Origin of the sequence: uncultured Brachyspira sp. (assembly GCF_944388875.1) — a bacterium.
Lineage (GTDB): Bacteria > Spirochaetota > Brachyspiria > Brachyspirales > Brachyspiraceae > Brachyspira.
Genome location: NZ_CALXKQ010000001.1, coordinates 403,700 through 488,198 on the forward strand (window position 1 = coordinate 403,700; position 84,499 = coordinate 488,198).

Sequence of the window (84,499 nt, forward strand, 5' to 3'; positions counted from 1 at the left end):
ATAGGTCTTCCGTAAGAACTTGCATTTATTTGTATTATTCTCTTATCATTTTTTCTATTTATTTCAGTAGGTCCTGTATCCTTATAAATATTAACTACAGATGAAATTGGAACTATGCCGTTTGAAGTTGGTATCATTATCTTTTGAATACTTGAAAGACTATCTCTGTTAGTATCCTCCAAACGTACAATTATATCAGTATCAACATATATTGAATTATCCAAAGACATTGTGCTTGCTGTTGTGCCGCTGAATGATGTTCTTATTATATTAGCTATAGTATTAATATTTATTCCCATCTTTGAAACTAAATCTCTGTTTATATCAAAAATTATTTCATGGTTGGAATCATCCTCTTTAATAAGCACGCTTCTAACTCCATCAACTTTACTGGCAGCGACTATAATGTTGCTTGCAACGTCATAGCCTCTATCTAAATCATCTCCTACAAGTTCTATAACAATTGCACTATAATCCTTAGGCTTTCCCAAAGCAACATTTTCTGAATTAAGTTCTATACGTCCAGGATATCCATTAACCTTATTTCTTATGCTTTCTATATAATAATTAATATCAGCCTTTCTTCCTTTTTCTCTATCAACGAGTTTTACTCTAACCTCTCCATGATGCTCATTCCTTCCAGTTCTTACCCTTGTTTCATAATATGCCATATTATTACTTACAGCATTCTCTATATCATCTTCCATTTTGTATATAAACATATCGGTAAACTCTACCCTTGAACCTACTGGAAGTCTTAATCTCGAAATAATAGTACCCTCATCAGATACTGGATAACCTTCTTTGCCAATAGTAGTTAATAATAATATTAATAATAAAGATAATGAAGAAGCTATTAATATAAATGATTTCTTTTTATTTTTCATAACTATAGTAAGCATGCTTAAATAAAACTTCTCTACATTATCATGCACCTTATCATTAAAAAATTTTTCCAGTTTATTCATAATATTAGGTTTTATATTCTCTTTAGAATGAGGGCTGTTTAATCTTGAAGCCAAGAGCGGAACTATTGTTAAAGCTACAAAAAGAGAAGTCATCAATGATATAGATACTGTAACACATAAATCGCTGAACATCTGTCCCATCTGTCCTTGAACAAATAAAAACGGTAAAAATACGCATACGCTTGTTAATGTTGAAGCTGTTATAGCAATGGATACTTCGCTTGCACCTAATATAGATGATTTAAAATTATTTATTCTTATTATTCTTTTATCATTAGAAATGCTTTTTTTATTATAATAATTGTTATAATAAAATATATTTTCAAGAACTACAATAGAGTTATCAACCATCATACCGATACCTAGCACCAATCCTGAAAGCGACACTACATTAATAGTTATATCAAAAAAATACATTAAAATAAATGTGCTTATAACAGAAACTGGTATTGAAACACTTATTATGAATACGCTTTTTATATCCCATAAATATATCATAAGCACTATAACAGCAAATAAAGCACCCTGCCATACAGTATTTAAAACATTGCGTATAGAATTTTTTATTGTATCTGAGCTGTTAAATAATATCTGATAATAAACCCCTGAAGGAAGATTAATAGTTTCAAGTCTTTTTTCTACATCCCTTGCTATTTGTATAATGTTTCCGCCTGATTCTTTAGTTATTGCAATAGTAAGGGCTTTTTGTCCGTTTATACGCACAATCTCAGAATCATCTTCATAATCTTCATGAACATAAGCTATATCTCTTACCCTTACGGGATAAGTATTATTTTTTAATTCTACAACAACGCCTTCTATATCCTGTACTTCTTTGAACTCTCCTGTGGTTCTTATATTATATTTATAAACTCCCTCATAAGTTTCACCGCCTGAAACGTTCTGATTTTCTAAAGCGAGAGTTTTTACTATATCATTAATATTAATTGAATAGGCATTTAATCTATTTAAATCTATATCAACACGTATTATTTTTTTTAATCCGCCTCGTATTTCAGTTTGTGCAACTCCCTCAACTTGCTCCAATCTTGTAAGTATTTGGCTGTCAACTAAATCATAAAGCGAAGACAAATTATCAGTACCGAAGAATGCTATATTCATTATAGGTGTAGCATCGCTTGAAAATTTTGATATATTTGGATTATCGCAGTCATCTGGAAGATTTGCTCTAATCATATCTATAGCTTCTCTTATATCATCAGAAGCTGTCTGCAAATCAGTTCCCCAATTAAATTCTATCTCAACATTGGATTCAGATTCTTTTGATTTGGATGTAATATTTTTCACATTATTAACAGAAGATACTGCATTTTCTATAACTCTAGTAACCGATTTCTCTACTTCTTCTGGTCCTGCATTTTCATAAGTAGTTTTTATACTTATAATAGGGACTTCCATATCTGGCAAATAATTTATATTAAGCCTTGATATGCTGATAACTCCAATTATGAACATGGATACAAGTGTAACTAACACAGTTGTAGGTCTATTTATTATAAGAGTAATAAATTTCTTCATTTTTATAAATTTAAATCATAAATATATCACGCAAATATGATATTAAATTTCTAAAAAATATTCAATATCCTTTTATCAATAAATTTAAAAATATAAAACTATTCTTTTTTATTATTTTTATCTTTATCATAAAGCATTTTTACCAAAAATACCAAAGCAACGATTATTAATATTTTTATTATTATATTGAGAATACCATTAATGGCAAAATGAGGTCCGAAAGCTAAATCAAAATATCCCCTGGGATGCGGAGGTCTATGAAGAATATGATTAAATTCTGGAGAACATGAACTCAATAAAAAAATTGATATTACAGATGTCATTAAAAAACTAATTTTTTTTAGCATAATAGTATCCTATTTGATTTATTTGTTTTATTAGACGTAAAATAAATATAAAAGTTCCCAATATATCATTTATTTTTTATAAAAAAGTTGTAAAATATTATTATGAGAATGGAAAAATTAGATTTAGAAAGAGCAGAATATGAATTAAATAAGGCATACAAATCAAATCCCACCCCTTGGGCTGAACACTCTAGATACGTGGCAAAAGCTGCAAGAATAATAGCTTCACAGTACAATAGAAACTCTTCAGACAAAAAACTAGATGAAGATAATGTATACATATTCGGGCTTCTTCATGACATAGGAAGGTACACTGGAATAAGTGCTGAGAGGCATCTAATAGACGGATATAAATACTGCATTAAATACGGCTGGGAAAAGATGGCTCAAATATGCATAACTCATGCCTTCATGATACAGGATATAGACACTGCAATAGGAAAATTTTATATGCCTGAAGAAGATTATAACTTTATCAAAAACTTTATAGCCAATGCGGTATACGATGATTATGATCTTCTTATTCAATTATGCGACAGTCTTGCTTTACCCACTGGCTTTTGTATTTTAGAAAAAAGGTTTATAGATGTAGCATTCAGGTATGGTACATTTCCTCAGAGTGCATTAAGATGGAAAAAACTATTTGAAATAAAATCATATTTTGAAAGCACAATAGGAACTTCAATTTACAACTTGCTTCCGAACATAAAAGATAATATTTTGTAGGTATTCGCCTACTTACCTATCTTCCGCACTACTTACTGTAACGCATATCTTAAATTTGAGGCTAGTACAATGTAGGCAATCTAAGGAAGTACCTGACGAAGTCGGTATGCGGCTTATTACCCAACATCAAACAAAAAATAACATTAAAAACTACATAACAAAATTTCATGATCTTCTTAATGGTATATTTTTTTCTTCAAAATATAATGCTATGGCATTTTTTATTTCTTTCAAGGCTTCTTCTTCTGTTGCCCCAAAAGCACTAATAGAGTCTAATTCTTCAGATAAAGCTATATACCCCTCATCTTCCTCACTATAAAAAATTTTTATACTATAATTCATAATTACTCCTCCAAACCATATTTTCTTACAATATATAAAAACTGCTTGACTTGATAAGGTTTTACTTCTCCATTAACATTTTGTATATTAATAAGCTCATTAACACCAGTTTTAGAGTATATCCTATGGCTGCCTCTTTGCCTTTTACAAACAAAACCAAAAGATTCTATAATACTGCAAAAATAATGATATTTAATATTTTTATTATTATTTTCAAGTTTATTAATAATTTCTTTTTTATCCATAATTTAATTATAAAGTTATTCAATATAAAATCAACTACTAGCCAACAGCAATGCAACCCATTACATACAGACGGCTAATACCAACATTAAACAAAAATAAAATATTTGTAAAAACATGCTCTATATGTTAAAATTAATAAAAAAATAAGGAATACAAATGCCTGCTATATCAAAATTTTATGGTATCATCATAAAAATGTATTTTCAGCAAAAAGAACATAATCCTCCGCACTTTCATGCTATATATGGAGAATATGTTGGAGTTATCGATATAAACGAATTAAAAATGATAGAAGGTGATTTGCCTAATAAAGCATGTTCTCTTGTATTGGAATGGGCTAAAAATAATCAAGATGAACTACTAAATATTTGGAATACACAAAACTTTAAACAATTAGAACCTTTGGAGTAATTATGATTTTCCACAAAATTAAAAATGTTAAAGCTTTGGATAATCTAATCTTAAAAATAATCTTTGAAAATGAAGAAGTAAGATATTATGATGTAAAAAAACTAATCTCTGAGCATAAAGAGTTTGAAATTTTAAATGACATCAGTTTATTTAAACTTGTAAAAGTGGATACTGGCGGATACGGTATTTCTTGGAATGATGATTTGGATATATCATGTAATACTTTATACTATGCCTATGAATTTAGCTAACAAACATTCTGATAATATATAAAAACGCTAACTTGAATTTTTAGTAAATATATAATGCAGGCGAAAGCCTTTTATACTGAAATAATAACATAATTAAATATACGGATGAGTATTAACCTATACTCTTACTTCGTGCAGGCTTCCCTCACGGTACTGCCACCCCATTACCAAACGCCCACTGTACGCGACCGAAGGAAGTACCAGACGAAGTCGGTATGCGGCTGATTACCCAACATCAAAAAAAATAACTAAAAAGCCAACCCAAACACAAAACTAACCCATAAATAATTTTTTTGAAAATTTTCCATATAACCCACCACCTGACCGAACGAAGTGAGGAAATACCCGAAGGGTACGCCCTTATTATTAAAAAAACATTTTTAACAAAACAAGCCTACAAACAGTAACTTTTTTAGAAAAAACACGAAAAAGATTGTACTTTTTTCATAGGAAAAAAGTACCAAAAAACTACTTCTTTTGTGGCACAGGCGAAGCCCGCCTCGCTGTGCGTGCCTTTGGCAGGCGAGAAGCAAAAAGCATTTACATACTGTAGGATAACCCAAACATTCTGGTAGCATACCAAAAACGATAACGCGAATTTTTATTAAATATTGAACGCAGGCTAAAGCCTTTTACTCTGAAATAATGACCTACTTAAATATACGGCTGATTACCCACTACTCGCCGTAGGGGCTTCCCGCACCGTATATCTTAATATTAAGGACAGTAAAATGTAGGTGCGGCTTTATCCAATATTAAACAACTAATAATCTGTATTATTATAGAATTCTATTCTTTCTCTTAATTCTTTTATTCTATCTAATAAGTATTTATCATTTGTTTCTATACTATCTACAAATGGTATCAAATTATTTACCATATCTTTTAATTCTTTAGCATTATAAATAATAGTTTTTGAATTCAAAAAAAATAAAAATATTCTTATTGAAAAAACATCTTTTGTAATAAGTCGTAAATTTTGAGATAAAAACAACAAATGTACTATTGCATAATTATATTGTCCAAAGTCAGAAAAAAAATAATATTTGTTATGATTATTAAAATTTTCTAAAACATTATAAAATTCTTCTGGAACTTCTTTTATTTTCTTTTCATACAAATTATTTAATAATTCTCTTTCATAATTTATTAAAACATCATTATTATTAATGGATATAATATCATTACGAGATATAAAATAGAAAAAATTATTATGCTCATATTCATTTTTTATAAGAAAAATACCATTAACATCTGCATTGTTCCAATAATTATATAATGCATTTTTTAAAATTTTTAAATATCTATCTTTATTATCATAAATAATATCATAATAATAAAAATAAACTTTACTATATATATCGAAACAATCTGAATCCATAAAATTATCAATTTCTTTTTCTATAATATTAAAAACAATATCTATATTTTCTTTGATAATTTCAGAATTTTCATAGCCTTCACTAATTATTTTATAAGATTTTAAATATTTTTTATTTAGATAAATATGATTTTTATATTCTAAAAACAATTCTTCATAATTTAACATTCCGCATTCTATATATTTATAAAAATAATATAAAATATATTTTTTTGTTTCATTTCTTATAACATATTGTTTTCCTATATTTGAAATTAATTCTTTAAATTTAGATAAATATTCTTGATTAATATTATTATTTACATTTTGATTTTCCTCCGTTTTCATATCCATAGAACAATTTTCTATAGCATTTTTTATTATTGCTTCAGTAATAATTTCTGAATGATATTTATCATATTATTCTTTACTTACAAAAACGCTATTATTTATTATATTTTTATCATATACTATTAAAACAATTGCAAATATTTTTAATATTTCTAAAAATAATTCTTCATTATTGTTTAATTTATATTCTTCTTTCTCTATAAATCTATTTATTTCATTTAAGAAATATTTTGACATATCGAAGAATTTTTTAAAAGTCCTTATATTATAACATTCCATTTCCATAAATATATTAATAATATTAGGTATGCATTGCTCATAAAAAAAATGATTACTAATATAATAATTTTCTATGTCTTTATCATATATTAAATTTTTTATTATATATGTTTCTAAAAATAATTTAAAATTATTTTTATCTATACTATGTAATTTTATAGTATGCCTTATGATTTTTTCTTTTATTTTATTATACTCTCCATTATTAATTAATACTTCTTCATTACAAATAAATAATACTTTTACATTATTCGATATAAAATTATCATAAATAGAATATAATAAATCTTCTATATTTATATTTTTAGATAATCTTTCTAAATCATCAATAATTAATAATATTTTATTAATTTCAATAGAATTATTACTTATATCAGATAATATTTTCATAATAGGTTCTTCTAAAATATTATTAGTATATTTTATTATAGGTTTAAAAATTTTTAATGCCATTTTATTTACATTATTTATAGCTTTTATATTTGGACAATCTGAGTCTTTTTTGGGAACATCAAAAATACCAGATATGCTTATATCATAAATTACATCATCTATAGTATTTTTTCCTGCAACAGATACATATATACTATCTTTATAATTATTTTTCACATAATATGTTTTACCAGCTCCCCATTCACCTGTAAGCATTATTCCATAATCTGTATTTTCTTCAGCTAAATAATGTTTTATTGTATTTTCTATATATTTAAAATAATTATCTTTATTTTCCATTTATTCCCCCTCAATAATCTTAATCTCCTCATCGCTCAAATTATACAACTTGTACACTAAAGAATCAATCTGCTTGTCAACGGCATTAATCTGCCTGTTAAGCATAGTAACGGCGTTAGGATTTTTCTCGGAAGCTAATTTTTTGTTTAGAGCTATGATACTGTCTACTAGCGTAACCATCTTGTCATGCATTTCCTTGTCTTGCTTATTAGACATATCTAAAGGATAATAGATGAAATTAGATAATGAATTTTTATTAACATTCATATATCCTCCACTCATAGAATTATGTTTATTAGAAGATTTAAATACCAAATTATATAATTTTGAATTCAATAAACCTAATATATATTTTAAATTATATATGCTTTGTTCTTTATTCATTATTATAGTTGTAGATTTACCACTTAATACATTTGAAGTATCATCATAACAAAATTCTAGTTTATTTACCATTCCTGCAGCAATTATTTTTTCTTTTATTGCACTATTATACCTTTTTGGAAATTTAGATTTAACAATCTCTTTTTCTACTATAGGATAATTATATTTATCTTTTATATATTGAGTATTATTAATTCCCCATAAAATAGGATATCTATCTATAGTACCCGTATTAATAAATTTAAAAGATGAATCAACATTATTATCATCTTTTAAATATTTTTTAATTTCATATGCTTCAGATACTGTAGCAGAATTTTCAATAATAAAATCATCACCTAATAATTTAGATTTTTTCACGACTTTATCTATCAATTCAAATTCTTTATCAAATTTAACAGACCATTCAAAAGTATTATCTATAAGAAATTCTTTTTTATAATCAATTTCTTCTTCAGATATCATTTTATTATACATACCAACTTCAGGATTTTTTTTATTTATTATAATAACAATAGGATATACATTAATCTTTTTATTATTACTTACAAAAACAGATACAGAAGAATAATCCCTAATGTTTTTTATATGATACTTTGAAAATAATAATCTTAAATGCTCTCCATAAGGTAAAGATAAAAATTTATTTGGTATTATATAACCAAAATATCCGTTATCTTTTAATAGACTAATACTTTTTTCTGAAAATACACAATATAAATCCCAATTTCCACTTGCTACTTCATAATTTGAAGAACAATAATTACGTTCTAAAGGACTACTTTTTACCATTTCTTCGGAGTCAACATACGGTGGGTTACCTATCACCACATCGAAACCGCCCGCTTTAAAAACGCTTTTAAACTCATCTTCCCAATCAAAACAATTTATTTTATACTGCGTTTCCTCGTCAAAATCAAGCACCGACTGGCTCTCGTAAAAACCATTACCTACTACGAGCTGTAGCACCTTCCCGCACGGCACTGCAACCCATTACGGACAGACCTCTGTACGTGCGGCTGATTACCCAACCTCAAAAAATAAATAAAATAACTAAAAATCCAACCCAAACTCAAAGACGAACCAATAAATAATTTTTTTTAAATTTTCCATATAACCCACCCTAACCCCCTCTTATTATTAAACAAACATTTTTAACAAAATAAGCCTACAAACAGTAACTTTTTTAGAAAAAAACGAAAAACTACAAGCTGTAGCACCTTCCCGCACGGCAACGCTAACCCTTACCAAACGCCCCCTGTACGTGCGGCTGATTACCCAACATCAAACAAAAAAACTAATGAAAAAGCTAATCCAAAAAATCATAAACTAACACATAAATAATTTTTTAAAATTTTCCATATAACCCACCCAAACCCGCCCTTATAGTTAAACAAACATTTTTAACAAAACAAGCCTACAAATATAATTTTTTTAGAAAAAATTAGAAAAAGATTGTACTTTTTTCAATAAAAATTGTGAGCTTCTGGCAAGTTTACTTGACAGAACCCAAAAGCGAACAATTTTTATTTATAATAAAACAAAAGAAGCAAAAAGCATTTACATCATGTAGGATAACCCAAACATTCTGGTAATATACCAAAAACGCTAACGCAAATTTTTATTAAATATACAACGCAGGCTAAAGCCTTTTACTCTGAAATAATAACCTACTTAAATATACGGCTGATTACCCAACATCAAACAATAAAAATATTATAAATCTTCTAAGCTATTGATACGACCTTCTCGCATTAAATTTAATATTCGTTTTCCTTTTGATGTTAAATATGGTTCTTTATAAATTGTCATAGTCATAGCTGTAGCAAATTCTATGTTTCCACCTATTATATAGTTATTAATTAAAAAATTAAAAATTTCTTTAAATTGTTCATAGTCTATAGACTTTATATATAAATCAAAATTTTCAAATCCTTTATCAAGTTCATCTAAGATATTTTTTATAATTTCAAAGTCAAGCATATTATCCTCCATAATATTTTAATACAATATTAAAAAATTTTATTAATAAAAATTAATCTAAATTTAAATGAGGCTGTACTGTTTTAAATGAAGAAACTTTTTTATCTGTAATTTTGTCTTTTGGTGTTAAGGAATCACATAATAAAGGAGAAGTTTTATCATATTTTGAATGCATTTCATCAATCTTTTTTTCACTATAATTTGCATAACAATAAACGCATTTACTTAAACAAGTATTATATGCCCCTATATCAAAACTTTCTATACAACCGCAAGGCAACCTTTGATTTTTATCTTTATTGGCTTTAATATCATAACCTACAATATCAGATATTAATTTATCATCAATACATTTTCCATGAGTAATACCAAATTTAGACAAATCCATAGTTTCTGCACAAGTATCTATACTCATATTATATGACTTTGTAACTTCAGACATAAATTTTGTTAAATCTAATATCATATTTTCATCATTGTTTATATCATAAAAATTTATGCCTTTCATATTTCTTTTTACTTTTGCATATATATCCATAAAACTTATGGTGCATCTTTGTGTATAATTATGCAAATGTTTGGCTATCTTTTCAAAATATTTTTTATGATAATCAATATTATATTTATCAGTTATCATTATAGGGTCATATCGCCATATAACCTTTTTACTTCCTATTTTGTCAGATAATTTTTTAAATGTATCAAAAATTTTATCATTTTTGGAAGGTACTTTCTTTTCTATATCATCACCATAAGAAGTTACTGTAAATTGAAAATAATATTTATAATGTTTTAACAAATCTAATTTATCTAACATAGGAGCAGGATTTTTACTCCAAAATACTATGCAATCAACAATATCAGGCGAAATATCTATTTTACTAACTTGATATATATTTATAGGATTTCGTACTAAGACATATTTTTCTTTAATCCTATTAAAAAACCACTCCGAATAATAGGACGGTATATCAGTTCTTCTACTAGCACTTATTATCATTATCTATCCTTAAATATTTAACTATAATCTAGTTATTTTTATTATTGAATAATTAAATTTTCTATTTGTAATAACTGGATATCGATTAACATTACAATTTAATCTACAATTTTCTTTCTCAGTACAAAAATGGTTGGTTAATTCATTTAAAATATTTTTTATATTTTCTGGATAAATATAATCTTTACATATATCATTTATATATTTTTTTCCGATTTCATCTACTTTTACATCAAATAAAATTTCATATACAAATCCATTATCCAAAAAATATTTTAATATATTATTTTTCTTTAATCTATCTTCATCAAATGCAAATGAAATTAATAAATATATATTATCATAATAAATTTTTTTGGGAATAACTTTTAATAACTCATCTTGTATTTCTCCTATAGATTTCGGAAAAAATATAATATTACTATATATATTAGTATCAATATAAGGATCTTGATTAATTAAAAAATTATAAAAATCAAATAGATTAAATTTAAAAGTACAATTATCATTATTAAGTATTGTTGGAGTATATTGCCAATCAATAATATCTAAACCAACATAATTTATAGGAAAATTATCTCTGTAATATAGGTTTTTATTATATAGTGAATCTAAAGCATATAAATCTAAACCAGCACCAGAACCTATAGATAGTATTTCACAATTTCTATAATCAATTCGATTACTATAAAAAAAACCAAACAGTAAAGTATACATTTCCATATATTCAAATATATAAGCATATGAATATCTTAATAAGTACAATTGTTGAACACAATATTTATTATAATCAGGAATGTGATTATCGTAAAAATATAAATCATCTAATTCACATAACACCCCTTCACTGTACATATACATATATTGTTTTAAATCATTATAAATAGTTTCTATATAATTTTTTATTATCATTTAATATCCTAAAACTAATTTTTGTAATAATAAAATATTTTTTAACATAATAAACCTCTTATAGTTCCTTTTATTAACCTTCTATAATCCTCACTTCCTCATTGCTCAAATTATAAATTTATATATAAAATTATCAACCCACTATATAGACCCTTAAATTCTAAACAAGGGCTAACAGCCCGCATCATAAACTTAATAAAAATTTTTTGGTTCTTTTGACGAAGTCCGCCTGTGGCGTAGAAAAAAGAACATGTATAAGATATCATATTTAATAAAAGATATCCCATACATGTTGTAAATGTTTTTTGCTTCTTTTTTACAAAAAAGAAGTAGGTTTTTTGGTACTTTTTTGCCTAAACAAAAAAGTACACAAAACGTTTTGCTTTCTTTTACAAAGAACTAACCCTCAATAATCTTTATTTCCTCATCGTTAAGCCCATACAAAGCATACACAATCTTATCAATAGCCTTGTCCACCGCCTGAATACGCGTGTTAAGCATTTCAATAGTGTTAGGATTCTTCTCGGAAGAAAGTTTTTTGTTTAAATCAATGATGTTGTCAACGAGATTAACTAACTTACTTTCAGTTTCTTTATCAGGCTCTGGAATTGGAAACGGTTCTATTGAATCCTTTCTATATTGAAAACCTGCACTACCTAATTGTATATTAGAATAAAAATGATAAAAAATATAAAAACCTGCTTTTGAAGATAATACAGCCATAATATATTTTAAATGTTCTCCTGTCATAATAAAATTTGTTTTGTCAGGAATGAAATTTTCTTCATCATAATAAAAATTAGCTGATGTTGTAGTTTCTGGATAAATTAATTTAGGTTTATCAAAATCTAATAAATAAGCACAATTTCTTAAATTATAAGGAGTATTTCCTTTATCTTGTCTTTTTTCTAATTGTTTATAATATTTATCTAAATGCTTTTTTATAGCTGGATAATCTTTTATATTTATAGGTGGTATATTTTTTTCCTTTATACCATTATGAGTATTAATCAAATATAATCCATTTTTATTATATGAATATCTTTTTATATCCCTTCCTCTCAATAAAGGTTTTATTAACTCTGCACTTTTAATATCTTCATTTATAATATTATTTTTAGTTTCTTCATCAATAATAAATGCCTCATTAAATCCTGTTAAAATACCTCTATTTATATTGATAGCCCAATTCTTTAAAGGTTTAAATTTACTAACTTTCTCAAATATACCATTTTCTAAATTATTCATTATAAGCCATTGTTTATCTTTATCTGCTATAATAACTTCATTTCCAAATTGTATATTTTCAAGTTCTGATAAATCATCATAAAATTTAATCGCTTTAAACTCTCTAGGTTCATTAATTTTTATTTCACCATCATTTTTTGAATATAATATTATACTTGTATCAACTGTAGCACCTTGAAATCTTCCACCTCCTAAATCTATAACACCATTAACATTTGCATTCTTATAAAAATAATTTCTTGTAATAGCTCCATAATTAGCCTGCATCCACTTATTAGATGTTATCATTCCTACAATACCGCCTGTTTTTAATACATCTAAACCTTTTTCAAAAAATAATTGATAAATGTCGCCTGTTAAAACATAATTTTTATAATTAGATTCTTTATAGCCTTCTTTAAGTTCTTTTTCCATACTTTGAATTTGAACATAAGGGGGGTTTCCAATTACTACATCAAACCCGCCTGCTTTCATAATATCCCTAAACTTAGAATTCCAATCGAAACAGTTAATTTTATATAAAGTGTCATCGTCCAAATCGAGATGGCTCTCGTAAAAACCATTACCTACTACAAGCTGTAGCACCTTCCCGCACGGCAACGCTAACCCTTACCAAACGCCCCATGTACGTGCGGCTGATTACCCAACCTCAAAAAATAAATAAAATAACTAAAAATCCAACCCAAACTCAAAGACGAACCAATAAATAATTTTTTTTAAATTTTCCATATAACCCACCCACCCTTTAAAGTTAAACAAACATTTTTAACAAAATAAGCCTACAAACAGTAACTTTTTTAGAAAAAACACGAAAAAGATTGTACTTTTTTCATAGGAAAAAAGTACCAAAAAACTACTTCTTTTGTGGCACAGGCGAAGCCCGCCTCGCTGTGCGTGCCTTTGGCAGGCGAGAAGCAAAAAGCATTTACATACTGTAGGATAACCCAAACATTCTGGTAGCATACCAAAAACGATAACGCGAATTTTTATTAAATATTGAACGCAGGCTAAAGCCTTTTACTCTGAAATAATGACCTACTTAAATATACGGCTGATTACCCACTACTCGCCGTAGGGGCTTTCCGCACCGTATATCTTAATATTAAGGACAGTAAAATGTAGGTGCGGTTTATTACCCAACATCAAACAAAAAAATAAAATACATATTACTCTTTATCTAATTCTTTTAATAATTTTAAATTCATATTTGGATATATATATTTTATTTCATCAATAATATTAACCTCATTTTTATATATAAATTTATAATTTTTTATCATATATGTAGCCAAATTTATTGGTAAACTTCCAATCCATTTTATTATTTGCATTTTTAAAATAGATTTAAATTCACAATCTATATTATTATAAAAATATTTTAATAATGTAGTACTATATTTTATAGTATTTTTATGCCATAATATATTAGATAAATTTAATAAACTATTCATACCAAAAGAAGATGGATCAATAATACTATTTAAACAATCAATATACGAATTTATTACTTCAACAATAGATTTTTTAGCCATATCATGGTACATAATAGATAAATTATTTTTAAATATTCCTTCTAAATATTTAATATCTATATATTTTTTTATAAGTTCATCATTAATAATTTTTTCATTTTTATATTCTAAAATTAGAGATAGTATTGACATTAAAAAATCAAATTTATATACATAATTAGTATTATCATTATAGAAATGCTCTATATAATCATTTAACAATTTTTTAGCTTCTTCAAACAAATAATTATTGTCTCTTGTTATAATTAAAAACTGATTTATAATATATATAGGATCTTGATCTTTTGAAATAAATATTTTTTTTAATTCTTCTTTACAATGTTCATAAAGCTTTTTAATATTTTCTTCAGTAATATCTGGTAGTGCATTAAAACCATTATATAGATAAAATGTAACATCAAAATATTTTGTTAGATATATATTTTCTAATTTTTTATTTAAATAAGAAAAAGTTAAAACTATTTTATACTTTAATTCTGATTCTGCATTTTTAATATAATTAAAATTATTAAATTTTTTATCTTGATAAATTTCTTCTAAAAAATCAATCCATTCTAATATATAATCATTATCAATAATATCATTATATTTAGAAAATAATTTATCTATAATTGTATCAATGAATACATACATTTTCATATAAAAATTAAGATTATACTTATATTTTTTTAATATTTCTAATAAAAATCTTTTTTCTTTTTGCCATAAATCTTGATTATACTCTAATAACAAAATAAATATATTTATATAGTCCTCAATAACAAAATAATTAAACCTATCTTTTATACTTTTTTCTTTTTTTTCAAATTGACTTAATAATTTAGTAATTTTATTAGATAATTTTTTTATATGGTTTTCTTCTAATAAATCAATATTTTTTATAATAAAATTAATTTGAGAAGTACTAATTTTTTTACTTTCTACTATTTGATCAATATATAATAATATTTTATCATAATCTAAAAATGGTAACATATCTTCTATAATTAAACTTGCATCTTTTAAAATTTTATTATTATATAAATTAGAATTTAATAATAAAAAAAATGTATGCAATAATATTTCATTACTATTTTTATAAATACTATATTGTATTATTTGCTCCTTTAATAAAATTGCAAAATGCGAATTTAATAAATTAAACAAACCTAAAGATATATATTGTAAATATATAGAAATCCATTTTTTTATATTATTTCTCAATATAAAAAAACTATTATCTTCTTCTAAAGTTACCACACCATTATAATTTTTTATTACATATTCATATAAAGTATTAGTAATATCATTATAATATCTTTCTATATTAGCAGGATATTTTACATATTCATATTTATATTCTATATCTTCATCACAATATCTTGCTAACTCAATTGCAATATATTTTATATATTCTATATTACATTCATTAACTATTTGTTTCAAAAATTTTACTGCTTTTTCTTTTTCATTTAATTCTATACGCATTATTGCAATTGATAAAATTAACTGATAGTAACTATCATTTGTTTCAATAATATATTTTTTTCTTTCATTCAATATATTAATTATTTCTTGGTAATTTTGATTCCAAAAATATTTTGCTATTTTTAATGCATCATATTTATCTAAAAATTCATTATTTTCATTGTTAATAATATATTCTACATAAATAAATTCAAATAGTGTATGATTTTTTATATTATTATCTTTGATATAATTATCATAATCTTCTTTAGTAGGTAATTCAAAAATATTTTCTAAATATATCTCATCATTAGAATTGAGTTCATTTTTATAATACAATCCAAATAATCCTATTTCTATTAGAATGTTTATAGAATTAAAATGTGGTAAATTATATTCATTAATTTTAAAACTATATTTTTTAAATTGTGGGTGTAAATTCGAATTAGCTATATCTCTACTATTAGTTATATCATTAAATGAATCAATACAAAAATCTTCTATATTATCATATTTTTGTATATAATTATCAAGATATTTAGTAGTATATAAACGTTCAGATGAAGAAGATACTTTTTTCCATATAACAGAAGAAATAATATTTTCTAAGCTTTTAACTCCATAAATAGTACATACATAATCACTACATTTTCTTAAATTAATTATAATATTATAAAAATTTTTATTCTCATAATCTTTATTAAAATCAAAGGCAAAATTATATAATTTTTTAAATTCAGAATTTATATTAGATTCTTCTTTTAAAGTATTTATCAAATCATCAGATATTATTTTATCCTTAATTTCCATATTAAACTCCATAATTTTATATTAATATGTATTTTATAAAATAAAACCTCTTATAGTTCCTTTTACTCCCCTTCTATAATTCTCACTTCATCATCGCTCAAATTATACAACTTGTACACCAACGCATCAATCTGCTTGTCAACAGCATTGATTTGTCTATTAATCATAGTAACAGCATTAGGATTTTTCTCAACGGCTAACTTCTTGTTTAACGCAATGATACTGTCAACGAGCGTAACTATTTTGTCATGCATTTCCTTGTCTTGTTTATTAGACATATCTAATGGATAATATATGAAATGAGATAATGAATTTTTATTAACATTCATATATCCTCCACTCATAGAATTATGTTTATTAGAAGATTTAAATACTAAATTATACAATTTTGAATTTAATAAACCTAATATATATTTTAAATTATATATACTTTGTTCTTTATTCATTATAATAGTTGTAGATTTACCACTTAAAACATTTGAAGTATCATCATAACAAAATTCTAGTTTATTTACCATTCCTGCTGCAATTATTTTTTCTTTTATGGCACTATCATATCTTTTTGGAAATTTAGATTTAATAATATCTTTCTCTACTACAGGGTAATTATATTTATCTTTTATATATTGAGTATTATTAATTCCCCATAAAATAGAATATCTATCTATAGTACCTGTATTAATAAACATAAAAGATGAATCAATATTATTATCATCTTTTAAATATTCTTTAATTTCATATGCTTCAGATACTGTAGCAGAATTTTCAATAATAAAATCATCACCTAATAATTTAGACTTTTTTACAACCTTATCTATTAATTCAAATTCTTTATCGAATTTAACAGACCATTCAAAAGTATTATCTATAAAAAATTCTTTTTGATAATCGATTTCTTCTTCAGATATCATTTTATTATAAATACCAACTTCAGGACTCTTTTTATTTAAAGTAATAACAATTGGATATACATTAATTTTTTTATTATTACTTACAAAAACAGTCACAGAAGAATAATCTCTAATATTTTTTATATGATACTTTGAAAATAATAACCTTAAATGTTCTCCATAAGGTAAAGATAAAAATTTATTTGGTATTATATAACCAAAATATCCATTATCTTTTAAAAGATTAATACTTTTTTCTGAAAATACACAATATAAGTCCCAATTTCCACTTGCAACTTCATAATTTGAAGAACAATAATTGCGTTCTAAAGGGCTACTTTTTACCATTTCTTCTGAATCAACATACGGCGGGTTGCCTATCACCACATCGAAACCGCCCCCTTTAAAAACACTTTTAAACTCCTCCTCCCAATCAAAACAATTTATTTTATACTGCGTCTCCTCGTCAAAATCAAGCACCGACTGGCTCTCGTAAAAATCATTGCCTATTAAACTATTACCGCATTTGATATTATCCTCCAATGACGGTAAAGCACGCTCATTAAATAAATCCTGATTGTTCTGTATTGACGCCGGACTCTCCCCCTCCAAACATTTCATAAGTAATGATAATTTCGTTACTTCTACCGCATTGCTGTCTATGTCCACTCCAAATATATTGTTGCGTAATATCTGCTTCTTTATCCAAATTGTTAAATCCCCATTCTCTTTTATTACATCTTCTTTTGAACCCTTAAACTTCGCCCTGTCCTTTATCTTGTTGTAATATTCAATATGATAATTAAGTAAATATTTATACGCCCCAAGTAAAAAACTTCCGCTGCCGCAAGCTGGATCCAATATTTTTATATTGGCTATCTCCTCAGGCTTCTTCCCCTTTATAGCCTCCCCAACCGTATTCGCTACTATATAATCAACTATATACTCAGGTGTATAATAAACCCCTCCTGCCTTACGCACCTCTGGTTTTAATTCTATCTTCGCACTATGATTCTTCCCTATAGTGATAGTCTTACCCAAAAACTGCTCATAAGCATTCCCAATTATCTCAACCGATATAACAGAAAACTCATAAGGACTCAAAGGATAATAAAGCTCATTAATAATCTCTTTTATTACTTTATTATCAATCTCAATACTGCTGCTAATACTGTCTTTAGAAAAATCAAAAAGCCCCGAATTATATTTACCGTCAGCCCTTTTAAAAATCCCCAAAAGATTATTATAAAAATTCTCATTCTTATTTTCGCATGTCCTTTTTAAATCCCCATACTCTTCAATGCCTCTGTCCTCAGCCGCCCTCAAAAATATAATCCTGTCAATAATCTGCTGAACCGCATAATTCAAATCGCGTACAGATAAATTTTTATTAAGCTTCGCAATATTAGATGCAAGTTTAGTCCTCAAATTATCAAGTGAATTAAGAAAATCAATATCAACACTTTCAGTACCTTTTTTGTTTGAAGTACCCGCAATATATTTTTCAAGCGAACCCTGTTCAATTCTCTCTTTATTAAGTATCTCATAAAGAAAATCAAACCTTTTTAAATAATCCTCAAAATGAATATACTCAATCCTAGCAGTAGAAGCCTTATCATTAACATTTGGCTTTCTAGTGCAATCATAAACGGCAAGCTCCTCAAAATCGGTAAGAAAACTAATACCAAGCTTAGCACTCCAGCCATACCTCCTAAGCTGAAAAGCAGGCAGACTGTCCTCTTTAAGATTAACCCCGGGCTTTTTCGCCTCCACAAAGAAAACCCTACTCCCACCAATACGAAAAGCATAATCGGGAGCTTTAGTTTCTTTACCCACTTTGAGCTTATCCTCATGAATTACATCACGATAAGTCTGCGATTTACCTGCCCTGTTAGCTACATCCCAACCGAACGCCTCAAAGAACGGATCCAAAAAATCCCTTCTAGTCTCCGTTTCATTATAATTTTTGTTAGTATACTGATCCTTGTTATTCCTAAACTTAATAACTAACTCTTCAACTTTTTTATAAACTTCTTCTTTACTATACATAATGTACCCCCATTACTTTTAATAATTTTATTTATAAATTACTTTTATTATATAATTTTTAATCCATATAAACCAACAAAACCATATAATAAAACCGTATATTGTACGTTTACCAAAATTTTATTTTTATGCCGCCAGCCCATACGAAAACAAGTACCCCCAATTAGTTTTATTATATAATCCATCACTAATTAATAAACAATATAAACTACCAAAACCATATAATAAAACTTATATATACCTAAACAATTATATTTTATCAACTTATGCACTTTATATAAATGTTATCTACTTTTTTGTCGCACAAAAAAGTAGCAAAAAACGCAAATACTACAGTTTGATATTTTAAGAATATGCATTAAATGTGGGTAATACCCTAAAATGCAGTATTTCTCCGTAGGCGGGCAATGGACACTACAAAGGCAGACAGCATCCAGCCACCACCACTTTTAATAATTTTATTTTTGTAACATTCAAATATAAAAAATAAACTTTAATCGCAATACTCTCATTAAGTTATAAAATAAATATACACTTTTATATAGTATACAAAATTTTACTTAAATATTCAATGAAAGATACCATTTTTTATATTACAATCTTTGAAAAATATAATTTATAGAAATTACTTGCCTATTGCCTTTAATAATATAAAATACACCAATTATAACTTTATACTAAATACACCCAAACCGCACATTTTGCAACTAAGTATAAGTAGAAAAATCAACCCCAACATCAAACAACTACAAGCTGTAGCACCACTCCGCACGGTAACGCTCACCCTTACAGCAAATACAATATATGTGCGGTTTATTACCCAACATCAAACAATTATTATATTTTAATATCTATACCATCATAAAAATATTGTAAAAAATAATAATCAAAAGAATTTACATCAAATAATTTTATAATATCATCTTTTTTTTCTATAAATTGATTTAAAGTCTTATTAATACCATCTTTTTCATCAAAATTAAATTTAATAATACCAGATTCATCAATTATTTTAGATAACATTCTAGGAAGTCCAAATTCTTCTAAAGTATAGACATGTGGTGGTAAAAATACATTTTGTAGATTATTAACAAATTGAGATATATCTATCGCATTATCTTTTAAAATACATTTTTGTAATGTATTAATATCTGAAAATAAATTATATACATCAAATGATACTAAATTTTCAAACCTAAAATAATCATCTATTCCTATATAATTTTTAGTTGTATTTAAAATTTCTAATGATTTTGAATACCAACTATTTGAAATATCTATAACAAATTGTGACATATTAAAAATATCTTTTTCTTTCAAAGAATTTGGATACTTATGTAATATATTTAATATATATTTACAATCATTTTTCCAGTCATCATTAGAAAATGGCAGTAACATATCTATTAGCTTATTATTCTCACTTGCTTCATATAATTCTTTAGTTATATTAAGCATAGTTTCTCTATCATTCTTTATTGAATGTTCATCTCTAATACTGTAAAATTCTTCTTCATTTATCATTGATATCATTTCTTTTTTAGTTTCTTCTATATTATTTTTTTGTTCCTCCGTTAAATTATTAGATATTTCTGTATTATCTATATCAATAATAGTAGAATCATTAATATCAATATTTAATTTATATTTTTTTTTAGCTGGAGGTTCTTCTAATAAATAAATATTACCTGTATAATACTCAAACATCCTTCCTGCTCTACCCTTTATATTGTTGTATGTAAACCTATTAAATTGTTTTTTTGATATTTTATTACTATATAAAATTATATTCTCAGCAACTGTATTAACTCCTTCTATAAGTGAAGAAGTAGCAATTATCGTATTTATATGACTAATTTCTTTATAATTAAAAAGTCTAATTTGTATTTGAGATAAATACTTTGGTATTTGAGCATTATGAATACCAATTCCTCTTTCAACTAATTTATATAAAATCCATTCATTAGAATAATGTAATTCTAACCATTCTAAAAAACTATTTTGCAATTCAGTATTTGAAGACATATTTATATCATATTTTTCTATACATTCTGTATATATATCTTTTATACTTATAACCGTATTTGTATATATAATATTTTTTTTATTAAATAGCTTATTTCTTAATAATGAATTCAATTTATAATTTTTTAGATCTTTATTATTCTTTCCTTTAATAATGTAATCATGCTCTTCAACTTTTACTGTATTAAAATTAGTATAATAAAATTCATTATACTCTATAAATGGATTTTCTGATATTTCATCAATATTAGGAGCAATAAAATATTTCTGTGTTATTTCAGAACAATAATAAAATATTATTTGCTGCAATATAGAACTTCTTATATCAGCTTTTCCATCATTATCTTTGACTATTTCTATTTTATAAAATTCATCAACAATTAGTAAATCAACATCGATACTAGATAATACTTTATAATATGTTAATGCTCTTTCTTGTGTAAAAATAAATATATTTTTAAAATATATGTTTTCATTTGCTGTAGTAATAATATTATAATCATTATGAAACTTTTTATATATTCTTCTTCTAGTTTCATCAAGTAGTGCTATTGTAGGAACTATTATTAAAATATTTTTAGGTTTTCTTATAGATATTAAACTATCTATTATATAACTTTTACCAAAACTTGTAGGTGCACTTAATAATACATTATGACCACTCAAAAGTACATTTAATACTCTTAATTGCTCCCTATGTAATACTATAGATTTTTTATTATCACTTATAGAAAAAAAATTATAAACTAATTTATCTTCAAATATTGCATCTTCAATATATTTATCTAAATATGGATATAGACCTGATATCCTTATTAAATGATAAAAAAACTGTCTATGACTCAAAGGTTGTAATTCGATATCTATATTATTCCTTATATAATCTAATAGATTAATTAAGGCTTCTCTTGCCTCTTCTTCCTTTTCTTCATTAAATAATGAATTAATTTTTTTACATTCATCAAATAAATTAAATTCAATCATATTTTTCTTCTAATTCTTCTAACTTTCTAAAAAAAAATTTGGATATAACTTCTTTACTATGCACTGGAAAAAGTATTAAATGAAAATTTATTTCTTCTCCTTTATAGACTTTTTCTATAAAATCAAAATTATCTAAAAAGAATTTTTTTACTATTTTTTTATGGCGAGCAATTATATTTGTTTTATAATCATTATTTATAGAGTTATTTAATGATGTTATATCGCACTCATATAATATTAATATAGGTATATGTAATTGTTTTTTTATTTCATCAAGCGAATTAGTTTCATTTAGCATTATCTTAATATTATTATAAATATTCTTATCTATTATATTAAATTTTAACATATCATTTAAATCTTTAGAATTATAAGCCATTGATATTTCTGATTTTAACTTATCATCTTCTAAAATAGATTTAATAGATTTTATAGCATTTTTTACTGCTTTTTCTACATCTTTGTAAAACTTTGATTCGCCTAACCACAAATTAATTTGACCATTATTAATTGTGATATGTACACTATCAGAACCATTAACATAAGTATTTCTATTTGTTTTATGAAATATTTTAGGAACTACATTTAAAGCATTATAATAATCTTTCATTATTCCATATAATAAAATTTCTCCTATTTCTCCAGATTTTTTTATATCATTTGGTTTAAGTTTTGAAATAGCTCTTTTAACCATACTCATTGGAGAATCTGACAATATTTTTCTTTCTTCAAATGAAAGTCCAACCTCCATAACTCTATCATATAAATAATTAACAAATTTATTAATTCTCCATTCTCCATTTTCATAATCATTAATTAAACTTAAAAGACAAAATTTTTCATAATATTCTTTTATATCAAGATTTAAATTCTTTAATATATCATCAACCAATATATTAAATCTTATATTTATATTATTATAATTTGTTTTAGTTATTTCATTATATTTATTCTCCATTCAAACCTTCTACAATATTAATTTCTCTACAGTTTAAATTATAAATAAAACCATTAAATTATCAACCCACTATATATACCCTTAAATTCTAAACAGGGCTAACAGCCCGCGTCATAAACTTAATAAAAATTTTTTTGCTTCTTTTGACAAAGTCCGACTGTGGCGTAACAAAAAAGAAATATAACTCAATACCAGAAATAAAGAGTTATACCTCAAGATTGTAAATGTTTTTTGGTTCTTTTTTACAAAAAAGAAATGCCATTTTTTTGGTTCTTTTTTTGGGCAAGCAAAAAAAGAACATGGAAAAAGTTTGCTTTCTTTTACAAAGAAGTTCTAATAAAAAAGGATAGCCAGCAAACACCAGCTACCCTTTTATAATATCTAAATATTAATTATTTTTTATCTCACTGCCTCAGCACATCTAGTACATAACTCTTTATGCTCGCTGTCTGTTCCTACACTGTCATAATGTCCCCAACAGCGTACGCATTTTTCATGACTAGCTTTCTCTGTCTTAACATAAGAAACACCGCCCTCTATAAATGTATCGTCCTTGCTGTCTGAAATTGTTACTTTACTTACAATGAATACTTCGTTTAAATATTTTTGGTATTTTGTAAGTAAGTCTTTTGAAGATGATTCTTTAGTGCATATTGTTATATAAGCCTCTAAAGATTTACCTATAGTGTTGTTATCTCTGGCTCTTTCAAGCGATAATAATACATCATCACGTACTTTAAGAAGTGAAGCCCATTCTTGTTCTAACTCTAAATCAATCAAACTATCATCAGCTTTAGGATATAATTCCAAATGTACAGAAGAAGCATTTTCCTCTTTATAGTATCCCCAAACCTCATCAGTTGTGAAAGGAAGTACAGGAGCTATAAGTTTTACTAATACATCTAATATTTCAGCAAGTACAGTCTGAGCACTTCTTCTTGAAACAGAATCTTTTCTGTCGCAGTATAATCTGTCTTTTATAATATCAAAGTAAGTAGCAGAAAGTTCAACTACACAGTAATTGATAAGTCTTTGATAGAATAAATGAAACTCATAACCCTCGCAGGCCTTATCAGCAACTTTTATAAAGCTATGAAGTCTTGATAATGCATATCTGTCTACAGGAAGTAAATCTTTAACTTCGATCTTTTCTTTGCTGTAATCAAAATCAGAAATATTTCCAAGCAAATATCTGAAAGTATTTCTTATTTTTCTGTAATTGTCAGCAATAGCTTTCATCATATTATCGCCAACACGTGCATTGTGAGTAAAGTCTTCACTTATACACCAAAGCCTTAATATATCAGCACCATATTTGTCAATAACTTCTAAAGGCGAAACAACATTGCCGGCACTTTTATGCATAGCTCTGCCTTGTTCATCTAAAGTCCAGCCATGAGTTACAAGCTCTTTATATGGAGGAATTCCTCTTATAGCCATAGAAGGCCAAATTGCAGCTTGGAACCAGCCTCTGTATTGATCTCCTCCCTCCAAATATATATCAACAGGGAAAACACCGTCCAAATCTTTATTGGTTTTCTGTGCAGCAAATGATGATACTCCAGAATCAAACCATACGTCCAAAATATCCTCTTCTTTGCCAAAATCAGAAGATCCGCATTCACATTTAGTACCTTCAGGAAGTAAGTCTTTAGGCTCTAATTCAAACCATACGTCCATTCCTTTAGTTTTTACTATTTCAGCAAAATGTTTAGTAGACTCTGCAGTAAGCAAAGTTTTTCCGCAGTTTTTACAGTAGAATGCAGGTATAGGAACACCCCAAGAACGCTGTCTTGATAAACACCAATCTGGACGATTTTCAAGCATCTTTCTCATTCTGTCATGTCCCCAAGTAGGATACCATTTAATATTATCTAAAGATTTAACAGTTCTTTCATCTATATGATCATGCTTCATATCCATAAACCACTGAGAAGTAGCTCTGAATATCAAAGGATTTTTACATCTCCAGCAAATAGGATAACTATGTGTAACTTTTTCTTTATAGAATAATGAACCGTTATTTTCAAGTATTTCAATTACTTTAGGATTAGCATCTCTTACTTTCATGCCCTGCATTTCTGGAAACTCACTAGTATATCTTCCAGCCTTATCTACAGGACAGTATATATCAAGTCCGTAATTAACCCCTGTCTGATAGTCTTCCATACCATGACCAGGGGCAGTATGAACAACACCAGTACCAGCAGTAGCTTCAACATAATCAGCAAATACAACAGCAGATTTTCTATCCTTTATAAATGGGTGAGCTATTTCAAGTTTTTCAATTTCTTCTATAGAAATAGGAATAATATCTCTGCCTTCTGCTTTCATATCTTTTTTACCAAGAACAGTATCAACTAGGCTTTTAGTCATTATTGCATATCTTCCGTCTATTTCAACAGCCACATAATCTAAATCTCTATTGAAAGCACAAGCCATATTTGAAGGAAGTGTCCAAGGAGTAGTAGTCCATATCATAACATCAACGTTTCCATTTAGTTTATCATTGATTTTATTTAATACTGGAAATCTAACATAAACACTTGTAGAAGTATGATTATCATCATATTCTATTTCGGCAGCAGCCAATGCAGTTTCACAGTCCATACACCAGTGAATAGTTCTTAAGCCTTTGTATATATATCCTTTTTCTACTAATTGTGCAAATACTTCAACTATTTCAGATTCATATTCAGGCGACATAGTAAGGTAAGGATTTTCCCAATCCCCCATTACACCAAGTCTTTTAAACTCTTTTCTTTGAATATCAATATATTTCTGAGCATAAGCACGGCATTTTTTTCTCATTATAAATTTAGAAGTTTCTTTATATTTATCTCCCAAACTCTCCTGCACCTTTAATTCTATAGGCATACCATGACAGTCCCATCCAGGAACATAAGGAGAATCAAAACCTTTAGCAGATTTATACCTTACAATAATATCTTTAATAATTTTATTTAATGATGTTCCAATATGAATATCTCCATTCGCATAAGGCGGTCCATCATGTAAAATACATTTAGGAGCACCTTTTCTTAATTCTCTAAGCTGTTGATAAAGTTTTTCTTCGTCCCATTTTTTTATTATTTTGGGCTCTTTTTCCTTTAAACCTGCTTTCATAGGAAAAGCGGTTTTAGGCAAATTGATAGTAGAACTATAATCCATCTTATTTTTGCTCCATTTTAAATTTTCTTTAATATTTTTGATATGCAATTCTATACTATAAGCAGGAATTTTACAAGTTTTTATTTTATATAAAAATATTTAAATAGACACTATTATAACTAAAAAATACATTTAATTTATACTGAAATTTTTTAAGTTTGTCAACTGATGTACTTTATATAGAATTATCAACTTTTTTGCCGCACAAAAAAGTTGCAAAAAACGCATATACTATAGCTTAATATTTTAAGAATATATGTTAAATGTAATATAACACCATTATTTTATGTCAAAATAAAATTATATTTTTGTTTTAATATATCAAATCTTTAACCATTTCAAATATATTTCATTATCTTCATACTTACTAACAATTTTCACATAACCATAAAAAAAAGTTATTTGATATGTTTCTATATTGGTTCTTATTTTTATACCATTTGGGGATGCTATTTCTTTTAACTGCTATTTTGTTAAATTTATATTTTTTGATAAATAACCTTTTTCTCTTTCTATTTCGACAATAGTATCAGAAAAATATACCTCATAAAAAGATATATCTTCATCATAAAAACCTAAACTTAATTCTGCATTATCAATTAGGAATTTCACAAGTTTTTTATTTTGAACTTATAGTTGATAATAATTAATATTTGACATTATAATTTTTATTTTAAAGAAAATATGTTCTATAAAAAATATTTATTATAGCAAATTCTAATTTATTTATTTTATATCATCAAAGCATTTAAAACCATGAGAAGCCTCAGCACTTTTTACAGCATTATTAATAGCACGCCCCATAACAATAGCAGCAATAGTACCCACAGCATCCAAATTAGCATTAATATCACCAACACTCATAGCATAAATACTGTCGCCGTCTAATGTAGTATGAACAGGCTTTATTGTTCTTGCAAATCCATTATGTGCCATAGAAGCAATTTTTCCCATCTGCGATTTTGTAAACTTAGCATTTGTTATAACAGCACCTATTGTAGTATTTGTAACTATATCATTTGCTGTGGAAGTAAATGTTAAATTTTTATTTTGAGTAATTTTTATAAGCTCATCTTCAGAACTCCTTAATCCGTCCTTATTTTCATTAAGAAGCCCTGCCATCATTTTACCATTATCATAATCATATATATCTCCGAAAGCATTAACTGAAACAACAGCCCCTACTTTTACATCGTCAATTTGAACAGCATAAAAACCAAGCCCAGACTTCATAATATAATCAGTGCCTAATATCTTACCTACACAAGCACCAGTACCAGCACCATAATTACCCATCTTAGGATTATTATTTTCTGCATTTATACAAGCCTCATAAGCCATATTAATATCAGGACGAACTTTATAATCTCCTATACGCAAATCAAATATACAAGACTGACAAACCAAAGGAACCTTTGTAACCCCTACATCAAAACCAATATTTCTCTCTTCTAAATACTTCATTACTCCGCCTGAAGCATCAAGCCCAAAAGCACTTCCTCCGCTTAAAAGAACCGCATGTATTATTTCCGCAGAAGCAAAAGGCTTTGTTAATTCGCTCTCTCTTGAAGCAGGTCCCCCGCCTCTTACATCCAAACCAGTAACGGCTCCCCTCTCACATATTATAACTGTACATCCTGTTGCAGCTTCTTTATTTTGAGCATTTCCTATTTTTATATTTTCTATATCTGTTATTTTTATCTCTTTCATAATATTCCTCAATTTATGATGGTATTATTTTTTATATTATATATTAAATTATAATTTTTAGTTGACAAAAAATAAAAAATATTATATACTTACTGCTAATAGAAATATATTTAAATCAATTAATCGAGGTATTTAATAGTGAAATATCTAAACATAATTAAATATTCTTTTTCTTCTATTCAGAAAGCATCTTATCATATAACAACCCTATCAAGGTGATAGAATAATCTATTTTTCACAAATCAATACGTACATATTTTAATGTTCAAAATTTTTAATTCCAAGATCATTGGAATATAAAATTATAATATTAATCTAATAAGGAGAAATTTATGACAGGTTCATGGCTTATGGATTACTTTATTTACGGCTGCGGTGTATTAATGATAGTACCTATTATAGCATGCATTTTCAGAGCCTTAAAAAATAAAGTAAATAAGTAATTAAAACAAAATAAAAGGAGATAACAACAAAATGATAACAAATTGGATAATATTAATAATTTCTTCTATTGCCCTAATATCAATAGGATATTGGTCGCAGTTAAAAATTAAGGAAAATGCTTCTGAAGGTTTTTTGCTAGGGGCTAAATCAATAGGAGCTTTTGTAGGAGCGGGTACTTTAATGGCTACAGGATACAGTGGATGGGGCTTTATAGGTTCTCCCGGTACAACTTATGCTTATGGTGCTATAGAAATATTTGCTAATTTCTTCTTTGCTCCTGCTATAACATTTGGTACACTATTTTTTGCTGGGTTTATGAGAAAGAGAGCTGAAGAAAGCGGCGGCTATACAGTACCTGAATATATTGCTAAAACACATTATGGAAATGAAACACAAAAAAGAATAGTTCATGGATTAGGAGGTATCGCTACTTTTGTATTTTTATCTGTTTATATAATAGGACAAATCAGAGCGGTTGGTTTGGTTGCTTCTCAATGGCTTGGTATTTCCGAACATGCCGCATCTATAGTATTAATGATTGTTATTATTATATTCACGGTTCAAGGAGGGCTTCTTGCTGTGGCTATAACCGATACAATAATGTGTATAGGAATGGTTATAGCTTCTATAATAGTATACTTAACTATAATTAAAGATATACCAATGCTGGAGCTTATACAAAAAGTAGGTGAAGTGAAACCAGAGTTTATTAATCCTGAAACTTCTGTACCTTACGGAAATGGAAAGTACAGTGTATTTTTAGTATTTATATATGCCTTTCTATTCACTACTACTCTTCCATATATGTCAGTGAGATTCTTATCATTTAAAAAAGATGTTAATATACCTTTAATGTCTTTATATATGGCACCTATCGGAATAATATTGAGTTTAGTACCTATAGCAGGACTTTATATGTTTTATAAAAATCCTAACTTATCAAATCCAGACAGTGCCATGCCTGTATTTTTGACAACTTATATTCCTCCTGCAATAGGCGGTATGATAATACTGTTTATATTATTCGCAATGCTTTCTACTATAAGCTCGGTTCTGCAGGCATTAGCATCATCTCTATCGCATGACTTGGTTGTATCATTTACAAATAAACCAGATAAAAGCAGCCCTATAGTTAATAGATTAGGAGTAGTATTTACTGGCGTATGGGGACTTATACTTACATATTTAGCTCCTCAGGGAATGCTTAATCAAATAGCGTATATAGGAACAGGAGGGCTTATAGCAATGTTTGTAGGACCTATAATGATGCGACCTATTGTTAAAGCAAATATTACATCAGCTTTACTTTCTATGATAGTAGGATTAGTAACAAGCACCATATTCATACTAAAACTTAATATAGGATGGGTAGAAGCTCCTATATTCGCAGGCTTGATTGGTTCAGCTGTTTATTTGATTTGCGGATTCATATCAAATGGAATGAAAAGAATGCCTGCAAATGAATAATGATAAAATATTAAATACAATCATTTCAACCTAATTTTATAAAAAAGAGTATGTATACTGAAAAAACAATATACATACTCTTGATTTTTTTTAAATTAAACAAAATTAATTATATATTCTAAAATCCATCTCTGGGAATATATCATCACGCCATTCTATTTTTCTAAGCCATTCTTCATTCAAATCTCTGTTTTTAATAGCATAGTAAAGATCCGTAAATCTTTTAATATAAAGTTTAGTAGTATTAACAGCATAATCAACCATAGTGCCAGTATGCATAATGAAAGCCCAGTCGCTGCTTTGAGCAAGCAATAATTCTCTTGCAGCCTGATTCAATGCTCTTTCATAAAGCCCTGTTTCATTATAATAATCATGTGCTAATTCTATCATGCGTTCAGCAGCCTTATGTAAATGTCTGTATATCCAGCCATTAGTTCCATTAAGCCAAACCTCTCCGTATCCGTTAGCTCCCCAGCTCGACATAGAAGGCATAGATATTTGGTTTACAGGATGTCTTTCCAAATATTCTTTTGGAGTTATAGTTTCTATAGTATTTTGATCATAATGTATCTTTCTCATTAAGAACTCTATAAACATAGGTCCTTCATACCACCAATGCCCAAAAAGTTCAGCATCATAAGGAGATACTACTATAGGAGGTCTGTCCATTACAGAAGCTAAATATTCAATTTGTTTTTCTCTATTAAACATAAAGTTTCCAGCATGCTCTCCTGCCGCATCCATAGCCCACTCTGGATTATAAGGCTCTTTTGCACAGTCTTTTCCTGTAATTCTATAGTATTTTATTCCAGTATTCTTTCTAAGTCCGTTGCTCTGTATAAAGTCTTTAATATACTCAAAAGGCAAATCATATCCAATATCTCTGTAAAACTCTCTGTATCTGAAATCACCAGGGTAACCTACTTCAGCACTCCATACGCTTCTTGAACTTTCAATATCTCTTCCGAAAGCTGCAACTCTGCTCTCTCTTGAACAGTACAAAGGAGCATAAACACCGTATTTAGGCACTTTATCAGCATACATTATTCCGTGCGTATCTACAAAGAAATATTTTATTCCATTATTAGCCAAATGTTTTTCAAGCCCTGGAAAGAAGCCGCATTCTCCAAGCCATATACCTGTGGGCTTTCTTCCTAAATGTCTTTCATGCGTTTTAATAGCCATTTTTAACTGAGCTTCTATTGCCTTAGGATATTCCTGCATAAATGGGAAAAATCCATGAGTGGCACCGCATGTAATAATTTCTAAATTGCCTTTCTCTAAAAAATATCTGAATCCGTTTAATATATTCTTATTATATTTATAAACAAAAATATCTCTTATCTTTCTGAATTTATCTCTGTAAAATTCAGCAGTATGATGAAAACTAGGATCCAATGATGTTCTCTCACATTCCATCTCAGATAATTTAATTAATTTCTCTATATAATTAACATACCTATTTTGAAGAAGCTCATTTGCAAGCATATTCATAAGAGGCGGAGTAACACTCATAGTTATCTTAAAGTTTATTCCGTCATTAACCATTCTGTCATAAGCATCTAATAGAGGTATATAAGTTTCTGTAATAGCTTCGTATAACCATTCCTCTTCCAAAAAGTTCTCATGTTCTGGGTGTCTCACATAAGGGAGGTGAGCATGCAGCACTAAAGCTAAATAGCCTTTTGACATAATTATTCCTTAAATTAAAATGTTATATAAGATAGTATATAAAATATAAATATTAAAATCAAGACTGTAAATATAGTTATTAATAAAAAATGATGTATACAAACTTCTTATAATTTTTAAGAATTTTTGCAGTTTTTACAAGTTCCTGTGAAAACTATATCATGCTTTATTATATCAACACCATATTCATTTGAAACTAACTCATCTAATTTGCTTTGGTACTCCATAGGAATATCTATAAGCTGCCTGCATTTACTGCATTGAAAATGATAATGCTCATTTGTTATATGATCAAAACGTACTGCATCGTCTATTATAGAAAGTTTTTGTATCTCTTTAGTATCTGATAATAGATTTAAATTTCTATAAACAGTTCCCAAACTTATAGATGGAAAATTTGGTTTAATGTAATTATATACTTCCTCAGAAGTAGGATGATTTTTTAATTCTCTAACAGCATTTAATATAACCTGTTTTTGTATTGTATTTCTTGTATTCATAGTATTAATTTCCCTAAATTATAAAATATAAATGATAATTGATCTTATTTAGTAACCTTATTTTAATAATATACTACTAAGTAAATTATTTGTCAAGAAAAAATTGATATATTTATAAAATTTACATAGTATACTATGCTTTTAAATTAATATAGTCTATAGCCAAATCATTAGTAGTTTTAGTAATAAAAAATTCATAGTTACTGGTTTTATAAAAATAAATTTCGGCTAATACATTTCCATTTTCATCATCCAATATTTCTTTTTCTAATGCTATATTATTTGAATTTAAATCATTTAATAAATTATCTAAAAAAATATCTATATTATTTGAAGTATTAAGCGTTATCTGTTCTATAGAATCTTCTCCTGTAAATATAATAAGCTCTGCCTCTTCTTCTCTAACATTAATACTTTTTCTCAAAATAGTATTTTTTAAAAAAGACTTATCCATATCAAACATAGATGATAAACTTTCAAATGATGTTTTAAAAGAAATAGATACTAAAGATTTTATATCATTATTGCTGTATGATAATATGTTGTAATAATTAAAAGAACTGCTTATTCCAGCAACTTCGTATGAAGTAATATTTTTATGAATCAAATTTGCTATAACGATAAATATAATAAAAAAGCATGCAAATACAATAAATTTAATTACTCTCATTTAGCTCTCTTTAAAATACAATGATGCACAAATATCAACAAATGCTTATTTATTATTTATATATTAACTAGGTATATTATGATTCTCTATTAACAATATATCATTAACCTCTTCAATAGAAAACAAAGGCATATCTCCGACATTATAATATGTTGGCTTTAATTTAAATGACAATACGCTTTTATACTGCATATATTTTTCAGACTCAACAACTATATCCAAATTTACTTCTACCTCAGAATTGCTGTCAACCTTCTTAGGCATAAAACAAAACATAAATTTACCAGGTACATTGCCTGATACTATAGCAGGATTTGGGAAATTAACTCCATACCCTTGTAATATTTTATTTTCATAAAAAATATATACTAAAGCATTATCTACTTTCTCAAAATTATTAGAAGATGTTATATTACCCATTATGCTTGGGTATGTTATATAATAGCCGCTCTCATCTATAGAAGGAACTGATTCTAATAAAGTATTCTCTTTTCTTCTGGTAACTATTTCGCAGGCATCTGCTATAATACTTAAAATTTCGGTGTTACTTTGTATAGTATCTCTATTATAGCTATGCAAAACACCTCTTGCACTTGTAACATATTGGGACTGAACTCTATTTAGTGTGTATGCTATAATATCCATACGCATATTTGTGTTAACTGGGATATTCTTTTCCTTTAAATAAGAATCTGCTAATTTTGAAACTTTTTGTTCCATAAGGTTAACTAAATACATAAACACCTTCCTATAAATTTATAATATATTATACAAAATAAACTGTTATTTGTCAAAACAAATTTTTTATTAAGAAAAACAAATTTATATAATATTTTTTATAAAAAAATAATTATTTACAATAGAAATTTATTACTTACTTTGTAATTGTAAATAAAAATAATTCAAAATGTGCCTTGAAAACATTTACAGGAGTTGTAACACTCAAAGTATTCAAGTATGATATCTTTGACATGATATTTATCACCTCATCTAAAGAAAATAATCTTAATGAATTTTTTTTCTTTTTTAGAATAAACTCCGGTATTTTGGTTAATTTACTTATTTCGCTTAAAGTTGTCTGAGGAGTAAATATTTTCATATAATATATAGCCATAAAATTATTCATCATCAATGTAATCGAGCTTGATGCATCCTGATCAAGTCTGTGCATTATACTGAAACACTTTTTCCTATCTCTTTCAAAAACAGCATCCAAAAAATCAAATATATTTCTATTTTTTGATACATAGGTAAAATCCATAATGTCTTCAATATTCAAATAGTCTTTATCATTATAGCTGCATATTTTATCAAGTTCTGAATAAAGTGAATCATAATCAAGATTTATATTATTAATCAAATATTCCACAGCATCAGAGGATATTTTCTTGCCTTGTTTATTAGCATAAGCATTAATCAATCCTCTAAAATCATTTTCATCAGGTAACGGAAAATCTATGAAATATATATTATTAGAATTTTGTTTCTTAGAAAAATATTTATATATAGGGTCTTCTTCTAATGAGCTTTCCGTTTCTAATATAACTATTGCCGTTTTGGATGGATTAGAACAATATTCTAAAAAATCTTCCTGAAAATTATTATATTTATAAATAACAATTAGTCTAAGATTGGAACCAAAAGGAGGAGTATCAGCAACTTCTAATGGAGCAAAACCTACAGCATCATTTTTATCATAAAATACACTGTAATTCATCTCACTATCTCCCTCATCTGGAAACATTGATGAATGAATTGAAGCTATAAAAGCCTTTTTAAAAAGCCTTTCCTTTCCTGTAAGTATAAAAATACCGTATTTAAAAGGCTCTTTTATATACTCATCTTTAACCTTTTGAAAAGCTAATTCTGTTTTTACCGAAATTTTTTTCATATATAATTTTTTCTAATAAATTTGACTATATAATATCATATATACATTAAGATGCAACTGTAATGTCTAACTATTCTTCTTAGCTTTTTTCACTATATCTATAAAAATTCTTATCTCTATTTTGCATTCATCATCTTCTTCAAGCCTAATATTCTTTATTCTAGCATGTATTTTATTCTTTTTATCTTCAAGTTTATATGAAATTAAAGGAGATATTACTTTAGGTATATATCCAAGCCTAGTAAACCCTCTTTCATAAATAGCTACAGCAAATCTGTCATAGGGATTAAATATTTCACGTACTAGTATAACAGGTTCATTGCTGTTTAGAAACTCTATCATTTCTTTTCCGTCATTATATTTGTATCCCGCAACAAAAAAATCTATATAATATCTTTTTGTTTTGTAATTCCTGTTTATAATAATTCTTCTGAAGCTGTTTTTTTCATGATTAGTTATATATGTTATATGTTTTGTATCATCATTCATAAACGAAAAGCATTACCTTTTTAGTATTGAGCATTTAAGAATTTTACTTTAATTCAAATTTTCTGTCAAGCATATAAAAAATATTATATGAACTAATTTTTAAAGTAAAATAGTCGACTTTATATAGAAGTATAATTTTATATTGTTTTTATAAAAAAAAATTATATAATTATATTATAAAAATATAATTTACGGAGATAGAGGTGAAAAAAGAAGTAAAATACATTATTGTATTATTATTTATATTAACATTTTTTTCATGTAAAAAGACAACACTTACAATAACAGGACCAGGAGCAGAACTATTTTTAAGCAAAATGGAAAATAACAAATGGGAAGGGGTTACAGTAAGCGATAACGGAAATAAAATAACAATTAGTGGTGGAAGCGGAGGAGATAAAAACTACACGTTTGAAGATAACATATTAGGCGTAGGCGGAATATATAAAGATGACAGTCCATCAGGTGATAAGGAATATATAGTAACAGTACCAGCTGGAGATACTTTGTATACTGTAGATATGACAGAAGATGGAAAAAATGCTATAAATAATATAGTATCAATAGTAGGAGAAGATAAGGCTCTAGGAATAATGGTTAATATAGCCAGCAACGGATGTATAGACATCAATGGAGATATAGATGTTGATAAACTAGTTGGAAACAGCGGTATTACTCAAGATCAGGTAAGTCAAATAGAAGCAATAGTAAAGGATCTGCCTAAAGGAAGTTTTGGAGATCCTAATGAAATAGGAGCTAAAAAAACTACTACTTAAAATAGGACTTTATATGTTGTTTAGTAAAATTTTTATATTATATGTTTTGATAGTATTAGTTTCATGTACAAAAACTAATTTAACAATAACAGCACCAGGTCCTGAAATAATTTTAAATAAAATATTAGGCGGGAATTGGGGAAATAATGTAAAAGTTGAAAATGGAGGACTAAATTTAACATTAGACGGAAACAGCTACTCATTTGATGAATCTATAGCAGGAGTTGGAGCTGTATATAAGAATAAAAATAATGAATATATAATAACTGTACCGTTTGGAAATGATCTGCATACTGTTGAAATGACAGATGAAGGTAAAAAAGCTATAGATGAAATTACAAATATAGTTGGGATAGATAAAGCTTTGGGGGTTGCTGCTGATGTTATAGCACAATTTGAGAAAGGCGGTAATAATATAAATGATTTGGATGTTGATAAATTATCTCAAAATGTAGGATTAACATCTTCGCAGGCTTCTCAGATAAGGGATATAATTGATAATTTAAGCAGTAATGCTTTTGGTAAGTATACTGGTTATAATAAATAATATTAAGGTGTTTAATGAAAACTAGACTATTACTGATACTTATTATAGTTTTAAGCATATATCAAATATGTTCTGCTAAAGGAATACCAATGTCTACGCAGTCTGATACCAATACGTACAGTTGGATTAAGGGAAGACAGGTAGTAAGTGTAAATTTAGTTCCAGGATATGCTGCTTTGTTTCCATCTCTTATAAATACAGTATTTGAAAATGCTAATACATTTGCAGGTTTGGCAGGAGCAGATTTAAGTTCTATAGAAAAATATATGAATGCAGTTGAGGCTAAAGGAAGTTTTTGGTATGTTCCAAGCATATCATATACTCTTTTGGTTCATCCGCGTGTAGGTATAGAAGTGGGTTTCGGTGTTCAAACTATGACATTTTCTCTTAATATACCGAAAGATAAGGCAGGAGATTTAGTAAACTCAGCAGTTTCAGGCGGGAATTTAGGAAATATAGGAGATGCCATATCAACAGACACAACACTCAAAGCATCTTTTATGTATTTGCCTGCTACAATAGGAATAAAATTTCTTGGAGGAAAAAATAGACAGGTTGTAAATACATTCAGATTTGGTTTAGAAACTCTAATATCCGATATACAGACAGAACATGGTATTACAGGAGTAAAAACCCATCGTCATACTGTTGATACTACAATGTATGTTTCCTATGAATTAGGATGGACTATAGAATTATTCCCTACAAGAGAATGGCCTGTAAAGCCTTATATAGATATATCTTTATTTGAAATAGGATATTATGTACGTTCTGGAATACCTGGTATGTATGAGGATTTAAGAGAAGGTATTGGTTTCTTTGGAAGCGGATTAATTAATATTGATACTATAATACCTGCTTGGAATTCTTTTCCAACATGGGCTAATTATGTGGCATCTATAAAATTTGCATTATTTCCTAGAATAGGTTTCAGTTTGAGGTTTTAAGCGAGGTATGTATGAAAAAAATAAAAAATAAATTAATAATTTTATTTTTATTTATAGTCAGCGGCATATCTTTTGCTGAGGAAATTTCCAACAATATAATAGATAATAATGCAGTAAATAATATAAAACAAGAAAACGGAATAGAATCTCATAGGCATTCGGTAGGCGTCAATTTTGGAAACACAATATTTTATATGTTAGAAGCCCCTACTCTAGTTAATCTTCTTCTTCCTAGCAATGATCCTTATAATCCTAAACTTCAGGGAACTTTTGGGCTGGATTTAACATATACATACAGAGCATCTGAAAAAATAGATGTTAATTTTGATGCTGGCTTATATACTATGAAAACATATTATAATAATGCAAATGCTACATATAATGGAGATGTTTACGGACTTGGTTTTTCTATCGGAGGAAGATTCTATTTTAATAAAAAAGACAGAGCATCAGGTTTTTTTATAATGCCTAAAGTAGGAACTACATTATTTATAACAAAGGGAAATGAATATAAAAATAATGGTTCTATTGTAAACAGGGATACGTATATATGGGATTTTTATGCATCAGGGGAGTTTGGGTTTAGAATTGATATTTCTAGAGGATTAGGTGTTGACAAAGGTGTGCGTCCTTTCCTTGATATATCTATAATGGATGTAGGTTATTCCTATAATTATATATTCAGGTTTGTACTACTTCCTAGATTTGCTATTGGAATATTATTTTGATTTTTACTTTTTAAGGAAAGCATTTTATGATAAGAAAGTTTTTGTTAGGTTGTTTTTTTATAGTTTCTTTAACTAATATGCTTATGGCTTTAGATATAGGAGCTTATTTATCTCCAAAGTTTTTAGTAGAAATAGAAGATTCTGGAATAAGGAAACCTGATAATGATAAAAAAAATATTCAGAATCTATATGTAGGAGGCGGTATTGCTCTTGGATATAACTTTGATATATTTCATAAATACAGTACTGTAAGACTTGAATTTGAATATTTATTTAGGAGTCCTATGCCTGAAAATGCATATATAACCAGCGTACAGACTATGCAATCACATAGCTTTTTATTTGGTGCTTATTATGATTATTATTTTTGGTATGTTGATTATGATGATCCTGATTCTATTAGAAGTAAAATTAATAACGGCAAAAGACCTTTAATGTCAGTTTATGTGGGAATTTTGATTGGCGGGGCTATAAACACATATACTGTATCAGAATCTTATGAATACGGAGGTATTTTTAAAACCAGCACATATTACAATAAAGGGCAATTTCTTTATGGTTTCGGACTAGGATTAGGATTTCATATAACTCCGTTATTAAGTGCGGATATTGGATACAGACTGCTGTTTACAGAAGAAACTCAATCTAACCATGATATTATAGCTTCATTAAGGTTTAATTTTTAGGAGCGGATTTAGATGAAAAGATATTATTTAGCTGTATTTATGTTTATGCTGATTTTCAGCAATTGTCAAAAACTATTTTCATTTATACCAGAAGGTTTGTATGTAACTCCTAAATTCATATTCTCACATGACGGAAATTATGCATATACAAAAGATGATGGAAAGCTTGGATATTTTAATTATTTGGGCGGAGGATTCTCTATAGGATACAGCATACCCACAATAAATAAATCATCTCCTGTAAGATTTGAGTTTGAATATATGGGAAGAAATATAGTTGGAATGACAAATGATCTAAAAATGCATACATTTTTGGGTTCAGTATATTTTGATATTAACTTTTTTGTTATAGATGAAGTATTAACTGATGAAACATACAGACAGACATTATTAACAAAATACCCTCCTTTCACTATTTATTTGGGTATTTCTATGGGAGCTAAATTAAAAGACAGCTTTTTAACTGAATATAATGAAATAGAATACAGAACATCTGTCAGTACATTAGTTTTCGGATTCAGCGGAGGAATGGCTTTTAATGTGCTGCCTTATATGTCTATTGATTTAGGATACAGATATTTGATAGATACGAAAGCAGACGGATACCATGAAGTATTATTAGGGGTAAGATTTAAAGTGCCGAAATTGTAAATATTTTTATTATATTTAATATATATTATTTAATGCAGAGGCTATTTATGAAAAACAATATGAAATATTTATTAATTGCATTTTTTCTATTTATTATTTCATGCAGCAACTATAAAATCATTGATCCTTTTGCTGCTGGCGATAGTATTCTTAATGAAGACAGTTTTATATCAGGACCTGATGCAACTGATTTTGATATAGAATACAACATGAGAGAATATTATAAGCAATATGGAAAATATAAAATAATTATATCAGGAGATATATCTTCAACTAGTACATTAAGTGATGTAAAAAAAATAATAGATAAACAATATTACAAAGATGCTAAAGCTCAAATAGAAGTAGATTTAACTAGAACAACTTTAACAGAAATAAAATCTGATGCTTTTAAAGGATGTACCGCATTAATATCCATATCTTTACCTGAATCCTTAACTGCTGTAAATAATAATAGTTTTGACGGATGCACTGAGCTTGCAAATTTAGAATATTTAGGAACAAAAGCAAATGCTATTAATGTAACATTATCAGGAGTAACTAAATTAGTAAATTTATATCTTCCAAATGTTGCAAAAGATCCAGGAGGTGGAAGTTGGGATACTTTTTTAGGTATTACTTGGACTAAGATAAATTACGGAATTAGTATGTAAAAATAAGAAGGAATATCATAATAATGGCAATATTTTGACTATTATTATAAATTTTATTTGAAAAAAACATATTGATTTTTTTTATTTTATTTATAAATTTATTATATATAATATTTATTATTATCAAGGAAACAATTTTATAAAATGCTTACAAGAATCATTTCATTATCATTATTACTGATATCATTAATATCATGCAGTAATTATAGAGCTACAGATCCTTATGATAATATTACTAATGATGACTTTTATGCTGTGGGACCTGATGCAACCGATTTCGATATAGAATATAGTATGAGAGAATATTATAAGCAGTTTAATAAATATAAAATAATTGTGAAAGGAGATATAAACAAATCAAAAACATTAGAATATATAAAAGAAATTATAAATAAAAAATATTATAAAAATCAAAAAATAGAAATTGATTTAAGCAGAACTTCATTAACTAATATCCCTAAAGAAGCATTTACAAATTCAGAATCATTAAGTGCAATAGTTTTTCCTAATACATTAGAAGAAATATCAATATCAGCATTTCAGGGATGTAAAGCATTAACTTCTGTAACCCTTCCCCCTAGTTTATTGATACTAAGACATCATTCATTTTCAGGATGCAGTGAACTTCAAACAGTAAATTTTAATGATAAATTAACAACCATAGCAAATAAGGCATTTTATAATTGTAAAAAATTAAATAATGTAGTACTGCCTCCGAATATAACATTATTAGATAAATCAACATTTGAAAACTGTATTTCTCTAACCTCAATAAAACTAAATGATAAATTAGAAACAATAAAAGGAAATGTATTTAAAAACTGCAGCAGTCTTGTAAATATATCATTGCCTTCAAGTTTAAAATCTATAGATAACACATCATTCGCATCATGCAGTAAATTAAAAAATGCAGAATATTTAGGAACTTCATTAACTGCAATAACAGGTACTCCTTTTACTTCACTTTCTCTAACAGATTTATATCTCCCAAATGTTGCCTCAGATGCCGCTCAAAATGGAAATTGGAATACTTTTTTAGGCGGCAATTGGGCTGCTGACAAAATCCATTATGGAAAAAATATGCCTAAATAAGCAAAAATGTTAATTTTTACTATAAATCATATAGTTTTTATTAATTCTAAATTTTATTTTAAAAAAAACATATTGATTTTTTTTATTTTAAGTTTATAAATTATATTTATTTATTATTTAAGGAAAATATTATAGAATGTTTATAAAAATAAATTTGTTATTATCATTATTTATATCAATATTATTTATTTCATGCAGTAATTATAAAGCTACAGATCCGCTCTCATCATCTGAATATGTATATGATCTATACTCTATTCCAGAAAATGTTGATCCAAAATATCTAATCAAGGCAGATACAAAAGAAGCAGATATAGAAAATATCATGCAGCAATATTTTGATGAACACGGTTCTTATATAATATTTTTAAGCGACACTAAAGATAATATAAATAAAAATAGTACTATAGTAACAATAAATAAAATTATAAATAAGGATAAATATCTTAAAGGTGCTTTGCTTGATTTAAGCAGAACGGACATGACTGAAATAGCCGACAATGCTTTTGAGGATAATAAAAATTTAGCAAATATTAAATTGCCGAATACAATAACAACTATAGGCGGAAGTGCTTTCAAATCATGTGTAAGTTTAAGAAATATTAATTTTCCATCTTCAATAACTGAAATTGGAGAAAGTGCGTTTCATGGATGTTATATACTTAGTTCTGTAAATTTGCAGAATACAAAAATTACAGAAGTCAAACAGCAAACATTTTATGATTGCTCAAGTTTAAAAACAGTTTTATTACCTAATTCACTAGAAATTATAAACCACTCTTCATTTAATTTTTGCCTTTCATTAACACATATAACTTTACCGCCAAATGTAACAACAATAGGACAAGCTGCTTTTGCTGAATGCAAAGCATTAAAAAGTATACAATTAAATGACAAATTAACAGTTATTTATGATTTAGCATTTGGTAATTGTACTTCATTAGAAAAAATTACTTTGCCAAGCCTTTTAAAAACAATGGAAGGCAATCATACTTTTTCAGGATGCACATCATTAAAAAGCGTAGAATATCTTGGAGATAATAGCACAGGAATTAATCTAACAGGCAATGATTTATTTGGGGCATACTCAACATATCCCGCTTCAACTCCGCAGAATTTATATCTTCCTAATGTGGCGTCTGATCCTCAAGATAGAAGTTGGGATAATTTTTTAACATATAATTGGAAAGCAAATGGTAAGATTAACTATAATACAAAAATGCCTTAATAAAATAGGAGATTTTAAGTGAAAAAAGTATTAATATTATTTATTTTTATTTTAACAATGACTTCATGTAAATATAAAATAACTTCTCCTTATTCAGAATATGACATATCATTAGGCGGTAATGAAAATAAAACTCTTTCTGTAATAGATGCCAATGCTACGGAGGATGATATAAAAAATGCTTTGTCTAATAATAAAGAATTAACAGGTAAAAATATTATAATAGTTGCAGGATATATTTCATCATCTAAAATATTTGATACTATGAAAACCGCTCTGCAAAATGAAAAAAATATAGAATTGGATCTATCAAATGCCTCTTTTGATAATTCTTATAATTTCACATTAGAAAATGCTGCATTTCTGCAAACGGTACTTTTTGCTCCTACTCAAAAGTTAGCTGCTAATTTCTTTAGCGGATGTACTTCTTTAGAGAGCATTCAATTAACTTCATCTTTGACGGCTATTGAAAGTACAAGCTTCAATAATTGCAGTTCTTTAAAAAATGTAGAATATTTAGGTGCTTCTGCAGACATATTATCTGGTGTTAAACCATTTTCAGGTACTGTTAAACCTACGGATTTATATCTTCCAAATATATCTTCGCAAAGCGAGGATTGGAAAGATTTTTTAGGTGTTTCTTGGGCTAATATACATTACGGTGTTTCTATGCCCAAATAATACTTGATTATATACCTTTTGTATACTATAATTGATATATATAATTTTTAAAAATTAATAGAGGTGTGTATAATGGAACAAGAAGTAAAAGCAAGAATAGATTCATGGCTTAATGGTCCTTATGATGAAGAAACAAAGAAAGAAATTAAAGCATTATTAGATGCAGGAAATGAAAAAGAATTGACAGATGCATTCTACAGAGATTTAGAGTTTGGTACAGGCGGACTTAGAGGCATAATGGGAGTTGGTACTAACAGAATGAATAAATACACTGTTGGTGTTGCTACTCAGGGGCTTGCCAATTATATATTAAAGCAAGGCGGAAGTAATTATAAAGTTGCTATAGGATACGATTCAAGAAACAATTCTGATGTATTTTCAAAGGCTGCTGCTGAAATACTTTCTTCAAATGGAATTAATGTTTATTTATACGATGATATTCACCCTATTTCACTTCTTTCTTATGCTGTTAGAAGTTTAGGATGTATTGCTGGAATAGTTGTTACTGCTAGTCATAACCCTAAAGAATATAATGGATATAAAGTTTATTGGTCTGACGGAGCTCAGGTTATACCGCCTCATGATAAAAACATAATAGATGAAGTACTAAAAGTTAAACCTGAAGAAGTAAAAATGGGAGATTCTTCTAAAATCACAATTATAGGAAAAGATATAGAAGATAAATACATGAATGATTTAATGGGATATTTAGTTAATCCAGACATAATAAAAAAACATCATGATATAAAAATAGTTTATACTCCTATACATGGTTCTGGATACAAAATGGTTCCTATGGCATTAAGAAAAGCAGGATTCACCAATTTAACAACTTTAGAAGGAGCTCAGCCTCCTGACGGAAATTTCCCTACTGTAGAATCTCCTAACCCAGAAAATCCTGAAGCATTGCAAATAGCAGTTAATAAAGCTAAAGAGATAGGTGCCGAACTTGTTATGGGTACTGATCCAGACTGCGACAGAATGGGATGTGCTTTGCTTACAAAAGACGGAAGTTACATGTATCTTACAGGTAATCAGATAGGCTCTATTATGGCATACTATCTCATCACAAACAAAAAAAATATTAAAAATCCATACATAGTAAAAACAATAGTAACTACTGAACTTGCTAGGGCTATTGCTGATGCTAATAATGTTAAACTTTATGATGTACTTACTGGTTTTAAATGGATTGCTGATGTTATAGAGAGAGATAAAGAAGGAACATATTTATTCGGATTTGAAGAAAGTTTCGGATATTGTATCAATTCAAATGTACGAGATAAAGACGGTGTTAGTTCTTGTTTGATGCTTGCTGAAGTGCTTGCTTACTGCAAAGATAATAATATGACATTAGCTGATTATTTAGAAAGCATTTACGAGAAATACGGATACTTCTATGAGGAAACCATATCAATAACAAAAAAAGGTGCTGACGGAGCTAAGGCTATATCTGATTTGATGACTTATTACAGAAATAATTTACCTAAAGAAATTTCAGGCGTTCAGGTAGAAACTATAAGCGACTATGAGAAAAAAGAAGTTTATGATAATACAGGCAAAAAAATAAAAGACATCACTCTTCCAAAATCTAATGTTCTTCAGTACATACTTTCTGATAAAACAAAAATTACTATAAGACCTTCTGGTACTGAGCCGAAAATTAAATTCTATTTTGAAGTTTGTGTAAAAGAAAGCAAAGATAAAAGACTTAGTATAGCCAAAGAAAAAGTAGCTAATTTTAAAAAGTTTATTAAAGAATAATATATTTACTGTATTAAATATAAAAAGCCTCATTATAATTTAATGGGGCTTTTATTTTTCAACCTTATCTTAATACCACTATTTTATTATTAATTTATTAAAAACAACAAATATAAAACCATACATATATTTTGAATTTACTCAAAGCATACAGAGTAAAATTAAAATCTAGTTTGGCGTAAAATTCATCTAATTTTTTATATATACCAGTAATAAATTATTATGAAACAAGTGTAATAATCTTTTTTAAATCTAGCTTATTTTCATATATAGCCTTGCCAACTATAGCACCATTAATATTCATATCTCTTAATTTAATAATTTCTTCTTCAAAAGTAACGCCGCCTGAAGCTATTATACTGCATGAAACTTTTTCTCTTAATTCTTTATATATTTCTAAATTAGTACCTGATAATTTTCCGTCTTTTGAAATATCTGTATATATTATCGTATCAATACCCATTTCATCAAGTTTAATACAAAATTCAACCGAGTCTTGTTTATTAATCTCTTTCCACCCCTTAACTGCTATCATCCTATCTCTTGAATCAATTGATACTGCTATATGATTTCCGTATTTATTAATCATACTTTCTGTAAAATTAATATTTTCAACTGCAGCAGTACCTAGTATAGTTCTCCTTACACCTATATCTAAATATCTTTTTATAGTGTCTTCATTTCTTATACCGCCGCCTACTTCTACAAATAGATCGCATCTTTTTATTATTTTTTCTATAGTCTTAAAATTAATAGTTTCCCCATCGCTTGCACCGTCCAAATCCACAACATGCAAATACTCACTTCCGCTTTCTATAAAAAAATCAAGAACTTCTAAAGGGTCTTTAAAATAAGTTTTTTTATTATTATAATCTCCTTCTACAAGTCTTACAACTTCTCCATTTTTTAAATCTATTGCTGGAAGTATATACATTTTTAACACCTCATATATTATTAATGTATTATTATAGCATATAATTTATAAATGTAAAAATTAGCAAACTGCATTTTTTTATTTTAAACTCCGATATTTATAATATGAAATAATTTAAAATTTATGGATTTACTATGATTAAAGATTTATATATAGAAAATTTTAGAGGTTTTGATAAATTAAAAATAGATAATATAAAAAAAATAAATTTTCTAGTTGGTAAAAATAACTGCGGAAAAACAAGCATACTTGAAACTTTAATGCTTATCTTATCAGAATCTCGTATCAACATAATTGAAAATATAAAAGCTATAAACAGATTAGCAAAAAATGAAGTAGAGATAAAAACACTATTTCATAATTTTGATTATAATAACAATATAAATTTTAATTATAATAAATATGATAATACAAGTTATAATATAAATATAATACCAATATTTAAAGATGAAAAAATAACTAATGATGATTATATTGAATTAAATTACAATATAATTATTTATAATAAAGATACTAATATCACCATAGAAGAAAAAAAAATAACTATACCTAATATTAGCAAAACTATATTTATGATGAATAGAAAAACTGAAAATAAAGAAGCTTATATAACTAATATAATGGAATACAATTTATTAAGCAATTATTTAATAGAAATATTAAAAAATAAAAATGAAGAACAATTAGTAAAAATGATTTCTTTTTTTAATAAAAATATAAAAGCAATTAATATGATAAAAAATGACATATATATTAATATTGATGGTATAAATGAATTAGTATTATTAAATTTAATGGGCGACGGATTAAAAAAATATTTATCTATAGTTCTTCCAATAGTTGCAAATAAATATAATACTATTTTAGTTGATGAAATAGAAAATGGCCTTCATCATAAAACCATTAAGCATTTACTAAGAAGCATATTAAATCTAAGTAAAAACAATGATATTCAAATGTTCTTTACAACTCATAGTTATGAAGTATTAAAATTTTTATCTGAAATTGTTAATGATGAGTTTAGTGAGATAAAAGACACTGTAAATGTTATAAATATAGTGAATACGGAAAATAAAGGATTTCAGTCATATAATTATGATATAGACAGTGTTAAAGAATTACTTGAAAATGATTCTGATATAAGGTACTAATTATGAATCAAAAATATTTAATATTAGTTGAAGGCATAGCTGATAAGAAATTTTTAGAAGATTATATAAAACATAATTATAATAATTTTAATGAAAATATTAAAATAGAAATAAATAATGGTAACAGTTTTAATGAAAAGAAAATAATAAATATAAAAAAATATATTGATGATAATCATAAATTAATTCTAATATTTGATGCTGATAATGATATACAAAATTCAATTGCTAATATAAAATATAATCTAACTAATTATAATTTAAATGATGAAGATATATTTTTATTTCCAAACAATAAAGATAATGGTAATTTAGAAAATATACTAATAAATATTGCTGTAAGAAAAGAAATAATGGATTGTTTTGATAATTATATAAAATGCATAGAATCATTAGAAAATACTAATAGTCCTATAAATAAATCTAAAGTATATGCATATTTAGAATCTATAAAAGGATATGATAAAAAGAAAATTAAAGAAGAAAATAGAGATTATAATAATAATAAAATTTGGAATATAGATAGTGATTATTTAATTCCATTGAAAAACTTTCTTGATAAATATTTTATTAACAACAATTAATTTTTATATTTTTCATATACTTACCGCACGCTGAACAAGATTAAAAATATTAATCGATTATAAATTCTAATTTTAATTAGATATAAAATTTAGCTAACCGTACGTTGAATAAAACTATAAATCTAATAAAAATTTGGGTGGGTACTTTAATTTCTTATTAAGTTATAAATATAACAAAAAACCAGAACTCAAAATTAAACTATAAAGAGTAAAGGGCTGATATATAATTAAAGTTAAATAAAAAAGGTAAAGATTTTTCAATCCATACCTTTTTTATAATGAATTTTTTACTGATTATATTTTTATTTTACAACTATGTTTACAAGTTTGCCTTTTACATAAACTACTTTAACAATGTTTTTGCCGTCTATGAACTGTTTTACTTTTTCACTTGATAATGCCTGAGTTTTTGCATCATCTTCGCTTATATTTACATCAGCTTCTGCTCTATCTCTTATCTTTCCGTTTACTTGAAATACTAATTCAAATACATCATCTTTACAGTACTCTTCATTGTGTTCAACCCAGCTTTCTTCAAGTATCATTTTTCCAAAGTTTAATATATGATAAATCTCTTCTGTTATATGAGGAGCTATTGGATTAAGAAGTATCAAATATCCTCTTATAACCTCTTTAAACATAGCATATTCATCATCGCCGTTTAATTTTATTGATGACATATCATTTAAAAGCTCCATTAAAGCAGCAATTGCTGTATTAAAATGGAATCTGTCTTTAATATCTATTGTAACTTTCTTTATAGTTTTATGATATTTTTTATAAAGATTTTTAGCTTCTTTTGATAAGTTATTATAATCAAATGATTTACTATTTTTGAATGCTTCTTCATCTTTATATTTTAGAAATAAGTTCCAAATTCTATTTAAAAATCTTGCAGAACCTTTAACTCCTTCATCAGACCATTCTTTATCTTTTTCAGGCGGAGCAACAAACATAACAAATATTCTAACAGCATCGGCACCGAAAAGCTCTATAATCTCAGCAGGATCAACTCCATTAGCTTTTGATTTGGACATCTTTTCCATTTTTACTATTATGTCTTCTTTTTTTATACCGTCTTTTTCATAAGCTTTATTATTCATCTCTTCCTGAGTATAGAATTTTTTTAACTCTCTTGATTCATAGCTGTTTGCTAAAACCATACCTTGAGTAAGAAGTTTATTGAAAGGTTCATCTCCTTTGATAAGTCCAATATCTCTCATAAACTTGTACCAGAATCTTGAATATAAAAGGTGCATACAGGCATGTTCAATACCACCTATATACTGGTCAACTCCAAGCCAAGCATTGGCAATAGCAGGGTCAAAAGGCATTTTATCATTATGTGCATCAGTATATCTGGCATAATACCAAGAACTGCATGTAAATGTGTCCATAGTGTCAGTTTCTCTTTTTGCTTTTCCTCCGCATTTAGGACAAGTAGTATTAACAAATGACTCTGATTTTTTAAGAGGGTTATCTCCAACTGTAAACTCAATATCCATAGGAAGAGTTATAGGAAGTTCGCTTTCAGGCACAGGAACAATTCCGCATTTCTCACAATGTACAAAAGGAAGAGGATTGCCCCAATATCTCTGTCTTGATATAAGCCAATCTCTAAGTTTGTATTGTACTTTCTCGCTTCCGAAACCTTTTTCTGATGCATAACTTATAGCTTTTTTAATAGCATCTCTTGTAGAAAGTCCATTTAAAATATCTGAATTAACAACTATGCCGTCTTCAGTATATGCTTCAGTCATGTTTTCAGCTTTCAAAGAATTATCAGCATTCTGTATAACCACTTTTACAGGAATATTATATTTTTTGGCAAATTCGAAGTCCCTTTGGTCATGAGCAGGAACGGCCATTACAGCACCGCTTCCGTATTCAGCCAAAACAAAATTAGCAGCATATAAAGGAGCTTTTTCTTTATTGAAAGGATTAATAACATATCTTCCAGTAAATACCCCTTCTTTCTCGTAGTCTGTTTTTTGATCTATTTTAGCAGATTTTTTGATAAACTCTTCTACTGCACTTTTTTGTTCAGCCGTACACATATCTAAAAGTCCGTCATAGTTCCAAGCTATAGCCATGTAAGTAACACCGTAAATAGTATCTGGGCGAGTTGTAAATATAGGAAAATATTTACCGTCATCTAAAGTAAAATTAACATAAGCACCAACACTTCTTCCTATCCAGTTTTTCTGCATAGCTATAACATTATCAGGCCAGTATCCTTCAAGTAATTTTAAATCCGCATCTAATTGTTCTGCATGATCAGTAACTTTTATATACCATTGTTCGAGTTTCTTTTTAGTAACCTCTCCATCGCATCTCCAACAAGTGCCTTCAGGAGTAACCTGTTCATTGGCAAGTACTGTATTACAATGATCGCACCAGTTAACATCTCCGCCTTTTCTGTATAAAAGTCCTTTCTCATACATCTTTAATATAAACCATTGTCCCCATTTATAATAATCAGGCAAACAAGTAGTAACTTCCCTATCCCAATCATAAGAGTATCCAAGTAAGTTTAACTGCTCTTTCATATTAGCTATATTTTTTAAAGTCCATTCTGCTGGGTGAGTTTTATGTTCTATAGCAGCATTTTCTGCAGGCATACCGAAAGCATCCCATCCCATTGGATGCAGTATATCGTATCCTAAAAGTCTATAGTATCTAGCTATAGAGTCAGCTATAGTATAGTTAGAAACATGTCCCATGTGCATTTTACCAGACGGATAAGGAAACATTTCCAGTACATAATATTTTTTGTCTGTAGGTTTAGATACTGTTTTGAAAGAATTATTATCTTTCCAGAATTTCTGCCATTTCTTTTCAATGGTAGTAAAATTATATTCCATAATATACACTCCGTAGTTTGATACTATTAGTTTTGTATTAAATAAAAAAATTGTTTACATATTATTATGACAAAAATTATATTGCAAAACAGTATATTTTTCAAGTGATAATTGTAAATAGTATTTTAACATTTTCCCTTATGATAACTTTTATTTACATTATCTAATATAGAATTAATCTGATTAATTATTATAATATTTTGATTTTTGATAATTGATTCTAATTCCCAGCCATAGTTTTTATTAAATTTACAAATCTTATAACATACCAAAAGTTTTTATTAATACATAATAGTAATATTTAATCATTGCAAAATAAAATTAATAATTTAAAATAATAGTATAAAACAATGGTATTTTAATATAAAAAAATTATATAAATTAGATAATGCGGCAAAACTTTTTGTATCCATCAAAAATAAAAAAAATATTCCAGTATTTAGAGTATCTGCCGTATTAAAAGAAGAAATAGATAAAGAAACATTACAAAAAGCGTTGGATATAACAATAAAAAGATTTCCAACTCTTGCCCTATCAATAAAAAAAGGATTATTTTGGAACTACTTTGAAGAAAATAACAGAAAATTATTAGTGCAGGAAGAAAAATATTATCCTTGCTATAATATAAAAAGCAAATTAAATAACGGATACTTAATAAGAGTAGCATTCTACAAATATAGACTTTCTGTTGAAATAGCACATTCATTGGCTGATGCAACATCTTTAATAACCTTCTTAAAATCTCTGTTATACCATTACTTTACACTTTCTTCTAAAATCATTAATGATATAAATGAAGATATATTCAAAGATAATATACATACAATAGCTGATTATGATGACAGTTTTGAAGTGCATACAAAAAATAAAAAAAGATCTAAAAAAGAAAGAAGGATTAAAAATATTTATTTGATAAAAGGAAAACCATTAAAAATATACGGAGATAATGTAATACATGGAATATTGAGCTTGGAAAAAATTAAAGAAGAAAGCAAAAAATACAATATAACAATAACTGCATATATTTTATCTGTCATAGCATATTCTATTTATGAAACTAGAATAAAAAATAGGTATGAAGGCAAAAATATAGTTATATGCATACCTGTTAATTTAAGAAAAATATTTCCTTCTATATCTTTAAAAAATTTCTTTGGCATTACAAATATAATGGTTAACACTAATAAGAAATTAGAATTTGATGATATAGTTAATATTGTTCAAAATGAGATGAAAAATAAAATATCTAAAGATTATTTGGAAAATTTTATTTATGAGAATACAAAATTAGAAAATAATATATTTGCTAAATTTATACCGCTTTTTATAAAAAATTTCATAATTAATTTAGTATTTAAATTATTTGAAGATAAAACAAAAACCATGACAATATCAAATTTTGGAAATATAAATTTACCAGATGAAATGAATGAGTATATAAGCCATTTTGAAGCTGTAGTATATCCTACAATAAACAGTCCGCTAAATTGCGGAGTATGCAGTTTTTATGATAAACTATCAATAACATTCAATAGAACAGTAATTGAAACTGATATTATAAAGTATTTCTTTAAATATTTATCTGATGTTTCAGAAATAGAAATATATTCTAATGATTTCGGAGTATTATAAAATGGCCTATTGTAATAATTGCAAACTAAAAATTAAAACAAATAAAAATATATGCCCATTATGTTTAAAAGAATTAAACAATAATGATGATAACAAAATGATCTATGAAGAATATCCATATTATGATGATTTCTATAAAGAACAAAAAAAGATTAATGCCAAAAAAATAGTACTTTTAGCATCTTTAGCAGCAATAGCCGCCCTAATAATTGTTAATATAGCATCATCCAGTAAATATGATTGGGCGGTTATATCTGCTTCATCAATAGCTGCTGGATATTTTAGCTATATATACTTCACTGCTGACACCATGTACTTAAGACAAAAGTTATTAATAGAATTTTTCATACTTCTTCCATTAATAATAATAATAGATATATGCACTGGATTTCATAAATGGTCTTTCAATTATACTATACCATTTTTATCTATGGCTTTAAATATAGCAATGCTTATAATATCTCTGATAGATCATAAATATTTTAATGAATATGTATCGTATATAATATCAACATCATTTATATCAATGTTAATGCCTATAACAGCATTGTTTCATTTTGTTTATTGGAGTAGTTTATCAGCATTTGCAAGTGCCTTAATAATAATACTGATTATGATGTTATTATTTAAAAATGATTTTTTGTCATCATTAAAAAAGATTTTTCATGTTTAAAAAATTATGATTTTTATTTTTTAATAATACTTAGAACTATACAATTTCATATTTAAATTATTTATAGATAAAAAAAATAAAGAAAAATGACAGCATAGAAATTAAAATCTATATACATATTTAGTCATAAGTCTTAGTATTTTTATTTGGAAGGTTTAACATTCATTTTTTATTATTCATCTCTAACTATTCTATCTTTTAAATAATTAGCCTTTAATATAAACTCTTCGTTCTCTTTATAAAAATCTTCTTTGTTTTTTTCATCTTTTAAAATAGAACGCATCTCATCCTTAGCCTTACGCATAATTTCACTGTCTTTTATTATATTTCCAAGTTTAAAATCAGGTATTCCGCTTTGCTTATCTCCTAAAAACTCTCCAGACCCTCTAAGCTCTAAATCTTTTTCGGATATTTTAAATCCGTCAGTAGTTTCACATATTATATTAATCCTTTCTTTTATAATATCATTAAGCTCGCTATGAATTATAAGATAGCAGTAGCCCAATTTATCTCCCCTTCCAACTCTTCCTCGTAACTGATGAAGCTGGGATAAACCGAAACGCTCTGCACCTTCTATCAATATTGTAGTGGCATTAGGATTGTCTATACCCACTTCTATTACAGTTGTTGAAAATAATACCTTTATTTCTCCGTTTGAAAATTTATTCATTATAAATTCTTTCTCTTCATCTTTCATTTTTCCATGTATTATTTCTATTTGAACATCAGAAAAATAAGTTTCTTTAGCTCTTTTAAACTCGCTTGACAATGTTATAAAATTTGCATCAGTATTCTCTATAAATGGAAAAACTACATAACCCTGCTCGCCTTTAGCTATTCTGCTTTTTAAGAATTTATAGCAATGATCCCTTTCATAAAGCTCCTTATATTTTGTAAGCACACCCTTTCTAGTACTTGGAACTGTTTTTATAATTGATAAGTCCAGCTCTCCGAATAATGTCAATGCCAATGACTGAGGTATTGGAGTTGCTGTCATAAGAAGATAATCAACATTCTTTCCTTTTGACAATAATTTATCACGCTGAGAAACTCCAAATCTCTGCTGCTCATCTACTATAGCATAAGAAAGATTCTTAAATACAACTTCATCATAAAGTATTGAATGAGTGCCTACTAATATATTACTTTTACCTTCTCTAAGCCTTTTTAATAAATATCCTCGTTCATTCTGATTTACAGAAGAAGTTAATATATCAATTTTTATATTATCCTGCAATCCAGCTGCTTTAATGAGTTTTTTAAAAGTTTTATAATGCTGCAATGCTAATATTTCTGTCGGAGCTAAAAATGCAGTTTGAAATCCTGATTCTGCTGGTATTAATGCTGTCAAAAATGCTACTATAGTTTTTCCAGCTCCTACATCTCCCTGAAGAAGTCTGAACATTTGTCTATTTGAAAATAAGTCATTTTTTATATCCGATATGGCACTTAATTGATCCGAAGTTAATTCAAATTCTAAACTTGATTTAACTTTTTCAAGCAAATTAGAAGAAATGTATCTTTCATCCTTTATTAATATATTAGGTCTTCTTTCACTTAAATGTATATACTGAAAAGTTAAAAACTCTTCAAAAACCAAACTCTCCCTAGCTTCATGCAATGCTTCAAAAGAAGTTGGAAAATGCATTTCCATAATAGATGAAACAAAACTTTTAAGTCTGTACTTTTTCTTTATAACATTAGGTATATCATATTTCATATTCTTTTCAAAATTAACAAGTTCGTCTACAATTAATGTTCGTAACTTTTTTTGAGAAAGCCCTTCAGTAAGAGGATATATAGGAACAATTTTTCCATAAGATAATGCATTTGAGGATGGTTTTTCAAATTCTACAGCTCGGCATTGTATTTTTCCTCGTCCGTTTCTTATAAACTTTCCTGTTATATACAGTTTAGCTCCCTTTGAAACACCAGCAGGAAGTCTTCCTCCGTATATTGGAACTTCACATATTGCAATGCCGTCAGTAACTATAACTAAAGGCTTATTCTTATATTGAAAAGTAAAACTTGATATATCTATAACTTCCGCATAAACAACACTGTTTTTTTCTTTGTTCTGCAATGCTTCATGTATTTTTAATGTCTTTCTTCTGTCATCATAAGTTCTTGGATAAAATGATACCAAATCGTATAATGTTATAATGTTTTTTTTGGCAAGTATTTCAGCATATTTAGGACCTACCCCTTTTAAATATTTTATACTTTTACTGAAAATATCTTTACTATAATTATTTTCCTTCAACTTAGTAAATCCTAATAATTTATTAAAATATTATATCATAAATACGAAAATTATAAACATGATTAATAAACTATTTTTTTATAAAAAAGTAGTTGTATAAATAAAAAAAAATGTTATACTTAAATGGCACAAGTATTGTCAGGAGTCAATTAATGGATAAAGAACAAATAAAAGGCGTCATAATAGAAAATGATGTAGGAATATTAACTAAATATAAAAATGCTTTTGGCGATGAATTTGATATAAGTGTTTTTAACGATGCAAACTCATCACTAGCCTATATTATAGAAAATAATTTAGACATATATTTCTATATTATGAGATATAAAGATGAAGATAAAGACAGCATCAAATTCTTCTCTGATAAAATAAATAAAATTAATCCTCAAATAAAATTAGTCCTTACAGATACTTTAGATGAATTTAATGCAGAAGAATATCCTAATTCTATAGTATTTGTAAAAAATACTGATATAGGAAGTATAGTTCAGGCTATTAAATCATATATATCTCAAGCCTCAGATAATGGTTCTAAAAGAAGACAATATTCAAGAGCTAATTGGCCTCTAAATGTTATTATAGCATATAAAGATAAAATTAGAGGAACTATAGACAGAAATATATTATCTATAAGCGGTAATGGAGCATATATTTCATCAGATACTAATATTCCAGAAAAGGGTGATATGCTTGGCTTAACTATATCTTTTAAAGATTTTAAATTATTTACAGAAGCAAAAGTTGTATGGATAAATAATGACAAACAAAAACCTGATTTGCCTAAAGGTTTTGCTGTACAGTTTATTGATATAGGAATGGCTTCTCAAAAAATTATTGACCAAATTATTAGAGATAAGTTATTGCAGGAAATATTGCTAGAATATAACAATGAGAACTTCTCTTCATGATAATTTAGATATAAAAGAAGCAAAAAAAATAATAAGAAAACCATTTAAACTTATTAGAAATAATTTAGATTCTTCATTTGTTAATAGCAGAAGTGCTGTTATATACAAAAAATTTAAAAATATAGTTAATATTAATAAGTTTTCTTCTATATGTGTTTATATAGATTTTAATAATGAAGTTTCTACTTTTAATATAATAAAGAACGCATTAGAAAATAATGTTAAAGTGTCTGTGCCTTTTATTATAGATAATCATAACATGAAATTAAAATATATAAATGATTATGAAAAAGATATAAATAGAAATACAAAATTTGGACAAGGAGAACCTTTTGAATACTGTAAAGACTGCAGTATAGAAGAAATATCAATGTTCATAATTCCTGCTTTGGCATTTGATGAAAAATGCAACAGACTTGGATTTGGAAGCGGATATTATGACAATATATTAAAAGTTAACAAAAATGCCTTAAGAATAGGACTAGCCTACGACTATCAAATACTGCCTTTTATTCCCAAAGATAATAATGATGAAATATTAGATATTATTATAAGCGAAAGCAAAGTGATAACTGCTGTATTCTAATTAATTTTCAGATACATCAGGCTCATCGTCATCATCAGTAGTAAATAATTTTTCTAAGTCTAATACTACTAATAATTTATCTTCTAATTTACCAACGCCTTTAATATATTTTTGACCTATACCTGAAAGCATTGGAGGAGGAGGCTGAATATCAGAATTTGCTATAGATACTACTTTTGATATAGAGTCAATAATAATACCCATATCAACATCCTCAATTTTTACAATGATAATACCAGTATTTTTATCTCCCTCAATCTCTTCCAAATTGAAGCGTTTTTTCAAATCTATTATAGGTATAATATTGCCGCGTAAATTGATAACACCTTCTACAAAATCAGGAGCATTAGGTATAAGAGTAATCTTTTCCATTTTGATTATCTCTTTAGCCTGCATGATATCTATAGCATATTCACCGCTTCCTAGTCTAAAAGTAACTAGGTTAGTACTATCTTCAAGTTCAGCTCTGGATTCTGTACTTTCTATAGATTGTTGCTCTAGCTGTTCTGCCATTTTTATAATGCCTCCGTCAATATTAGAAGTTATTTCATTATCGGAAATATACTCTTATATTTTATATCAATATAAAAGATTTTCAATCAAAAAAATAACATATATGGAGATAATGGGGCTCGAACCCACGACCCTCACAATGCCATTGTGATGCTCTCCCAAGCTGAGCTATATCCCCTTATACAGTTGGCAGTATTTTATATCATTTTAACTTAAAAGTCAATGACATGAAAATTAAAATATGGATGTAAATATTGACATTACAATTAAAATAGTTTATAAATAAAATTCGTAATTAATAATAATTATTATTTAAGGAAAACTTATGAATATAAAAAAAATAAACACTTTCTGGAAGCTATTCCCATTAATTTTTATACTAGTAACTGTACTTATATTTACGGTTAAATACGGAGTACCCATAGAATTCTTACTTACTGTAGGAACATTAATAGCCTGCGTAATAGCATATTTTGCAGGATACAAATGGCAGGACATGGAAAATGCATTCATTAAAAAAGTTGTTGATACTTGGATTGGTGTTTTGATATTTATACTAATAGGTATAGTTGTTGGTTCTTGGGTATATTCTGGTACTGTGCCTATGTTAATATACTATGGAATAAAATTAATTCATCCTTCATTTATACCAGTAATGGCTTTTATAGTAACTTCATTTCTATCAGTATTTACTGGCACTTCTTGGGGTTCTGCTTCTACTGCAGGGGTTGCTTTTATAGGTATTGCTCAGGCTACAAATACACCGCTTCCTTTAGTAGCTGGTGCTGTTATAAGCGGAGCATACCTTGGAGATAAAAACTCACCTATATCCGACACTACTGTTCTAGCTGCTATGGGTGCTGGTACTACACTTTCCAATCATATAAAAACTATGCTTGTAAATACTATACCTTCTGCAATACTTGCTGCGATAGTGTTCACAATACTCGGATTTAATGCTTCTTCTGCTAATATTCAAAACATTAAAGAAGCTAATGAAATATTAACATCATTAGAAACAATATTTAATTTCAATATACTTTTATTAGTTCCGCCAGCATTTGTACTTATTGCAAGCGTTAAAGGAGTGAATCCTGTCATAACAATGTTTATAGGAAGTTTGATTGCTATAATACTAGGAACTTTTATTCAAGATTTTGGATTTATCAATTCTATGAAATCATTTGTAACAGGATTTAATATTTCAATGTCGCCTAGCGTTAATCCCAATGACATACCTCAAAATCTGCATACTCTATTAAACAGAGGCGGTATGATTAGCACCATGCCTAGCGTATTATTTTTGATACTTGCTCTTACTTATGGGGCTATGCTTCAATTAATAGGAACTTTAAATACTCTCATAGAATTATTAGTAAAAATAGTTAAAGGAGTAAGAAGTTTAATATTTATAACTTGGCTTACTACCTTTACAATAAACTCAGCATTAAGCAGTCTGCAGTTTACATTTTTAACATTAGGTTCAGTACTAAAGGATGTATACAAAAAATATAATGTCAATCTTGGAGTATTATCAAGAACTATGGAGGAAGGAGGAACACTCACAGAAGTTCTGCTTCCTTGGACTGTTACGGGAGTTTATATGACTTCTATACTTGGGGTTCATACATTAGAATACATGCCTTACTCATTTTTTAATCTTATTAGTATAGGCATTTCTTTTATTTATATGCTCACTTTACCTAAATTTGCTGTGAAAATAAATAAAAATATATAATATACCCATATAGATATTTATATATAAAATACAATATATATTGATATATTTTTTTATTATATATATTATTGATTATTATAAATATAAAGGAATATTATATATGTTAAAAGAAGCTTATAGAAAATTAAGGCAAATAATTAGAGGAGATAATAAAAATAGAAGATTAAGACAAAGCAAAAATAATAGAAGAAAATTAAAAAATGAAAAAGTAATATCAAATAGAATAGAAAAAACATCAATGCTTCAGCATAAAACCCATGAGTTAATGGATAGTAATACAAATTATATTGAAAAAAATATTGATTTAGGAAATCAGTTAAATAAAAAAATGGATGAATATAATGAACTATTCATTAAACTTCAGGAGAAAGAAAAAGAACTGGAAATAAAATCTAATAACTTAAATGCCAGAGAAGAAGATTTAAAAGACAGAGCCAATAATATCAGAAAAGAAGAAATAAATTTAAACATAAAAAAAGAATATGTTGATAAAGAAGAGCAAAGAGTAGAAAAAAAAGACAGGGATTTGGATGAAGAAAGAGAGGATATAAAAAAACGTGAAAAAAAATCAAGAGAAGTAGAAGAAAAAGCAAGAGAAAATATAGAAAAATATGAAGCTAAATATGAAGAGGCAAAAAAAGATAAAGAATATTATAAAGAAAAAATAGAAGAGCTTGATTCAAGAGAGAGAACATGCACAGAAAGAGAAAAGGATATAGAATCAAGAGATGCTGATTTGAGAGAAAAAGAAGATACTTTTGATTCAAAGGAAAAAGAGTTATTTGAAAGTTTTGAAAGAGAGAAGGCAGAATGGGAAGAGAAAAGAGAGGAAATAGAAAAAGTATTAGCAGAAAAAGAAAAAGAACTAGACAGAAAAATAGCTGCTATGGAAGAGTCTGCTATAGCATTTGAAGATATAAAGTTTGATGATACAGAAGATGGAAGAAAAGCGAAAATAGTTGTAAAAGAAGCTATAAGAAGATCTTTAAAACTTCTTGAAGAATCTATGAATGAGTTTAAAGAATTAGAAGAAAAATATTCAAGCGGAACATTTAAAGGTTTTGCTACGCCTATAGAAGAAATAAGCGATTCATTTGAAGAATTAAAAAATGAATTTATCAATATAAGGGAACATAATGATGAAAACGGAAATATTTTTGATTTATGGATTAAAGAAATAGAAAATTACATAGAAGAAACTGATACAAATATAAAAAAGCATTTCTTTTCAGAAGCATATAGAAGCTGCATATTTGGTCTTTCATACTGCAAAAGCTATATAAAAATGGTTGAAATATTTAATGAATATACTTCTTCAGGAAGTTCTGAAGAAAGCTATACTGAAGATGAATATAAAGATTCTGACGGAAACTTTATGAATTGGTATGAAATATTATGGGAAGAAGAATACTATGAAGAAAGATATGAAGAATATGCATCACATTCTGAAAAAGAAATAAAAAAGCAATTTAGAAAAATGATGATGAAATATCACCCTGATACAGCAACGGAAGAAAATAAAGAAGAAGCACATGAAAAATCCTCAATGCTTAATAAGGCAAAAGAAATACTATTGGATGATGAGGATAAAAAATCAAATTATGATAGAGAATATATGGAATATTTCGCTAAAAAAAATAAATAATATTTAAGGAGTGTAATATGTTAGAAGAAAATAAAATACCCGCTTTGAGAAAAGGCAATGTATCAATCAATAATAAAAATAATTTAAACAAAATAAAATCTGTTGATACATCAAAATCTAAAATATCAAAAATACTAAAAGAAGATTCCATACAAAAGCAGATGAATGATGAAATAAAAAGAAAGAAGGGGCTTGATCTGCTATTAATAGGCGATTTTACCGATTCTATGAGCGAATATAGAGAAAAATTGAGAGTAAAATTTAAAGAACTTGCAAAAATATTATTTAAGGTTATAGATAATTTGAGAATAGGGGTTATATTTTATTTGGATCATGGTACAGGAATGTATTCTGATTATAATCCGTATGTTACAAGATGCCATAAACTTACAACAGATATAGAGGCTTTATATAATTTTATAGATGAAACAAAAATAGGAAACGGTATAGATTGGGATGAAGCTATTGAAGATGCTTTGAATGATGCATATAATAATATGAACTGGAATGAAATAAATGCAAAATCAATAGTATTATTTGGAGATGCCAGACCGCATGAGCCTAGAGAATGCATACATGGATATGATTATTTTGAATTAACTAAAAAGCTTTATCAAAGGCAAGTAACTATAAATACAGTTTTCTGCGATACTGGACACGGCGGTTATGGAAAGGTTTCTTCTGCTTATAAAATAGATATAGGAGATTTTAGCAAAAGAGTTTCAGAACTTGAAGATATTGAATTTTTTTCTTGGATAGCAAATGTTACAGGAGGAATAGCTATAGGAGTAGAACAAATAGAGGATATAGTTGATATAATACAGGCTATGGCAGCAAAAGATGCTGGAAAAATGGATGAATATGAAGAAGAAATGAAAAAGACGCATAAAGCTGCTAAAATACCTATACTTAAGCATATAAAAGAAGAAGCACTAAAAATAGAAGAGAAAAAGAAAACTCTAAGAATTACAGGAAAATAAATAATAAAATAAAAGAGGCATGCTGAAAATATCAGGCATGCCTTTATTATAAATAATAAAAATTATTTAATCATCATATTTGTACATCAGCATCATAATTTATGCCTTCCAAACCAAAACCGTGAAGATGTAAATATTCATCTCTGAATTGATTTAAATCAGCATTTTGTTTTAATGAAGCATTGTCTTTTATTTTGTTCCAAGCATCAGCAACTTCTTTTTGTACATCATCTCTTAATTCCCAGTCATCTAATCTTAATCTGTGCTTATCATCTAATATAAAGCCTTTATCAGTATATATTTTTTCAGCAAATTGTCTGTACATTTGTTCAATGCAGCCTTCATGTATTCCTTTCTCTTTCATCACTTTAAATAAAATACTAATATACAAAGGCATAGCAGGTATAACAGCAGAAGCTCTAGTAACAACAGCCTTAGCAACAGAAACATAAGCATGTCCATGCAATTTTTCCTGCATCATTTTATCCATATCTAATGCAGTAGCCTCCAAATCATCTTTAGCTTTTCCAATAGTACCATCTCTGTATATAGCTTTAGTCATTTCAGGTCCTATGTATGAATAAGCCAAAGTTAAAGCATTTTCTGAAAGCATATCAGCTTTTATCAAATCTTCAATCCATAATCTCCAATCATCGCCTCCCATAACTTTTACAGTAGCTTTAATTTCTTCTTCACTTGCAGCTGGCATTTTTACTTCTATAAGTTCTTCTTTCATAAAATCAACGCCCATCCCAGAATAATCTTTTCCTATAGGTTTTAAAGTAGAACGGTATGTTATGCCTTCTTTTTCATCTTTTCTTATGCCAGTAGCTAAACTATATATAACACAGTCTATTTTACCGTCAAAAAACTCTTTAGCTTCTTTAATAATATTTGCTTTAGAAGATTCTAAAAAAGCATCGCCTACAATAGTTTTTTCTTTAAGTCCGTCTTTTTTGGCATTCTCGCTAAATGCTTTATTATTATACCATCCAGGTGTTGCTGTTCTATCTTCAGTGGCTGCTCTTTCAAAAGATACACCTAAAGTATTTGCTCCCATAGCATAAGCTAATATTATTCTGCTTGCAAGTCCGTATCCGCCTGATGAACCTAATATTAATGCATTCTTTATATTGGATTTTATTTTAGGATGTTTTTTTACATAATTAATTTGATTCTCAATTTCTTTAGCACAACCTGTAGGATGAGAAGTTTTACATACGTTATTTGCTATTTGAGGTTTTACCACCATAATATAGTGTCTCCTTTTTTATTTTTTAAATTACATAAATAATATATCAAAAAGATTTTTTTTCAATAGCATAAACCTATTTTATTGTTACGATAATTTGTTTTTTTGATAATCATTAATATATAATAATACTATATGTAAAAATATTTTTTAACTCCCCGCCCTATATATTTTATAATTCTACAAAAAATATAACTTGTAGATTTCTTATTGAAGGTAATAAAAAATGCAAAACCCACCCTAGTTTTATTTTATTTTTAACTTATTAACACGCACGCTGAACGAAGCAATATATATAATGAAGTTAATAATATAAATTTATTATATAAAAATAATCGATTAACCGTGCGGTATCAACAATTCAAAATTTAGAAATAACCCACATTATAAAAGATAAAACTATGCTTATTATTATGCTAGTCATCAATGGAAAAGCAAATGTAAAATTTTCTTTTTTTATAACTATATCACCAGGAAGTTTTCCAAAAGGAATTTTTATATTAAATAGAAATAATATGCCAATTATTATTAATATAATACCAATAACTATAAAAAGTTTAGCAAAATGAGTATTCATAACTATTCAGACATTTTCTTATTCATTTTTTCTATATCTTTGTCATGCCCTGCAATAATTAATATATCGCCTTCTACCATAGCTACATCAGGATCAGGAGTACAATCAACAACCACCTTTTTTTCACCTAATATTCCTACTGTTTCTTTTTTTACAGCAACAACATTAATCTTATATTTTTTTCTAAGATCAAGCTCTTTCAAATTCTTACCAGCAAGTCCCCCATGAACAGGAAACTCCACTATAGAATGATATTCTGTTAAATCATAAAGCAAAACAGTATCTCCAACCTCAAGCTGTTCGGCTATATGTATACCCATAGACTCTTCAGGGCTTACCAAATGTGTTATGCCTATCATACTTAGTATTGCTTTATGTTTTTCATTGGAGTATCTTGCTATTATATTTTTTACATTGAGTTCTTTTAAAAGCAATGCCGTTAATATGCTAGTCATCATATCCTCGCCTATAGTAAGTATAACAGCATCAAATTTATTAATTTCAATAGCTTCTAATGCTTCTTTCTGTGTAGAATCTAACCTCATAGCCTGAGTTACACTATTCTTTATAGCTTCTATCTCATTAATATCATTATCTATAGCAAATACTTCAATAGATGGTTTTGTCATAAGCCTATTAATTAAAGCCTTTCCCAAAGTACCAACTCCTATAACAGCATATTGTAGCATAACTAATACCCCTATTATATTATTTTAATTGTTTTATTATAGAATAATATGGAATTTTGTCAAAAAATATTTTTTATAATTATCTGCCTTATTTGAAATTATATTATAAATGAAATGCTTAAAAATATATAAAATTATAATAATTAAATTATGCAAAAATAAAGAGGTACTTAAATTAATCCTCTCTTTATTTATACATAATTATTCATTATTAGCTTGATAATTCAATTTTACTAAATAATCAATCTTATCAACAACCTTAGTAAAAGGTTTTTCCACACTAATTAAAGCTCTCTCTACATCATTTCCGTCTTCATCTTCAATATATATATCATAATACAATTCTTTATGATCATATTCATTTTCAAAAGTAAGTCTTATAAAGATAAAATTATTAATATTAATTCTATCCATTTTAGGCTCATACTCTAAACGCTTTATCTCAGTATTCAATAATTCTTTGCCCAAGTTCTCTACTATGACTTTATATATAGACTCAAGCTCCTTTCTTATATAGTGTACATTGTTGTCAAACATTAAAAACTCCCTCTATTTTATAATTTATTATAAATATATTAAAATAATATAATTTGTCAAAACATTTAATAGGATTCCAAAATTGAAGCAACTTCCTCATCTCCTAATTCCAAAGCAATATTTGCAAGCTCTTTAGCTTTTTTACTTGACAAATTAGGATTTGCATTATTTTCTAATAGTATTAAAGCTATTTCAAAATTACCGTACTCTATAGCAGATGACAAAGCAGTTTCTCCATCTTTATCAACAACATTAACATCCGCTCCATTCTCCAATAAAATATTAATCGCTTCAGGAGATATTTCTCTTCCTGAAAATGCTATTAAAGGTGTAATTCCATTATTATTAGCCTTATTAATATTTGTAGTTTTTGATAATATTTTTATAGACTCCACATCATTTGCTATCAAAAGCGGAGTAATACCTTCATCAGATATTAAATTAATATCAGCTCCATTATTGACTAGCAGAGAAACAATATCAGAATTAGAATTGTCTGCAGCAAAAAATAAAGGACTCCATCCATAATTATTAACAGCATTAACATCCGCCTTAGCGTTCACCAATAGCTCAGCAACATTATAATTACTGTCATATATTCCAATACCCTGCCTAGCCCATACATCAGCAGCATAAAGAAGTGCCGTATAATTTCTTTTATTTTTTAAATTAACATCAGCATTATTTTTTATAAGAGCATTTACTAAATCAGCATATCCGTAATAAGAAGCTATCATTAAAGCAGTTGTACCCTCGTCAAAAGTTACGCTAAGATCATATTCTGTATCTTCTGCATTTACTATATTTGTTGTTTCTGTTAAAGTATTATTGATATTTCCAGAAGCAAGCAAATTTGTTATTATATCCATACTAGGATTACCTTCGTATTTTAATAATGCCTCTTCTAAACTCATATCCTGAACAGTATCTGATGACAAGTTTTCATTTGTTTCTATATTTTCATTTGAAACTGTATTATTAGATTTTTGAGAACATGATATCATAATCAAAATAATCAAAAATGCGTACACTATAACTTTCATAATAAATCCAAATATAATTTTAATATCAATATATTAACATATATTCAACATTATATCAATGATTTCAGGAATCTAATTTCATATCTCCCTTTTTAATAAATCCTTTTTTATACATAAACTCAGAAATTATAAGACTTAATATTGCAGGAAGTATAAAATGAAGAAGAATTATTTTTATGAATACATCCGTACTTGCTCCCATAGCTTCTATGGTACCTACCTGTCCAACCAAACCGCTAGTCCCCATACCAGCACCGCTTGAAACATTTTCCATCTTTAATATTGTTGTACCTATAGGTCCAAGTATAGCTGAAGTTAAAGTAGGAGGTATCCATATTTTTGGATTTTTTATTATATTAGGCATTTGAAGCATTGAAGTACCAAGCCCTTGAGATATTAATCCTCCCAATCCATTTTCTTTAAAACTGCATACAGCAAATCCTATCATCTGGCATGAACATCCTATAGTAGCAGCACCTGCAGCAATTCCTGATATATTAAGCATTATAGCTAAAGCAGCAGATGATATAGGTAATGTTAATACCATTCCCATAATAACAGAAACTATTATTCCCATAGGAATTGGCATCAAATCTGTAGCATACATTATAATATTGCCTATGAATATCATAATATAATTAATATAAGGTCCTATAAGTTTAGCGGCAAGAACTCCTAAAACTATTGTAAATAAAGGGGTTACTATAATATCAACTTTTGTTTCTTTTGATATCATTTTACCAAACTCTGAACATATTACACTTGATACAAAAGCCCCTGCTATAGAACCAAATTCATTTCCTGCCATACCTACCGCAGCAGATGAAAATAATACTAAAGGCGGAGCATTAAGTCCATAAGCTACAGATATCCCTATAGCAGCACCAACAACTGACATAGCTTTAATACCAATTTCTGTAAATATTGGCAGATGAAGATAATCTCCGATTACCTTTATAATCAAACCTATTATTAAAGAGGAAAAAAGACCAAAAGACATAGCACCTAATGCATCTATTGTGTATGTTTTCAGAGATATTTTAATATTCTTTTTTATAAGAAAATTTTTTATTCTATTTTTCATTTCTAAAATACCATAAAAGCGGGTAATGTACCCGCTTACTTTGATTATCAAAAATTATTTTTTTCCAAAAATTCTCTCTGCTATGGCACGTCCCGTAGGAGTATTGGCAAGACCTCCCTGAGCAGTTTCTCTAAATCTTTCATCCATAGCATCTCCAACTTCTTTCATTGCAAGTACAACTTCATCAGCAGGTATAACACTTTTAAAACCAGCACAAGCCATTTCAGCAGATACAATAGCATGCACAGAACTCATAACATTCTTACTCATACAAGGAGCTTCAACAAATCCCGCTATAGGATCGCATATAAGTCCAAGTATAGTAGATAAAGCCAAAGCAAAAGCATTAGCACATTCTTCAGGTGTTCCTCCCATAATCTCTGCACAAGCACAAGCAGCCATAGCAGCAGCACTTCCGCATTCAGCCTGACATCCTCCTTCAGCACCTGCAAAAGTAGCAATCTGAGCTATAATATCCGCAAGTCCTGCAGCAGTAAACATTCCTCTTACTATATCATCCTTTTTATAACCTTTTTTTTCGCATATAGTAAGTACAGCAGGCATTATTCCGCAGCTTCCTGCTGTAGGAGCAGCAATTATTTTACCCATGCAGGCATTATAACCGCTTACTGCCATAGCAGATGCTACTACCTCTCCAACAGTATCTCCTAATATGCCTTTACCTGATTTATAAAATTTTTCAACTATCTCTACACAATCTTCCTGCTGTCCAGTTACAAAATGAAATTTATCCTTTTTCCCTTTTTCAACAGATTCTTTCATTATTTCATAATAGCTAGCCATTTTATCAATAACAGCCTGTCTATCAACTTTTTGGCTTTTAGCTTCTATATCTATTATTATTTCACTCATCTTTACTTTTTTTTCTGTAGCCTCAGATACTAAGGCTTCTATAGATTTTATATCCATAATATATTACCCTCATAATTTTTTTAATATAATTTATCTAAAAATACAAAGTCCCTTATATTTTCTATATTTCTAATCTTTTCTTCTATCTCTTTAGATATAACATTTGTCATACCAATAACTATAATTGCATATCCCTTATTAGGACCTTCAAATTGAGGTGTTACATTCATATTCTCAATATTAATATCATTTTCAAATATAATAGAAGTAACTTTAGCTATAATTCCAGGAACATCTTTATTAACTATTGCAATAGTTGGAAAATCCCCTTTATAATGAACTTCAATACCATTAACCTTATCCAATACTATTAATCCGCCTCCTATAGAAGAAGCTAAAATATTAATTTCATTGCTTTGTCCTTTAGCCTCAATATAAACACTATTAGGGTGAAAAGCATCTCTTAGTGTAGTTGGAATAAACTCATACTTAAGCCCAGACTTGTCCGCAATACTATAGCTATCTCTAAGTCTGGCATCATCAGTTTCAAAACCCAAAAGTCCTGCTAAAATAGCCTTATCCGTTCCATGCCCTTTCCATGTTAAAGCAAAAGAACCATGCAAGTATATTTTAGCCTCTTTAACATCTTCGCCTAAAATTTTTTTAGCAAGTTTACCTATACGACAAGCTCCAGCTGTATGCGAACTTGAAGGACCTATCATTACAGGACCTATTATATCAAATAATGTAGCCATAAAATATCCTCCATTTATTTAAATATAATTTAACATAATAAATAAATTATGAATATAGATTTTTTTAATTTTTATTAATTTTAAATAAAAAATTTAAAATATTTTTTTATGAAATGATTTAAATGATTGATATTATTATATATTACTTTTAACAATATTAAAAAAATAAGCAATGATCTGTAATAATATCATTGCTTATTATAACTATCAAAAATTATATCTAATATAACTTTTTAGGTATTCTGACATTCTTGAGGGCTTCTAATCTTTGTACTATAGCCTTTTGAACTTCAAAGTTGCTAGGCTCAACATAGTCAAAATCATATTTATTTGCAAGTATTAGAGTTTCCTTTTCCTGTACATAATTTCTCATTCTTCTATGAATCAATGACATTCTAAATAATGATAATTTCTGTCTGTATCCATTAAGATATGATTGTCTGTAATAATCTATGGAAGCAGTTCCTCTATTTCTATTAGCATAATGCTGAGCTAATCTAAAATATATTCTTCCCTTTTCATAATTTTTATATGTATTTTCTGCCATAGCTATAATTTCTTTTTCTATATTGGCATAATTATTTTCATCTATTAATTTTTCGTATATATATAAAAGACTGAAATAAGCATCCAATTTATAAGCTGGTATAGTAAGATTTGTAGCTAAATTAATGGCCTTTTTATACTCTTCTATGGCTAAACGGTATGAAGCAGCTCCTCCTTGCTCTGCAGGATTTCCGCCTTCCTTCTCATATATTAACCCTAAAAAATAATGAGCATCAGCATTGTCTGGATAGTACATCAAAGTCTTATTCATTATATACAATGCATAAGGAGTATCTCCGTTATTTATAGCTCTCTTAGCTTCTCCTATATAAACCCAAGCAGGTTCCAGCTTGCCGTTAAATAAAGACCTATAAGAATTAGTATCTATCCTAACTGTAGGAACATTATTATTTGTATTCAAATTATTAAAAGAATTTGTATACTGTGCATTAACAGATAAAGCACTTAATACTGATATCAATAATATAAAAAATGTACGTTTCATATTCATATAAATAACATAAAAATAAAATTATCTTTTTTATAGTTTATCGGTATAAAAAGTTTTTACATTATTAATTTTATTATAAATATGTTAACTATTCATATATTTATTAACTATAGGATCATCCTCCAAAGCAGTTAATATCTCTACACCATTTTCCTTAACGGCTACAGTATGCTCATAATGTGCAGATAATGATCCGTCTTTTGTTATTATAGTCCAATCATCATCCTCTATTAAAATTGAATGATGCCCCATATTAACCATAGGCTCTATGGCTATAACCATATTTGTTTTTAATATAGGACCTGTTCCTGCCTTTCCCCTATTAGGTACTGGGGGCTCTTCATGCAAATTAGCACCTACTCCATGTCCTTGAAACTCTCTCACAAGAGAATATCCAGCATCCTCAGCTGTTTTCTGTATTGCATTCGATACATCTCCTAAATGAACACCATCCTTAATTTTCTTTACACCATTAAAAAATGATTCCATAGTTATATCTATTAATCTTGAAGCTTCTTCAGATACATTGCCCACTTTAAATGTAAATGCTCTGTCAGAATGATATCCTTTATAGTATACACCTATATCAAGTCCTATAATATCTCCGTCTTTTAATATTTTCTTTTTACTTGGTATGCCATGTATTATTTCATTATTAATAGAAGAACATATAGACCCTGGAAACGGAGGATTGCCGTATCCTTTAAATGATGGTTTTGCATTATGTTTTCTTATATAATCATATACAAATTTATCTATTTCTTTTGTAGAAATTCCGGGCTGAACTATTTTTTCTACTTCTTTAAATACATTCGCCAATATATGTCCGCTCTCACGCATTAAATTAATTTCTGATTGAGTCTTAATCTTAATAGCCATTCTTATATACCCTTAAAAAACATTTGATGAATTAGTATTCTCTTTAGTTTCATTACTGCTGCTGCTGTTATCATCATCTGGAATTGATATGCCTGTAAAAGATTCCTGAACAACTTTTGTAATATCTTTTTTCTGACCACCTGTAATAGTCATCTCTCCTTGAATAACAGCCCCTTCGCCTACGTCTATTTTAGGAGCTTCAATATTTCCCAATACTCTTCCTGTTTCTATTAAAATAACTTCTCTCTTAGCATCAATATTTCCAATCAAAGTACCTGCTATAGTTATGCTTTCTGTTATTATAGTACTGGTTTTAACTTTGCCGTTTGTACCTATAATTAAATGTCCGTCAATTTTTAATTCGCCCTCAAATTTACCATCTATTTGAAAAGAGCCTTTGACAATAAAAGCACCCTTAAAAGATGAACCATCACCTATTACGCTATTTATTATATCTCTTTTTGCCATAAATCAAATCTCCAATGCTATATATTGATTTTATAAGTTAACATCGTATATATTATAACATATTTTCTATGTTTTATCTAGGCTTACAAAAAAGTATGGTTTCTCCTCCCCAAGGAGAAAATGTACGTATATAATATTTATATCCTTCTGTAATTTCTTTAATGAATATTGGAACTTTATAAAAATCTTCCATAAATAATTTACCGCCATGATATACAGCAACGGCAAGAGATGGTCTGAATCTATTTATAGTTTCTTTTGCACCTTCTAATATATTCTTCTCAGCACCTTCTACATCCATTTTAATATAATCTATTCTCTTTATATTATTATCATTAACAAATTTATCAACTGTAACAGCATTCATTTTTACAACTGGAGTATTAGGCATCATAGAAATAAAATCAACTGTTTCTTCCTTATTCGATAAAAGTACATTTTCTAAAATAACATTATTCAGTTTATATCTTTCTTTCACGCATTTTAATGCTTCATAAGCATCAGCATCAGGTTCAAAAGCGTAAATTTTAGCATCATCAGAACATTTTTTTGAAAAGAAATAAGACGAATCTCCCTTCCAAGCCCCAATATCAAAAATCACACTGTCATTATTAACTTCAAAAATATCTCTAACATCATACTGCTTCATATCAAATATATGAAATAAAGCAAAAGCTCCTATCTCTTTGGGAAATAATATCCTTCTAAAAATTAAAAACGATGCCATCCTGCTAAGCCATTTATACGTTGATATCGTACCGTATTTAAGGCTGAACATAATTTCCTTTTTTATATTCTGATGAACAGAAGGATAAAATGCAAGCATGTATCTATACTTAATTATCTTTTTAAATAGAGATTTAGAATAATCATCTTCAAGCATATTATAAAAAATATTAAAATTATCAGTTTCTATAATAGCCTTAATAAAATTATCAGAACATTCTATTTTTTCTATTTCCTCTTTACTGAATTTATTTTTTACTATATTTCTGCAGCCTTCTAATATTTCCATAATTCAATCAATCCAATATTTATTAACTAGCTTTTACTATATTTTTATGTATAAAAGACATCATATTAATAAATACCCAAATAATCATTATACTTGCAACTATAAGCTCAAATACAGCAATATAATGCCATATAAGATAATATTCTCCATTTATGCTTTTTGAATAATTAGCATATTTAAGCAAAGCCTGTGCACCAACAGCTAATGGGAAAGTATATGCTGCAAACAGATGTATAAATTTTATTCTAAAAGCTCTTATAAGAGATAAATAAACTTTGAATGTAGTAAATAATCCCAATGCGAGTAAAAAATTAAGAACTGCTGTATTATAGGTTTGAAAAGCAGTTAAATATCCGCAAAGACATAGATTAGCAGGAGCCCCCATAACAGCAAAAGCTGGAAACTTATCATCAGCTAAAGGTTCATGGAAAATAATTCTATAAAATATAAATGGAAATAGTATAATATATAGAATAGTACCAATATAAACTATTATCTGAGATACTTGCGGAAATCCCATGTTAGAACCGCTTACAGCAGCAACAACTATACCTACAGGCGGAACGAACCAACTTGGAAGTATATGATGCAAATCTTTCAAGTTAATCCTATGAGCAATAAATGTAAAAGCAAATATCACATGTATAACTATAGCAATTATCCACATAGCCACACCAAGCGGTCTTACAAACTGTACAACAGAAGATGATATAACCATAACAGCCATATCAAGAGTAGGTATCGTACTTCCAGCTACAGGATGACTTAAATCATTAAGAAAATCTTTGAATGATGAAAATATTTTAGTTATTATTGTCAATATCAAAATAGATGATATGCATGCACCAATATATGCAAAATATTTAACACCTGTATATATAGTCCAAGCATTAAATATACCTCCGATACCAAGTGCCAAGCCTGTAAGAGCCAAAGGCATTTTATTAATTTTCTTTATCATTTTTATTTCACTTTATTTTAAAAAAAGAGGCTTTCATAATTATTAATGAAAACCTCCTTATATATTTTATACTAATTATACGGTTATTTGTATAACTTCCTCTTCTTTTGAAGCACTGTCCATATTATCTTTTTTATCCAAATCACCGCTTTCTTTATTATATACATGAAGTTTATTATAAAGTTTAACACCAGTACCTGCAGGTATTAAATGACCTATAATAACATTCTCTTTTAATCCAAGAAGTTTATCAACTTTACCTTTAATAGCAGCATTAGTTAAAACTTTTGTAGTTTCTTGGAAAGAAGCAGAAGATATAAAGCTTTCTGTATTAAGAGCAGCTTTAGTTAAGCCTAATAATACAGGCTTACCGCTTGCAGGAGAACCGCCAGCTTCTTCATAGCGTTTATTCTCTTCTTCAAACTCATACTTATCAACATACTGCCCTACAATATATTTAGTATCACCTGGGTCTGTAATTTCAAGTCTTCTAAGCATCTGTCTTATTATAAGAGCAAAGTGCTTATCATTAATGCCTACACCCTGCTGATTATATACGGCCTGAATTTCTTCAAGCAAATAAGTTTGTAGAGCCAAATCTCCCTGAGTTTCCAATATATCATGCGGATTTATTTTACCAGCACATAACTGAGTACCAGTTTTTACATAATCTCCGTTTCTTACAAGAAGCATTTTACCATGAGGCACTAAGTGCTTAGTTTCATCAAATTCATTTCTGATTTTAACTACTTTTTTACCCTTATGAGAACCTCCTATCTCAACCTCACCGTCAATACCAGCAATAATAGCAGTATCTTTAGGCTTCTGAGCTTCAAGCAATTCCTGTACTCTTGGAAGACCTCCTGTAATATCCCTGTTCTTTTGCTGTATACGTGTAGTCTTAGCAATAACTTCACCCACTTCAACTTTTTGGTTATTTTCAACCATAAGCTGAGCACCATTAGGTATATCTGTTTCAAATGTATCATTATCACCAGCACCAACTATCAAGATTTTAGGCTGAACACTGGCATCTTTAAACTCTTGTATGATTTTAGTTTTACTTCCAGTCTGTTCATCTATATCTTCAACTAAAGTTCTTCCAGGTATTATATCCTGATATCTAACAATACCTGATTTTTCAGAAATGATAGGTTCGTTATAAGTATCAAAGCTGGCTATAACAGTATTAGCTTCTATAAATACATGTTCATCAACTTTATATTCACTTCCAACTTTAATAGATTTCTCATGTTTAGAACCTGTAATCATTATATATTTATCATCATCTGTTATTTTTAATGTTCCATTATAAGTAGCTTTAATTTCTGTTCCATCTTTGCTATTTGCTATGACATCGCCTATAAGAATTTTAGCATTGTTTTCAGCTAAAATATCCCTTACAGAAGATTTTTCCCATTTCTCTAATACACGTCTTATAATTAAATCGCCTTTTCTTGCTGTAATTTTTACACCATTAGGCTGTACAACATAGTTAGAGAACTGTTCTATATATATAGGGTAATTAACTTTAACTTCATTTTCTTCAACCATCTGAGTAGCAACACCTCCGATGTGGAAAGTTCTCATCGTAAGCTGAGTACCAGGCTGACCAATACTTTGAGCTGCAACTACTCCTACAGCTTCACCGATAGAAGCAAGAGTATTAGTAGATAAACTTCTTCCGTAACATTTCTGACAAACACCCATTCTGCTTTCACAAGTAAGAGGATGTCTTATATTAATTTTTTCTATACCTGCTTTTTCTATAATAGTACCAATTTCTTCTGTTATTTCAGTATTGGCAGGACATATAAGCTCCTTAGTAACAGGATTATAAATATGCTCGCTCGTAAAGAAGCCTACTATACGTTCTTTAAGAGATTTTTTTATCTCATCACCGTCTTTTATAGCTTCTATGCTAATACCTTTTACAGTACCGCAGTCATGTTCAGAAACAACAACACCAATAGCAACATCTACCAATCTTCTAGTTAAATAACCTGCATTAGAAGTTTTTAATGCAGTATCAGCAAGACCTTTTCTAGCACCGTGAGTAGAAATAAAGTATTCCTGTACTGTAAGACCTTCTTTGAAGTTTGATATAATAGGAAGCTCAATAATTTCACCAGAAGGCTTAGCCATAAGACCTCTCATACTGGCAAGCTGTCTTATCTGCTGTTTAGAACCTCTAGCACCTGAATCTGCCATTATATATACTGGATTAAATCCGTCTTGGTCTTGTCTTAAATTATCCATCATAGCTTCAGTTATTTTACCTTCAACTGTAGTCCAAAGGTCTATAACTTTCTGCTTTTTCTCATCTGTAGTTATAACACCATCCTGATATTGTTTTTCAATAAACTCTACCTGTTTAGTAGCCTCTTCTATTTCCTGTTTCTTCATCGGAGGTATAAGTATATCAGCAATAGAAATAGTAGAAGCAAATACTGTGGCACTCTTATATCCAAGTTCTTTAATATCATCAAGCATATTAACTGTTACTGCTGTACCATGCTTTAAATATACTTCATGTATAAATTTAGCCAAATCTTTACTGTTAAATTCTCTATTCTGATATCTGAAATCTTCAGGTATAACTTCATTAAATTTTAATCTTCCAACAGAAGTTTCAACAAATCCCTCTTCTCCAGTATCTTTATTTTTCATTAGAACTTTTATTCTAGCTTCAAGCTCAACCAAATTATTGTCATAGGCAAGCAAGGCATCCTTATAAGAGGAGAACATTTTTCCCTCTCCCTTAATGCCAGTTCTTAATTTAGTTAAATAACTTATACCAAGAACTATATCCTGAGTAGGATTAACAATAGGCTCTCCATTAGCAGGGTTTAATATATTATGAGGTGCAAGCATCAAAGTCCAAGCCTCAATCTGAGATTCCGCAGAAAGAGGAGTATGAACAGCCATCTGGTCGCCGTCAAAGTCAGCATTATAAGCATGACATACCAAAGGATGAAGCTGAATGGCTTTTCCTTCAACAAGTACTGGCTCAAATGCCTGAATACCAAGTCTGTGAAGAGTAGGAGCCCTGTTTAAAAGTATAGGATGTTCCTTAGCAATATCTTCTAATACTCCCCATACTTCTTCTCTGCCCTCTTCTACAATTCTTTTAGCAGTTTTTATATTAGTAGATGGATTAATTTCAACTAATTTTTTCATAATAAAAGGCTTGAATAATTCAACAGCCATTTTTTTAGGAAGTCCGCATTGATGCATTTTAAGTCTAGGACCAGCTACAATAACAGAACGTCCTGAATAGTCAACACGCTTACCTAAAAGGTTCTGTCTGAAACGACCCTGCTTACCTTTAAGCATATCAGAAAGCGATTTTAAAGGTCTGTTTCCAGGTCCTTTAACTACTTTTTTACGTCTGCTATTATCAAATAAAGCATCAACAGCCTCCTGAAGCATTCTTTTTTCATTTCTTATAATGATATCAGGAGCTCTTAAAACTAATAATCTTCTTAAACGTATATTTCTATTAATAACTCTTCTATATAGATCATTCAAATCTGAAGTGGCAAAACGTCCTCCATCAAGCTGAACCATAGGTCTTAAATCAGGAGGAATTACAGGCACTACATCAAGTATCATCCAAGTAGGATCATTGCCGCTTGCCTTAAAGTCTTCAAAGATTTCAAGACGCTTTCTTAAACGTCTGTCGCTCTTCTCACCTTTTTTAATCATCTCTTCTCTAAGCTTTCTAATCTCTTCATCCATATCAAGGTCTTTAAGCATATCACGTATACCTTCAGCACCTATGCCTATCCTAATATTATCGCCATATCTATCTAAACTTTCATTATATTCATCTTCATTTAATAAATCGCCCTTAGAATAAGCACTATCACCAGGATCAATAACAACATATCTTTCAAAATAAAGTACGCTTCTTAAATGTGCTATATTCATATTAAGAAGAAGTCCTATTCTTGAAGGAGTATTTCTATAATACCAAATATGAGCAACAGGAGCAGCCAATTCTATATGCCCCATTCTTTCACGTCTAACTTTGAAGTGAGTAACCTCAACACCGCATTTATCACAAACTACACCTTTATAACGAATGCTTTTAAACTTACCGCAGTAACATTCATATTCTTTAGTAGTTCCAAAAATTTTTTCACAAAAAAGTCCATCTCTTTCAGGTCTTAAAGTTCTGTAGTTAATAGTTTCTGGTTTTTTAACCTCTCCGTAACTCCATTCTCTCATAACCTGAGGACTTGCTATACTAATTTTTATTTGGTCAAAGTTTGAAAATTGCATATTACTTAAACTTCTCCTAATTATTTAAAAATCTTGGTTTGTTTTTTAGTCTTTTGTCTAAGTTCTTTTTCAGTAGAAGCAAGCTGATTGCCCTCTTCATCATGAATAGTAATATTAAGACCCAAACCTCTAAGCTCTTGAACCAATACATTAAAGCTCTCTGGTATACCAGGTGAAGATATAACATCCCCTTTAACAATAGATTCATATATTCTAGCACGTCCTGTCATATCATCAGATTTAACAGTAAGGAACTCCTGAAGCATATTAGCAGCTCCATAAGCCTCCAATGCCCATACTTCCATCTCTCCTAAACGCTGACCTCCGAATTGAGATTTACCTCCCAAAGGCTGCTGAGTAACAAGTGAGTAAGGTCCTGTACTTCTAGCATGTACTTTATCTTCAACTAAGTGATTAAGTTTAAGCATGTACATGTATCCTACAGCAACATCATTTTTGAAAGGCTCTCCTGTTCTTCCGTCATAGAGTCTAACTTTTCCATTAATATTCATACCGCTGCATTCAAAAGCCTCTCTTAAAGCCTCTTCTTTAGGTCCTTCAAATACAGGGCAAGCATATTTAAGTCCCATCTTATAACCAGACCATCCAAGAAGCATCTCAATTACCTGACCTATATTCATACGTGAAGGTACACCAAGCGGATTCAAACATATATCTATAGGAGTACCGTCTTCCAAGTAAGGCATATCTTCAATAGGCATTATTCTAGCAACAACCCCTTTGTTACCGTGACGTCCTGCCATTTTATCGCCTTCCTGTATTATACGTTTTTTAGCTAAAAATACTTTTACTACTTCCTCTACTCCAGGCTTTAATTCATCTCCGTTTTCTCTGCTGTATACTCTTACATCTATAACAGTACCGTCTTTACCATGAGGTACTCTTAAAGAAGTATCTTTTACATCTCTTGCCTTTTCTCCGAATATTGAGTGAAGAAGTCTATATTCTGGAGTTATTTCTGTTTCTCCTTTTGGTGTTACTTTACCAACTAATATATCACCTGCTTTTACTTTAGCACCTATTCTTACAATACCTCTTTCATCCAAATTCTTGAAAGCACTTTCAGATACATTAGGTATATCTCTAGTAATATTTTCTTTATCTAATTTTGTTTCGCGGGCTTCAACCGAAAACTCTTCTATGTGAATGGAAGTGAATACATCTTCCTGAACTAATCTTTTACTTAAAAGTATAGCATCCTCAAAGTTATATCCTTCAAAAATCATGAAAGCAGCTAGAACATTTCTTCCTAATGCCAACTCACCATGATCTGTAGCAGGTCCGTCAGCTAAAAGTCCTCCAGCTTTAACAACATCTCCAACATTTACTACTGGTCTTTGATGATAATTAGTATCTTGGTTAGTTCTTTGATATTTAACTAATTCATAAACATCCAAATCATCATCACTGTTTTGTTTAGTAGGCTTAACAACTATTTCATCATGTACAACTTTTATAACTTTTCCAGCTCTTTTGGCATGAACAGCTATTCCTGTACCAGGCTGACAAATTTTTGCCTCTACTCCAGTACCTACTATAGGAGCTTCTGGGAATAAAAGAGGAACACTTTGACGCTGCATGTTAGAACCCATCAAAGCTCTGTTGGCATCGTCATGCTCTAAGAATGGTATCAATGAGCTTGAAAGCGAAACTATCTGCTGAGGAGAAACGTCCATATACTGAACTTGATCTGGTGAAGAATATGGGAATTCACTTCTGTATCTTGTTGATATAAGATTTTCTTTGAATGAACCATCTTCATTTAGAGGAGCATTAGCATCCGCAATATGATATCTCTCTTCATCATGTGCTGTTAAGTATTCTATTTCATCAGTTACTTTACCATCAACAACTTTTCTATATGGAGTTTCTAAAAATCCATGCTTGTTAATTTTTGCATAAGTAGCAAGTGAAACTATAAGTCCGATATTTGGTCCTTCAGGAGTTTCAATAGGACATATTTTACCATAGTGAGTATGATGTACGTCCCTTACCTCAAAACCAGCTCTATCTCTAGTAAGACCGCCAGGACCTAAAGCATTTAATCTTCTTTTATGAGTGATCTCTGACAATGGATTGTTTTGATCCATGAACTGAGATAATTGACTTGTACCGTAAAACTCTTTTATTACAGCCTGTATAAGTTTAATGCTTACAAGCGACTGAGGAGTTACTGCCTCCATGTCCTGCATCTGCATTCTTTCTTTAGCTATACGCTCCATTCTAGCAAAACCTGCTTTTATTTGCATAGCCAATAATTCACCTACGCTTCTTACACGTCTGTTGCCCAAATGATCTATATCGTCTAATTGTTCTTCATTTATGAAAACTTTTATTAAAAATCTAATAGTTTCTATTATATCTTTATGTCTTAAAACTTTATCCTGCTCGCTTTCAGGGAAGTTTAATCTTTTATTAATCTTATAACGTCCTACATCTCCCAAAGCATATAATTTAGGATCAAATACTAAATCATTACAAGTTCTTATAACGTTTTCTATTAAAGCAGGCTCTCCAGGTCTTATAACATTATAAATTTTTGTGCATGCTTCTTCTTGATTTTTAGTTGTATCTTTATCTAAAGTATTAATTATGGTAACATTACCTTTAATTTTATCCATATTTAATACTGAAACTTCTTTAATTCCGCTCATTAAAAGTCTTTCAGCAAGGTTTGTATTGATAAGTTCTCCTGGGTTTAATATAATTTCATCAGGATTTTCTGTATCAAACACTGTAGAATATGAATGCTTACCTATCAAGGCTTGTTTTTTCTCATCATCTGAAAGTTTTTCTAATGATATATTGTCCACTTCATAAAATAATTTTAAAATTTCTTCATTAGTTGTAATGCCTATAGCTCTCAAAAATACTGTAACAGGAAGTTTTTTCTTTCTGTCTATTCTAACATACATTATGTCTTTTTTAGTATCAAGCTCAAATTCAAGCCAAGTACCTCTATCTGGAATAATTTTAGCTACAAACATGGCATCTCTGTCGCTTCTGTTAAAAACAACACCAGGAGATCTGTGAATCTGAGAAACTACAACACGTTCAGCACCATTAATAATGAATGTACCTCTATCTGTCATAGCTGGTATTTCACCGACAAAAATTTCTTGTTCTATAATTCTTTCAGGGTCTCTTACGGTTAATTGTACTTTTATTTTAAAAGGGTAAGCATAAGTTTTATCTCTTCTTCTAGCTTCTTTCTCTGTAATCTTTGGCTCTCCTATAGAATAGGAAATAAACTCTATCTGCATCTTTTCGTTAGATGCTACTATAGGAAATATAGAAGTTAATACTTCCTGCAAACCTTCATTCTTTCTTTTATTTTCAGGTACATCCTTTTGAAGGAAACTCTCGTATGACTCTTTCTGTATAGCGAGGAGATCAGGAGGTTCTATTACTGAAGCCGAACGTGAAAAGTTTACACGTCCGTTTTCTATCCTATACTTTTTTGCGAACTCTACCCCTCGTTCTGGATATACTTTATTATCTATCTGAATATTATTGGCCATATTAAAAGATCTCCACAATTTAACGCTTTATTTTTGATTTGACTAAATATACTAATAAGAAGGGTACAAGCGTATCATACCCTCCTTATATTAAATCATTAAATGTTAATGATATATTTACAAAAATAATTATTTAACTTCAACTTTACCGCCTACTGCTTCTAATTGCTTTTTGATAGCTGCTGCTTCTTCTTTAGAAACGCCTGATTTAATAGTTTCTCCGCCTTTTTCTACAGCATCTTTAGCTTCTTTTAAACCTAAACCGCTAACTGCTCTAACTTCTTTAATAAGAGCAATTTTTTGAGCTGCATCAAAACCAGTAAGAATAATATCAAATTCATTTTTTTCTTCTTCTGCTGGAGCAGCACCGCCTGCTGCTGGAGCTGCTGCTACTGCTGCAACTGGCATAGCTGCTGTTACATTAAATTTTTCTTTAATAGCCTCTACTAATTCATGAAGCTCTATAACTTTCATATCTTCTATTGCTTGTAATATTTCTTCTTTACTTAAAGCCATTGTTTATCTCCTTAAAAATGTTTTGTTTATTATTTTCTTTAAATCATAACAGCAATATTATGCTGATTTTTTCTTTTCCTCTTCAACACTGTCAAGCACATAAGCAAGTTCTGATATAACACTTTGCAAACTGTTTGCCAAACTTGATATAGGAGACTCGAGTGCTGTAACAAGATGAGAAAGTAAAACTTCTCTTGGCGGTATATTTGCTACCACTTGTACATCAGCTGGGTTTAGTAAATCTTCACCCATATATCCGCCTTTGATTTTGATTTTGTCATTTTTCTTTGCAGCTTCGCTTATTACTTTGGCTGCAGACGGAACATCTTCCTTAGCAAATACTACTGCTGTAGGATTAATGAACATCTCATCTTTTACTTCTCTGCCTAACTCTTTTAAAGCAATATCAACTAAAGAGTTTTTACATATTTTCATTGAAGAAGAAGTTTTTGCTAATTCACGTCTTAATTCTGTAAGCTGTGCTACTGTTGCTCCTCTGTAATCAAAGAATACTAAACCAGCACATCCGCCCATACTTTCTTTAAGAAATGATACTGTTTCAATGTTTTTCTTATTAGGCATACTACCACCTCTATTATATTAAACCATTTTGCTAATACTATTCATATAATGGGATCACAAAATATGACTTCGCTTATCAAAACAGGTTTATTGCTAATTACATTTTTATCTTTTTATGATCTATTTTTATACCTACACCCATTGTAGATGTAACACCTATAGCTTTGATATATTCGCCTTTCAAATCTGTAGGTTTTTTTCTTAAGATTTCATCATAGAATGTTTTGAAATTTTCATTTAATTTACTTACATCCATAGAAGCCTTACCAATACCCATTCTTACTATACCATGTTTATCAGCTCTGTATTCCATTCTTCCTGCTTTAAAACTTTTTACAGCCTGAGCTATATCAAGAGTAACTGTTCCAGTCTTTGGGTTAGGCATAAGTCCTTTTCTACCAAGTATCTGACCTAATTTACCTACTTCTTTCATCAAATCCGGAGTAGATATAGCAACATCAAAGTCAGTATATCCGCCTTTAATTTTATCAATTAAATCTTCAAAACCAACTTCTATAGCACCAGCAGCTTTTGCTTCTTCAGCTTTCTCACCTTGTGCAAATACTACTACTCTTTTTTCTTTACCAAAAGCATTTGGGAATGATAAAGTATCTCTTATTGAGTGTTTTTGTAAGATATTAAGGTTTATTGTAACCTCAATAGTTTCATCGAATTTACAGGTAGCATTTTTTTTAGCTAAATCAATAGCTTCTTCTACTGAATAGAGTTTAAATTTCTCTACTCCCTTACGTATAGCGTCGTAACGTTTGCCACCTATTTTCTTTTCTTTTGTAGCCATAATTATTGTCCTCTTTTCAAACGTGTACTTCCATTTACTCTAATTAATAAATGGTATGCCTTTTTAATTTATTATTCTACTTTAATACCCATAGCACGAGCTGTACCCGCAACTATTTTTTTTGCTGCCTCTATATCATTTGCTGACATATAAGCCATTTTCTCTTGAGCTATCTCTTCAAGCTGCTTTTGATTGATTGTAGCAACTTTAGTTTTATTAGGCTCTCCAGAACCTTTTTCTATACCCAATTTTTTCTTGATTAATGCAGAAGTAGATGTACCTTTAGTAACAAATGTATATGTTTTATCTTCATATACTGTTATATAGGTATTCAATATTTGCCCCTTCATTTTAGATGTTTTGGCATTAAAATCTTTAACGAAAGCGGCTATTTGTATCTGCTTCTGACCTAATGCAGGTCCAAGTGGCGGTGCAGGAGTTGCTTCTCCGCCTGGTATGCGAACCTTTACAATACCAACTACTCTTTTAGCCATATTTACTACCTCTTATATTTATTTTTATAATTTTTTTACTTTATTAAAATCTAATTCTGTAGGTGTACTTCTTCCAAATATTTCTATTTTTACTGTTACTTTACCTTTATCCGAATTGATATTTTCTATAACACCATTTAAACCATTGAAAGGTCCGTCTATTACCTGAACCTTTTCTCCTATATCGAATTCCATTCCTATAATTTCATTTATTTCTGTTTTATCTTTTGAATCTCTATTTTGGAATATACGGGCAACATCCGCTTCGCTTAAAGGAGTAGGTATTATATTGCCCTCCTCTTTCGTAGTAGCATGACTTCCTATAAAACCAGCTACACCTGGTGTTCTTCTAACCATAGACTGAGTAGCATCATTCATTATCATTTTTACCAAAACATATCCAGGATAAAAAAACTCTTCCTTAGAAACTTTTTTACCATTTTTTGTAGAAGTAACTGTTTCAGAAGGTATATATATATCTACAATAAGATCCGTCATTCCATTCTCTTTAGTTCTCTTTTCTATACGCTCACGAACCTTATTTTCGTAACCATGCTGAGTATGTACTATATACCATTTATAATCTTTTATATCAGAAATTTCTTCAGACATATTTTTCACCTACTATATCTATTTTTTCTTAAATAACGTATAGCAAAATATATTACCAATAAAACAACTACAGCTAATACTAAAATCAATGTTATTTTAGATGACATTAAACTTGATAAAACTCTGCCGTCCAATAAAGCCCTAGTCAAAAACGTAACAACATAATCAGCCGCACCCAAAAATGCCGATGCTAATACAAGCAATACTATAACAACAACAGTCTGATTTATTACATCTTGACGTGTAGGCCATACACTTCTTTCAAATAATTCTTTTTTTATCTCAGTAATAGAGTTTAGAAAGTTATTTTTCTTCTTATTATCTGCCATAAAGCTACCTTAAAATATATTAATTCATATTAAGAAAAACAATCAGGTCAGACAGGAGTCGAACCTGCAACACCCGGTTTTGGAGACCGGTGCTCTACCAATTGAACTACTGACCCA

72 protein-coding genes, 2 tRNA genes and 1 pseudogene (1 of these 75 only partly in view) are annotated in these 84,499 nt (G+C 28.2%); 24 read left to right on the forward strand and 51 right to left on the reverse strand.

Annotated features, from left to right (window positions below; all coding sequences use genetic code 11):
• Both Q0J69_RS01880 and Q0J69_RS01885 read right to left on the reverse strand, forming a co-directional pair.
• Positions 1–2,507, reverse strand: a pseudogene (locus tag Q0J69_RS01880) (efflux RND transporter permease subunit) (it extends 617 nt beyond the left edge of the window).
• A gap of 98 nt (positions 2,508–2,605) precedes the next feature.
• Positions 2,606–2,854, reverse strand: a complete 249-nt coding sequence (locus Q0J69_RS01885) for a hypothetical protein (protein ID WP_297203804.1) — start codon at positions 2,852–2,854, stop codon at positions 2,606–2,608.
• A 108-nt stretch (positions 2,855–2,962) separates the two neighbouring features.
• Here Q0J69_RS01885 and Q0J69_RS01890 point away from each other — a divergent pair, with 108 nt between their 5' ends.
• The gene (locus Q0J69_RS01890) at positions 2,963–3,580 is read left to right on the forward strand and encodes an HD domain-containing protein (RefSeq protein ID WP_297203806.1); all 618 of its coding nucleotides are present in this window, start codon (positions 2,963–2,965) and stop codon (positions 3,578–3,580) included.
• A gap of 165 nt (positions 3,581–3,745) precedes the next feature.
• Here Q0J69_RS01890 and Q0J69_RS01895 read toward each other — a convergent pair whose 3' ends face one another.
• Both Q0J69_RS01895 and Q0J69_RS01900 read right to left on the reverse strand, forming a co-directional pair.
• The gene (locus tag Q0J69_RS01895; RefSeq protein ID WP_297203808.1) at positions 3,746–3,922 is read right to left on the reverse strand and encodes a type II toxin-antitoxin system HicB family antitoxin; all 177 of its coding nucleotides are present in this window, start codon (positions 3,920–3,922) and stop codon (positions 3,746–3,748) included.
• A gap of 2 nt (positions 3,923–3,924) precedes the next feature.
• Positions 3,925–4,167, reverse strand: a complete 243-nt coding sequence (locus tag Q0J69_RS01900; protein WP_297203810.1) for a type II toxin-antitoxin system HicA family toxin — start codon at positions 4,165–4,167, stop codon at positions 3,925–3,927.
• Between the two features lie 157 nt (positions 4,168–4,324).
• On the opposite strand from Q0J69_RS01900, the gene Q0J69_RS01905 reads away from it, so the two are divergent.
• Both Q0J69_RS01905 and Q0J69_RS01910 read left to right on the forward strand, forming a co-directional pair.
• Positions 4,325–4,579 (forward strand): DUF4160 domain-containing protein, encoded by a 255-nt coding sequence (locus Q0J69_RS01905; protein WP_297203811.1) that lies wholly within the window; start codon positions 4,325–4,327, stop codon positions 4,577–4,579.
• Between the two features lie 2 nt (positions 4,580–4,581).
• Positions 4,582–4,830, forward strand: coding sequence for a DUF2442 domain-containing protein (locus Q0J69_RS01910; protein ID WP_297203812.1), 249 nt, complete (start codon positions 4,582–4,584; stop codon positions 4,828–4,830).
• Positions 4,831–5,593: 763 nt separating this feature from the next.
• On the opposite strand, the gene Q0J69_RS01915 is transcribed toward Q0J69_RS01910, so the two are convergent.
• From Q0J69_RS01915 to Q0J69_RS01980, 14 genes are all read right to left on the reverse strand, one after another.
• Complete coding sequence (locus Q0J69_RS01915; RefSeq protein ID WP_297203813.1) at positions 5,594–6,544, reverse strand: hypothetical protein; 951 nt, start codon at positions 6,542–6,544, stop codon at positions 5,594–5,596.
• Positions 6,545–6,610: 66 nt separating this feature from the next.
• On the reverse strand, positions 6,611–7,552 hold the full coding sequence (locus Q0J69_RS01920; protein WP_297203814.1) for a P-loop NTPase fold protein: 942 nt from the start codon (positions 7,550–7,552) through the stop codon (positions 6,611–6,613).
• Positions 7,553–8,905: a TaqI-like C-terminal specificity domain-containing protein gene (locus Q0J69_RS01925; RefSeq protein WP_297203815.1), complete on the reverse strand. Its 1,353-nt coding sequence runs from the start codon at positions 8,903–8,905 to the stop codon at positions 7,553–7,555.
• A 747-nt stretch (positions 8,906–9,652) separates the two neighbouring features.
• Positions 9,653–9,919, reverse strand: coding sequence for a hypothetical protein (locus Q0J69_RS01930; RefSeq protein WP_209283649.1), 267 nt, complete (start codon positions 9,917–9,919; stop codon positions 9,653–9,655).
• Between the two features lie 52 nt (positions 9,920–9,971).
• Positions 9,972–10,919, reverse strand: coding sequence for a DUF1848 domain-containing protein (locus tag Q0J69_RS01935; protein ID WP_297203816.1), 948 nt, complete (start codon positions 10,917–10,919; stop codon positions 9,972–9,974).
• 21 nt (positions 10,920–10,940) lie between these two features.
• Complete coding sequence (locus Q0J69_RS01940; RefSeq protein ID WP_297203817.1) at positions 10,941–11,831, reverse strand: hypothetical protein; 891 nt, start codon at positions 11,829–11,831, stop codon at positions 10,941–10,943.
• 399 nt (positions 11,832–12,230) lie between these two features.
• Positions 12,231–13,679, reverse strand: coding sequence for an Eco57I restriction-modification methylase domain-containing protein (locus Q0J69_RS01945; protein WP_297203818.1), 1,449 nt, complete (start codon positions 13,677–13,679; stop codon positions 12,231–12,233).
• A 566-nt stretch (positions 13,680–14,245) separates the two neighbouring features.
• Positions 14,246–16,867, reverse strand: coding sequence for a hypothetical protein (locus Q0J69_RS01950; RefSeq protein WP_297203819.1), 2,622 nt, complete (start codon positions 16,865–16,867; stop codon positions 14,246–14,248).
• 62 nt (positions 16,868–16,929) lie between these two features.
• Positions 16,930–19,806, reverse strand: coding sequence for a DNA methyltransferase (locus Q0J69_RS01955; protein ID WP_297203820.1), 2,877 nt, complete (start codon positions 19,804–19,806; stop codon positions 16,930–16,932).
• 837 nt (positions 19,807–20,643) lie between these two features.
• Entirely contained in the window at positions 20,644–22,815 is a 2,172-nt protein-coding gene (locus Q0J69_RS01960) for a DEAD/DEAH box helicase (protein ID WP_297203821.1), read from the reverse strand.
• Positions 22,808–23,773 carry a DUF1837 domain-containing protein gene (locus tag Q0J69_RS01965; RefSeq protein ID WP_297203822.1) on the reverse strand — a complete coding sequence of 322 codons (966 nt, stop codon included), beginning with the start codon at positions 23,771–23,773 and terminating at the stop codon, positions 22,808–22,810. Before Q0J69_RS01965 ends, Q0J69_RS01960 begins: the two co-directional genes overlap by 8 nt.
• Positions 23,774–24,172: 399 nt before the next feature.
• Positions 24,173–26,944, reverse strand: a complete 2,772-nt coding sequence (gene ileS / locus Q0J69_RS01970; RefSeq protein WP_297203823.1) for an isoleucine--tRNA ligase — start codon at positions 26,942–26,944, stop codon at positions 24,173–24,175.
• A gap of 465 nt (positions 26,945–27,409) precedes the next feature.
• Complete coding sequence (locus Q0J69_RS01975) at positions 27,410–27,556, reverse strand: hypothetical protein (RefSeq protein WP_297203824.1); 147 nt, start codon at positions 27,554–27,556, stop codon at positions 27,410–27,412.
• 114 nt (positions 27,557–27,670) lie between these two features.
• Complete coding sequence (locus tag Q0J69_RS01980; protein WP_297203825.1) at positions 27,671–28,654, reverse strand: P1 family peptidase; 984 nt, start codon at positions 28,652–28,654, stop codon at positions 27,671–27,673.
• A gap of 474 nt (positions 28,655–29,128) precedes the next feature.
• Between Q0J69_RS01980 and Q0J69_RS01985 the strand changes: the two genes are divergently transcribed.
• Positions 29,129–30,565, forward strand: coding sequence for a sodium:solute symporter family protein (locus tag Q0J69_RS01985; RefSeq protein WP_297203826.1), 1,437 nt, complete (start codon positions 29,129–29,131; stop codon positions 30,563–30,565).
• Positions 30,566–30,670: 105 nt separating this feature from the next.
• Here Q0J69_RS01985 and Q0J69_RS01990 read toward each other — a convergent pair whose 3' ends face one another.
• From Q0J69_RS01990 to Q0J69_RS02015, 6 genes are all read right to left on the reverse strand, one after another.
• On the reverse strand, positions 30,671–32,257 hold the full coding sequence (locus tag Q0J69_RS01990) for a 1,4-alpha-glucan branching protein domain-containing protein (protein ID WP_297203827.1): 1,587 nt from the start codon (positions 32,255–32,257) through the stop codon (positions 30,671–30,673).
• Positions 32,258–32,373: 116 nt separating this feature from the next.
• Positions 32,374–32,757, reverse strand: coding sequence for a transcriptional repressor (locus tag Q0J69_RS01995; protein ID WP_297203828.1), 384 nt, complete (start codon positions 32,755–32,757; stop codon positions 32,374–32,376).
• 133 nt (positions 32,758–32,890) lie between these two features.
• Positions 32,891–33,427: a hypothetical protein gene (locus tag Q0J69_RS02000; protein ID WP_297203829.1), complete on the reverse strand. Its 537-nt coding sequence runs from the start codon at positions 33,425–33,427 to the stop codon at positions 32,891–32,893.
• 63 nt (positions 33,428–33,490) lie between these two features.
• Entirely contained in the window at positions 33,491–34,165 is a 675-nt protein-coding gene (locus Q0J69_RS02005) for a late competence development ComFB family protein (RefSeq protein WP_297203830.1), read from the reverse strand.
• 136 nt (positions 34,166–34,301) lie between these two features.
• Complete coding sequence (gene holA, locus Q0J69_RS02010; protein WP_297203831.1) at positions 34,302–35,318, reverse strand: DNA polymerase III subunit delta; 1,017 nt, start codon at positions 35,316–35,318, stop codon at positions 34,302–34,304.
• Between the two features lie 66 nt (positions 35,319–35,384).
• Positions 35,385–35,807: an HIRAN domain-containing protein gene (locus tag Q0J69_RS02015; RefSeq protein WP_297203832.1), complete on the reverse strand. Its 423-nt coding sequence runs from the start codon at positions 35,805–35,807 to the stop codon at positions 35,385–35,387.
• 203 nt (positions 35,808–36,010) lie between these two features.
• Between Q0J69_RS02015 and Q0J69_RS02020 the strand changes: the two genes are divergently transcribed.
• From Q0J69_RS02020 to Q0J69_RS02070, 11 genes are all read left to right on the forward strand, one after another.
• Complete coding sequence (locus Q0J69_RS02020; RefSeq protein ID WP_297203833.1) at positions 36,011–36,583, forward strand: hypothetical protein; 573 nt, start codon at positions 36,011–36,013, stop codon at positions 36,581–36,583.
• A 13-nt stretch (positions 36,584–36,596) separates the two neighbouring features.
• Entirely contained in the window at positions 36,597–37,130 is a 534-nt protein-coding gene (locus Q0J69_RS02025) for a hypothetical protein (RefSeq protein WP_297203834.1), read from the forward strand.
• 14 nt (positions 37,131–37,144) lie between these two features.
• Positions 37,145–38,077: a hypothetical protein gene (locus tag Q0J69_RS02030; RefSeq protein WP_297203835.1), complete on the forward strand. Its 933-nt coding sequence runs from the start codon at positions 37,145–37,147 to the stop codon at positions 38,075–38,077.
• A gap of 11 nt (positions 38,078–38,088) precedes the next feature.
• On the forward strand, positions 38,089–38,805 hold the full coding sequence (locus tag Q0J69_RS02035) for a hypothetical protein (RefSeq protein ID WP_297203836.1): 717 nt from the start codon (positions 38,089–38,091) through the stop codon (positions 38,803–38,805).
• A gap of 26 nt (positions 38,806–38,831) precedes the next feature.
• Positions 38,832–39,491 carry a tia invasion determinant gene (locus tag Q0J69_RS02040; RefSeq protein ID WP_297203837.1) on the forward strand — a complete coding sequence of 220 codons (660 nt, stop codon included), beginning with the start codon at positions 38,832–38,834 and terminating at the stop codon, positions 39,489–39,491.
• 12 nt (positions 39,492–39,503) lie between these two features.
• Complete coding sequence (locus Q0J69_RS02045) at positions 39,504–40,142, forward strand: invasin (RefSeq protein WP_297203838.1); 639 nt, start codon at positions 39,504–39,506, stop codon at positions 40,140–40,142.
• 47 nt (positions 40,143–40,189) lie between these two features.
• Positions 40,190–40,795, forward strand: a complete 606-nt coding sequence (locus Q0J69_RS02050) for a leucine-rich repeat protein (protein ID WP_297203839.1) — start codon at positions 40,190–40,192, stop codon at positions 40,793–40,795.
• Positions 40,796–40,939: 144 nt separating this feature from the next.
• Positions 40,940–41,887: a leucine-rich repeat domain-containing protein gene (locus Q0J69_RS02055; protein ID WP_297203840.1), complete on the forward strand. Its 948-nt coding sequence runs from the start codon at positions 40,940–40,942 to the stop codon at positions 41,885–41,887.
• A gap of 136 nt (positions 41,888–42,023) precedes the next feature.
• Positions 42,024–43,115: a leucine-rich repeat domain-containing protein gene (locus Q0J69_RS02060; RefSeq protein ID WP_297203841.1), complete on the forward strand. Its 1,092-nt coding sequence runs from the start codon at positions 42,024–42,026 to the stop codon at positions 43,113–43,115.
• Between the two features lie 18 nt (positions 43,116–43,133).
• Positions 43,134–43,796: a leucine-rich repeat protein gene (locus Q0J69_RS02065; protein ID WP_297203842.1), complete on the forward strand. Its 663-nt coding sequence runs from the start codon at positions 43,134–43,136 to the stop codon at positions 43,794–43,796.
• A gap of 72 nt (positions 43,797–43,868) precedes the next feature.
• Positions 43,869–45,560, forward strand: coding sequence for a phospho-sugar mutase (locus tag Q0J69_RS02070; RefSeq protein WP_297203843.1), 1,692 nt, complete (start codon positions 43,869–43,871; stop codon positions 45,558–45,560).
• Between the two features lie 220 nt (positions 45,561–45,780).
• Here the strand turns inward: Q0J69_RS02070 and hisA are convergent, their stop codons facing one another.
• Positions 45,781–46,494, reverse strand: a complete 714-nt coding sequence (gene hisA / locus Q0J69_RS02075; protein WP_297203844.1) for a 1-(5-phosphoribosyl)-5-[(5-phosphoribosylamino)methylideneamino]imidazole-4-carboxamide isomerase — start codon at positions 46,492–46,494, stop codon at positions 45,781–45,783.
• Positions 46,495–46,628: 134 nt separating this feature from the next.
• Between hisA and Q0J69_RS02080 the strand changes: the two genes are divergently transcribed.
• Together Q0J69_RS02080 and Q0J69_RS02085 are read left to right on the forward strand one after the other, a co-directional pair.
• Positions 46,629–47,645 (forward strand): AAA family ATPase, encoded by a 1,017-nt coding sequence (locus Q0J69_RS02080; RefSeq protein WP_297203845.1) that lies wholly within the window; start codon positions 46,629–46,631, stop codon positions 47,643–47,645.
• 2 nt (positions 47,646–47,647) lie between these two features.
• A complete protein-coding gene (locus Q0J69_RS02085; protein ID WP_297203846.1) occupies positions 47,648–48,229 on the forward strand; it encodes a DUF3226 domain-containing protein in 582 nt (193 codons plus the stop codon).
• A 302-nt stretch (positions 48,230–48,531) separates the two neighbouring features.
• Here Q0J69_RS02085 and leuS read toward each other — a convergent pair whose 3' ends face one another.
• Complete coding sequence (gene leuS, locus Q0J69_RS02090; protein ID WP_297203847.1) at positions 48,532–51,093, reverse strand: leucine--tRNA ligase; 2,562 nt, start codon at positions 51,091–51,093, stop codon at positions 48,532–48,534.
• A 363-nt stretch (positions 51,094–51,456) separates the two neighbouring features.
• On the opposite strand from leuS, the gene Q0J69_RS02095 reads away from it, so the two are divergent.
• Positions 51,457–52,725, forward strand: a complete 1,269-nt coding sequence (locus Q0J69_RS02095; protein WP_366030058.1) for an alcohol acetyltransferase — start codon at positions 51,457–51,459, stop codon at positions 52,723–52,725.
• A gap of 1 nt (position 52,726) precedes the next feature.
• A complete protein-coding gene (locus tag Q0J69_RS02100; protein WP_297203849.1) occupies positions 52,727–53,398 on the forward strand; it encodes a DUF6320 domain-containing protein in 672 nt (223 codons plus the stop codon).
• Positions 53,399–53,570: 172 nt separating this feature from the next.
• Here Q0J69_RS02100 and recG read toward each other — a convergent pair whose 3' ends face one another.
• Positions 53,571–55,661, reverse strand: coding sequence for an ATP-dependent DNA helicase RecG (gene recG / locus Q0J69_RS02105; RefSeq protein ID WP_297203850.1), 2,091 nt, complete (start codon positions 55,659–55,661; stop codon positions 53,571–53,573).
• Positions 55,662–55,813: 152 nt separating this feature from the next.
• On the opposite strand from recG, the gene Q0J69_RS02110 reads away from it, so the two are divergent.
• Both Q0J69_RS02110 and Q0J69_RS02115 read left to right on the forward strand, forming a co-directional pair.
• Positions 55,814–56,569, forward strand: coding sequence for a PilZ domain-containing protein (locus Q0J69_RS02110; RefSeq protein ID WP_297203852.1), 756 nt, complete (start codon positions 55,814–55,816; stop codon positions 56,567–56,569).
• Positions 56,550–57,155 carry a 5-formyltetrahydrofolate cyclo-ligase gene (locus Q0J69_RS02115; protein WP_297203854.1) on the forward strand — a complete coding sequence of 202 codons (606 nt, stop codon included), beginning with the start codon at positions 56,550–56,552 and terminating at the stop codon, positions 57,153–57,155. The genes Q0J69_RS02110 and Q0J69_RS02115 overlap by 20 nt, the downstream gene beginning before the upstream one ends.
• On the opposite strand, the gene Q0J69_RS02120 is transcribed toward Q0J69_RS02115, so the two are convergent.
• Complete coding sequence (locus Q0J69_RS02120; protein WP_297203856.1) at positions 57,156–57,668, reverse strand: chemotaxis protein CheW; 513 nt, start codon at positions 57,666–57,668, stop codon at positions 57,156–57,158.
• Positions 57,669–57,772: 104 nt separating this feature from the next.
• Positions 57,773–57,846: transfer RNA gene (locus Q0J69_RS02125), tRNA-Ala, on the reverse strand.
• 147 nt (positions 57,847–57,993) lie between these two features.
• Here Q0J69_RS02125 and nhaC point away from each other — a divergent pair.
• The 3 genes from nhaC to Q0J69_RS02140 all read left to right on the forward strand — a co-directional run bounded on the left by nhaC (position 57,994) and on the right by Q0J69_RS02140 (position 62,031).
• Positions 57,994–59,406 carry a Na+/H+ antiporter NhaC gene (gene nhaC / locus Q0J69_RS02130; protein WP_297203857.1) on the forward strand — a complete coding sequence of 471 codons (1,413 nt, stop codon included), beginning with the start codon at positions 57,994–57,996 and terminating at the stop codon, positions 59,404–59,406.
• 100 nt (positions 59,407–59,506) lie between these two features.
• The gene (locus tag Q0J69_RS02135; RefSeq protein ID WP_297203859.1) at positions 59,507–61,051 is read left to right on the forward strand and encodes a DnaJ domain-containing protein; all 1,545 of its coding nucleotides are present in this window, start codon (positions 59,507–59,509) and stop codon (positions 61,049–61,051) included.
• Between the two features lie 17 nt (positions 61,052–61,068).
• Entirely contained in the window at positions 61,069–62,031 is a 963-nt protein-coding gene (locus tag Q0J69_RS02140; protein ID WP_297203862.1) for a VWA domain-containing protein, read from the forward strand.
• Between the two features lie 73 nt (positions 62,032–62,104).
• Here Q0J69_RS02140 and fabV read toward each other — a convergent pair whose 3' ends face one another.
• From fabV to Q0J69_RS02250, 22 genes are all read right to left on the reverse strand, one after another.
• Positions 62,105–63,283 carry an enoyl-ACP reductase FabV gene (gene fabV, locus Q0J69_RS02145; RefSeq protein WP_297203864.1) on the reverse strand — a complete coding sequence of 393 codons (1,179 nt, stop codon included), beginning with the start codon at positions 63,281–63,283 and terminating at the stop codon, positions 62,105–62,107.
• Positions 63,284–63,644: 361 nt separating this feature from the next.
• Positions 63,645–63,860 carry a DUF2905 domain-containing protein gene (locus tag Q0J69_RS02150; protein ID WP_297203866.1) on the reverse strand — a complete coding sequence of 72 codons (216 nt, stop codon included), beginning with the start codon at positions 63,858–63,860 and terminating at the stop codon, positions 63,645–63,647.
• A 2-nt stretch (positions 63,861–63,862) separates the two neighbouring features.
• Positions 63,863–64,549: a TrkA family potassium uptake protein gene (locus Q0J69_RS02155; RefSeq protein ID WP_297203867.1), complete on the reverse strand. Its 687-nt coding sequence runs from the start codon at positions 64,547–64,549 to the stop codon at positions 63,863–63,865.
• Positions 64,550–64,750: 201 nt separating this feature from the next.
• On the reverse strand, positions 64,751–65,086 hold the full coding sequence (locus Q0J69_RS02160) for a hypothetical protein (protein WP_297203868.1): 336 nt from the start codon (positions 65,084–65,086) through the stop codon (positions 64,751–64,753).
• Between the two features lie 65 nt (positions 65,087–65,151).
• Complete coding sequence (locus tag Q0J69_RS02165; RefSeq protein WP_297203870.1) at positions 65,152–66,129, reverse strand: ankyrin repeat domain-containing protein; 978 nt, start codon at positions 66,127–66,129, stop codon at positions 65,152–65,154.
• Positions 66,130–66,193: 64 nt separating this feature from the next.
• The gene (locus tag Q0J69_RS02170) at positions 66,194–67,213 is read right to left on the reverse strand and encodes a PTS sugar transporter subunit IIC (protein ID WP_297203872.1); all 1,020 of its coding nucleotides are present in this window, start codon (positions 67,211–67,213) and stop codon (positions 66,194–66,196) included.
• A 54-nt stretch (positions 67,214–67,267) separates the two neighbouring features.
• A complete protein-coding gene (gene sdaAA, locus Q0J69_RS02175) occupies positions 67,268–68,143 on the reverse strand; it encodes an L-serine ammonia-lyase, iron-sulfur-dependent, subunit alpha (protein ID WP_297203874.1) in 876 nt (291 codons plus the stop codon).
• A gap of 23 nt (positions 68,144–68,166) precedes the next feature.
• Entirely contained in the window at positions 68,167–68,841 is a 675-nt protein-coding gene (sdaAB, locus tag Q0J69_RS02180; RefSeq protein WP_297203876.1) for an L-serine ammonia-lyase, iron-sulfur-dependent subunit beta, read from the reverse strand.
• Positions 68,842–69,061: 220 nt separating this feature from the next.
• Positions 69,062–69,892 (reverse strand): hypothetical protein, encoded by an 831-nt coding sequence (locus Q0J69_RS02185; protein WP_366030060.1) that lies wholly within the window; start codon positions 69,890–69,892, stop codon positions 69,062–69,064.
• A 90-nt stretch (positions 69,893–69,982) separates the two neighbouring features.
• Positions 69,983–70,777 carry a type I methionyl aminopeptidase gene (gene map, locus Q0J69_RS02190; RefSeq protein WP_297203880.1) on the reverse strand — a complete coding sequence of 265 codons (795 nt, stop codon included), beginning with the start codon at positions 70,775–70,777 and terminating at the stop codon, positions 69,983–69,985.
• A 12-nt stretch (positions 70,778–70,789) separates the two neighbouring features.
• Positions 70,790–71,245 carry a polymer-forming cytoskeletal protein gene (locus Q0J69_RS02195; protein WP_297203882.1) on the reverse strand — a complete coding sequence of 152 codons (456 nt, stop codon included), beginning with the start codon at positions 71,243–71,245 and terminating at the stop codon, positions 70,790–70,792.
• A 73-nt stretch (positions 71,246–71,318) separates the two neighbouring features.
• A complete protein-coding gene (locus Q0J69_RS02200) occupies positions 71,319–72,260 on the reverse strand; it encodes an FkbM family methyltransferase (RefSeq protein WP_297203884.1) in 942 nt (313 codons plus the stop codon).
• A 22-nt stretch (positions 72,261–72,282) separates the two neighbouring features.
• Entirely contained in the window at positions 72,283–73,221 is a 939-nt protein-coding gene (locus tag Q0J69_RS02205; RefSeq protein ID WP_297203886.1) for a TDT family transporter, read from the reverse strand.
• A gap of 75 nt (positions 73,222–73,296) precedes the next feature.
• Positions 73,297–77,508: a DNA-directed RNA polymerase subunit beta' gene (gene rpoC, locus Q0J69_RS02210; protein ID WP_297203888.1), complete on the reverse strand. Its 4,212-nt coding sequence runs from the start codon at positions 77,506–77,508 to the stop codon at positions 73,297–73,299.
• A 20-nt stretch (positions 77,509–77,528) separates the two neighbouring features.
• On the reverse strand, positions 77,529–81,050 hold the full coding sequence (gene rpoB, locus Q0J69_RS02215; RefSeq protein WP_297203891.1) for a DNA-directed RNA polymerase subunit beta: 3,522 nt from the start codon (positions 81,048–81,050) through the stop codon (positions 77,529–77,531).
• A gap of 129 nt (positions 81,051–81,179) precedes the next feature.
• Positions 81,180–81,566, reverse strand: a complete 387-nt coding sequence (gene rplL, locus Q0J69_RS02220; RefSeq protein ID WP_297203893.1) for a 50S ribosomal protein L7/L12 — start codon at positions 81,564–81,566, stop codon at positions 81,180–81,182.
• A gap of 57 nt (positions 81,567–81,623) precedes the next feature.
• Complete coding sequence (gene rplJ / locus Q0J69_RS02225) at positions 81,624–82,148, reverse strand: 50S ribosomal protein L10 (protein ID WP_297203895.1); 525 nt, start codon at positions 82,146–82,148, stop codon at positions 81,624–81,626.
• Positions 82,149–82,245: 97 nt separating this feature from the next.
• Positions 82,246–82,947, reverse strand: coding sequence for a 50S ribosomal protein L1 (rplA, locus tag Q0J69_RS02230; protein WP_297203897.1), 702 nt, complete (start codon positions 82,945–82,947; stop codon positions 82,246–82,248).
• 71 nt (positions 82,948–83,018) lie between these two features.
• The gene (gene rplK / locus Q0J69_RS02235) at positions 83,019–83,441 is read right to left on the reverse strand and encodes a 50S ribosomal protein L11 (RefSeq protein ID WP_297203899.1); all 423 of its coding nucleotides are present in this window, start codon (positions 83,439–83,441) and stop codon (positions 83,019–83,021) included.
• 24 nt (positions 83,442–83,465) lie between these two features.
• A complete protein-coding gene (nusG, locus tag Q0J69_RS02240; RefSeq protein ID WP_297203900.1) occupies positions 83,466–84,053 on the reverse strand; it encodes a transcription termination/antitermination protein NusG in 588 nt (195 codons plus the stop codon).
• Between the two features lie 5 nt (positions 84,054–84,058).
• The gene (gene secE / locus Q0J69_RS02245) at positions 84,059–84,382 is read right to left on the reverse strand and encodes a preprotein translocase subunit SecE (RefSeq protein WP_297203902.1); all 324 of its coding nucleotides are present in this window, start codon (positions 84,380–84,382) and stop codon (positions 84,059–84,061) included.
• Between the two features lie 43 nt (positions 84,383–84,425).
• Positions 84,426–84,498 (reverse strand) — tRNA-Trp (locus Q0J69_RS02250).
• Between the last annotated feature and the right edge of the window lies 1 nt (position 84,499).

Bases quoted from the DNA above. Each gene is read 5' to 3' on its own strand.
- Q0J69_RS02160 (WP_297203868.1), bottom strand. From the start codon at position 65,086: ATGTTTGACAACAATGTACACTATATAAGAAAGGAGCTTGAGTCTATA.
- Q0J69_RS01895 (WP_297203808.1), bottom strand. From the start codon at position 3,922: ATGAATTATAGTATAAAAATTTTTTATAGTGAGGAAGATGAGGGGTAT.
- Q0J69_RS02055 (WP_297203840.1), top strand. From the start codon at position 40,940: ATGCTTACAAGAATCATTTCATTATCATTATTACTGATATCATTAATA.
- Q0J69_RS02205 (WP_297203886.1), bottom strand. From the start codon at position 73,221: ATGATAAAGAAAATTAATAAAATGCCTTTGGCTCTTACAGGCTTGGCA.
- Q0J69_RS02015 (WP_297203832.1), bottom strand. From the start codon at position 35,807: ATGAATGATGATACAAAACATATAACATATATAACTAATCATGAAAAA.
- nusG (WP_297203900.1), bottom strand. From the start codon at position 84,053: ATGTCTGAAGAAATTTCTGATATAAAAGATTATAAATGGTATATAGTA.
- Q0J69_RS01985 (WP_297203826.1), top strand. From the start codon at position 29,129: ATGATAACAAATTGGATAATATTAATAATTTCTTCTATTGCCCTAATA.
- Q0J69_RS01955 (WP_297203820.1), bottom strand. From the start codon at position 19,806: ATGTATAGTAAAGAAGAAGTTTATAAAAAAGTTGAAGAGTTAGTTATT.
- ileS (WP_297203823.1), bottom strand. From the start codon at position 26,944: ATGGATTATAGTTCTACTATCAATTTGCCTAAAACCGCTTTTCCTATG.
- Q0J69_RS02150 (WP_297203866.1), bottom strand. From the start codon at position 63,860: ATGAATACTCATTTTGCTAAACTTTTTATAGTTATTGGTATTATATTA.
- Q0J69_RS01910 (WP_297203812.1), top strand. From the start codon at position 4,582: ATGATTTTCCACAAAATTAAAAATGTTAAAGCTTTGGATAATCTAATC.
- holA (WP_297203831.1), bottom strand. From the start codon at position 35,318: ATGAAAAAAATTTCGGTAAAAACAGAATTAGCTTTTCAAAAGGTTAAA.
- hisA (WP_297203844.1), bottom strand. From the start codon at position 46,494: ATGTATATACTTCCAGCAATAGATTTAAAAAATGGAGAAGTTGTAAGA.
- Q0J69_RS02100 (WP_297203849.1), top strand. From the start codon at position 52,727: ATGGCCTATTGTAATAATTGCAAACTAAAAATTAAAACAAATAAAAAT.
- Q0J69_RS02185 (WP_366030060.1), bottom strand. From the start codon at position 69,892: ATGAAACGTACATTTTTTATATTATTGATATCAGTATTAAGTGCTTTA.
- sdaAA (WP_297203874.1), bottom strand. From the start codon at position 68,143: ATGGATATAAAATCTATAGAAGCCTTAGTATCTGAGGCTACAGAAAAA.
- rpoB (WP_297203891.1), bottom strand. From the start codon at position 81,050: ATGGCCAATAATATTCAGATAGATAATAAAGTATATCCAGAACGAGGG.
- Q0J69_RS01965 (WP_297203822.1), bottom strand. From the start codon at position 23,773: ATGGAGAATAAATATAATGAAATAACTAAAACAAATTATAATAATATA.
- Q0J69_RS02040 (WP_297203837.1), top strand. From the start codon at position 38,832: ATGATAAGAAAGTTTTTGTTAGGTTGTTTTTTTATAGTTTCTTTAACT.
- Q0J69_RS02025 (WP_297203834.1), top strand. From the start codon at position 36,597: ATGTTGTTTAGTAAAATTTTTATATTATATGTTTTGATAGTATTAGTT.
- Q0J69_RS02120 (WP_297203856.1), bottom strand. From the start codon at position 57,668: ATGGCAGAACAGCTAGAGCAACAATCTATAGAAAGTACAGAATCCAGA.
- Q0J69_RS02000 (WP_297203829.1), bottom strand. From the start codon at position 33,427: ATGAGAGTAATTAAATTTATTGTATTTGCATGCTTTTTTATTATATTT.
- rplL (WP_297203893.1), bottom strand. From the start codon at position 81,566: ATGGCTTTAAGTAAAGAAGAAATATTACAAGCAATAGAAGATATGAAA.
- Q0J69_RS02035 (WP_297203836.1), top strand. From the start codon at position 38,089: ATGAAAAAAATAAAAAATAAATTAATAATTTTATTTTTATTTATAGTC.
- Q0J69_RS02155 (WP_297203867.1), bottom strand. From the start codon at position 64,549: ATGCTACAATATGCTGTTATAGGAGTTGGTACTTTGGGAAAGGCTTTA.
- Q0J69_RS02070 (WP_297203843.1), top strand. From the start codon at position 43,869: ATGGAACAAGAAGTAAAAGCAAGAATAGATTCATGGCTTAATGGTCCT.
- rplA (WP_297203897.1), bottom strand. From the start codon at position 82,947: ATGGCTACAAAAGAAAAGAAAATAGGTGGCAAACGTTACGACGCTATA.
- Q0J69_RS02005 (WP_297203830.1), bottom strand. From the start codon at position 34,165: ATGTATTTAGTTAACCTTATGGAACAAAAAGTTTCAAAATTAGCAGAT.
- Q0J69_RS01960 (WP_297203821.1), bottom strand. From the start codon at position 22,815: ATGATTGAATTTAATTTATTTGATGAATGTAAAAAAATTAATTCATTA.
- Q0J69_RS02165 (WP_297203870.1), bottom strand. From the start codon at position 66,129: ATGAAAGTTATAGTGTACGCATTTTTGATTATTTTGATTATGATATCA.
- Q0J69_RS02080 (WP_297203845.1), top strand. From the start codon at position 46,629: ATGATTAAAGATTTATATATAGAAAATTTTAGAGGTTTTGATAAATTA.
- Q0J69_RS01905 (WP_297203811.1), top strand. From the start codon at position 4,325: ATGCCTGCTATATCAAAATTTTATGGTATCATCATAAAAATGTATTTT.
- Q0J69_RS02195 (WP_297203882.1), bottom strand. From the start codon at position 71,245: ATGGCAAAAAGAGATATAATAAATAGCGTAATAGGTGATGGTTCATCT.
- Q0J69_RS01990 (WP_297203827.1), bottom strand. From the start codon at position 32,257: ATGTCAAAAGGCTATTTAGCTTTAGTGCTGCATGCTCACCTCCCTTAT.
- Q0J69_RS01980 (WP_297203825.1), bottom strand. From the start codon at position 28,654: ATGAAAGAGATAAAAATAACAGATATAGAAAATATAAAAATAGGAAAT.
- Q0J69_RS01890 (WP_297203806.1), top strand. From the start codon at position 2,963: ATGGAAAAATTAGATTTAGAAAGAGCAGAATATGAATTAAATAAGGCA.
- map (WP_297203880.1), bottom strand. From the start codon at position 70,777: ATGGCTATTAAGATTAAGACTCAATCAGAAATTAATTTAATGCGTGAG.
- Q0J69_RS02200 (WP_297203884.1), bottom strand. From the start codon at position 72,260: ATGGAAATATTAGAAGGCTGCAGAAATATAGTAAAAAATAAATTCAGT.
- Q0J69_RS01940 (WP_297203817.1), bottom strand. From the start codon at position 11,831: ATGATAATAAAAAATTATATAGAAACTATTTATAATGATTTAAAACAA.
- Q0J69_RS01935 (WP_297203816.1), bottom strand. From the start codon at position 10,919: ATGATAATAAGTGCTAGTAGAAGAACTGATATACCGTCCTATTATTCG.
- rpoC (WP_297203888.1), bottom strand. From the start codon at position 77,508: ATGCAATTTTCAAACTTTGACCAAATAAAAATTAGTATAGCAAGTCCT.
- Q0J69_RS02030 (WP_297203835.1), top strand. From the start codon at position 37,145: ATGAAAACTAGACTATTACTGATACTTATTATAGTTTTAAGCATATAT.
- Q0J69_RS02170 (WP_297203872.1), bottom strand. From the start codon at position 67,213: ATGAAAAATAGAATAAAAAATTTTCTTATAAAAAAGAATATTAAAATA.
- rplJ (WP_297203895.1), bottom strand. From the start codon at position 82,148: ATGCCTAATAAGAAAAACATTGAAACAGTATCATTTCTTAAAGAAAGT.
- secE (WP_297203902.1), bottom strand. From the start codon at position 84,382: ATGGCAGATAATAAGAAGAAAAATAACTTTCTAAACTCTATTACTGAG.
- Q0J69_RS02115 (WP_297203854.1), top strand. From the start codon at position 56,550: ATGAGAACTTCTCTTCATGATAATTTAGATATAAAAGAAGCAAAAAAA.
- fabV (WP_297203864.1), bottom strand. From the start codon at position 63,283: ATGGTGGTAAAACCTCAAATAGCAAATAACGTATGTAAAACTTCTCAT.
- Q0J69_RS02050 (WP_297203839.1), top strand. From the start codon at position 40,190: ATGAAAAACAATATGAAATATTTATTAATTGCATTTTTTCTATTTATT.
- Q0J69_RS01930 (WP_209283649.1), bottom strand. From the start codon at position 9,919: ATGCTTGACTTTGAAATTATAAAAAATATCTTAGATGAACTTGATAAA.
- Q0J69_RS02110 (WP_297203852.1), top strand. From the start codon at position 55,814: ATGGATAAAGAACAAATAAAAGGCGTCATAATAGAAAATGATGTAGGA.
- sdaAB (WP_297203876.1), bottom strand. From the start codon at position 68,841: ATGGCTACATTATTTGATATAATAGGTCCTGTAATGATAGGTCCTTCA.
- Q0J69_RS02140 (WP_297203862.1), top strand. From the start codon at position 61,069: ATGTTAGAAGAAAATAAAATACCCGCTTTGAGAAAAGGCAATGTATCA.
- Q0J69_RS02135 (WP_297203859.1), top strand. From the start codon at position 59,507: ATGTTAAAAGAAGCTTATAGAAAATTAAGGCAAATAATTAGAGGAGAT.
- Q0J69_RS01950 (WP_297203819.1), bottom strand. From the start codon at position 16,867: ATGGAAATTAAGGATAAAATAATATCTGATGATTTGATAAATACTTTA.
- Q0J69_RS01900 (WP_297203810.1), bottom strand. From the start codon at position 4,167: ATGGATAAAAAAGAAATTATTAATAAACTTGAAAATAATAATAAAAAT.
- rplK (WP_297203899.1), bottom strand. From the start codon at position 83,441: ATGGCTAAAAGAGTAGTTGGTATTGTAAAGGTTCGCATACCAGGCGGA.
- nhaC (WP_297203857.1), top strand. From the start codon at position 57,994: ATGAATATAAAAAAAATAAACACTTTCTGGAAGCTATTCCCATTAATT.
- Q0J69_RS01920 (WP_297203814.1), bottom strand. From the start codon at position 7,552: ATGGAAAATAAAGATAATTATTTTAAATATATAGAAAATACAATAAAA.
- Q0J69_RS01995 (WP_297203828.1), bottom strand. From the start codon at position 32,757: ATGAATACAAGAAATACAATACAAAAACAGGTTATATTAAATGCTGTT.
- Q0J69_RS02060 (WP_297203841.1), top strand. From the start codon at position 42,024: ATGTTTATAAAAATAAATTTGTTATTATCATTATTTATATCAATATTA.
- leuS (WP_297203847.1), bottom strand. From the start codon at position 51,093: ATGGAATATAATTTTACTACCATTGAAAAGAAATGGCAGAAATTCTGG.
- Q0J69_RS02045 (WP_297203838.1), top strand. From the start codon at position 39,504: ATGAAAAGATATTATTTAGCTGTATTTATGTTTATGCTGATTTTCAGC.
- Q0J69_RS01915 (WP_297203813.1), bottom strand. From the start codon at position 6,544: ATGGATATGAAAACGGAGGAAAATCAAAATGTAAATAATAATATTAAT.
- Q0J69_RS01885 (WP_297203804.1), bottom strand. From the start codon at position 2,854: ATGCTAAAAAAAATTAGTTTTTTAATGACATCTGTAATATCAATTTTT.
- Q0J69_RS02085 (WP_297203846.1), top strand. From the start codon at position 47,648: ATGAATCAAAAATATTTAATATTAGTTGAAGGCATAGCTGATAAGAAA.